Genomic DNA, 115,343 nt, shown 5'->3' with positions numbered 1-115,343 from the left:
AAGGCCGCGCCACAGCACCGGCCAGGCCCGCTCCCACAGGCCGGCGGCGTTGGAGCGCGCCACCAGCCGGTCGAGCCGTGCGGCGGTGCCGGATCGCTTCGGATCGTTACTGCTCACGCCCGCAATCGCCTCGCCGCCCTCGAACCAGCACGTTCGTGCAGGCAAGCTAGCATGGTGCGCATCGTGCACGTGCGGGTCAAATCCGCTCAGGGCGGGTCGGTCGTCCTCAGTTGTGCGACTGGATGAAGTTGCGCACCAGCGGGTAGGTCTGCCCCTCCCACTTGCGGCCCGAGAACACCCCGTAATGGCCGACGCCGGCCTGGAGGTGGTGGCTGCGCATGTGCGGGGGCAGGCCGGTACAGAGGTCGTGCGCCGCCATGGTCTGGCCGACGGCGCAGATGTCGTCGCGCTCGCCCTCGACCGTCATCAGCGCGGTCTTGCGGATCGCGCGCATGTCGATCCGGTTGCCGCGATAGGTCAGCTCGTTCTTGGCCAGGGTGTAGTCCTGGAACACCGTCTTCACGGTCTCGATGTAGAACTCCGCCGCGAGGTCGAGCACGGCGAAGTACTCGTCGTAGAACCCGGCGATCGCGTCGGCCTTCTCGACCTCGCCGTTGGCCATGTGCCAGAACAGGTCCGCGTGGCCCTGGACGTGGCGCTTGGTGTTCATCGAGACGAAGGCCGAGACCTGGACGAAGCCGGGATAGACCCGGCGGCCGGCGCCCTTGTGGCGCCGCGGCACGGTGGCGATCAGGTTCTTCTCGAACCACTCGATCGGCTTCGAGGTGGCGAGCGCGTTCACCGAGGTCGGGCTGATGCGGCAATCCACCGGGCCGGCCATCAGCGTCATGCTGCGGGGCGTGGCCGCATCCTTCGATTCCGCCATCACCGCGGCGGCGGCGAGCGCCTGGACGGTCGGCTGGCAGACCGCAAGCACGTGCGCGCAGCCGCCCATCGCCCCGAGGAACTGCACGAGGTGCCCGACATAGTCGTCGAACCCGAACGCGCCGTCGGAGAGCGGCACGTCGCGGGCGTTGTGCCAGTCGGTGATGTAGACGTCGTGGTCGGGCAGCAGGGTCTTCACCGTGCTGCGCAGCAGCGTCGCGAAGTGGCCCGAGAGCGGGGCCACGACCAGCACCTTCGGCTGCTCGGAATCGATGTCCTTGCGAAAGCGCAGCAGGGTGCCGAACGGCGTGACGAGGACCGGCTCCTCGACCACCGAAACCTTGCGGTTGCCGACCGTTACCGCCTCGATGCCGAAGGACGGGCGCGCGAAGGTCAGTCCGGCGCGCATCATCATGCGGGCGCCGGCCGACATCCAGTTCACCGGATCGCCGAAGGCGGTCCAGGGCGAGACCGCATCGTGCAGAACGCGCCCCCAGGCCCGCGTCTGCTGGGCCAGGTCGCACTGCATCTCGAACGCGTCGTACAGCATGGGGCGGGCACTCGTGCGCGACCGGCCCGACAGGCGGGCGGTCGCGGCTTCGGGATGGGGCTGATACGCCGCTTCGTGCTGCATCATCATGCGGTCAGGATCAGACGGGCGCGCACCCACCGCAACCGTCCAAAAGTACGAAGCCGTCGGCCTGTGTCTTCGCAGTACCACGTTTGACGGCGCCGCGCTTGTCAGCTCGTGCGCCGCCATGCTCAACCGCTGGGATGATCGACGGAGGAAGGCCCGCGGCCGGGCAGACCAAACGCTATGCCCTCAAGCGCGGGGCGATCCTCGATGCGGCGGCACGGCACTTCAATGCCCGCGGCATCCGCGGCACGGCGCTGAACGACGTCGGCGGCAGCGTCGGGCTGATGCCCAACAGCATCACCTACTATTACCGCCGCAAGGAGGACCTCGCGGCCGCCTGCTACGTCAGCACGATCGCGTGGCACGAGGCGCTGCTCGCCGAGACGGCGGCGCTCGCCGATCCGGCAGAGCGCCTCTCCGCGTTCCTGGCCGCCTACTTCCGCGACCTCGCGGCGATCGAGACCGGGGCGCGGGCGCCTCAGGTTCGGCTGACCGACATGCGCGCGCTGCCCGAGCCGCAGAGCGCGGCGGTCTACGCCGCCTACAACGCCTTCTTCCGGCAGGCGCGCGCCGCGTTCTTCCCCGAGGCCGCCTTCCCGGGCCTCGACCGCGACGCGTTGCGGGCACGGACGCACCTCGTCGTCTCGGTGGTGCACACGGTCCGCGCCTGGATCGACCGCTACGAGGCGGCGGATTACCCCCGCGTCGGGGCGCGGATCGCCGATCTCCTGCTGCACGGCTTGGCGAGCCCGGAGAGCCGCTGGAGCGGCGACGCACCGGACCCGATCACGGCCCAGGGCGACCCAACCGAGCCGTTCCTGCGGGCGGCGACGGCGCTGATCAACGAGGAAGGCTATCGCGGCGCCTCGGTGGAGAAGATCTCGGCGCGGCTCAGCGTCACCAAGGGCTCGTTCTACCATCACAACGACAACAAGGACGACCTGATCGCCCAGTGCTTCGCGCGCACCTTCGCCATCCTGCGCCGGGAGCAGGAGGCGGCCGAGGCGGCCGGCGGCACCGGCTGGACTCGGATCACCGCCTGCGCCCGTGCGCTGATGCGCCACCAGGTCTCCGAGGGCGGCCCGCTCCTGCGCTGCACCGCCGTCGGCGCCCTGCCGGACACCCTGCGCGCCGAGATCCCGCTGACCATGCGCCGCCTGTGGGAGCGCCTGGCCTTCCCGATCGGCGACGGCATCGCCGACGGCTCGATCCGCGCCGTCGACCCGTCGATCGCCGCGCAGGTGGTGAGCAGCATGATCGACGCCGCCTCCGACCTCGACCGCTGGTGCGACGTCGCCGGCGCCGATGCGGCCGAGATCTTCGTGCGCCCGCTGTTCATGGGGATCCACGCGGCCGCCGATTAGCGCGTGCCCGGGTCCTCGGATCGCGTCAGGCCGCGATCAGGCCGCCGTCGTCGGCGACGCGGCGCAGGTGATAGGGCGTGTCGCCGAACTGGTACTCGATCATCGCCAGGCGCTTGAAGTGGTGCGCGCCGATGTACTCCATGGTCATGCCGATGCCGCCGTGGAGCTGAACCGCCTCCTGGCCGAGGAAGCGGCACGCCTTGTTGACCTGCACCTTCACCGCTGAGAGGGCGGCGGCACGCTCGGCGGCATCGCCGGCCTCGACCATCATCGCCCCGTAGATCGCCATGGAGCGCGCCTGCTCGAGGGCGATCAGCATGTCGACCGCCCGGTGCTGCAGCGCCTGGAAGCTGCCGACCGTGACGCCGAACTGCTTGCGCGTCTTGAGGTAATCGACGGTCAGCGCATGCAGCGCCGACATCGAGCCGAGGGCCTCGGCCGCCAGCGCCGCGATCCCGTGCTCGGCGACGCGAACCAGCAGCGGCAGGCCGCCCTCGGGATCGCCGAGCACGTCGCCGCCATCGACGGCCACGCCGGCGAAGGTCACCTCCGCGGCCCGGCCGCCATCCTGGGTCGGATAGGCCTCGACGGTGACGCCCGGCGCATCGGCCGGCACCACGAACAGGCCGATCCCGTGCGGGTCGCGGCGCTCGCCCGAGACCCGGGCGCTGACGACGATCAAGCCGGCGGAATCGGCGTTCAGCACGACGCTCTTCTGCCCGTCGAGCACGAAGCCCGAGCCGTCGCGGCGGGCCCTGGTCGCGACATCGTGAAGGTCGTAGCGGGACTGCCGCTCGGTTTGGGCGAGGGCCAGGCGGGTCGAACCCTCCACGATCCCGGGGAGCCAGCGCGCCTTCTGGGCCGAATCGGCGCCGAGCCGGATCGCGGTGGAGCCGAGAACGCCGCTGGCGAAGAACGGCTCGACCGCGAGGTTCCGGCCGATCGCCTCCATCACGATCATCGTCTCGACGGCGCCGCCGCCGAACCCGCCATCCTCCTCGGAGAACGGCAGGCCGCAGACGCCGAGTTCGGCGAGCTTGCCCCAGCTCGGCTCTGAGAACCCCAGAGGCTCGCGGGTCCGGGCCTGGCGCGCCTCCAGCGACGGGTAGCCGTCGGCGCAGAAGCGCTCGACGCTGTCGCGCAACAGGTTCTGCTCGCCGCTGAAATCGAAGTCCATGGTGTTATCCGTTCGAAGCCGCAAAGAGGCTTCCGAGAGAAACGCGGGTCCGCTCTCCCGTGCGGGAGAGGGCAGGGTGAGGGCTCCAGGTCTTTCCGGCGACGTCGCATCCCTCTCCCCAACCCTCTCCCGAACGGGAGAGGGCGGCGCAGTGCGTCCTGCGGGAGGTCTCACAAGCCCAAGATGCCCTTGGCAATGACGTTGTGCTGGATCTCGTTCGAGCCGCCGTAGATCGAGACCTTGCGGTTGTTGAAGTAGCTCGGCGCGGCCGCGTCGACCCAGTCGAAGCCGCCGGGCGGGTTGTTGGCGCCGGCGCCGCGCTGGGGCGCGGCGAGCGAGAACGGGCCGGCGAGCTCCACCAGCAGCTCGGTCGCCGCCTGCTGCAGCTGCGAGCCGCGGATCTTCAGGAGCGAGGAGGCCGGGTCGGGCTGCACCGAATCGGCGCGGCCCTGCTTGGCCGCGACCCGCATCTGGGTGATCTCCAGCGCCTTCAGCTCGATCTCGACCTCGGCGACCCGTCCGCGGAAATCGCCGTCGTCCCACATCGAGCCGGCGCCGGAGGGCATCTCCTTGGCGAGGCGCTTGATGCGCTGAATACGCTCCTTGGTCAGGCCGATGCGGGCGATGCCAGTGCGCTCGTTGGCAAGCAGGAATTTCGCGTAGTCCCAGCCCTTGTTCTCCTCGCCGATCAGGTTCTCGACCGGCACGCGCACGGAATCGAAGAACACCTCGTTGACCTCGTGGCGCCCCTCCAGGGTGATGATCGGGCGCACGGTGATGCCGGGCGACGTCATGTCCATCACGAGGAAGGAAATGCCGCGCTGCTTCTTCGCCTCCATGTCGGTGCGCACGAGGCAGAAGATCCAGTCGGCATGCTGGCCCAGCGTCGTCCAGGTCTTCTGGCCGTCGACGACGTAGTGGTCGCCGTCCCGCACCGCCTTGGTCTTGAGCGAGGCGAGGTCGGAGCCGGCGCCGGGCTCGGAGAAGCCCTGGCACCACCAATCGTCGAGATTGGCAGCCCGCGCGAGGAAGCGCTGCTTCTGCTCCTGGTTGCCGAAGGTCGCGAGCACCGGGCCGAACATGTAGCAGTTGAACTGCTGCGGCAGCGGCACCGCCGCCTGCAGCAGCTCCTCGGTGTAGATGTAGCGCTGGATCGGCGTCCAATCCTGGCCGCCCCATTCCTTGGGCCAGTGCGGCACGGCCCAGCCGCGCGCGTTCAGGATGCGCTGGGACGTGACGACGTCGTCCTTGCCCAGGCCGCGGCCTTCCGAGACCTTGCGCCGGATCTCGGCCGGGATCTTCTCGCGGCAGAAGCTGCGGACCTCGTCGCGGAACGCGATCTCGTCGGCGGTGTAGCGCAGGTCCATCGGTGTCTCCTGATCGTCGCGGATCGCTAGGCGGCGATCTCGAAGAGGCCGGCGCAGCCCATGCCGCCGGCCACGCACATGGTGACGACGGCGTAGCGCGCCTTGCGCCGCCGGCCCTCGAGCAGGGCGTGGCCGACGAGGCGGGCGCCGCTCATGCCGAAGGGGTGGCCGACGCTGATCGCGCCGCCGTTGACGTTGACCCGCTCGGGATCGATCCCGAGCGTGTCGCGGCAATAGAGCGACTGGCTGGCGAAGGCCTCGTTCAGCTCCCACAGGTCGATGTCGGCGACCTTGAGCCCGTGGCGTTCCAGCAGGCGCGGCACGGCGAAGACCGGGCCGATGCCCATCTCGTCGGGGCCGCAGCCGGCCGAGGCGAACCCGCGGAAGCTGCCCAGCGGGGCCAAACCGCGCCGCGCCGCCTCCGCCCCCGACATCACCACGCAGGCGGACGCGCCGTCCGAGAGCTGGCTGGCGTTGCCGGCGGTGACGAACGCGTGCTCGCCGCGCACGGGCTTGAGCTTGGCCAAGCCTTCCAGCGTCGTGTCGGGGCGGTTGCCCTCGTCCTTGGCGAGCCGGGTCTCGACGGTGCGGGTCTCGCCCGTGGCCTTGTCGGTGACCGACATCATCGCGGAGATCGGCACGATCTCGTCGTCGAACAGGCCGCGCTCCTGCGCCGCCGCGGTGCGGCGCTGGCTTTCGAGCGCGAACGCATCCTGCGCCTCGCGCGAGATGCCGTAGCGCCCGGCGACGATGTCGGCGGTCTCAATCATCGGCATGTAGATCGCCGGTAGGTGCGCCAGCAGCCAATCGTTCCGGGTCAGCTCCTTCTGCACCTTCGGCTGCACGAGGCTGATCGATTCGAGGCCCCCGGCCACCGCCACAGGGACGCCGTCGAGGATGACGCGGCGGGCGGCGCTGGCTATCGCCTCCAGGCCCGAGGCGCAGAACCGCGACACGGTCACGCCGGCCGACCAAACCGGGATGCCAGCGACGAGGCTCGCGTGCCGCGCGACGTTGCCGCCCGTGGCGTTCTCCGGGTAGCCGCAGCCGAGGACCACCTCCTCGACCTCGCCCGGCTCGACGCGCGCGCGCTCGACGGCGGCGCGGATCGCGTGCGCGCCGAGATCGGCGCCGTCGGTGAGGTTCAGCGCGCCGCGGAACGCCTTGCCGATCGGCGTGCGGGCGGTCGAGACGATGACGGCGTCGGTCATGCGGGGTCGGCTCCGGTCTTCGCGCGCTCTTCGGCGACGAGCACGCTGGCGAGCAGCTTGCCCGCCGGGCTGCGGGGCAGGGCGTCCCGGAACTCGAGCGCCCGGGGGATCTCGTGGCGGCCGATGCGGCTGCCGAGGAAGTCGTTGAGCGCGTCGAGGCTGAAGCGCTCGGCGCCGGGCTTCAGGGTAACGAAGGCCTTGGCCGCCTGCCCGCGGTACGCGCAGGGCACGCCGATGACGATCGTCTCGGCGACGGCCGGGTGCTCGTAGATCGCGCTCTCGATCTGCACCGGATAGACGTTGTAGCCGCCGGAGATGATCATGTTCTTGCGCCGGTCGACCAGGTCGAACAGGCCGTTCTCGTCCACCCGCCCGATGTCCCCGGTAAGGAACCAGCCGTCGCGGAACGCGTCCGCGGTGGCGTCGGGTTGCTCGAAGTAGCCGACGAAGACGTTCGGCCCGCGGATCGCGATCTCGCCGGTCTCGCCCGTCGGCACCTCCACCGACGGGTCGTCGAGGGAGACGACGCGCATCTCGACGCCCTTCAGCGGAATGCCGATCACGCCGGGGCGGCGCTCCCCCGCCCGCGGCAGGCGGGTGCCCGCCGGCGCGGTCTCGGTCATACCCCAGCCGACGGCGAGGTTCACGCCCATCAGCCGGCTGAGGCGGCTCATCACGTCGAAGGGCAGGGGCGCGCCGCCGCTCATGCATGAGCGCAGCGACGAGAAGTCCACCGCCTCGATGCCGGGGCGGTTCAGCAGCGCGAACCACATCGTCGGCACGCCCGGCAGCGCGGTGGCGCGGCGGACCTCGATGTCGGCGATGATCTCGTCCAGGTCGAAGCGCTGGCGCAGCAGGATCTGGGTGCCGCCGCGGATGCCGCGCAGCAGCACCGTCGTCAGCGCGTAGATGTGGAAGAGCGGCAGCACGCAGACGGTGCGGGCCGAGGCCTCGCCCTCGTCCCCGTCGTCGGTCCAGAGCCGGTACATCGAGACGGAAGCCGTGAGGTTGCCGTGGGTCAGCATCGCCGCCTTCGGCAGCCCGGTGGTGCCGCCGGTGAACTGCAGCAGCATCACGTCGGAGGGCTTGCGCTGCGGCCAGGCCGCCGGACGCGGTGCCCGGCGCAGGGCCGACAGGGTCACGACGCCCGGGCGCTCGGGGATCGGCAGCGGCTCGGACACCGTCGAGGCGCCCCATTCCGCGTCGTCGCCGACGAGGAGGGTATCGACGGCGCCCTCGTCGAGAAGCTTCAGCGCCACCGGCAGGAAGCCCGGGAGGTTGGTGGTGACGAGGACGCGCGCGCGGGTGGTGCCGAGCTTGTGCGCGAGCTCGCGCGGCGCATCGAGACCGGACAGGTGCACCACCCGCAGGCCGGCCCGAGCCGCCGCGAAGAAGGCGACCGGGTGGAACGGGGTGTTCGGCAGGTGGAGGCCGATCGTGGCGTCGGGCGTTAGCCCGCGATCGATCAGGCCGGCGGCGACCGCCTCAACGTGGTCGGCGAATTCGGGAAAGCCGATCGCGCGTCCGCGGAAATCGAAGGCCGGGCCCTTCGCCGCGGCGACGCCCGCCGCCAGCAGGTCCGGGATGGTGCCGATCTCGACCGGGCCGTCCCAGTCGCAGGCATTCGGGAAATGGCGCGCCCAGGCCTGTGCCCGCGGCTCCGCCGTCGGCTCGGTCTCCCGGATCGCCTGATGCGACACGCCAACCTCCCAGACGCGGCCTCGTGCGGGCCGCTGTTCCATGATTGCAAAATTCGATCTATGCCGATGCCGGGCGGTGTCAACCAAACATACCGGTTTTTCGAAACCGGAACGGGCGGGCCGGTGTCGAGCGGCGCCGCAGACGTGCCGGAAACGGGGCCAGGAGGAGCCGATGGAGCGGACGACGGAACCGGACCTGCCGCTGGCGGGCATCCGCGTCCTCGACTTGTCGCGGGTGCTCGCCGGGCCGTGGTGCGCGCAGGTGCTGGGCGACCTCGGCGCCGACGTGATCAAGGTCGAGCATCCGACCCGCGGCGACGACACCCGCGACTGGGGCGTCGCCACGAGCCCCGGCAACACGACGTATTTCGACAGCGTGAACCGCAACAAGCGCTCGCTCGGCCTCGACCTGGCGTCCGAGGAGGGTGCGGCGCTGGCACGAAGGATCGCGGCCGGCTGCGACGTGCTGATCCAGAACTTCAAGCGGGGCGGCGCCGACAGGCTCGGGCTCGGCTACGACCGCCTGTCGGCGGAGAACCCGGGGCTGATCTACTGCTCGGTCGCCGGCTACGTCGGCGACGGGCCGGAGGCGGAACGCCCGGGCTACGACCTCGTGGTGCAGGGCGAGGCGGGCCTCATGGCGCTGAACGGCCGCCCGGACGAGCCTCCGATGAAGTTCGGCGTCGCGGCCGTCGATCTGTTCACCGGCCAGTATGCGGCCCAGGCGGTGCTCGCGGCGCTCCTTCAGCGCCACCGCACCGGGCGCGGCCGCCACGTCGAGATGGCGCTCTACGATTCCGGCCTCAGCCTGACCTCCTATGTCGGCCTCGCGGCGCTCGCGCTCGGGCGCGATCCCGAGCGGGTCGGCAACGCGCACCCGGCGATCGTGCCCTACGGCGTGTTCGAGGCGGCCGACGGCCCCCTGGTCATCACCGTCGGCAACAACGGACAGTACCGCCGCTTCTGCACGGTGATCGGCCGGGAGGACCTCGCGGCCGATCCGGACTACGCGACCAACCTCGGCCGCTCGCGCCACCGCGACCGGCTCGCGCCCGAGATCGACCGCGAGCTCGCGCGCATCCCGCGGGCGACGCTGATCGCAGCGCTCCGGGACGCGGGCATTCCCTGCGGCGAGGTCGCCGGCCTGCACGAGGCGTTCCGTTCCGATCGGACGGCCGAAGCGCACATGCTGCATGCGGGACGATCGCCCGTCCTCGCGCCGCCCTACCGCCTCGACGGAGCCCGTCCCCCGGTGCGCCGGCCGCCGCCGGGCCTCGGCGAGCACACGCGCGCGCTGCTCGCGGAACTCGGCCTCGATTCGGAGCATATCGCCGACCTGCGGACGCGCGGCATCGTCGCGGGCTGACGCCGGCCCGCGCGACCGAACCCCGATCTCGAAAACCGCCGACGCCCGGACCCGGCCGGACGCGGCGCACGATGAGGAAGCCAGCATGACCGACACCCCGACCACCCTCCGCCGCGACGGCCGCGTCGCCGTCATCACGCTCGCCTCGCCGCCGGTGAACGCGCTCGGCGCGGCCGTCCGCGAGGGCCTGCGCGACCGGATCGCGGAAGCCGGGGCGGATGCGGAGGTCGGGGCGATCGTGCTTACCGGCTCGGGCAAGCTGTTCTCCGGCGGCGCCGACATCACCGAGTTCGGCAAGCCGCCCCGCGGCATGGGGCTCGGCGAGCTGCTCGACATCGTCGAGACCTCGTTCAAGCCGGTGGTCGCGGCGATCCACGGGCAGGCGCTCGGCGGCGGGCTCGAGCTGGCGCTGGCCTGCCACCACCGCGTGGCGACGCCCTCGGCGAAGCTCGGCCTGCCGGAGGTGAAGCTCGGCCTCGTCCCCGGCGCCGGCGGTACGCAGCGCCTGCCCCGCGTGGTCGGCCCGCAGAAGGCCCTGGAGATCATCACCTCGGGCCAGCCCGTCGGCGCGAAGGCCGCGCACGCGATGGGCTTGCTCGATGCGCTGACCGGCGCGGACACGCTGGTCGCCGACGCGACCGCCTTCGCCGAGCACATCCTCGCCGAGGGACAGGCCTCGCCCCGCATCCGCGACCGCGACGACCGCATCGCGGAAGGGCGCGACGACCCCGCCCTGTTCGACGCCTTCCGCAAGGCGAACGCCAAGAAGTTCCGCGGCTTCGAGGCGCCCGAGGCCTGCATCCGCTGCGTCGAGGCGGCCTGCAACAGGCCGTTCGCGGAGGGCATCGCCTTCGAGCGCGAGACCTTCGAGCGGCTGATGCACGGCGCCCAGTCGATCGCCCAGCGCCACGTCTTCTTCGCCGAGCGCGAAGCCGCCAAGATCCCGGGCCTCGGCAAGGACGTCCCGACCCGCCCGGTCGCCCGCGTCGGCATCATCGGCGCCGGCACCATGGGCGGCGGCATCAGCATGAACTTCCTCAACGCCGGCATCCCGGTGACGATCGTCGAGGCCAAGGCCGAGGCGTTGGAGCGCGGGCTGAAGACGATCCGCCGGAACTACGACGGCTCGGCGAAGAAGGGGCGCATCACCGCCGCCGACGTCGAGACCCGCATGGCGCTGCTGACCGACAGCCTCGACTTCGCGGACCTGGCCGGCTGCGACCTGATCATCGAGGCGGCGTTCGAGGACATGGACCTCAAGCGCACGATCTTCCGGACGCTCGACGCCATCGCCAAGCCCGGCGCGATCCTCGCCTCCAACACCTCCTACCTCGACATCGACGTGATCGCCGGCATGACCCGGCGGCCGCAGGACGTGATCGGGATGCACTTCTTCTCGCCGGCCAACGTCATGCGCCTGCTCGAGGTGGTGCGCGGCGCCGAGACTGCGCCCGACGTGATCGCCACGGCGATGGCGCTCGGGCGCCGCATCGGCAAGGTCGCGGTGCTGGTCGGCGTCTGCCACGGCTTCGTCGGCAACCGCATGCTGGAGCAGCGCCAGCGCGAGGCGAACAAGCTGATCCTCGAAGGCGCCCTGCCGCAGGACGTCGACCGGGTGGTGGAGGGCGTCGGCCTGCCGATGGGGCCGTTCGCGATGAGCGATCTGGCCGGCCTCGACATCGGCTGGTCGGCGGAGACCTCGAAGGGCGAGAGCGTGCGCGACATCCTGTGCGAGCAGGACCGCCGGGGGCAGAAGACCGGCCGCGGCTTCTACGATTACGACGAGAACCGGAAGCCCTCGCCCTCGGATGCGGTCGAGGCGGTGATCCGCGACGTCTCCGAGCGCAAGGGCATCGCCCGCCGCACCGTCACCGACCAGGAGATCCTGGAGCGCTGCCTCTATCCGATGGTGAACGAGGGCGCGAAGATCCTCGAGGAGGGCAAGGCTTTGCGCGCCTCCGACATCGATACGGTCTGGATCAACGGCTACGGCTGGCCGGTCTACACCGGCGGCCCGATGCACTGGGCCGACGGCATCGGCCTCGGCAAGATCCTCGACCGGATGAAGACCTTCGAGGCGGAGCACGGGCCGGAATTCGCGCCCTCTTCCCTGCTGGAGAAGCTGGTCGCCGAGGGCGGCAGCTTCGCCGGGTACGATAGAGCGGCACGGACGGCGGCGTAGAACCCGCGTCTCCCTCCCCCTTTGCGGGGGAGGGTGGGCCTCGCGTCAGCGAGGGTCGGGAGAGGGGAGCGCCGTATCCGGAACCGTCGCTCCCCTCTCCCGACCCGCTTCGCGGGTCACTCTCCCCCCGCAGAGGGGGCAGGGCAATGCGCGGCGTCTACCCGATCGCCCCGCTGGCGATCGTCACGCCGCCGTCCACCACGATGGCCTGGCCCGTCGTGAACCGCCCCGCGGCGGAGGCGAGGAAGATCGCCGCACCGGCGATCTCGTCGGGTTCGCCGATGCGGCGCAAAGGCGCGAGCGAGGTCGCGGATTCCAGGACCTTCGGGTCCTCCCACAAGGCGCGGGCGAAGTCGGTGCGGACGAGGCCGGGGCAGATGCAGTTCACCCGGACGTTGTGCGGGCCGTACTCGACCGCGTAGTTCCGCGCGAGCTGCATGTCGGCCGCCTTCGAGACGTTGTAGGCGCCGATCACCGGCGAGCCCTTGAGGCCGCCGATCGAGGAGACGATGACGATCGCGCCGTCGCGCCGGGCGATCATCGCCGGCGCCACCAGCTGAATCAGCCAGTGGTTCGAGACGATGTTGTTCGACAGGATCTTGGTGAACTGCTCGTCCTTGATGTCGGCCAGCGGCCCGTAATACGGGTTGCTCGCAGCGTTGCAGACCAGCGTGTCGACCGCGCCTAAACGGTCGTTGGTCTCGCCGATCAAACGGACGAGGTCCTCCTTCACCGAGATGCTGGCCGGCACCGCGATGGCGCGGCCGGCGCCGTGCGCCGCCTCGATCTCGGCGACGACCGCGTCGCAGGCCTCGCGCTTGCGCGACGACACCACCACCCGCGCGCCCTGCTCGGCCATGCGGAGCGCGATGGCGCGCCCGATCCCGCGGGACGAGCCGGTGATGACGGCGACCTTGCCGGTGAGATCGAACAGCGACATCGGATCATCCTCTCGCGCGTCTGAGCTTGGCCATGCCGCCGATCCAGCGGTCGTGGTCGTCGGCCTTGCGGCGCACGTAACCGGCGACCTGCGGGTGCGGCAGGATCAGGAAGCGGCCCTCGGCGAGGCCGGCGAACGCCGCCTCCGCCACCGCTTCGGGGCTGAGCAGCCCGTCGAGGAGCGCCGGCTCGCGCGCCGAGGCGCCGCGCACCATCGCGGTGTCGACCCCCTGCGGGCAGAGCGCGGCGACGCGGATGCCATGGTCGCGATGGGTGATCGCGAGGTGCTCGTAGAAGCCGAGGGCGGCGTGCTTGGTGGTGGAATAGGTCGCGCTGCCGATCTGGCTGAGCAGGCCGGCCGCCGAGACCGTGGCGAGGAAGGTCCCCGCGCGTCGGGCGATCCAATCCGGCAGCAGCGCGCGCGCCGCGTGGACGTGGGCCATCACGTTGACCGCCCAGGCGCGCGCTCAGTCGGCATCGGGCGCGGAGGCCGCATTCTCGGGATCGGGGTCGCGCAGCAGGATGCCGGCATTCGAGCAATAGACGTCGACCGGCCCGTGCTCCCGGATCGTCCGCGCGACGAGGTCGGCAACGCTCTCGGCCGCGCCGACGTCGCAGGTCGCGGCGACGCCGCCGATGCGCGCCGCGGTCTCGGCGGCGCCGGCCGCGTCGACGTCGGCGGCGATCACCGTGGCGCCGTCGGCGGCGAAGCGCTCGCACAACGCCCGGCCGATGCCCTGGGCTGCGCCCGTCACCACGACGACGCGCGCCATCGCGGTCAGGCCCCGGCTTTCACGGCGAACGACCAGGCGGCGTCGGCGAGCTTCGGCACGCGGGCGGCCATGTCGGCGGCGTGCTCGCTCGCGGCGGTGCCGGCCTTCATCCGGCCGGCGATGCCCTGGAGGATGCCGACGAGTCGGAACAGGTTGTAGGCGAAGTACCAGTTCAGGTCGGGCAGGCCGTCGCGACCGGTCTCGCGGCAGTAGAGCGCCACCGCCTCGTCCTGCGTCGGGATGCCGAGCGCGGGGAGATCGAGCCCGCCGAGCGCGCTGCGGCCGTCCGCCGGCAGCATCCAGTGCATCAGAAGGTAGCTGAAGTCGGCGAGCGGATCGCCCAGCGTCGACAGCTCCCAGTCCAGCACCGCGGCGACCCGGCCATGGGCGAAGATCATGTTGTCGAGGCGGAAGTCGCCGTGGACGATCGAGACCCGGTCCTGCTCCGGCACGGTCCGCGGCAGCCAGGCGATCAGCCGCTCGGCCGCCTCGAGCCGGTCGCCTTCGGCGGCGCGGTACTGCTTGGTCCAGCGGTCGGCCTGGCGGGCGAAGTAGTTGCCGGGCCGGCCGTAATCGCCGAGCCCGATCGCGGTGGGGTCGGCCCGGTGCAGGCGGGCGAGGGTCGTGATCATGCCCGCGTAGACGTCGCGCCGCTGCGCCGGCTGAAGCTCCGGCAGGGCCGCATCCCAGTGCACGGCACCCTCGACCGCCTCCATCACGTAGAAGGCCGCACCGATCACGCCGGCATCCTCGCACAGGGCGTCCGCCCGCGGCACCGGGAAGCCGGTACCGTGCAGTGCGCGGATCAGGCGGTACTCGCGCTCGACCGCGTGGGCCGAGGGCAGCAGCGGGCCGAAGGGCTTGCGCCGCAGCACGTAGGCGCCCCCCGGGGTCTCGACCCGGTAGGTCGGGTTCGACTGGCCGCCCTTGAACTGGCGCAGCGTCAGCGGGCCGTCGAACCCGGCGACATGCTCCGCCATCCAGGCCGCCAGGGCGCCCTCGTCGATCCGGTGGCGCGGGTCGACCGGCTTGGTGCCGGCGAAGGCGGAATCCCCCGTCCCGCTCACGCGGCGGGACCCGCGTTGCTGTGGCGGGCGAATTCGAGGCGGGCGATCGAGCGGTTGTGGACCTCGTCCGGCCCGTCGGCGAGCCGCAGGGTGCGGATGTGGGCGTAGGTGCGGGCGAGGTCGAAGTCGTCGGAGACGCCGGCGCCGCCATGGGCCTGGATCGCGTCGTCGAGCACCTTCAGCGCGATGCGCGGGGCGGCGACCTTGATCATCGCGATCTCGAGCTTGGCCGCCTTGGCTCCGACCTTGTCCATCATGTCCGCCGCCTTCAGGCAGAGCAGGCGCGTCATCTCGATGTCGATGCGGGCCTCGGCGACGCGCTGCTCCCACACCGACTGGTCGGCCAGCCGCTTGCCGAAGGCGGTGCGCGCGAGCAGGCGCCGCACCATCGCCTCGAGGGCGGCCTCGGCCGCGCCGATAGTGCGCATGCAGTGGTGGATTCGGCCCGGGCCGAGGCGCCCCTGCGCGATCTCGAAGCCGCGGCCCTCGCCGAGGATCAGGTTCTCGGCCGGCACGCGCACGTCGCGTAAGGTGACCTCGGCGTGGCCGTGCGGGGCCTCGTCGTAGCCGAACACCGAGAGCAGGCGCTTGATCTCGACGCCGGGCGCATCGAGCGGCACGAAGATCTGCGATTGCTGCTTGTGGCGCTCAGCGTCCGGGTCGGTCTTGCCCATCACGATCGCGATCTTGCAGCGCCGGTCGCCAACGCCGGTCGACCACCACTTGCGGCCGTTGATCACGTAATGGTCGCCGTCGCGGCGGATCGAGGTTGCGATGTTGGTCGCGTCCGACGAGGCGACCTCGGGCTCGGTCATCAGGAAGGCGGAGCGGATCTCGCCCGCCATCAGCGGCTTGAGCCAGCGCTCCTTGTGCATCGGGCTGCCGTAGCGGTGCAGCACCTCCATGTTGCCGGTGTCGGGGGCCGAGCAGTTGAACACTTCCGAGGCCCAAGCCACCCGGCCCATCTCCTCGGCACAGCGCGCGTAGTCGAGATTCGTCAGCCCGGCACCGTGGAACGCATCGGTGTCGTGCTCGGGCGAGGGCGGCAGGAACAGGTTCCACAGGCCCGCCGCGCGCGCCTTAGCCTTCAGGCCCTCGATCGCCGCGGAGGGCGCCCAGCGGTCGGGCACGGACTGTGCCGTCTCGGCCTTCACGGCGTCGAGCGCCGGATAGACCTCGGCGGCCATGAAGTCGCGCACGCGCTTGAGCCAGAGCTCCTGCGTCGAGGACGGGGAAAAATCCAATGTTCCACTCCCTGAGCCCGCCGACGTCGTCGCGTGGCTGGGCGGTCCGAGCGTACTCCCGCTTCGAATCGGGCCACAAGCCCCAACCCGGCCGGCCCTGACAGATCGGCGCTCCCGTCTCCGACCGCCCGGCGTACCGAAACCTTGAACCGACGTTCCCACGGCGATCGGCGCTACGACGGCGCGGCCGCTCCGTGCTGTCGAACGAAGGCTCCGTTTGGTACAGAGGCAAGCATTCGCTCGCTGTGACGCCGGAACTGTTGCAGATCGACGCTTGGAAAAATCTATAGAAGACTTAACGTGCGTGAAGGCTCGCCCGTCCGATCGATGGCATTCACGGCGGGCCGGGACAGCGTTTCTCCTCCGGCGGCACCTTCGCCGGTCAACGTCCCCCGACCTCCCGGCGAAGGTGCTTTTCGTCGCGGCCGCGCGTCAGGCTTCCATGCCGCGAGGAGCCGCCGCGCCCCCAGAAAGCGGAGTGCCCGTCGTGTCCGAGCCGATCACAGCGCGCTCCCTCGTCGGTCGGGATCCCGCCGTGACGACGATCGTCTTCCTGGTGCTCCTCGTCGAAAGCTTCTTCCTGCTCGCCTGCCTCCTTTACCTGTAGGGTGCCGCGGGCGGAGCGGGGCGACGGACGCCATCCCCCGCCCGGCGTTCGCAGGACCATGCCCGAGGTCGGTGATCTCGCCCGAGGAGTCCGGCCGCGATGAAGCGCTTCGGGCTTCACGTTTCGTCAACCCTATCGCCAGGTCGCCGACGCTCGCGCTTTACATGGAACAAAACAGGAACGAAGTAGGGTCATCGAAACGGAGTGCCCGACATGCTCAAGCGGATGGTTCTGGTCGGCGTCGCGGAGTTCATGGCCTTCGGGCTGCTCGCGGTCGCGGTGGCGGGTTGGGCGGTAGCCTTGGCCCCGATCCGTTGAGGGATGCCTTCGGCGCGGGCGGCCGGACCGCCCGTGCACAGGATAATCGGTCGCAGGCCGCGCGTCCGAAACGCCACATCGGCGGTGGATATCGGCGATCGCGGCCTACCGGCCATCGACTCCGGCGGCCGAAGGACGGATCTCTGGGGCACCCGCACAAGGACCGTCATGGCGCGCCAGCTCAAGGAGGTCGGATTCGTCCACCTCCACGTCCACTCGTCCTATTCCCTGCTCGAGGGCGCCCTCAAGGTGGGCGACATCGTCAAGTCGGCTCTGGCCGACCACCAGCCGGCGCTGGCGCTGACCGACACCAACAACCTGTTTGGCGCGCTCGAGTTTTCCGAGAAGGCCGCCGGCAGCGGCATCCAGCCGATCGCCGGGATGCAGCTCTCGGTGGCGTTCGAGGCCGTCGACCCGATGGCACGGGTGGCGAGGCCCGCCGGCAGCCTCGTCGTGCTGGCGCAGGACGAGACCGGCTACGGCAACCTGCTGCGGCTGGCGAGCCGCGCCTACTTCGACACCGGGCTCGGCGAGGCGCCCTGCGTGAGCGCCGCGGCGCTCGCCGAATCGTCGGCGGGCCTGATCGCGCTCACCGGCGGCTTCACCGGCCCGCTCGACGCGGCGCTGCGCGCCGGCCGCCCCGACCTCGCCGAGGCGCGGCTCGCCGCCCTGCGCACCACCTTCGGCGAGAGCCGGCTCTACGTCGAGCTCCAGCGCCACGGCCTCGACGACGAGGGTCGGATCGAGGCCGAGCTGCTGCGCATGGCCGACCGCGACGGCCTGTCGATCGCCGCCGCCAACGAGCCGTTCTTCGGCAAAGCGGGCGATTACGACGCCCACGACGCCCTGCTCGCGATCGCCGACGGGCGCGTCGTCTCCGACGACCGCCGCCGCAAGCTCACCGCGCGCCACGGCTTCAAGACCCGGGCCGAGATGGCCGAGCTGTTCGCCGACCTGCCGGACGCCCTGCAGGCGACGGTCGAGATCGCGATGCGCTGCGCGGTCCGCGTCCGCACCCGCAAGCCGATCCTGCCGAACTTTTCGCGGGTGGCGGCGGGCGGGACCGCGCCGATGCAGGACGCGCTCGCTGACGCAGCACCCTCGGTGCCGGTGGAGGTCGCGGCCGACGAGCCGACCGAGCTGCGCCGCCAGGCCGAGGCCGGCCTCGCCCTGCGCCTGAGGCAGCACGGGCCGTGCGAGGGCTTCACCGAGCAGGCCTACCGCGACCGCCTAGCCTTCGAGCTCGACGTCATCGTTGGGATGAAGTTCCCGGGCTACTTCCTGATCGTCTCCGACTTCATCAAGTGGGCCAAGGACCACGACATCCCCGTCGGCCCGGGCCGCGGCTCGGGCGCGGGCTCGCTCGTCGCCTACGCGCTGCTGATCACCGACCTCGACCCGCTGCGCTTCGGCCTGCTGTTCGAGCGCTTCCTCAACCCCGAGCGCGTCTCGATGCCGGACTTCGACATCGACTTCTGCGTCGAGGGGCGCGAGCGCGTGATCCAGTACGTGCAGGAGCGCTACGGCCAAGAGCAGGTGGCGCAGATCATCACCTTCGGCACGCTGCAGGCGCGCGGGGTGCTGCGCGACGTCGGCCGCGTGCTCGAGATGCCCTACGGGCAGGTCGACAAGCTGACCAAGCTGGTGCCGCAGAACCCGGCCAACCCCGTGACCCTGGTCCAGGCGATCGAGGGCGAGCCGAAGCTGCAGCAGGCGATCGAGGAGGAGCCGATCGTGGCTCGCCTCATGGAGATCGCCAAGAAGCTCGAGGGCCTGCACCGCCACGCCTCGACCCACGCGGCCGGCGTCGTCATCGGCGACCGGCCGCTGGAGCAGCTGGTGCCGCTCTACCGCGACCCGAAGACCGGGATGCGGGTGACCCAGTTCAACATGAAGTGGGTCGAGGCCGCGGGCCTGGTGAAGTTCGACTTCCTCGGCCTCAAGACGCTGACGATGCTCAGGTGCTGCACGGACCTGCTCAAGCAGCGCGGCATCGAGATCGACCTCGCGGCGCTGCCGCTCGATCAGCCCGAGACCTACCAGCCGATGGGCCGGGGCGAGACGGTCGGCGTGTTCCAGGTGGAATCGGCCGGCATGCGCAAGGCGCTCTGCGAGATGCAGGCCGACCGCTTCGAGGACATCATCGCGCTCGTCGCCCTCTACCGGCCGGGCCCGATGGCCAACATCCCGGTCTATTGCGAGCGCAAGCTCGGTCGCGACGCCGGCAACGAGGCGGCGTGGTACCCGCATCCCAAGCTGGAGCCGGCGCTGAAGGAGACCTTCGGCATCATCGTCTACCAGGAGCAGGTGATGGAGATCGCCAAGCTCCTGGCCGGCTACTCGCTCGGCGAGGCCGACATGCTCCGGCGCGCCATGGGCAAGAAGATCCGCGCCGAGATGGACGCCCAGCGCGACCGCTTCGTGAAGGGCTGCGTCGAGCGCGGGCTGACCAAGCCGAAGGCCAACGAGATCTTCGACCTGTTGGCCAAGTTCGCCGATTACGGCTTCAACAAGAGCCACGCGGCGGCCTACGCCCTGCTGACCTACCAGACCGCCTACCTGAAGGCGAACCATCCGGTCGAGTTCCTCGCCGCCGCGATGAACCTCGACATGGACAACACCGACAAGCTCGCCGAATTCCGGCAGGACGCGCAGCGGCTCAAGATCGTCGTCGAGCCGCCCTCAATCAACACCTCCGGCGTCACCTTCGAGGTCCATGTCGACGACAATGGCGTCGGGCGCATCCGCTACGCGCTCGCCGCGATCAAGGGCGTCGGGCGCGAGGCGGTGAAGTCGATCGTCGAGGCGCGCGGCGAGCGCCCGTTCAAGGATCTCGCCTGCCTCGCCCGCCGGCTCAACCCGCGCCACGTCAACAAGCGCACGCTCGAGAGCCTGGTCGCCGCCGGCGCGATGGACGACATCGAGCCGGACCGCGCCAAGGCCTGCGCCGCGGTCGAGCCGATGATGAAGCTGGCGCAGGGCGCGGCCGAAGCCGAGAGCGCCGGCATCGCCGACATGTTCGGCGGCGTCACCTCCACCGACGTGAGCTTGCGCATCCCGGCCTACGAGGGCTGGCCGATGGCCGAGAAGCTCAAGCGCGAGTACGACGCGATCGGCTTCTTCGTCTCGGGGCACCCGCTCGACGAGTATCAGGACCTGCTGGGCAAGCTCCGGGTGCAGAGCTGGGCCGAGTTCTGCCGCTCGGTTCGCGCCGGCACCTCGAGCGTCGGCAAGGTCGCGGCCTCGGTGCTCGACCGGTCCGAGCGCCGCACCAAGACCGGCAACAAGCTCGGCATCGTCACGCTCTCGGACCAGACCGGGCATTTCGAGGCGATCATCTTCTCCGAAGGCCTCGGGCATTACCGCGAGATCCTGGAACCCGGCCAGCCGCTGGTTCTCCAGCTCCAGGCCAACCTCGAGGGCGAGGACGTGCGCGCCCGGATCCTCGCCGCCGAGCCGCTCGATGCGGCGGTGGCGCGTTACCAGAAGGGCATGCGGATCTACCTGCGCGACGAGGGCCCGATCGGCGCCGTGCAGCAGCGCCTCGCCATGCGCGGCGAGGGCGAGGTCTCGTTGATCCTGCTGCTGGACGGCGGCGAGCGCGAGGTCGAGATCAAGCTGCGCGACAAGTACCAAGCCACCCCGCAGATCGCCGGGATGCTGCGCGCCGTGCCGGGCGTGATCCAGGTGGAGGTGAACTGATCGTGAGGAGCCTGAGCCCGCCACCGGCCCAGTGTGGCAAGCACCTATAGAATCTGGATCCCAGAAAATTCGTATCAGGACCTCGCAAGGAGAGCCTTGAGACGATCACTTTGCAATCTTGAGCAAACAAGAAATGGTTTATTCAATTAGATGAGCTCCGCGGTCGATGAATATCGCTTGCGTCCAGCTTCCGACTAGCGAATTCGTCATGTAGCGATAGTGTTTCATCTGCTCCTCCGGTGGAAGAAGGATGAAGCCAGCGATTTTGATTTCACCTTTTGCAAAATACCCACCGCAACTCGTAACATCATAAAGAACGCCGAATTCGCGAGGGAGTTCGCCTCTGACCGGTTCGATGAGACGAACCCGCGCATACCGTTCCATCATGGATATCGTCCGGACCTGAAGTACCTCCACCTTGCCAACGAGAAATCGGGTCGGCCATTCAACGAAAGAACCGCGCGTCGGTATCGGGACATCGCACGCCGAAGCGCTTGCAACGGACGTGAGCAACACGACCAAGGCCGACCGGATCGATCTCGTAAGCATCGACTGGATCACTCCATGAAAGACCTTCATCTCATGCGACTGAATATAAATCCTGATTTAAATTTATAAACAGTATACCTGCCATTGTAGCAACGTGATCGCAATACAACTGCACGAAGATGATTCGATAGGGACCTCGTAACGTCCTCTTTACCATGCCAAGGGGAAACAGGCATTCGGTCCGGTCGATGTGCGCCGGCGCAACCTCCTCAAAACCGACCGATCCTACACAGCCTCGCTTAACCAAGCGGGACGGGGTCGATGCGGACGAAGGTGGTGCTGGCGCTGACGGTGGTCGTCTACCTGACGACGGGCCGGGCGCCGGGCTTGCGCGAGTTGCGCAACCCGGATGCGGAGCATGGCGGCGGCCGCGTCGTGACGGCGCTGAAGCGCGCCTGGGTCTGAGGCCGCATCGATGGAGGCGTCCGCTCTCGCCGCCGCGAGCCTATCCCGGTGCGCCGCCCGAGATTGGATGGCCGAGATCCAGGCGGGCGGCGACCAGGGCCTGCAGGTTCCAGAGGTGCCGGTCGCGGATGCCGAGCGCCTCGCAGGCCTCGACCGTGCGAAACAGGTACTCGGCGCTCGGCCCGAGATGCCCGGACGCGACCGCGATCCGGTCAGCGATCTCGGCCTCCGTCAGGCGACCGGAATAGCGGTCGCTCGCGCGGTTCACGAGAAAGGTCAGCGCCGAGACCGTTCCGGCCTCCGTCGCGACCGGCAGCCAGCGCGCGACGTAGCCGCGCCCGCGCATCTCGCGGCGCCAGACCGGCATCAGCGTCTCGCGCAGGTTGGTTCCGGCCAAGCGGAACGCGACGCCCCGGCACGAGCCGCCGCGGTCCAGCGCGAGCACGAAGCCGGGCCGCTCCGGCGTGCCGCGAAAGCGCCGTTGCAGCAGGCAGAAGCGCCGGTGGAAGCCGCGCACCGTGCCGATCCGGCTCTCGGCGAAGGCGAATTCTGGCCGCCACATCAGCGAGCCGTAGGCGAACACCCAGAGGTCGCCGGCGCCGCCGCGCTGCTCGATGATCGCGTCGAGGCCGGGCTTCAGCTCCTCGTCGGTCATCACCTGCAGCGCGCTCTCGTCGTCGGCGACGGGAACGGCGTGGGCGCGGGCGATCAGGTCGAGGGAGAGGGCGAGCGGCGTGTTTCGCATCGGTCCGGGGGAGCAAGGACGGGGTCGGAACAACCCGGATCAGCCCCCAATGGTGCCGGCCTTCGCGTTGCCCACGGTCTCCAGCTCCGGGACGGCTCTGTGCGGTGGCCCTGGCAGACCTCGTCGTCGTCGATCGCCGTGAGCGCGTTCGCCGCCTTGTCCTCGCGGATCACGACCTTGGGTCGCTCGCCCTTGCCGAAGGTGCGACCCTTCATGTGGCTCGAGACGCAGTAGAGTGTGCGCCCGCCATCCTCGAACGGCCCGGCGATCCGGCTCGATTCGAACCGCACCGGCAGCAGCGAGACCGACCCGAACGCGACCTGCCGCAGGGCGAGGGCGGCGATGCGCTCGCGGACGGGTTTTGACGACGCCGGTGCGGCGGGGGAGGGCGCTTCGCCGCGCCCCATGCAACCGGTGAGGATCACGGTGATGGCGAGGATGGGCGCGGACCGTCGAAATGCCCGCGGCGTGGGACGCGCAGCGGGTCCCGAGATCGAATTCCGCACCAGCATCCAATTCCCGCAACCTCTCCCAATGCCCGAAGCTACCGCGGCTTTCAGTCCTAGGAAACCCGCACCCTCACGCCGCACACCAAAAACGCCTATGTACGGCGGATGCAGTGGACCGATGAAGCGCTCGTGCTCGGCGTGCGCAGGCAGGGCGAGACCGGCGTCGTCCTCGAGGCGATGACCCGCGCGCACGGGCGTCATCTCGGCCTCGTCCATGGCGGGCGTTCGCGCCGGTTGCAGCCGGTACTGCAGCCCGGGAACCTGGTCCGCGCGACCTGGCGCGCGCGGCTCGACGACGGCCTCGGCGCCTTCGCGGTCGAGCCGCTCGAATCGGCCCTGTCGCGGCTGATCGGCTCCGGCCTGGCGCTCTACGGCGTCGGCCACCTCGCCGCCCTCCTGCGCCTGCTGCCCGAGCGCGATCCGCATCCCGAGATGTTCGAGGCGGCCCGGGTCCTGATCGGCCACCTGCACGACCGCACGATCGCCCCGGTGCTGATGGTGCGGTTCGAGCTGGCAATCCTGGCCGAGCTCGGCTTCGGCCTCGATCTCGGCGCCTGCGCCGCCACCGGCGGGAACGACGCCCTGATCTACGTCTCGCCGAAGAGCGGGCGCGCGGTCAGCGCCTCGGCCGGGGAGCCCTACCGCGACCGCCTGCTGGCGCTGCCGGCCTTCTTGCGCGACGGCGGGCGGTTGGAGGGCCCGGACGACGTGCGGAATGGGTTTACCTTGACCGGCTACTTCCTCACCCAGCACATCTGGGGTCCGCGGGCGCTGCCCGTCCCCGAGGAACGCTCACGATTCGTCGCGGCCGGCCTGGATGCCGCGCCGTGATGTTCGTGTTATGTTCCACATGAAACATCTGAGAACGGAGCCGTGATGGGCCAGCCCTTCGAGCCGCCGACCGGGGACGGCATCGAGAGCGTCGAGCTGAAGTCCGCGCTGGAAGAGCGCTACCTCGCCTATGCGCTGTCCACGATCATGCACCGGGCGCTGCCCGATGCCCGCGACGGGCTCAAGCCGGTGCACCGCCGCATCCTCTATGGCATGCGGCTGCTTCGGCTCGATCCGAACACCGCGCACAAGAAGTGCGCCAAGATCGTCGGCGACGTGATGGGCGACTTCCACCCGCACGGCGATCAGGCGATCTACGACGCGCTGGTTCGGCTAAGCCAGGACTTCGCGCAGCGCTATCCGCTGGTCGACGGCCAGGGCAACTTCGGCAACATCGACGGCGACGGCCCGGCCGCCTACCGCTACACCGAGGCGCGGCTCACCGAGGTCGCGCGGCTGATCCTCGACGGGTTCGACGAGGACACGGTCGACTTCCGCCCGTCCTACAACGGCGAGAAGGACGAGCCCTCCGTCCTGCCGGCGGCGTTCCCGAACCTGCTCGCCAACGGCAGCCAGGGCATTGCGGTCGGCATGGCGACCTCGATCCCGCCGCACAACGCGGCCGAGCTCTGCGACGCGGCGCTCTACCTGATCGCCAACCCGCAGGCGACCTCGGCGCAGCTCGTCAGCTTCGTGCAGGGGCCGGACTTCCCCACCGGCGGCATCCTGATCGACTCGGCCGAATCGATCGCCGAGGCCTACCGCACCGGCCGCGGCGCCTTTCGCGTGCGCGCCCGCTGGACCAAGGAGGACCTCGGCCGCGGCACCTGGAACATCGTCGTCACCGAGATCCCCTACGGCATCCCGAAGGCGCGGCTGATCGAGAAGCTCGCCGAGCTGCTGCAGGAGAGGAAGCTGCCGCTGCTCGCCGACGTGCGCGACGAATCGGCCGAGGACGTGCGCGTCGTGCTGGAGCCGCGCTCGCGCAGCGTCGACCCGGTGATCCTGATGGAATCGCTGTTCCGGCTGACCGAGCTCGAAGCCCGCATCCCGCTCAACATGAACGTGCTGGTCGGCGGCCTCGTGCCCCGCGTCATCGGGCTCGCCGAGGCTTTGCGCGAATGGCTCGACCATCGCCGCGTCGTGCTGCAGCGGCGCTCGCGCAACCGGCTCGGGCAGATCGAGCGCCGGCTTGAGATCCTGAACGGCCTGCTCATCGTCTACCTCGACCTCGACGCGGTGATCCGCATCATCCGCGAGGAGGACGAGCCGAAGCCGGCGCTGATGGCGCATTTCGGGCTGACCGAGGTCCAGGCCAACGCGATCCTCGACACGCGGCTGCGCTCCCTGCGCAAGCTCGAGGAGATGGAGCTGAAGCGCGAGCTGGAGACCCTGACGCGCGAGAAGGACGGGCTCGAGGCACTGCTCGGCTCGGATGCCGCGCAGTGGAAGGCGATCACCCAGCAGGTCCGCCAAGTGAAGAAGGCGTTCGGGCCCGACACCAAGCTCGGCGCCCGCCGCACGACGCTGCAGAACCCGCCCGACACCGCGGGCATCGACTTCACGGCCGCGATGGTCGAGCGCGAGCCGATCACCGTCATCGTCTCGGAGAAGGGCTGGATCCGCGCGCTGAAGGGCCACGTCGCCGACCTGTCGGGCGTCGCCTTCAAGGGCGACGACCAGATCAAGATCGCTTTCCCGAGCGAGACCACCGCCAAGATCCTGGTGCTGGCCTCGAACGGCAAGGTGTTCACGCTCGACGCCTCGAAGCTGCCGGGCGGCCGCGGCTTCGGCGATCCGATCCGGCTTATGGTCGACCTCGACGACGGCACCGAGATCGTCGCGGCGCTGCCCTATCGCCCCGAGACCCGCCTGCTGATCGCCGGCTCTGACGGGCGCGGCTTCCTCGCGCCGTCCGACGGGCTGGTCGCCAACACCCGCAAGGGCAAGGGCATCCTGGGCCTCGACGGGGACGCCAAGGCGGTGCTGCTGGTGCCGGCCGAGGGCGACCACGTCGCGGTGACGAGTTCCGACAAGCTGCTGCTGGTCTTCCCGATCACCGAGCTGACCGAGCTCGTGCGCGGCAAGGGCGTGCGCCTCCAGCGCTGCCGGCAATCGACCCTCGTCGACGCCTGCGTCTTCGCCCTGGCCGAGGGCTTGCCCTGGCGCGACGGCTCCCCCCAGCCGCGCCTCGCCAACGCCGGCGTGCTGGAGAAGTGGATGGGCCACCGCACCGATGCGGGCACGCTGATGACCCGGAGCTTCCCGAAGTTCGAGCGGTTCGGTCGGTAGAGAGGGCCTGGTTCTGGATCGCCGGAAGAGGGGGAGCGGCTTCTCCGAATCCGGCGCTCCCTCTCCCGACTTGCTTCGCGGCCCACCTTCCCCTCGAAAGGGGGAGGGAAGAGCTCGAACGCGATTGCGAGGCTTATCCGCTCACCGCACCACCCCCTCGCGCTTCAGCAGTGCGCGCTTGCGCTCGATGCCCCAACGGTAGCCGGACAGGGCTCCGTCCGTCCGCACCACCCGGTGGCAGGGGATCGCGACGGCGAGGGCGTTGGCGCCGCAGGCGCGGGCGACGGCCCGCACCGCCGCCGGCGTGCCGAGGCTCCGGGCGATCTCGGCGTAGCTCGCGGTCGTCCCCGCCGGGATCCTGCGCAGGGCGTCCCAGACGCGCTGCTGGAAGGCCGTGCCGCCGATCTCGAGGGGGAGGTCCACCGGGCACCCCGGCGCTTCGACCAGGCCGACGACCTGCGCGACCAGCGCCTCGAACGCGGCGTCGCCGCCCGCGAGCGCCGCGTTCGGAAAGCGGTCCTCCAGGTCGCGCAGCAGCGCGTCCGGATCGTCGCCGAGCAGGATCGCGCAGACGCCGCGGGCGGTAGCCGCGACGAGGATCGCGCCGAGGCTGCACGAGCCGACCGCGAAGCGGATGGTCTCGCCGGTCCCACCCTTGCGGTAGGCGGCGGGCGCCATGCCGAGCCGCTCGCCGACCCCGGCGTAGAAGCGGCTCGCCGCCCCGTAGCCCGCCTCGTAGAGCGCCTGCGTGACGCTGCCGGCGCTGGGTAGCGTCTTCGCCATCCGTTCGGCCCGGCGGGCCTCGCCGTAGGCCTTCGGCGTCACGCCGGTCGTCGTCTTGAACACCCGATGGAAGTGGAACGGGCTCATCCCGGCCGCGCGGGCGAGAACAGCGAGCGCCGGCAGCGATTCGGCCTCGTCGATCAGGCGGCAGGCGCCGGCGATCGCCGCGGCACGCCTCGCATCGGGCGACGCCTCGTTCGGCCGGCAGCGCTTGCACGGACGGAAGCCCGCATCCTCGGCCTCGGCGCAGGTGGCGTGGAACGCGACGTTCTCGGGACGCGCCGCGCGCGACGGACAGCTCGGTCGGCAATACACGCCGGTGCTGCGGACCGAGTAGACGAAGCGGCCATCGTACGCCGCGTCGCGCGCCGACACGGCTTCGCGCCGCATGGCATCCCCTGAGAGATCGGGACGGGCGGCCTCGGTCGTCGGCATCGCAGCCTCATCGATGATCGGGGCCGGATGCGGCCCGCGCGGTCTCCCCGTCATGCGCTGCTCGCTCACGGGCCTCATCCCGTCCCTTGCTCTCGAATCCGGCGGGCATCCTGGGCGCGCACGGCGTCCTCCTCAATCCGCCGGCCGCGCCGCATCGACCGACCAGAGGTGCAACGCCGCGTAGGCGCGGTACGGGCGCCAGCCTTCGGCGCGCAGCAGCAGCTCCGCCGGGCTCGGGCGCCCGGCGCCGCCATCGAGGGCCCGCAGCAAGCCGACGTCCCCGGGCGGAAACGCGTCCGGCGCGTGCAACGCCCGCATCGCGATGTACTGCGCCGTCCAAGGCCCGATCCCGCGGATCGCGGTCAGGCGGGCCACGGCGGTGGCGAGGTCCTGATCGGGCGCGAACGGATCGGGCTCGGCGAGGCTCGCCGCCGCGAGCGCCCGGATCGCGGCGCCGCGCGCACGCGGCATCGTCAGGATCTGCGCGACGTCCGCCGCGGCCACCCGCTCGGCGGTCGGGAAGACATGGGTCAGGCCGGGTTCGGCGAGGGCCGGGAGGGGCGTTCCGAGCTCGGCGACGAGCCGCCCGGCGAGCCGGGTCGCGGCCGCCACAGAGACCTGCTGCCCGAGGATCGCGCGGACGCCGAGCTCGAACCCGTCCCAGGCCCCCGGCACCCGCAAGCCGGGCCGCGCGGCGACGAGGGGCGCGAGACGAGGATCGGTCGCGAGATGCGCGCCGATCGTCGCCGGGTCGGCGTCGCAATCGAACAGGCGCCGGAGCCGGGCCGCGATTCCGGGAAGCTCGGCCTCCGCCACGCCCGTCACGATCGCGACGAGCCCATCGCCGCCGGGCGTGATCGCGATCGATCCGGTGCGCCCTGCGACGGCGATGGTGCGCGGGTAACGATCCGGGCCCACCGCCTCGATCCCGGGGATCGCCAGGCCGGCGAGGAAGTCGCGCATCGCCGGCCAGTCGTAGGGCGGGCGGCAGGGCAGGGCGATCGACGCAGGCACCGCGGCCGCGATCCGGGTCAGCCGTTCACGGCCCGCCGCACCGGCGCGGCGTCGCGGCCCGGAAGCCAGCGCGCGATGGCGGCGTAGAGGACCGCGCGGTCGAACGGCTTGCCGACGTGGTCGTCCATGCCGGCCTCGCGGAACTGGCGCACCTCGGCCGGCAGCACGTTGGCGGTCATCGCGATCACCGGCACGTTCGCCGCCGGGCCTTTCAGGCGGCGGATCATCCGCGTCGCGGTGATGCCGTCCATGCCCGGCATCTGCACATCCATCAGCACGAGGTCGAACGCGCCGTCCTCCACCGCCATCACGGCGGCGGCGCCGTCGGCGACCACGTCGACGGTGTGGCCGGCGGCCTCCAGCACCAGCCGCGCCAGCTCCTGGTTGATCTCGACGTCCTCGACCAGGAGGATGTGCCCGGTGGCGTGCGACGCGACGACGGCCGGCACGGCGGTAGGTGCGTCGACGTCGACGCCGCGCGGCAGCGTCACCGTGAACCAGAAGGTCGAGCCCTCGCCGTCGTCGGAGGCGACGCCGATCGTCCCGCCCATCAGCTCGACGAGGCGCCGGCAGATCGCGAGGCCGAGGCCGGTCCCGCCGAAATCGCGGCTCACCGAATTGTCGACCTGCGAGAAGCGCTCGAACAGCCGGTGCTGCTTGGCCTGCGGGATGCCGATGCCGGTATCGCTGACGCTGAAACGGATGGTCTCGCCGGCGGGCGTGGTGCCGGCATGGCGCACCGCGAGGGTCACGCTGCCGCGCCGGGTGAACTTTACCGCGTTGTTCAGGAGGTTGAGCAGGATCTGGCGCAGCCGGGCCTCGTCGCCGACGAGGCTGGGCGGCAGGTCCGGGTCGATCCGGCCGATCACGGTGAGACCCTTCGCGGAGGCGAGCCCGCGCACGATCGACAGGCCGTTGTCGGCCAGCGCCGCCGGCGCGAAGGCGCGCTGCTCGAGATCGATCGCCCCGGCCTCGACCTTCGAGAAGTCGAGGATGTCGTTGACCACGGTGAGCAGGGCGGAGCCCGACGAGCGCGCCAGCTCGGCGTGGCGCTGCAGGTCGGGCGCCAGCCGCTCGGAGCGCGCCAGCAGGTCGGTGAAGCCGATCACCGCGTTCAGCGGGGTGCGGATCTCGTGGGACATCGCGGCGAGGAAGTCGGTCTTGGCGAGGCTCGCGCGCTCGGCTTCCAGGCGCGCGGCCTCCGCGGCGGTCTTGGCCGCCTGCAGCGCGAGCTCGGCCTGCTTGCGATCGGTCGCGTCGAGGTTCAGGCCGATCACCCGCACGGGCCGCCCGGCGGGATCGTAGTACGCACGGCCGATGCTCTGCAGCCAGCGCTCGACGCCGTCGCCGCCCGTGATTCTGAACTCCATCACGAAGCTGCGGCGCGAGGCGATCGCCTCGGCGGCGTCCGCCAGGGCGCGCTCCCGGTCCTCGGGCATCACCAGGGCCTTCCAAGCCTCGATCGGCATGCGCAGGGGTTCGGTGCTCGACAGCCCGTGCAGCCGCGCGCTCTCGGGCGAGAGCAGGACGGAACCGGCGACGAGGTCGAGGTCCCAGGAGCCCGCCTCGGCCGCGTCCTGGGCAAGGCGCAGCAGGTCGCTGGTCTCCTCCAGGGCCCGGCGCGCGGTGATGATGTCGTCGATGTCGAGGGCGGTGCCGAGCCAGCCGACGATGGTGCCCGCCTCGCGGATCGGCATCATCACGATCTTGTGCCAGCGATAGGTGCCGTCGTGCCGGCGCAGCCGGCCTTCGATCTCGTGCCCGCGCCCGTCGCGAACGGCCGCCGCCCGGGCCGCCTCCATGCGCCCGGCATCGTCCGGGTGGTCGGCCGCGAGCCTTTCGGCAAGGCCGGTCCCGATCGGCCCGTAATAGGCCTCGAAGCGCTGGTTGACGTAGGCGGCGAGGCCATCCTCGGCCCGCACGATCCAGACGAGCTGCGGCAGCGTGTCGGCGAGCGCCCGGTAGCGCGCCTCGCTCGACCGCAAGGCGTCCTCCGCCTGATGGCGCGCATCGACGTCGCGGACCGAGGCGACGAAGCCGGCGGGTCGGCCGGCGGCGTCCCGCACCAGGCGCCACGAGCCCTCGACCCAGATGTAGGAGCGGTCGCCCCGGCGCAGGCGATAGGTCGCCACCGCGGTCTCGGCCTCGCCTCCCGAGAGGCGGGCGATCATCGCCGAGAGCGCGCCTGCGTCGTCGGGATGGGCCTCGTCCTCCGGCCGCGTCCCGACGAGGTCCTGCGGCGCCAGGCCCAGCAGCGCGTGCGAGGCCGGCGACGCGTAGATCCGCCGGCCGTCGAGGCCGACCTGGACGATCATGTCGCTGGCGTTGTCGGCGAGCAGGCGGTAGCGCGCCTCGCTCAGCGCGATCGCCTCCTCGGCCCGGCGCAGATGGGTGATGTCGCGCACGCTGATGAAGACGCGCGCCACGCGGCGGCCGCCGGCCTCGCGCAGGGGCACCAAGATCACCTCGAAGCGGTGGGTCCCGTCGCCGCCGACCCGCTCCTCCTGGCGCCGCGCTGGCTCGCCGGAGCGGATCACACCCTCGATGTCGGCCCGCACGATCGCGGCCATGTCGGGCGGCATCACCTCTTCCGGGGTCTTGCCGCGGACGGCCTGCTGCGAGTGCCCGATCAGCGCGGCGGCGCTCGGGTTCAGGGTCTCGAGGGCGAAGCTGCCATCGGCCGCGACGGCGTGGACGAAGAGGTGGTCGGTGGCGTTTTCGAACACGCCGCGGAACAGCGTCTCGGCCTCGCCGAGGGCACGGTGGGTCTCGACCAGCAGCGCCTCGCGCCGCCGCCGGCGCTCGAGCTCGCGCAGCAGCACCAGGCATCCGAGCAGGATGACCGCGCTCGCGACCGCGCCGACCGCCAGCGCGTTGCGCCGCTCCGCGACGAGCGGCGCGAGCACGACCTCCACCGACTTGCCGACCGTGACGACGAGCGGAAGGTTCTCCGTGGCGCGATATCCGAAGATGCGCGCGCGCCCGTCGAGGCCGCTCTCGACCGCGTAGGTTCCCGCCGGCGCCTCGGACAGGCGCGCGAACAGGCCCTGACCGTCGAGCCGCCGGGACAGGTCGCGCTCGTACATGCCCGGCATCGCCGGCTCGCGGATACGGACGTAGCCGTCGCGGCCGAACAGCCCGACGACCGCGTCGGCGCCGACGTCGAGCGCCTTGAAGCGCCGGGCGAGGTAGTCCGGGTCGACGGCCACCATGAGGACGCCGCCGAAGCTGCCGTCCGGGCGCGTCAGCCGGCGCGCGAGGTTGAAGGTGAAGGTATCCATCAGGCGGCCGCGGATGGTGCGCCCGACATAGAGGCCGGCTTCGGGATTGTCGGCCAGCGACCGGAAGTAGGGCCTGTCCGCGACGTTGGTCCTGCTGAGGGCGGAGGGCACGGCGTCGCGCGTGGCGACGAGGTCGCCGTTCGCGTCGAAGATCGCGATCTGGCGCGCGCTCTCGGCCAGCATCGTGGCGCGCTTCGACCAGCGGGCGAAATCGAAGGTCTCGGGATCGTCGGCGTAGTCGGCCTCGATCAGGCGCATCACCTGGTCGACGCCCTCGATCAGGCGCGAGACCTGCTCGGCCAGCGCGATCGACAGGTTCAGCACGTCGCGCCGCGCCTGGAGCATTTCGCCCTCGCGGCGCTGCTCAAGATGGAACAGCAGGCCGAGCCAAACGAGCGCGAGGAAGACGAGGCCCCCCGTCGCCACGAGCGCTTGCGGCAGCCGGCCGGCGAGGCGATTCGGCACGAGGCCGACCCTCCGTCGTTCCGGCATCTGCGTCGTCGCCACCATCATCCCGCTCACCCAGAACCCGTTCCGCGCGACCGTGGCATGCCGATCGTCACGAAACTGAATACGCGGCGCAGCGTCAGGACGTTTGCGCGACGTCTTCCAGCGCGCGCACGGTCTCGTCGCGCAGGGCGCGGATCTCGGCGAGCGCGGGCGCCAGGTCGGCGCCGTCCTTCGCCTCCGCTTCGAGAGCCCGGCAGGCCGTGGACAGCCGCTCGCAGCCGAGCATGCCCGACATCGAGATCAGGGTGTGCGCCTCCCGCGCGATCTCGCCCGGCGGGCGGCTTCCGGCCGGGAACGCGGTGCGCAGGCTGTCCGTGAACCGGACGATCAGGCGCCGGAGCTTCTCGGCGCCGATCACGCCGCCGAGGTCGTCGAGGACCGGGCGGCTCAGCAGGGGCAGGGTCACGGTCGCGCTCCGAAGTCACGTCTTGCCGGCGGCGCCTTCGTGGACGACGCCTGCATCGTCCGCCCTACGTCGGCCCGGACTGCGAAGTTTCCGTTGCCGACCGGTCGGCAACGGCAGCGGACGCGGCGCTAGAGCAGCGTGCCGCGCAGGATCAGCAACGCCACCGAGAAGTAGATGACGAGGCCGGTCACGTCGACGAGCGTCGCCACGAAGGGCGCCGAGGCGGTCGCCGGGTCGAAGCCGAGCCGTTGCAGCAGGAACGGCAGCATCGAGCCGGACAGCGACCCGAAGGTGACGATGCCGACGAGCGCGCCGCCGACGGTCGCCGCCACCAGCGGCCAGTGCTCGCCGTAATCGTACAGGCCGGTCTTCTGCCAGATCGCGATCCGCACCACGGCGATCACCCCGAGGATGCCGCCGAGCACGAGGCCGGTGGGCAGCTCGCGCAGGGCCACCCGCCACCAGTCGCGCAGGCGGATCTGGTGCAGCGCCAGCGCGCGGATCAGCAGCGAGGTCGCCTGGCTGCCGGAATTGCCGCCCGAGCTCATGATCAGCGGGATGAACAGCGTCAGGACGATCGCCTTCTCGAGCTCGCCCTCAAATCCCTGCATCGCCGAGGCGGTCAGCATCTCGGAGAGGAACAGCGCGCAGAGCCAGCCGGCGCGCTTCCGGATCATCGTCATGAAGCCGATGTCCATGTAGGGCTCGGGCAGCGCCTCCATGCCGCCGAAGCGCTGCACGTCCTGGGTCTGCTTCTCGACCATCGCGTCGATCATGTCGTCGACGGTGACGATGCCGATCAGGTGGCCGACCGCGTCGACCACCGGCAGGGCGAGCAGGTCGTATTTCGAGATCAGCCGGGCGGCCTCCTCGCGGCTCGCCGTCGGCGACACCGCGAGCGGGCGGCGGCCGGCGGCGACCGAGAGCACGTTGTCCTCGGGGTTGCCCGAGATCAGCCGGCGCAGCGGCACCGCCTTGGTCAGCGCGCGGGTGCGCGGGTCGAGCACGAAGATCGCGTAGATCGTCTCGCGGGTCTTCTCGACGCGGCGGATGTGGTCGAGGGTCTGCGCCACGGTCCAGGTGCCGGGCACGGTGACGAACTCGGTGGTCATCAGCGAGCCGACGGTCTCCTCGCCGTAGGCGCTGAGGCGGTCGACGGCGCCGCGGGTCTCGGCGTCGAGGCGGGCGCGCAGGTCCGAGCGGCCGGGCTCCTCGATCTCGCGGAACACGTCGGTGACGCGGTCGGCCGACATGCCCGACAGGTAGGTGGCGACACGGTCGCGCGGCAGCATCTCGATGATGTCGGCGGCGTCGTCGAGCTCGGGCTGGTCGAGCACCTCGATCGCGCGATCGTGCGGCAGGCCGAGCAGGATCGCGGCGGCGACCTCCGGCGCCTCGGCGTTCAGCGCCTCGACGATGTCGGGCGCACGCTCGTCGGAGAGGCGCGCAGCCAGGACGGAGGGGTCGACGCGCGGATCGATCGGCACGACCGCGTCGGGGACCGGCAGGGGGGGGACCTGTTCAACCATGGGCCTCGCCTCGCGGGCCCGGCGGCGCGCCGTGCGGCACCGGCCGCGACCGGCTGCGCGGCGGAGCCCGGCGCGAGCCCTTCAGGGGCTCAGGCGGGATCGCGGCGTGCGGCCGGCCACGGCTCGGACGATCGGTCTGGCGTGTCGCTGGGCATCGGATCTTCGTGGGAATGGCGTGCGCGGATGCCGACGGCCGTCTCCGCGCGCGGCAGCCTGTGCGCCCGGCGGTGCGACGCGTCAAGCCGAAAGCGCGCCCCTCGGAGAGGGCGTGGCGGCAGGGGGCGGAATGGGGTTGGCGATTTGGCGCCACCGACACCATCTACCTGATCGGAAAGCCGAATTCAGCGTTTTGGAGATGAATGCCGGGGCGACCAAGCGCTCTCTCGGCGATCCTATGAGAAATATAAGTGTAGCGCCCGCTTGTATTGCGCCCAAGGTATCGCCTATCTTCCGGTCATCGAAGTTCACGAGGAGAAACGCCATGGCTTGGTCCGCCCCCATCGTTCAGGAATTCTGCGTCGGCATGGAAGTGACGAGCTACGAGTCCGCCGAGATCGACACCTTCAACTGAGCCGATGACCGGCTCGCGAGCGAGCCGGCAAGACGTCCCTTTCGCCCGCATCCCATTCAGGAGAATTCACATGACTTGGTCCGCCCCCGTCGTTTCCGAGATCTGCGTCGGCATGGAAGTCACCAGCTACGAGTCGGCCGAGATCGACACCTTCAACTGAGCTTTCGATCGGCCGCCGATGCGGCCGGTCTCGTGAGCGCCGCTCCCTCGGGGGCGGCGTTTTGCGTTGGTGCCGGGCGTGAAACGACGAAGCCGGCCGTCCCTCGCGGGCGGCCGGCTTCGTCGTGTTCGGCGTAACCGAGGTCTCACAGACGGTAGCGGATCTGGTCGGTCCAGAACCGCTCCAGGCGGCTGAGGGCGGTGTTGAGCCGGCCGAAATCGTCGTCGGAGATGCCGCCGATCGGCTGGATGGTGCGGGCGTGCTTGTCGTAGAGGCCCTGGATGATGTCGTGGACCATCCGGCCCTTGTCGGTGAGGCTGATGCGCACCGAGCGGCGGTCGGTCTTCGAGCGGGCGTGGTGCAGGTAGCCGGCCTCGACCAGCTTCTTGACGTTGTAGGAGACGTTGGAGCCGAGGTAGTAGCCCTTGGTCCGCAGCTCGCTGGCGGTGAGTTCCTTGTCGCCGATGTTGTAGAGCAGCAGCGCCTGAACGCTGTTGACGTCCTCGCGGCCGCGGCGCTCGAACTCGTCCTTGATCACGTCGAGCAGGCGGCGGTGCAGGCGCTCGACGAGGTGCAGGGCCTCGAGATACGAGCCGGCGACGGCTCCGGTCTCGGGAGCGGTGTTGGTATCCGAGATCTTGACGGCCTGGGACTTCATCTTGTGCCTCGCCCGAATTGTTTTGCCGGAGCCTTCTGCCGTCCGGCACCGCTCATGGGGTGAAACTAGGCGGCGGGGATGAAAACCGCTCTAAGAGACAGGATGAATTCGCGATTTACTTCTGTCGGTAAATGCAAAGTGAAGTGATTCGTATAACCACTCGTTTACCGCGCTTCCTGTGCCGCGAGCCAAGAAAAAACGAAGTAGAAGATCACGATACTGGACTCGACCAAGACCAGAATCAGCGGCGTCTGCAACAGTTGCGGCGTCAGGACGGCGAGCGTCAGCATCGAGGTCACCGCCAGCAGCCAGACCACGCCGCCCCAGGCGCTGGTGAGCCACAGGCCGATCGCCGCGTTGGCGTCAATCACCGCGAAGTAGATCAGCGCCGCCTGGCGCCCGAACGGCTCCAGCGCGAACGGGCGGTGCCCCGGCACCACATCGAGGATCGTCGCGAAGGAGAGCACGCTCTTGGCGAGCCACGCCAGGGCCGTCAGCCGCATGAACCAGACCAGCACCGTGTCCCAGGTGCTCTTGGGCGCGGCCGAGCGCCGCTCGATGCGGTCGCTCGGGGCCTCGCCGACCGCGCTGCCGCGGGTGATGCGTCCGACCTTGCGCATCAGGCGAACCGAGGCTCCGGCGCCTCGGACGGCCCGAAGGCAGCGGCGACCGCGGCGTGGTCGACGGCCTCGAGCGTCGCCGGCCGCCAGTCCGGCCGGCCGTCCTTGTCGATCAGCACGGCGCGGACGCCCTCGAAGAAGTCATGCCCGCGCATCAGGCGGGTGACGAGGCGGTATTCGGTCAGCACCGCGTCGGCGAAATCGAGATCCAGCCCGCGCCGCATCTGCTCGCGGGCGATGCACAGGCTTGTCGGGCAGCGGGTGCGCATCACGGCCGCGGTCTCCGCGGCGAAGGTCGAGCCCGATGCGGCCGCGCCGTCCAGCCGTCGCAGGATGTCCGCGACGTCGTCGGCGGCGAAGGCGTCGTTGATCAGGCCGCGCTCGGCGACGAGCGGCCCGGTCGGCGGGCGCGCGGCGCTGGTCTCGAGCGCGGCCGCGATCGGGCCGCCCTGGGCGAGCCGGTCGAGGATCGCGGCGAAATCCCGGGCGGGCGCGTAGGCGGTGGCCAGGCCGAGGGCGAGCGCGTCGCTCGGGCCGACCCGGCTGCCGGTGAGCGCGAGATAGGTGCCGACGCGGCCGGGCAGGCGCGGTAGGGCGTAGGTCATCCCGACATCGGGAAACAGGCCGATCCCGACCTCGGGCATGGCGAAGACATACGTCTCCGAGGCGACGCGGTGGGCCCCGTGGAGCGAGATGCCGACGCCGCCGCCCATCACCACGCCCTCGATCAGCGCGACGATCGGCTTCTCGTAGCGCTGCATCCGGGCGACGAGGCGGTACTCGGCCTGCCAGAACGCGAACACCTCGTCGAAGCGTCCCGCCTGGCCGCAGGCGTGGATGTGGCGGATGTCGCCGCCGGCGCAGAAGGCGCGCCCCCCGGCGCCGCGGATCGCCACGCGGGTGATGCCGGCATCCGACGCCCAGGCGTCGAGCTGCGCGTGCAGCGCGCCGATCATCCCGAGGGAGAGCGCGTTCAGGGCCTTCGGCCGGTCGAGGGTGACGAGACCGAGCGCGCCCCGCCGCTCGAACCGGATCTCGTCGTTGGCCGCTTCGGCTCCGCTCACGTCTCTCGATCCTCTCGCCGCGTGTCCGCTCAGCGGGGGTTAGAGGCCGTACCGGCCCGGGCGTCAACGCCGGGCACCGGCGCGGGTGTCAGGCCGGCGCTGGGTCCGCGTGCGATGCGGAGGGCAGACCCATGCGGCGGTAGAGTTCGGCCTGGACCGCGATGCTGGTGACAAGGGACAGGATATTCACCGGGCTCATCAGGGCCGGCTTCATCAGAGCCGACCTCACGACGGCCGCTTGGAGCCAAAGCGTCGCCGCGATGATCGCCAGGAGGACCGGCAGGAGCACGGCGCCGACGAGAAGCCCGGCGAACGTGATTTCCCAGACCCGTCCCTTCGTCGCCGAGACCGCGCCCGACAGGCTGAGCGGGAGGACGCCGAGGGCGCCGAGGGCGAGCGCGGGGCCGGCCAGCGTGAGCCGGATGCAGATCCACCAGCTCGGCACAAGCAGTCCCAGAACAAGGAGGACGGGGATCCCGAGCCGATCATGGAGGTTCCAGAGCCAGGCCGCTCCGCCGAGGAAGAGCAGGAGATCGAGGGCGACGACGTTGAGGATGGCGCGGCGCCGCGCGCCGGGTTTCGGGATCGACGGCGGCCCGACGTCCCACATCACCTCGTACAGCCGGACCTTGTAGGGCGCGACGAGGACGAAGACGGCCGCATGGAGCAGCAGCCACCATCCGGTCACGGCGGGCACGTCGTTCTCGTGGCGCATCAGGGCCTCCGCGCCGTCGCCCGCGAGCAGGATCACGAACGCGATCGCCGTCGCCGGCCCGAGCGCGCGCATCGCGCGAAAGCTCCGTCCGTACGCGGCCGGAATGATCCCCTCGAGCGTGAACGATGCCGTCATGAGCCCCCCGACCAACACCTCGACCGGCGAATCGAACGCCGGAGCGATGTGAAAGAATTCCGATCCGCTGCGGGATGTCACGTGCCGAGGCGACGGCGTCACGCAGGCGTGAACCGTTCGGGGACGCTGCCGCGCTGCGGGCGGGGCGCCTCCGGCGGCTCGTGACGTCGCGGCGCTTCGCCGGCTTCGCCCGCCCCGCCACTTATGCTACGCCGCGCCACCCGCGAACCGATCACAGCGAACGCGATCCCATGCCCTTCGAACACGCTTCCGACGACACGCCCCGGCCGCGCCCGCTCGCCGTGGAGACCGCGCGGGAGGGGACCCGCGCCGAGGGCCTGAAGATCACCCAGCGTCCGCGCCGCAACCGCAAGGCCGACTGGTCGCGGCGGCTGGTGCGCGAGAACACGCTGACGGTCGACGACCTGATCTGGCCGATGTTCGTGATCGAGGGGACGGGCCGGCGCGAGCCGATCGCCTCCATGCCCGGCGTCGAGCGCCTCAGCGTCGACGAGATCGTGCGCGACGCCGAGCGCGCCGCTCGCCTCGGCATCCCGGCGATCTCGTTCTTTCCCTATACGGAAGCGAGCTTGCGCGACCCCACAGGCTCCGAGGCCCTGAACCCGGACAACCTCGTCTGCCGGGCGGTGCGCGCGGTGAAGAAGGCGGTGCCGCAGATCGGCATCATGACCGACGTCGCCCTCGACCCCTACACCTCGCACGGCCATGACGGCCTGCTCTCGGACGGCGCGATCCTCAACGACGAGACCGTCGCTCTGCTGGTCGAGCAGAGCCTGATCCAGGCCGAGGCCGGTACCGACATCATCGCGCCCTCCGACATGATGGACGGGCGCGTCGGCGCGATCCGCGCCGGGCTCGACAAGGCCGGCTTCCTCGACGTGCAGATCATGGCCTACGCGGCGAAGTACGCCAGCGCGTTCTACGGCCCGTTCCGCGACGCGATCGGCACGCAGGCGGCGCTCGTCGGCGACAAGCGCACCTACCAGATGGACCCCGGCAACGGCCTGGAGGCGTTGCGCGAGGTCGCCCTCGACCTGGAGGAGGGCGCCGATTCGGTGATGGTGAAGCCCGGGCTGCCCTATCTCGACATCATCCGCCGGGTGAAGGACGAATTCGGCGTGCCGACCTTCGCCTACCAGGTGTCGGGCGAGTACGCGATGATCGAGGCCGCCAGCCGCAACGGCTGGCTCGACGGCGAGCGCGCCATGGTCGAGAGCCTGCTCGCCTTCAAGCGCGCCGGCGCTGACGGCGTGCTGACCTACTACGCCCCCCGCGTCGCCGAGCGGCTGCGCACCGGGGCGTGAGGCGCCGGCGGGGCAGGGGGGTCGTCGCCCTCGGGATCGTGCTCGGATTTCTCGGCGGTCTCGGCGCCTGCGAGAGCGCGGTGCAGCGCCAGCGCCTGTCCATCTGCCGGAAGGCGGTGCCCGCGCTCGTGCCGGACGAGACGGCGGTGCGGATCCTGCGCGCCGGCACCGGCGCGGCCCCCGACAGCATCCGCGTCGACTACGTGCTCGGTCACCATCCCCACTATGCGTTGTGCCGCTTCAACGCCGGGGCCGTGCTCGACGGCATCTCCACCGACCGCACGACACTGTCGGAGGCCTCCCTCTACCTGCTCAAGCGCTACTATCTCGACACGCCGGACGCCGATGAGCCCAAGCAGAAGATACCTTGAGCGCTCGGCGCTCGAAGGAGGTTAGCGTCACGTAGTCTCTACGGTGACGTGTTTTGAGGCAGACGAACGGCGGCTTGCTTGCAAGAGAAGCAATTACAACTCAAGCCAGCAAAAATTAACAGCAGCCCATGCCTCGAGCTTTTAAGATTTGTGAAAATATTACAGTCCTAAGTCTATTTCACTACGGATTCATACAACCTTCTCCCCATAGGTACGCGTCGGCGTGCCCGCGGCGGCGCGCCCAGGAAATTCCATGGTCCCCCAGCGCATCTCCGAAGATGTCGGCCTCGCGGAACTGGTCGACCGCTCCACCGGCCAGCTGAAGACCTCGACCCGAGCCAGCATCGGCGCGATCAACACCATCACCCGCCGCATGCATCTGCTGGCGATGAACGCCATGATCGAGGCGGCGCATGCCGGCACGCAGGGCGCGGGCTTCTCGGTGGTGGCGCAGGAGGTGCGCCAGGTCGCCGGCGAGATCGACGGCCTCGCCTCGGCGCTGGGCACGAAGCTCGGCGACGGCGTCGACACGCTGACCCGCGCCGTCGGCCAGCTCGCCGACCACGCCCGCGCCACGCGTTGCGTCGATCTCGCCCTCAACGCCGTCGAGGTGATCGACCGCAATCTCTACGAGCGCACCTGCGACGTCCGCTGGTGGGCGACGGATGCCGCGATCGTCGACGCCGCCTCCGATCCGACCGAGGCGGCCGCCGCCCATGCGAGCCGGCGCCTCGGCGTCATCCTGTCGTCCTACACGGTCTATCTCGACCTCTGGCTGTGCGACCTGCACGGGCGCGTGATCGCCGGCGGGCGCCCGGACCGCTTCGCCGTCCAGGGCCGCGACGTCCGCAACGAGGCGTGGTTCGCCAAGGCGCGCGCCCTGACCTCGGGCGACGACTTCGCGGTCGCCGACATCGCGCGCTGCGCCGGGCTCGGCGGTGCGCAGGTCGCGACCTACGTCGCCTCGGTCCGCGCGGACGGCGAGGCGCACGGCAAGCCCCTGGGCTACCTCGCGATCCATTTCGACTGGGAGCCGCAGGCCCGCGCGATCGTCGAGGGTGTCCGCCTCGCGCCCGACGAGCGGGCATCGAGCCGCGTGATGCTGCTCGACGCGCGCCATCGCGTCATCGCCTGCTCGCGGGGCCGCGGCATCCTCACCGAGCGCTACCCGCTGCAGGTCGACGCCGCCGCCAGCGGGCATTACCGTGATCCCCAGGGGCGCTTGGTCGCGTACCACGCCACGCCCGGCTACGAGACCTATGCCGGCCTCGGCTGGTGCGGCGTCATCGAGCAGGCGGCCGGCTGAGCCGAGGGGGCGGGCCTTGAGGGAGATCGGGGCGATTCCCATGTGACGGTCCAGCGACGTCACGCGAGATCACGGCCATGCTGAACCCCCGCTCCGATTACGCCCGCCCGTTCGAAGCGCCGAGCTACCTGCCCCCCGTGACGATGCCGGCGGTCCGCGCCAGCCTCGGCGGCCGCACGGTCGCCTACCTGCTCGACATCCTGTTCATCCTCGGCTTCAGCGTCCTGCTCTGGGTCGCGATCGCCTTCCTCGGCGTGGTCACCTTCGGCCTCGGCTGGGCGCTGTTCGCGGTCCTGCCGGCGAGCGGCGTGATCTACAGCGCGATCACCGTCGGCGGCTCGCGCCAGAGCACGCTCGGGATGCGGATGATGGGCCTGCGCGTCGTCGCGCCGGAGACCGGGCGGCCGGTCGACCTGATCACCGCCGCGGTCCACGCGCTGCTGTTCTACGTCGCGATCTCGACCTTCCTGCTGTGGTTCGTCGATCTCGCCTTCGGCCTGGTCCGCAGCGATCGCCGCCTCGGCCACGACGTGCTCCTCGGCCTCGCCGTCGTGCGCGCCGGCTGACGTCGCGACCGCGCCGGCAAACGGTTTCGGCCGCGCGGACCGGCGCGGCGAAATTGTCGCCTCGGCTTGGCCGGCAACCCATTGAGCGCGGCCACGGCCGCGTTACACTGCAGCGGCGGCCCGGCGCAGGAACCCGTGGCGAGAGGGCAGCGCGAAGCGTGACGAGCCACCCGCGCGACACACCGCAATTCTACCTGACGGCACCGTCGAACTGCCCCTACCTGCCGGGGCAGGAGGAGCGGAAGGTGTTCACGCACCTCGTCGGCCGTCGCGCCCGCGATCTCAACGAGATCCTGACGCAGGGCGGCTTCCGCCGCTCGCAGACCATCGCCTACCGCCCGGCCTGCGAGACCTGCCGCGCCTGCATCTCGGTGCGCGTGGTGGTGTCCGACTTCGTCGCCAGCGGCAGCCAACGCCGGATCCTGTCGCGCAGCGCCGACCTCGTCGGCACGCCCGAGCCGAACCGCCCGGCCTCCGAGCAGTACGCCCTGTTCCGCCGCTACCTCGACGCCCGCCACGGCGACGGCGGCATGGTCGACATGACGGTGCTCGACTACGCGATGATGATCGAGGACAGCCACGTCGACACGCACCTCGTCGCCTATCGCCGGCGCGGGCCCGACACCGCGATCCACGGCCGCGGCGTCGGCGGCTTGGTGGCGCTCTGCCTCACCGACGTGCTCTCCGACGGCCTGTCGATGGTGTACTCGTTCTACGACCCGGCGGAGGCCCACCGGTCGCTCGGGACCTACATGATCCTCGATCATATCCGGCGCGCCCACGAGATGGGCCTGCCGTACCTCTACCTCGGCTACTGGGTCGAGGGCTCGCGCAAGATGGACTACAAGGCCCGCTTCCTGCCGCAGGAGCGGTTGCAGCCGCAGGGTTGGGTGCGGGTCGAGCCGAAGGCGTAACGCCAGCGCGGTCAGCAGGGCCGGCCCTGCGGTGCGTTCACCTCCCGGCTCAGCCGTGCTAGGCGCGCGGCACGATACGCCCGCGAGATCCGAGACGCCGATGATCCCCCGCTACAGCCGCCCCGCGATGACGGCGATCTGGTCGCCCGAATCCCGCTTCCGGATCTGGTTCGAGATCGAGGCGCACGCCACCACGGCGCTCAGCGAGATCGGCGTCGTGCCGAAGGAGGCCGCTGACAAGGTCTGGGAGAAGGGCCGCGACGCGGTGTTCGACGTGGCCCGCATCGACGCGATCGAGGCGGTGACCAAGCACGACGTCATCGCCTTCCTCACGCATCTGTCGGAGATCGTCGGGCCGGAGGCGCGCTTCGTCCACCAGGGCATGACCTCGTCGGACGTGCTCGACACCTGCCTCAACGTCCAGCTCGTCCGCGCCGCCGACATCCTGATCGCCGACGTCGATGCGCTGCTCGCCGCCCTGAAGCGCCGCGCGCTCGAGCACAAGCTCACCCCGACCATCGGCCGCTCGCACGGCATCCACGCCGAGCCCGTCACCTTCGGCCTCAAGCTCGCCCAGGCCTACGCCGAGTTCGCGCGCAACCGCGCCCGGCTGGTGTTGGCGCGGGAGGAGATCGCCACCTGCGCGATCTCGGGCGCGGTCGGCACCTTCGCCAACATCGATCCGCGGGTCGAGGCCTACGTCGCCGAGAAGATGGGGCTGACGGTCGAGCCGGTCTCGACCCAGGTCATCCCGCGCGACCGGCACGCGATGTTCTTCGCGACGCTCGGCGTCGTCGCCTCGTCGCTCGAGCGGCTCGCGATCGAGGTGCGTCACCTGCAGCGCACCGAGGTGCTGGAGGCCGAGGAGTTCTTCTCGGAAGGCCAGAAGGGCTCTTCGGCGATGCCGCACAAGCGCAATCCGGTGCTGACCGAGAACGTCACCGGGCTCACCCGCATGGTGCGCGCCTACGCGCTGCCGGCGATGGAGAACGTGGCGCTCTGGCACGAGCGCGACATCTCGCACTCCTCCGTCGAGCGGATGATCGGGCCGGATGCCACCGTCACCCTCGACTTCGCGCTCGCCCGCATGACGGGGGTGATCGACAAGCTGCTGATCTACCCGGCCCAGATGCAGAAGAATCTCGACCGGCTCGGCGGCCTCGTCCACTCGCAGCGCGTGCTGTTGGCCCTGACGCAGGCGGGCGTCAGTCGCGAGGACGCGTATCGCCTCGTCCAGCGCAACGCGATGCCGGTCTGGCGCGGGGAGGGCGACTTCCTCGCCCTGCTAAAGGCCGATACCGAGGTCACGGCGGCCCTGTCGCCCGAGCAGATCGAGGAATGCTTCGATCTCGGCTACCACTTCAAGCACGTGGACACGATCTTCTCGCGGGTCTTCGGGGACGGCTGAACCCCGCACGAATCCTGCTTGGAACGATTTCGACCGGTCATCGCAAAGGGCATCCGCCGTGGCGTCACCCCGCATCGTTTACCTCAACGGCGAATTCCTGCCCTTCGACGAGGCCCGCGTGCCGGTGATGGATCGCGGGTTCCTGTTCGCGGACGGGATCTACGAGGTCTCGGCGATCATCGACGGGCGCCTCGTCGACAACGCGGCGCATCTTGCCCGCCTCGACCGGTCGCTCGGCGAGATCGGCATCCGCAACCCGCACGATGCGGCCGCCTGGGAGCGCCTGCAGACCGAGCTCGTCGCCCGGAACGGCGTCGTCGAGGGGCTGGTCTACATGCAGGTCACGCGCGGCGTGCACGAGCGCGACTTCGCCTTCCCGCCCGCCGGCACGCCGCCGACCGTGATGATGTTCACGCAAGCCAAGACCGTGCTCGCCAACACGCTGGCCGAGACCGGCGCCAAGGTGGTCACGGTCGAGGACCTGCGCTGGAAGCGGCGCGACATCAAGTCGGTCGCCCTGCTCGCACAGGTGCTGGCCAAGCAGGCGGCCGCGGAGGCCGGCGTCGCCGAAGCCTGGATGGTCGAGGACGGCGCGGTCACGGAGGGCTCGTCCTCCACCGCCTTCATCGCGACCAGGGACGGCCGCCTCGTCACCCGCCCGCTCTCGACCGCGCTCCTGCCCGGCATCACCCGCGCCGCGGTGATGCGGCTCGCCGCCGAGACCGGCCTGACGGTGGAGGAGCGCCTGTTCTCCGTCGAGGAGGCCTACGCGGCGGCGGAGGCGTTCTACACCAGCGCCTCGGCCTTCGTGATGCCGGTCGTCGCCATCGACGACCGCACGATCGGCGAGGGCGTCCCCGGCCCCATCGCCCGCCGCCTGCGCGAGCTCTACATCGCGATGGCGCGGGGGAGCTGAGGAGACCTTTCGCGACCCAGTCGGAGACATTTTTCGCCGCGCCTTCGCTCCCCCCTGGAGCGGGGGAGGGTGGGCCTCGCGTCAGCGAGGGTCGGGAGAGGGAAGCGACAGGTCCGGATGGCGCGCTCCCCTCTCCCGACCCGCTTCGCGGGCCACTCTCTCCCGCAGAGGGGGGAGCGAAGCGGCGCTCGATTCGAACGAGGCATCCGCGTCCCAAAAGATCGCGACAGGAACGGTTCCCCGGCCTCGGTGTTTGCTTCCCGATCGCGAACGAGAGGGAGGTCTTCGTTGTCAAAGGTCCTAACGGGGCTCGCCGCCTCGGTCTTCGCGCTGGTCGCCACGGCCGCGCTCGCCCAGAATCCCGATGCGCCGCTGAAGGGTCGCGACAGCGATCCGGTGCTGCCGCCCCAGAACCAGACGCCGCCCGATCGCGTACGCCCGAATGCCGACACGCCGCCGGCCGATTCCACGCTCAGCGACAAGCTGCGGCAGAGCGACGGCGTCATCAAGCCGCCGGGCAACGCGGCCCCCGGCATGGTGGTCGAGCCGCCGAACCCGAACGCCGGCTCCATGCCGGTGATCAAGCCGGGCGAGCTGCCGGGGCAGAAGCCCGGAACCGAAGCCAAATAGGCTCCGCGCCGAAGCTCGTCCCCTGCCGGTTCGACACGGCGGGGGCGGTTTGCTTGATTTCCCGGACCGGATCGCGGAAACACCCTCACGGCAACGGGTTTTCTCTCGCGCGGCGCAACGCCGGGCGCCCGCGAACGGGCCACGGGTCTGAAGGCACGCATGGCGAACGTCGTCGTCGTAGGCGCCCAATGGGGCGATGAGGGCAAGGGCAAGATCGTCGACTGGCTCTCCGAGCAGGCCGACATCGTGGTCCGCTTCCAGGGCGGCCACAATGCCGGGCATACGCTCGTCATCGACGGCGTGACCTACAAGCTGGCGCTGCTGCCCTCGGGCGTGGTGCGCGGCGGCAAGCTCTCGGTGATCGGCAACGGCGTCGTCGTCGACCCGTGGCACCTCGTCGACGAGATCGCCCGCATCCAGGCGCAGGGCGTCGAGGTCTCGCCGCGATCCCTCCGCATCGCCGACAACGCGACGCTGATCCTGCCGCTGCACCGCGAGCTCGACCATTTCCGCGAAACCGCTAACGCCGGGCTGAAGATTGGCACGACGAAGCGCGGCATCGGCCCGGCCTACGAGGACAAGGTCGGCCGCCGCGCGATCCGCGTGGTCGATCTCGCCGATGCCGACACCCTGCCGGCCAAGATCGAGCGGGTGCTGACCCACCACAACGCCCTGCGCCGCGGCCTCGGCATCGCCGAGGTCGACGCGGGCGCCCTGCTATCCGAATTGAAGGCGATCGCGCCGACGATCCTGCCCTATGCCTGCCCGGTCTGGGCGCTGCTCGACGAGGAGCGCCGCGCCGGCAAGCGCATCCTGTTCGAGGGCGCGCAGGGCGCGCTGCTCGACGTCGACCACGGCACCTATCCCTTCGTCACCTCGTCGAACATCGTCGCGGCGCAGGCGGCGACCGGCTCGGGCCTCGGCCCGGGCGCGATCGGCTACGTGCTCGGCATCGCCAAGGCCTACACCACCCGCGTCGGCGAAGGCCCGTTCCCGACCGAGCTGTTCGACGAGATCGGCGAGACCATCGGCCGGAAGGGCCGCGAGTTCGGCGTCAACACCGGGCGCAAGCGCCGCTGCGGCTGGTTCGATGCGGTGCTGGTGCGCCAGACCGTGCGGACCTCGGGCATCGACGGCATCGCCCTGACCAAGCTCGACATCCTCGACGGGTTCGAGACGATCGAGGTTTGCACCGGCTACCGCCTAGACGGCGCGGTCATCGACCACCTGCCGGCGAGCCAGGCGGCGCAGGCCCGGGTCGAGCCGATCTACGAGACGATCCCCGGATGGTCGGAGACGACCGCCGGCGCCCGCTCCTGGGCCGAGCTGCCGGCGCAGGCGATCAAGTACGTCCGGCGCATCGAGGAGCTGATCGGCTGCCCGGTGGCGCTCCTCTCGACGTCGCCCGAGCGCGACGACACCATCCTGATGCACAATCCCTTCGAGGATTGATCGTCCGGTCCGCGCGACGCGCGGACCGCGAACCCGCGGATCCCTGAGGACATGGCCGATTACTACCCGTTGCTGGCGCGGGCGCTCGATGCCCTGCCCGACCGGACGCCGGCCATGCGCAAGGCGGTCTACGAGCGCGCGCGCAACGCCCTGATCGGCCAGCTCCGCTCCCTCGACCCGCCGCTGCCCGAGGCGGACATCGATCTCGAGCGGCAGGCGCTCGACAACGCCATCGCGCGGCTGGAGGTCGATTACGGCGCACCCGCGCCCGCACCGGAGGAAGCCCCGCCGCCCGCGCCGGCGATCGTGCCGCCTCCGCCGCCGCAACCGCCGATCCCCGAGCCGACCCCGGCGCCGCTGCCGGCCCCCGTGCTCGAGCCCGAGCCGCAGCTCGAAGCCACGCCGTTCCTCCCGCCGGCTCCGCCCCCGTCCTTCCTGCCGAAGCCGCCGGAGGAGCCGCGCGAGGCCGCCGTGCCGATCACCGCGCGCAAGCCCAAGGGCGCGGATCCGATCCCCGAGCCGGAGCCTGCCGCGGTCCAGCCGGCCGAGGCCGTCGACGATCCGATCGCCGCCAACGATGCGGCGAACGGGCGGCAGCGCCCGCGCATCGACGTGGTGGCGCCGCGCGGCGGGCGCTCGCGGATGCTGCGCAACGCATTCGTCGGCATCGTCCTGACGGTGGTGATCGGGCTGATCGCGGTCGCGGCGTTCCTGCTGCGCGACAAGCCGGCGAACCTGCCCTCCGGCGGTGCCGAGACGGCGGAAACCCAGCCGGAGGGCGCCGAGACGAAGTTCTCGGACCGGATCGGCGGCGACCCCGCCCCGAAGGCATCGCCGCCGGCCGTCGCGACGGACCAGGCCGGGTCGCGCAATCCCGCGAGCCCGCCGAGCCAACCCGGGATCGCGGTTGCGCAGCGCGCCGTCCTGATCGAGGAGAACACCGCGGGCCAGAACGCGGCGCCGACCTCGACGACCGGCCGCGTGGTCTGGCGCCTCGATTCCGTTCCCGGCGAGCAGGGCCAGCCCCTGGAGACGGCGATCGTCGCCACGGTGACGGTGCCGGAGGCCGGCCTCACGCTGGTCATGACGATCCAGCGCAACCTCGACCAGACCCTGCCGGCCTCGCACACCATCAATCTCGTCTTCACCGGCACCGGCGCGGACGGCGAGAAGCGCTCGGTGCAGGATATCGGCCTGCTTCAGGCCAAGGACGACGAGGCCGCCCGCGGTTCGCCGGTCTCGGGCCTACCGGTCCGCGTGCGGGAGAACCTGTTCCTGATCGGGCTGTCGTCGCTGCGCGGCGACGTCGACCGCAACACCGACCTGCTGCTGCACAAGCCCTGGTTCGACATCGCGATCCGCTACGCCAGCGGGCAGCGCGCCGTGCTCAATTTCGAGAAGGGCAGCGCCGGCACGCAGGTGGTGCAGGAGGCGTTCGACCAGTGGAAGTGAGCTGACCGCTCCAACGGAAGGCCGTGCCGCCCTCCCCGTATGGGGGGAGGGGACATGCCCGGATGTCGCCGCCGACGCTGGTCTAGGCGTCACGCACCCATGCGCGGCAATTCCCGCGTCGCGAGGTTGCGCTTGACCGCTTCCTGAACCTTCTCGAACGCCCGCACCTCGATCTGGCGGACCCGCTCACGCGAGACGCCGAACTCGCCCGAGAGGTCCTCCAGGGTGATCGGATCGTCGGCGAGGCGCCGCGCCTCGAAGATGCGACGCTCACGGGCGTTGAGCACCAAAAGCGCGTCGCGCAGCGCCGAAAGCCGGTTCTGGCCTTCCTGCTCGCCTGCCAGCACCGTCTCCTGGCTCGGCGCGTTGTCGACGAGCCAATCCTGCCACTCGCCCTCGCCCTCCTCGCGCAGGGGCGCGTTGAGGGAGGTGTCGCCGGACAGGCGGCGGTTCATGTCGATCACGTCCTGCTCGGGCACGCCGAGCCGGGTCGCGATCTGCGCCACCTGATCCGGCTTGAGGTCGCCCTCCTCGAGCGCCGAGATCTTGCCCTTGGCCTTGCGCAGGTTGAAGAAAAGCTTCTTCTGGTTGGCGGTGGTGCCCATCTTCACGAGCGACCACGAGCGCAGGATGTATTCCTGGATCGCCGCCTTGATCCACCACATCGCGTAGGTCGCTAGGCGGAAGCCCTTGTCGGGATCGAAGCGCTTGACCGCCTGCATCAGGCCGACATTGCCCTCGGACACGACCTCGCCGATCGGCAGCCCGTAGCCGCGATAGCCCATGGCGATCTTGGCGACGAGGCGCAGGTGCGAGGTGACGAGGCGGTGCGCCGCCTCGCGGTCGCCGCCGTCGCGCCAGTTCTTGGCCAGCGTGAACTCTTCCGTCGGCTCCAGCATCGGGAACTTGCGGATCTCGTCGAGGTAGCGCGACAGGCCACCTTCGTTGGCGAGCACGGGCAATGCGCCGGCCATGGCATTCTCCTTGACGATGGTCCCCCTGGCGGGCGGACACTCTGGTGCGGAGCACCGCTTCTCAAGCCGGCTCTCCGAATCCCCATGGTAGAGGGGAAAACTCCGAGCCGGTAGCGGGTCCGCGACGCGAACATAGACCTCAACGCATCACGCCTCCGGAAGGTCGAACCTGTCACGATCGGTCGCGGGCCTCGGTGCGGTTTCACACGCTGGTCCTTGACCGTGGGCCGGCGGCTACGCGGCTCAGCGCTCCGCCAGCGCCGCCACCAGCCGCGTCATCTCCGGCGGGAGCTGGCTCTCGAAGCGGAGGTGCTCGCCGGTGCGCGGATGGGCGAAGCCGAGCAGCGCCGCGTGCAGCGCCTGCCGCCCGAGGGCCTTCAGCGCGGCCTGCGCGGTCTCCGACAGCCGCGCCGCCTTGGTGATGAAGGCGCCGCCGTAGACCGCATCCCCCAGGAGCGGATGCCCGCGATGGGTCATGTGCACGCGGATCTGGTGCGTGCGCCCGGTCTCGAGCCGGCAGCGGACCAGGGCGGCCTCGGGGTAGGCCGCCTCGACCGCGTAGTGCGTCACTGCGTGCCGGCCCTCCTCGGGGCGCACCACCGCGATCTTCTCGCGGTTCTTGCGGCTGCGGTCGAGGTTGGCGTCGATGGTGCCCACTCGTGGCTCGGGCAGGCCCCAGACCAGGGCGAGATAGGCCCGCTCCAGCGGCCCGTTACGGCCGTGGTCGGCGAACTGCGCGGTGAGGCCCTTGTGGGCGGCGTCGTTCTTGGCGACGACGATCAGCCCGCTCGTGTCCTTGTCGAGCCGGTGGACGATGCCGGGCCGGCGCACGCCGCCGATCCCCGACAGGCTCGCCCCGCAATGGCCGATCAGCGCGTTGACGAGGGTGCCGGCCGCGTGCCCGGGCGCCGGATGGACCACCAGCCCGGCCGGCTTGTCGATCACGACGAGGTCGTCGTCCTCATAGGCGATGACGAGGTCGACCGCCTCCGCCTGCGGCTCGGCCGACACCGCCTCGGGCAGCACCACCGCGAGCACCGTGCCCGGCCCGACCTTCACCGCCGAATCCAGGATCGTCACCCCGTCGCGGCGGACGTGGCCCGCCTTGACCAGATCCTGCAACCGCGCCCGCGACACGTCGGGAAAGGCGATCGCCAACGCCCTGTCGAGGCGAACCCGCTCCGCCTCCGGCCCGATCACCGCCTGCCGCTCGCCTTCGATCTCGAAACCCTGCAACACGCCACTCCTCACGACCCGGCGAAAAAGGCTCCGCCCGGGTCTTGCTCCATCGCCGTACCGTCGCTATACGAACGCCTCGCCGGCCGATAGCTTCATCAGCCGCAGCGACCGCGCCCATCGTCTAGCGGTTAGGACAGGTCCCTCTCACGGATCAGACCGGGGTTCGATTCCCCGTGGGCGCGCCATTTGCGTACAAAACTGCGAACACCGGGTACGTCTGCGCCGCCGGCTCCAGTCATGGCAGTTTCCAAGCCCTCCTTGTCGCCGACGATGCGGATCACGTCCTCTCCGACCTCCACCCAGTCGACGATCGCCTGAAGCCATGCCTTTCGAAACGGGATCTCGCCCGACGTCACGTGCTCGCGCATCAAGCGCCCGAAGCGCTCGATCGTTTCAGGGCTGATCTCGGCAGAGCCCGGGCTGGTATCACGGATCCGGCCGAGCGCAGCCTTCGCCAGATCCCGTTCCGCCCGCAAAGCGGAGAGCCGCTCTTGCAGGAGGTCGTCCGGCTCGTCCTCACCGTTTTCCACGAGCCGGTAAAGCCGCCGCAGCTTCTCCTCCGCCAGCGTGAGTTCGCTGCGCAGCGCAGCCACGCGGCCATCGACCTCTGCCGCCTGCTGAGCCTTGAGCGCCCACAGCGAAGCCAAAGTCGCCCGTAGGCGTTCGGGCTGCAGCAGTTCGGCCACGAGGTGGTCGGTGACGAGCGTATCGAGCGTCGCCATTCGAATCGAGCGGCCCGGGCAGCCCGTCGCACCCTGAGGCGCCTTCGTCGAGCAACTGTAGTAGGTGTGCACCTTCTTCGATTTCGAGGTCCCGGTCCGCATTGTCATCGCGCCGCCGCACGTCGTGCGCGTCGCAAGTCCGGTGAGCAGGATCGGCCCCGTCACCACGCGTGCGGGCGTGACACGCGGGTTGTGGGCGTTCAGCGTCGTCTGCACCGCGTTGGACACGTCATGCGCGATGAAAAGCAAATGTCGGGTTCATCCTGAAAGCAGCGTGACGAACGTCAGCGATTGCTCAAGCCGCGGCCTTCATGCCCGTCAGGAAACTGAGGAACTCGAGATGGGGCAGCGGACGGCTGACGTGATAGCCTTGAACCTGGCTGCATTGGGCCTCGGCGACGAACGCGTACTGTTCCGCCGTCTCCACACCTTCGACGGTGGTCGTCATACCCAGGCACGCGCCCATGGTGATGATGGCCCGGACGATCGCCGCACTCTCCGTATCCTCAGGCAGGAGACGAACGAAGGAACGATCGATCTTGATCTTCGAGAACGGGAAGCGGCGCAGATAGCTGAGTGAGGAATACCCGGTCCCGAAGTCGTCCATCGCGAGGCTGACACCAAGCGCCTTGAGCTTCGTGAGCATCGAAAGGGTCCGTTCCTCGTCGTCGAGCATGACGCCTTCCGTGATTTCGAGTTCGAGACGGCCCGCCTCAAGCCCGGTCGCTTCGAGGGTCGCAGCGACCGTTTCCGCGAGACGGTCGTCGCGGAACTGAACGGGCGAGAGATTGACCGCCACCTTGATCGCGCTGGACCACGTCGACGCCTGCGTACAAGCCGTTCGCAGCACCCAGGCACCCAGGTGCAAGATGAGGCCGGTCTCCTCGGCCAGGGGGATGAACTCGATCGGCGGAATGAGGCCGCGTACAGGGTGACGCCAGCGGACCAGGGCTTCCGCTGCGGTCACTACCCCGGTCTCGGCATCGACGAGCGGCTGGTAGTGGACCTCGAACTCGCCGACCTCGAGGGCGCGGCGCATGTCGGCTTCCAAACGGATGCGCGCCTGCATGCGTTCGGCAAGCGCGGGCTCGAACAGGCAAAAAGATCCCTTGCCCTCACCCTTAACCTTGTAGAGGGCGAAATCGGCATTGCGGAGCAGTTGCTCGGGTTGGCTGCCGTTCAGCGGAGCCATCGCGATACCGATGCTGACGCCGACATGAACCAGCTGCCCGTCGAGCAGGAAGGGTCGATCGATCGCCTCCACGAGGGCAACCGCCAGGGATTCCGCAGACGCGACGCCGACGGAGCCCAGAAGCAGGATGGCGAACTCGTCCCCGCCGAGACGTGCCACGATGTTGGTTTCGCCGACGACGGCTTGCAGCCGCGCGGCGACCTTGCGCAGGAGGTCGTCGCCCATGCCGTGACCGAGCGTATCGTTGACGAACTTGAACCGATCGAGATCGAGCATCAGCACGGCGAAGCCGCCTTCCCCGTTCCGCAAGGTCGCGGAATGGTGGGTCAGCAGGTCGCCGAAGCGAGCCCGGTTGGGCAACCCAGTCACGGTGTCCGTGAAGGCGAGCGTCCGAAGCCGTGCTTCCGATTGCAGGCGCTCCCGTTGGTCCCGGAAGGCGATCACGGTCTGGCGCTTGTGGCCGAGCGAGATGTCTTTCCGTACGACGCGGACCGGGACATGCCCACCCGCGGCGTCGACGAGCTCGACTTCGCGTTCCTCGTGTTCCGGGAGGTCGCCCAGCACCAGTCCGGGGAGCAGGCGTTTCACGTTGCACCCGACCAACTGTGCCTGAGTCAGGCCGGACATCTCCTCAAGGCTACGATTGGCCGTCGTCACGACTTCGCCGTCGCATACGGCGAGGCCTTCGAGCGAAAGGCTTGCCAGCTCCCGCAGACGCGCGCTGTCCCTGCGCAGCTGCGCCCGGGCATTCAAGGCGGACCGCAAGCCGAAGAAGGCGAGGCTGAGCAGGCCGAACGAGACGAGCGCGATGATCGGGGCGATCGTCTCCGGGGCGATGGCGGAGGCGGGCAATGCCACCCGAGGGTCGTAGGCGATGGTGACCGCGGTCATACCGGCGAGATGCAGGACCACGATCGAACCGAACAGCAGGGGGCCGGCGAAACGTCGGCGGGAGCGATCGCGCTCACCCGCCATGATCAGGGCGAGGCCGGAAAGACCGAGGCTCAGGAGCACGGATGGGGCGATGAAGCCCCAGTCCCAGGTGACGTGCCCCGTCACCCGATATGACGCCTGTCCGACGTAATGGAGGGCGGTGACGCCCGAACCCAGGATGACGCCTGCCACGAAGCGGGGCGCACGCGCGCGCTGGCCGATGGAGAGGCCGACCCCGGTGCCGATCCCCCCGATCACGAGGAACAGCGAGACTGCCGTCAGGATCGGTTCGAAGCCGGCTGCCATGCCGGGTCGATAGGCGAGCAGGGCGATCATGTGGGTCGCCCACGCGGTACAGCCGGCGGCGACGATACTGACGATGCCCCATTTGCGCCGAGCTACGCCTTCCGAACGCGCCGCATGAGCGGCGATAGCGGATGAGGCGTAGATGCCGACGCTGCATACGACTGCGGCCAACAGCAACAGCTGCTCGTCGTGGAAGTCTCGAACGCAAGTCACGATCGAATGCATGTCGACTTCACTGGTGAAATCAGAGTCGGAAGTGTCCGGTGATCAGAGGTGGCCATCGCACCTGGCTGCGATGGCTTTGCTCGCACCTTTTTATGGTTGCGCCTTTGGGTGTGGACCGAGCAGAGTTTTGCCGTGTGGGATCAGGAGCTCGACTTCCGCTAGGGCTCGCACGGAGATGTCTTTCAGGTCGTCGGTGGAGGGACCAAAGCTCGGGTGCATCTGCAACGAAGACGCCCAAAATCTTTCGGTGCCCGATCGTAATGTCTCTCGTTGAGCGCGTAGGCCTTGGAGCAGCAAGCGAACCGGCACTGCGTTGGTGGATCCGTTTTCCTGATCGGCATCCACGATCGTATCCCGTGCGCTTGAGCCGACGACCGATCGCGTCGGCTTGGACCATCGGACAAGAGAAGCGAACTCAGCGCTCATCTCGTCCGCGCCTGGGACGACGTCTCTAGACAGCCGCTCGTGCTGCCTGGCGAACCTTTCGGGTGGCTTGATCGACCTGCTCGCTTGCCCGGGCGATGTCCTCCATGCTTCCGGCGATCGTCGTCACCCCGTGGGCGGCCGTATGCATGCTTCCCGACATCTCCCGGGTCACGGCGGACTGTTCCTCCACAGCAGCGGCGATGGCGCCCGACACCTCATCGAGCGAGCGTATCGTTCCCTGGATGGAGCCGATAGCATCCACGGCTTCGCGTGCGGCGGCCTGTGTGGCGGAGATCTGCCCACGGATTTGGTCGGTCGCCTTGGCGGTCTGCTCAGCCAAAGCCTTCACCTCGGAGGCGACCACCGCGAAACCTTTCCCGGCCATGCCGGCGCGCGCTGCTTCGATGGTCGCGTTCAAGGCCAAGAGGTTGGTCTGCGCGGCGATGCCCTGGATCAGCGTCACCACGTCGCCGATCTGCGCCGCCTGGCCGCTCAGCCCGGCGACGATGCTGCCCGTGCGCTGTGCCTGCTCGACCGCCTGGGCGGCCATCCGCGCGGCATGGCTCACCTGCTGGCTGATTTCGCCGACCGAAGCCGATAACTCCTCCGCGCCCGAGGCGACGCACTGGATGTCGTTGGACACCTGCCCCACCGTGCCGGCGGTCTCGGCCGTCTGACGGGTGACGTTCTCGACGGCTTGGCCGATCGCGTCGAGATCGGTGCCGATCGCCTGTTGCGCTTCGGCGCGACGCTGCCGCTCGTGCACCTGGGCCGTGATGTCGGTCGCGAACTTCACCACCTTGATCGGAACCCCATCGCGATCACGGATCGGATTGTATGTTGCCTGGATCCAGACCTCACGCCCCCCCTTGGCGATCCGCCGGAACTCGCCCGACATGAACTCGCCGCGTCCCAGCTCAGCCCAGAAGTTGCGATAAGCCTCCCCCGTCCGTTCGTCCGCATCGACGAACATGCTGTGTCGCTGCCCGCGGATCTCATCGAGCCGGTAGCCGACGGCAGCGAGGAAGTTGGCGTTGGCCGTCAGGACGGTGCCGTCGAGAGAGAACTCGATCACCGCCTGCGAGCGGTTGAGGGCAGCAAGCTGGCCTTCATGGTCGATCGCGCGCTGAACCTGCGAGGTGATGTCGGACGCGAACTTGACGATCTTGCGAACGCGGCCGGCGCGGTCCAGCACTGGATTATAGGTCGCCTGAATCCAGATCGCACGACCATCGTTGGCAATGCGCTTGAACTCGCGGGTCTGGGACTCCCCTTTGCGCAATGCGTCCCAGAACGCGTGATAGGCCGGCGCGTCGCGCTCTGCCGGCGTGACGAGCTTGCGGTGGTTCTGGCCCTTCAGTTCCGCCAGCGTGTAGCCAACGAGGCCGAGGAAGTTCGCATTGGCATCGAGGATCGTGAAATCGGGGGCGAACGCGATGCGGGCGCGCGAGCGGTCGATGGCCTCGAACAGCGCACGGAAAGAGCTATCGAACAAGCGCACCAACAGACTCCCAGCCGGAGGGTCTACGACCTCTTCGACTTGAATTGTAATTCTTGCCGTAAATTATAGATTAATTTCTCGCTCAAACTGCCTATTTGTCGCACATCCAGTATATTTTTTACAATCTAGAAACCGCCCGGAAACACTCGAAGTATGGTAAGGGCCCTTGTAGGATTTGCCCTTTCAAGCGTATAGGGCTCTTCCACCCCGTCCCTTGCATACTTCAAGTTGGCTGCGTTCCATCAGTCGACTTCTGCGCCCCTGAGACATCAGCGCCCCGGCGCCCTATCGAGAGCGCCAAGCCGACCGCCGCACGACAGTGTCTGCTGCCAACTCCCACCCGGAAGCGGAACGGCAGAAATCCATCCGACCCGGCCTTAAATCGCCGTCTATCAGGCTGCTACAAAGCGGACCTTCCGAGCGTCTGAGAAGGGTTGTAAGCGGGCGCGGTGGCGATGTCCGCTTCGGCCAGTTCCCGCCCGCGAGCGGACCGACTGGGAACCGCCCACTCCGGTTGTAGGACATCGTGCACCAAGCTGGCCGGAAGCGGACGTTACAGGGCGCTGCATAGGGTGGGCAGCCAACCTGAGTCCTTCGCTTCGAAGCGGACGTTCCGCCTCCGACCCAGGCGTCGGGACCACCGCTAACGCTTCCCGAAAGCAGCCGTCAGCCTGGCGTCCCGCAGCTTCGGCCGACCGAAGCTTCGGCCGTCTCGCAGGCCGTCGTGCTATCAGGGCTGAATAGGCTGCAGGCCCGGCACCGCCGCGAGGAGCGAGCGAGTGTAAGCGTGATCCGGCTGCCGGAAGAGGTCGGCCGTGGGCCGCATCTCCACGATGGCACCGCGATGCATCACGGCGATGCGGTCGCAGATCTTGGCGGCAACGCGCAGGTCGTGAGTGATGAACAGCATCGCGAGGTTCAGGCGCTGCTTGAGGTCTTCCAGCAGGTCGAGCACCTGCGCCTGAACCGAGACGTCGAGGGCCGAGACTGCCTCGTCGGCCACGAGCACGTCTGGCTCCATTGCCAGCGCCCGGGCGATGCCGATGCGCTGGCGCTGGCCGCCGGAGAAGGCATTGGGGTAGCGCTCGGCCGCGCTCGCCGACAGGCCAACGAGGTCGAGGAGCTCGCGGGCCCGGGCGCGGGCCTCCCGCCGGGGCGTACCGTGTGCGATCGGGCCGGCGGTGATGATCTGCTCGACGGTGCGGCGCGGGTTCAGGGACGCGAACGGGTCCTGGAAGATCATCTGGATGCGCCGGCGCTCGTCACGCAGCGCGCGCGGCGCCAGCGCTGTGTATTCGAGGCTGCCGAGGCGCACCGTGCCCCGGTCTGGCTCGATCAGCCGGATCGCGAGGCGCGCGGTGGTAGACTTGCCTGAGCCGGATTCGCCGACGAGGCCGAGGGTCTCCCCGCGGCGGACGTCGAAGGCCACCTCCTTGACCGCCGCGACCACACGCGGCTTGCCGAACAGGCCGGCGCGCGTGGCGTAGGTCTTGGTCAGGCCGATGGCCGAGAGGGCGAGGGGCTCGGCCTCGCGAGAGACGCGCGCCGGCGGCACCAGACTCGGCACCGCCGCGAGCAGGGCCTGGGTGTAGGGGTGCTGCGGATGCTGAAGGACGGTCTCGGCGCTGCCTTGCTCCACCAGTCGCCCGCGCTGGAGTACGGCGACATGGTCGGCGATATCCGCCACCACGCCGAAATCGTGGGTGATGAACAGGACGCTCATGCCGCGCCGCCGCTGCAGATCGCGGATCAGCTTGAGGATCTGGGCCTGGGTGGTGACATCAAGCGCCGTGGTTGGCTCGTCGGCGACGAGGATCGAGGGCTCGAGGGCCAGCGCCATGGCGATCATCGCGCGCTGGCGCTGGCCTCCAGAGAGCTGGTGGGGGTAGGCGCGCACGATCTGGGCTGGTTCGGGCAGGCCGACCTCGGTGGCGAGCGCGACGGCCCGGGCTCTGCGCTCGGCCGGCGTGAGGAGGCCGTGCGCTTCGAACATCTCGGCGATCTGGTCGCCGATGCGCATGACCGGGTTGAGGGCCGTCATCGGTTCCTGGAACACCATGGCGATGCGGCGACCGCGAAGGCTGCGCCAGCCGCGCTCGTCCAGGGTGAGCAGGTCTCGCCCCTCGAACAGGATCTCCCCGCCGACCGGCTTCAGCGCGCGGGGCAGGAGGCCGGTGAGCGCGTAGGCGCTCATCGACTTGCCCGAGCCCGACTCGCCGACGACGCAGAGGATCTTGCCCGGCATCAGGTCGAGGGAGAGGTCCTCGACCGCGTGGGGACGGTCCGAGCCCTTCGGCAGCGCCAGGGTGAGATTCCGGATGCGGACGACGGGCTCGCTCATGCTCAGGCTCCCTTGAGGGCTTCACGCCGGGCGAGCACCGCCGGCCCGGTCTCGGCGAGGTCCCAGTACAGGCCCGCCATCAGCATCAGGGCCTCGCGCGAGGGCGGCCCGAGCAGGTGCTCGTCGGGGCCGTGCTGGAGGCAGGCCGGGTAGGAATGCGGCACCCACAGGGTCGGCAGGCCGAGGATCTCCGAAAAGGCGTCGTTGGGCAGCGAGCCGCCGAGGTTCGGCAGCAGGGCCGGCCGCTTGCCCGTGCTCTCGGCGATCGAGGCCAGCGCCCAGTCGACCCACGGGTCCTCGACGGGGAGCCGGGTGGCGCGGAACACCTCCGTGCGCGCGGCACGGACCTCGACCATCGGGTAGCCGTGGGCGTCGAGATGGGCGCGCAGGGCCGGCAGGATGCCTTCCCAGTCGGTGCCGACGACGAAGCGCAGCTGCAGCGTCGCCTTGGCGGTGGGCGGCACGGCGTTGAGCGGTCCGTCCGGGTCGCCGGTCTTGAAAGCCAGCACCTCGAGGGTGTTCCAGCCGAACACGCGCTCGGCCGCGGTCAGTCCCGGCTCGCCCCAATCCGCGTCGATCTTCGGCGCGGTCGGATCGGTGCCCACAGTGATGTCGGCCAACGCCGCCCGCACGTTGTCGGGGAGCGCCGGTGGCCGCAGGGCGTCGAGAAGGATCTTGCCGCGTCCGTCGACGAGGGTCGCGATGGCGTTGGCCAGCACCGTGCCGGGGTTGCGCAGCAGGCCGCCCCAGTTACCGGAATGGTGGCTGCCCTCACGCAGGTCCAGCACCATCTCGAAGGTGTAACCGCCGCGCGAGCCCAGGAAGACCGTCGGCCGCTCGGCGCTGACGCGGGGCCCGTCCGAGGCGATGAGCACGTCGGCCTTGAGCGCCGCGGCCTCGGCGCGGCAGAGGTCGCGCAGGCCCGGCGAGCCGGCTTCCTCGCCCATCTCGATCAGCAGCTTGGTGTTGAAGCCGAGGCGCCCGTCGCGCGCCGCCATCACCGCCGCCAGCGCTCCGAGGTTGAGGATGTGCTGGCCCTTGTTGTCGGCGGTGCCGCGGCCGTACCAGCGCTCGCCCTCGATGGTGACAGTCCAGGGGTCGAGGCCTTCGCGCCACTGCTCGGGATAGCCCCGCACGGTGTCGCCGTGGCCGTAGATCAGCACCGTGGGCAGCGCGTCGCCCTCGTGACGCTCGGCGATGAGGAACGGGCCGTGGACGCCGTCCGGGTTGTCGAGGATGCGGCTGGTGAAGCCGAGCGGCGCGATCCGCGGCACCAGGAAGTCGGTGAGATAGGCCTTCAGCTTCGGCAGCTGCCCCGAGGTCTGGCTCTCGGTCGGGCGGGCGACGGCGTCCTGCAGCACGCTGAAGAAGCCGCCCTCGTCGTAGTGGCGCGCGGCGCGCGCGATCGCGTCGTGTCGGGACATGGGCTCACTCGATCTCGGTGCGGTGGGGTTTTTTGCGGGGCAAGGGGGGCTCAGCGCCGCCCCTCGGGGGCGGTGACGTCGCGGATGCCGTCGCCGAGCAGGTTGATCGCCAGGACGAGGATCAGGAGCGCGACGCCCGGGATGGTGATCACCCAGGGCTGGAAGAACATGTACGGCTTGCCCTCGGCGATCATCAGGCCCCAGGACGGCAGCGGCGGCTGCACGCCGAGGCCGAGGAAGGACAGGGCGGCCTCGAGCAGGATGGCGTGCGCCATCTCCAGGGTCGCCACCACGATGAGCGCGTTGAGGATGTTCGGCAGCACCTCCTGGAACAGGATGCGGGCCGGGGAGAAGCCCGTTGCGCGGGCCGCGGCGATGAAATCCTGGTCGCGGATCTGCCGGGTCGCCGCGCGGGTGACCACGGCGAAACGGTCCCAGAGCAGGAAGCCGAGCACCAGCACCACCACCTTCAGCGAGCCGCCGACGAGGGAGGCCATGGCGAGCGCGACCAGCACCACCGGCATGGCCAGCCGCGTGGTCACGACGTAGCTCACCACCGCGTCGACCCGGCCGCCGAAATAGCCGGCGCAGATGCCGAGCGTCGTGCCGATCACGCCCGAGATGGCGGCCGCCGCGATCCCGATCAGCAGGGAGATCTGGCTGCCGTAGATCAGGCGGCTGAGGTAGTCGCGCCCGAGCTTGTCGGTGCCGAGCACGTGGTCCCACGTGCCCTTCGTCTGCCAGATCGGCGGGATCAGGCGCCGCGAGACGTCCTGGGCGTAGGGATCGTGGGGCGCGATCAGCGGGGCGGCGAGCGCGCAGAGCAGGATGGTCCCGAGGATGCCGGCACCGATCACAAAGCCGCCGTGGCGGAGACCGCGCCGAAGCGCCAGGGCGGTGGGCGAGCGGGCGGCGGACAGCGCCGCCGGCCTGTCGGCCGGGAGGGCCGCCGGCGTCTCGGGCAAACCGGCGCTGAGCGGGGAGGCGGATGGCTGGAGGGTCATTGGCGCAGCCGGGGATCGAGGAAGGCGTTCAGGAGGTCGGCGGCCAGCGTCAGAGCGATGTAGATCATCGCCAAAACCAGCACGATCGCCTGCACCACCGGGAAGTCGTTGCGGGCGATGGATTCCCAGGCGAGCTGGCCGAGCCCCTGGAGCGAGAACACCGCCTCGATCACGATCGAGCCGCCGAGCATGAAGCCGAACTGGACGGCGGCGAGCGCGATCACCGGAATCACGGCGTTGCGCAACGCATGCCGGATCAGGATCTTTCGCGGCGGCAAACCTTTGGCGCGGGCGGTCCTGACATAGTCCGAGGCCAGCACTTCGAGCATGCCGTTGCGGGTCAGCCGCATCACCGCCGGCATGGCGTAGTAACCGAGCGCGATCGCCGGCAGCACAAAGTGCTTCCAGGTCGTGTTGCCGGAGACCGGCAGCCAGCGCAGGTTCACCGAAAAGATCATGATCAGGGTCAGGCCGAACCAGAAGCTCGGCATGGCCTGGCCCAGCACCGAGACCGAGAGGGCGGCCCGGTCGATCCAGGTGTCGCGCCGGACCGCGGCGAGCACCCCGAGGGGGATGGCCACGAAGAGCGCCACGGCCAGGGCCACCACGCCGAGGAACAGGGTGATCGGCAGGCGGGCAGCGAGCAGGTCGATCACGCTCTCGCGGAAGTAGAACGAGTTGCCGAAATCGAGCCGAATCGCCCGGCCCGCCCAGGCGGCGAACTGAGCCAGAAGGGGCTGGTCGAGCCCGTACTGGACCCGGATCGCCTCGACCTGGACGGAGGTCGCCTCCGGCCCCGCGATCGCGGTGGCCAGGTCCCCGGACATGTGCAGCAGCATGAAGCTCGCCACCGACACCGTCACGGCGACCGCCAGGGCCACCAGACTTCGTTGGATCATGAATCGCAGCATGGTCCGGCTCCCTCGGTCGGTCGGCGGTCGGTCGGCTTCAGGCGCCGGCCGTCACTTCCATTGCGCCGCGTAGAAGCGCGGCAGCTCGTCGGGCTGCGCCGTGAAGGTCAGGTCCGACGTGAAGGCGTAGTTCGTCGAGTACGAGAACAGCGGCAGGGCGTAGGCCTGGCCGGCGATGCGCTTGAGCGCTTCGGCGTACTTGACCTTCCGCACCGCAGGGTCGGTCGCCCCGTCCCCGGCTTGGAGAGCCGCGATAGTCTCGGGGTCCTTGGTCAGATCCTCGTCGCCGCCGCGGAAGTAGACGCCCGTGAAGGCCGAGACGTCGAGGACCGAGAACGACCCCCAGGTCTGGAAGGCGATAGAGACCTTGCCGCCGCGGATGAGGTCGCGGAGCGCCGCGTAGCGCAGGTAGTTCAGCCGGGCGGTGATGCCGACGGCGCGCAGGTAGCCGATCACGGCCTCGGCGTAGTCGCGCTCGCGGTAGGCGCCGAGATCGATCTCGAAGCCGTTCGGGTAGCCCGCCTCCTTGAGGAGCGCCTTGGCCTTGGCCGGATCGTAGCTGTAACGCGGCACGCCCTCGTCGGTGCAGCCGAACTGGTCGATGAAGCAGGCCGCGTTCATCACCCGGCTCCCGCCGCGCACGAGGTTGTCCACCATGGCCTTGCGGTCGACGGCGTACGAGATCGCCTGCCGGACGCGGGGATCCTTCAGGGGCGAGTTCTCCTTGGCCCGGCCGAGAGTGTCGAACTGCAGAAAGCCGACCCGCATGGTTTCGGCGCTGAGGACCGAGACGTTGGGGGCGCCCTTCAGCTGGTCGGCCTGATCGCTCGGCACGCGCCAGATCCAGTCGATGCCGCCGGTGACGAGCTCGGCCATGCGGCTGTCGGCGTCGGGGATGACGCGGAACTCGAGCTTGCCGATCTTGGCCGCGCCGATCGGGCTGCCGGGCCAATACTTGGCGAAGCGCTCCATCTTGACGCCGCGCCCGTTCTCGACCGCGGTGATGCGGTAGGGGCCGGTGCCGACCGGCGCCTTGGCGAAGCCGTCGAGGCCGACGCGCCTGAAATAGGCCGCCGGGAAGATCGGGGTCGGCCCGGCGAGGTATTCGAGCGCCGCCGGGAAGGCCGCCTTCAAATGGATGCGGACCGTGTGGGCGTCGACGACCTCCGTCGACTTCATCCAGTCGACGTTCTGCTTCGTCACCGTGCGGGCTTCCGGCGTCAGCACGTAGTTGAAGGTGAAGGCCACGTCTTCCGGGCCGAAGGCGTCGCCGTTGTGGAAGGTCACGCCCTCACGCAGGGTCAGTTCCAGGGTGACGGGATCGACCCACCGCCAAGAGGTGGCCAGCATCGGCTGGTAGGTGCCGGTCTTCGGGTCGCGGTAGATCAGAGTGTCCCAGACGTTGCGGGCCAGGATGACGCCCTCGCGGGCGCTGTTGTGGTAGGGGCTGACGTTTTCCGGCTCGGTGTCGGAGGCGTAGACCAGGGTGTCATTCGCCTTGCCGGCAACGGCCGGGACACTGGCGGCCAGCATCAGCAGGGTGAGCGCGGCGCGTGCCGTGGAGCCGTGTCTCGCCATGATCCCGCTCGCCATGATGTCGGTCCTTTTCGCCCGTCCGCGCGGTCGGCCTCGTGCCGGCCGCCTCGGCATGCCGCTTTTTTCGTCGTGCCATGGTGTTGTGCAATTGGCATCGCAACAAGTAGAATTTCGCGATTGCTGCCGTGCCGTTTCGGCAATCGACAGGTTTCCATGAACGTTTCGGGCCTCCGCTACCTCTTGGCCGTCGCCAGAACCGGGTCGATCGCCGCGGCGTCGACGCACTTGAACATCGCGGCGTCGGCGATCAGCCGGCAGATCTCCAACCTCGAGAGCGAACTCGGCTGCGTCCTCTTCGAGCGGCGCCCGCGCGGCATGGTGCTGAGCCCGGCCGGGGAGCTGCTGGCGGAACACGCGCGCCAGACCCTCCTGCGCGCCGAGCAGGTCGCGGCTGACATCCAGGAATTGCAGGGCCTCGCGCGCGGCTTCATCCGCGTCGCCACCTCGGAGGGCTTCGCCCTCGATCTGCTGCCCAACGCGATCGCGGAGTTCCACGCCGTCCATCCGGGCATCCGCTTCGAGGTGCAGATGTTGCCCCCCGCCCAGGTCACGCACGTCGTGGCGGCGGGCGACGCCGACATCGGCATCACCTTCGCGCTCGCCCCCTCGAGCCTGGTCGCGGTCGCCTACGACAACGCCGTCGAGATGGTGGCGCTCAGTGCCCCCGATCATCCCCTGGCGTGCCGACCCGCGATCCGGCTCGCGGACCTGAAGGCCTACCCGATCGCGGTGCCGACCCTCGACACCACCGCTCGCCGGGTCTTCGACGCGGCCTGCCTCGCGGAGGGCATCACCATCGAGCCGACGCTCACGGCCAACATCCTTTCCGCCCTGCTGCCCTTCGTCCGGCGGACGAAGGGGCTCGCGCTGATGTCGGCCCTCACGGTGCAGACGCCGGTGCGCCTCGGCGAGCTCGTCTGCATCCCGGTGCATGCGCGGATGAGCCTGATGCGGGGCATCCAGGTCCAGGTGATGCGCGACCGCAAGCTGCCGCACGCCGTCCAGGCCTTCCTGCGCCGGCTCGTCGCCGCGCTGCCGCCGACGGAGCCCGGCGGCGTCTGACATCGGTCGGCCGGTCCGGCGCAAGTCGGCTCAGCCGTTTCGGAAGGTGTAGCTGTAGCCGTTGAGCGCCGGGGCGCCGCCCAGATGGGCGTAGAGCACCTTCGCGCCCTTGGGGAAGAAGCCCTTCCGCACGAGGTCGATCATCCCCTGCATCGACTTCCCCTCGTAGACGGGGTCGGTGATCATGCCCTCCAGCCGGGCCGAGAGGCGGATCGCCTCCACCGTCTCCTTCGAGGGCACGCCGTAGACCGGGTAGGCGTAGTCCTCGTTGAGCACGATGTCGTCCTCGGCGATCGCCGGCGCGCCGACGAGGGCGGCGGTGTTTTTTGCGATCTCCAGCACCTGAGCCTTGGTCTGGGCGGGCGTGCAGGACGCGTCGATGCCGATGACGTTGCGGGCGCGCCCGTCGGCGGCAAAGCCCACCATCATGCCGGCATGGGTCGAGCCGGTGACGGTGCAGACCACGATGTAGTCGAAACGCAGGCCCATCTCGGCCTCCTGGGCGCGGACCTCCTCGGCGAAGCCGACGTAGCCGAGGCCGCCGAACTTGTGCACCGAGGCGCCGGCGGGGATCGCGTAGGGCTTGCCGCCCTTGGCCTTCACGTCCTCCAGGGCCCTGGTCCAGCTCTCGCGGATGCCGATGTCGAAGCCGTCGTCGACGAGCTGCGTCTCGGCGCCCATGATGCGGGACAGCATGATGTTGCCGACCCGGTCGTAGACGGCATCCTCGTGCGGGACCCAGGCCTCCTGGATCAGCCGGCACTTCATGCCGATTTTGGCGGCGACCGCCGCGACCATGCGGGTGTGGTTCGACTGCACGCCGCCGATCGAGACCAGGGTGTCGGCCCCGCTCGCGATGGCGTCGGGCACGATGTACTCGAGCTTGCGCAGCTTGTTGCCGCCGTAGGCGAGGCCCGAATTGCAATCCTCGCGCTTGGCGTAGATCAGCACGTCGCCGCCGAGATGGGCCGTCAGCCGCGGCAGGTGCTCGATCGGGCTCGGGCCGAAGGTCAGGGGATAACGCGCGAACTTCGACAGCATGGGCGACGTCCTTTGTTGGTCAGCCCGAGAAAGCTAGCAAAATCGGTGCGGAAGGTGCTCTCGAAATGCGCCGTCGTTTCCTTTCACGATGAGACAATCTGCAGTCTTAGACGAAAGATCGTTGCACCATCACCCATCGGAATGGAAGGATCGTTCATAAGCGCTTAGCGAGGGCGAAAGAGCCGGGAGCTTCGCCGACGGCTTTATGATGGGCGGTCGCATGTGCGATGCCGTCCGGGCCCGGTGGACGAGGCCAGCCGCACGGCCGCAGATTCGTCCCCGGCCGGCTCGGTGAGACGCCCCGGCGATCCGAGCCGATTTCCGTCACAGGACACCGCCCGTATGAGCGCCGCCTGCACGCCCCCGCTCGACCTCCCCGACGCCGTGCGAGATGCCAAACCCACGGTCTGGCGCAACCCGCGCCTGGGCCGAGCCGCCGAGATCCTGCCGGGCCTGACCTTCGGCCTCGCGGAGGTCGCGGTGGCCGAGGCGCGCTGGCGCCGCTTCGATCCGCTCCTCGCCAGGCTGTTTCCCGAACTGGCGACCGGCCGGATCGATTCGGCTCTCCTGCCGCTCTCCAGGGACTTGGCCGCCCTGGTGTCGGGACGCCCGGGGGCCTCGGCTTGGGTGAAGGCCGACCACGACCTCCCGATCACCGGCTGCATCAAGGCGCGGGGCGGCGTCTACGAGGTGCTGGTCGAGGCCGAGCGGCTCGGCCTCGCGGCGGGCTGGCTGTCGGGCGCGCCCTCCTATGCCCGCCTCGCCGACCCGGATGTCCGGGCGGCCTTCGGCGCCCACACGATCGCGGTGGGAAGCACCGGCAACCTCGGGTTCAGCGTCGGGGTGATCGCCCGCGCCCTCGGATTCCAGGTCGAGGTGCACATGTCCCACGACGCCAAGGCGTGGAAGAAGCGCCGCCTGCGGGACCTCGGCGCCCGGGTGGTGGAGCATGCGGGCGATTACGGCAGCGCCGTCGCCGCCGCGCGGGTCGCCTTCGAGGGCCGCGCCGACGCGCACTTCGTCGACGACGAGAGCTCGGTCGACCTGTTCCTCGGCTACGCGGCGGCGGCCTTCGACCTGCAACGCCAGCTCGAGGCGGCGGGCGTGAGCGTGGACGCGGCCCATCCCCTGTGCGTTTACCTCCCCTGCGGCGTCGGCGGCGCCCCGGGCGGCGTCACCCTCGGCCTGAAGCTGCTCTACGGCGACGCCGTGCGCTGCGTCTTCGTCGAGCCCGTCGCCGCGCCCTGCATGCTCGTGCAACTCGCCGCAGGCTCGGCGCGGTCGGTGAGCGTCTACCAGATCGGCCTCGACAACCGGACCGCGGCGGACGGCCTAGCCGTGGCCGCCGCCTCGATGCTGGTGGCCGGCACCGTCGGCGCCCTCGTCGAGGCCGTGGTGACGGTGAGCGACGCCGACCTGTTCGCCTGGCTGCGCGATCTCTGGGACCGGGCGGGCTTGCGCCTCGAGCCATCAGCGGCGGCGGCCTTCGCGGCGGTGGGGCCAGCTTGCGGCGTCCTGCCGGACGTCGCCCACGCGACGCACGTCGTCTGGACCACCGGCGGGGCGCTGCTGCCGGAGGCGGAGTTCCAGGCCGCCCTCGCGCAAGCGGCTTGAAATCAAGCAGCGGAGGCTGAGTGCTCAATCCAATGAAGGCCTGTCGTTCAATAGGCCGCGGCGCCGGCACCATACGGCAGACGTCATAACGTACCGGGGCCGCCGTTCGTCCGCTTTCGTGAGAATATCGCCAACCGTGGTCCGACCGCCTCCACCGAGGTAGTGTGGGAACGCGGTGTGCTGTGTTGGATTGGGGCGGCGATGGCGCACGGTGCGCCGCGTGCCCTCACGCCCGCAAGGCGGTGAGCAGCGGTCCGGTGCCGAGGATCGCCATCACAAGCTTCATATTGTGGGCCAAGACCTGCAGGCTCATCTCGGTTGAGGCGTTCTTCAGCCTGTGCATCCGGAAGTGGGTCGCCCCCATCCAGCCTTTCAGCGTCCCGAACTCGTGCTCGACCGTCTGCCGACGCGTGCGCATCGCGTGACGATCCTCGTCGAGCCGGTGCTGCACGGCTTCCAGGACCGCCTCGTCCCCCCAGCACGTCACCCGTCATTCCTTGGCCGGCGTGCTCCTCGCGCTTGGGTGAAGAAGCCCGATAGTGCACCTAGGCGCCGGCCCCGCCGTTAACCGCGCGACGGTGTTGAGGTCGCCGCGAGGCGTTCCGTTGGGCACCGCACGCGGTCGGTCCGTCGGCCCTCCGCAGCCGACGATGAATCAAAGATCCGCGCGGGGCGCACAGCATCACCGTCGGTGGGCATTCCTATCCGTGATGCAATCTGAGGGTATCAAGGACTCTGGTCCCCGACGATTCGTTCCGCGTCCACTGGCCGGCAGCTTCGTGGGTCCATTCGAGCGGCACTGGCTCGGCTGCGGCGACGGGCCCAGGAAGGTTCGGGAAGCGGTCATCATCGACACGTTGTTCAGCGCTAGATCGTTGTCATAAAATGATCTTTTTGACGGCGAGAGCGCCGTCGGCAGCGTGTGATCGTCCGGGCCGCGGCAGCTCAGCGTCGGTGCATTCAACGTCCACACACCGCCAACGCCGACCTCGGCCGCGTTACAAATGCGGGGGCATGTTGATATATTTCCTATGACGGTCATTGCCCGGGCCGCATATGGCTAATAGTTCTTAACACGCATGAAAAAAAGCAGCTCCAAAAGCTGCCCTCGATGCAGCGTGACCATGTCCCCCTGCGTCGGGTTCGTCTGGGAGGCGGGCCGATCGATGTCGAGACCAATGAAAGACATCCTGTGCAACCAGGAGATGTTGCCCCTGGCCGAGACTGTCGACCGGGCGATGCGATCCGTCGCGTTGCCGGGGATGCACGCCTGTCGTGGAACGCGCCGCCGCATCCGGCCCGCTGCGATCGGCCATCCGTGCGACCGAGGATCATCCTCCTCTCACGCGACCTAGCCTGATCTCATTCGCGAAAAAATCGTCCGCGCCGATGCATCGCGCGTCGTTCGAAGGCTGAAGCGGTCAGCGCGGCGCGCGTTGCTGGCGCGCCTAACTGCAAGCGTCGCCGCGATCGCGGTGGATGCCCTCACGGCACCTGCCTCGAGACAATCAACAACGACGATCAGACTGGGGAGAGAGCATCATGGCCGTCTATGGCAGCCTCAAGGGGCACACGTTCTTCGACACGAACGGCAACGGCACGCAGGAATACGGTGAGGGCAACCTGTTCGGCGGGTTCCCGGTCGGCCTGTACAGCGCGGACGGCAGGACCCTGATCGCGACGACCTTGACCGACGCCAACGGCAACTACGATTTCGGCCAGTGCCCCGACGGCACCTACGCGATCCGCTTCGGCAGCGGCGGCGGGTTCCGCGGCGATCAGGCCACGATGACCGCGGACGGCGCCAGCTGGATCACCAACGTCACCGTCGGCAGCGGCGCCGCCACCACGGTCGACCAGGGCTTCTACGTCGGCGGCGGCGGCACGATCGGCGGGACGGTCGGGACCGACCTCGATGGCGACGGGCAGGTGACGGCAGGCGAGGGCCAGGGCGGCGTCATCGTCCGCGCCTTCGACGGCGTCGGGAACCTCGTCGGGAGCACGAGCACCGACGCCAACGGCCATTACGGCTTCTCCGGGCTCGCCGGCGCCTACACCGTGCAGGTGGTCAACCCGCTGGGTCAGACCGTTGTCGGAAGTGCCTACAAGGCGGTCGCGACCTCGGTCGCCTCGGGGTCCGACGGCAACAGCTTCGTCCTGGCGGCCGCGCCGACGCTCGCGCCGTCCGCCGGCAGCGGCAGCGTCGGCGGCCACACCTTCTTCGACACGGATGCCGACGGCAGCCAGCAAGCCGGCGAGTACAGCCTCGGCGCCGGCTTCCCGATCGACCTCTATAATGCGGGCGGAACGGTCCTCTACGGCAGCACCGCCACCGACGCGAACGGCAACTTCATCTTCGCCAACCTCGCCGACGGAACCTACGCGCTGCGGTTCCACACCAGTGGCGGCTTCCACGGCGACCAGGGCATCACCACCGCCGACGGCTTCAACTGGCAGGCCGTCCGCGTCGATCACGGCGCGCCGACCCTCGTGAGCCAGGGGTTCAACCTGGCCCCCGCGGGCAGCATCAACGGCATCGTCTACGCGGATTCCAACGGCAACGGACGGATCGACACCAGCGACGGCGGACAGACCGGCGCCGTCGTCACGCTGTACGACGCGAGCGGGCACGCGATCCAGAGCACGACGACGGGCCCGAACGGCGCCTGGGCCTTTCTCGGCCTGGGCGGCGGGCAATACACGGTCGCGTTCGATCCCGGTCTCGGGAACGCCGTCGTCGACGCGCCTGCGAGCGTCTCGCGGACGGTCGTGAACGGCACCGCCGTCAACTACGAGCACACCCTCGTCACCGGAGCTGCGAAGGTCGCGGCCGGCCTATCGGGCACCGTGTTCGCCGACGCCAACGGCAACGGGCGCTTCGATGCCGGCGAGGCCGGCGTCGCCGGCGCGCACGTCGCGGTGATGGACAGCGGCGGCTACGTCGTCGCGACCCTGACCGCCGATCCGAACGGCCACTACACCCTGCCGGACCCCTATGCCGGGCAGAACTACCGCGTCGTCGTCAGTCCGCCCGCCGGCTTCGCCAGCGAGGACGCCCGCGGCGTCTCGGGCCTAGCGCTCGTCCCCGGCCAGGCCCTGGACCATGTCGACCTCGCCGTCGTCGCGGCCATCCCGCCGGCCACCGTGGTTCCGCCCACGGTCAGCAAGGTCATCAACGTCGTCGTGCGCGGCCAATCCAACACCTACTACCCCACGGTCGAGGGGCAAATCGAGGTGATGCGCCAGGAGATCCAGAAGCTGCTCGGCTTCGACGGCATCAACCAGCGCGTGAACGTCGTCGCGACGAGCAACGATCCGAACAAAGCCGACACCGAGATCGGCGGAACCTCGCTGACGGCCGACTGGCTCCATCCCAACGGAACCGACTGGTCCTCGACCTATCTCGAGCGCGGCTATCTCAGCGCGATCAACCAGCTGCCGGCCACCGACCGCGGCGCGCCGACCGCGATCGTGATGCTCCACAACGAGTGGGACAGCAACTTCACCACCGGGCTTACGGCCGACCGCTGGATGAGCGCCATGCGCTACGAGGCCGGCCTCGCCCGCGCCGTCCTCGGGCTGAGCGCCAACGACGCGCCCTACCTGTTCGTCTCGCCGATCCCCTTCGCCGCCGGCGCGCCGCAGCAGCCCCTGCAGAATCAGGCGATCGCGGTCGGGCAGGCCGAGCTCAGCACCGACGCGGCGTTCAACGCGAAGGTGGTCACGCTGCAGAGCAACGACGTGACCATGGATCACGACGGCGCCAACGGCGGGTTCCACCTCAATACGCAGGACCAGCAGGCGCTCTACGGCCGCGCCGCCCTCGGCCTGGCCCAGCAGTTCGCGGCATCGGCGATGCCGGGCTCGCCGATCAGCCTGGCCAACGGCAACATCGACAATCTCGGGCCGCAGGTCACCCAGGTCTCGGCGGTGGCCGGACACGCCAACCAGCTCCTCGTCACCCTGGCCTTCGATCAGGCCGCGAGCCTGCAGGGGCTCGACGGCGTGGCCGCCTCGGGCACCGGTTGGTCCGTTCGCGCGGGCTACGACGACGCGACCGCGGAGGCCAACGGCACCGCCGCCCAGATCGTCGACGCCAACCACCTGCTGCTGACCTTCGACACCGCGGTGCCGGCCGGCGAGCGGCTGTTCTACAGCTGGGGCAGCTTGCGCCTGCAGCAGAACAACGGCCCGGGCAACGGCAACGCGATCTACGACAACAACGCGCTGCCGCTCTCCGTCGATCCGCACGGCATGCCGATCGGCTACGTCGCCGCCGGGGGCCCGGCGATCACCGGCACGGTCGCCAACCAGACCACCGCGCAGGCCGCGATGAGCCCGTTCGCGACGACGACCCTCGCCGACCCGAATCTCGGCGCGACCGACACCCTACGGATCACCGTGACGGGGGCCGGCGGCACGCTGTCCGGCGCCGGGCTCGTCGCCACCAACGACGGCGCCTACATCCTGTCCGGCTCGGCCGCGACCATCACCGCGGCCCTGCACGCGCTCACCTTCGCGCCCACGATCGGCCAGCCCGGCACGACGACCTTCACCCTGCAGGCGATCTCGAACGCCTACCCGACCGCCGCCATGGACAGCACCACCTCGGTGGTGATCAAGGCGCCCGGCATCACGACGGCGCTGGCACAGGACACCGGCACGTCGGCGATCGACGGCATCACGGCGAACGCCACGGTCAGCGGCGTCACCAATGCGGGCGCGACGGTGACGTTGGTCGACGAAGCCGGCCGCACGGTCGGCAGCGCGACCGCCGATGCGAACGGGCAATACGCCATCGCCCCGGCCGGGCTCGCCGACGGCGTCCACACGTTGACGGCGACGGAAACCTATCTCGGCGTCGCCGCGGGCTCCGCACGTGTCGGCCTCGTCCTGGACCGTGCCGCGCCGGGCACGCCCGGGCTCGCGCTCGCCCACGACACCGGCGCATCGGCGAGCGACCGGATCACCTCGGACGCATCGCTCACCGTGAAGGCGGCGGAGACCGGCGGCAAGCTGGGTTACGTCGTCGACGGCAGCGCGGTCGGGGCCTACGACCCGAGCACGCTGAAGGACGGCGCCCATACGGTCTCGGTGACCCAGTCGGACGCCGCCGGAAACGTCTCCGCCGCCCGCACGGTCGGCTTCACCCTCGATCACACCGCGCCGGTTGCGCCGACGATCGCGCTCGCCCACGATACCGGCTTCTCCTCGACCGATCGGATCACCGCCGACGCGACCCTCAAGGTCACGCCGGCCGAGGCCGGCGGCAAGCTGAGCTATGTCGTCGACGGCAGCGCGGTCGCCGCCTACAACCCGAGCACGCTCAAGGACGGCGCCCACACCGTGTCCGTCGTACAGACCGATGCCGCCGGCAACGCTTCCGTCGCCGGGTCGCTCGGCTTCGTGCTGGATCACGTCGCTCCGACCCTGAAGGCCGACACCGCCTCCGGCACCGGCTTCGCGGCGGCGCTCGCCGGCAACGTGCTGGCCAACGACACCGGTGCCGCCGGGCTCCACCTGGTGGCGGTGCAGTTCGGCAACGGGCCGTCCCACGTCGTCCCGGCCTCGGGCACGGTCCAGGCCTACGACCCGAGCGGCACGCTCACCGTCTCGGCCGACGGCAGCTACAGCTACCAGCCGACGAAGGTCGGCCACGCGGTGTACACCGAGACGGTGGCGGATGCGGCCGGCAACACCAGCCAGACCGCGCTGACGCTGAACGTCGCCAAGGCGGCGATCCCGTCGTCGCTGAGCTTCGGATTCGCGCTGACCGAGGCGCATTTCGACTTCCGCGACGGTCACGACCTTTTGACGGCGCCGAACGGCACCGTCACCGACCTGACCGGCGTCGCCACCATCGCCTTCACCGACGGGACCGTGCGGGAGAAGGACGGGTCGCCCCTGGTCGACGACCTGTACTACGACGCGCACAACCTCGACGTCTGGCGCGCCCACATCGATCCGGACACGCATTACGCGCAGTACGGATGGCACGAGGGCCGCGACCCGAACGCCTCCTTCTCGACCAACGCCTACCTCGCGGCCAATCCGAAGCTCGGTCCCGCCGGCGTGAACCCGCTGACGCACTACGACGTGCGCGGATGGCGGGACGGTCGCAGCCCCGGCGCGGACTTCTCGGCCGAGGCCTACCTAGCCGCGAACCCGGACGTGGCCGCCGCGAAGATCGATCCGCTGAAGCACTACCTCGCGACCGGCCAGTCGGAGGGCCGCGCCGCGTTCCCCGGGCTGACCATCGCCAACGGCACGGGCGACCATCTCTACGGCGACTTCGACGCGACCTACTATCTCGCCCACAACCTCGACGTGGCGGCCGCCGCACGGTCGCAGAGCGGGTCGGCGGATTCGTTCGCCTTCACGCACTACCTCACCACCGGCGCGCACGAGGGCCGCGACCCGAACGCCTACTTCTCGACCGACGGCTACCTCGCCGCCAACCCCGACGTCGCCGCCTCCGGGACCAATCCGCTGCTGCACTACGAGCAGACCGGATGGTTCGCGGGACGCGACCCGAGCACGGCCTTCCACACCGACGCCTACCTCGCCGCGAACCCGGACGTGGCGGCTCTCGGCATGGATCCGCTCCACCACTACCTGCAGTTCGGCATGGCGGAAGGGCGCCATCTCGCCTGAAGCGCGGCGCGCCGGTGCGCCGCCTCGGCGGGACGCACCGGCACTCTCCGGCCGGCGAAGAAACCGGCTCGGCGCGGGAGCGTGCACCGGGGCCAGGGTGCGCTCCGTCAGCCGAAATATGCGAATCGGGGCAGGCTCGCGCGGCGACCCCGACGGCGGGTCAGGCGAACAGCCCGACGAGCGCGTAGCACCCCGCCGCGATCAGCGCGGCGGCGGGCATCGTCAGCACCCAGGCGATGACGATGTTGCCGGCCACGCCCCAGCGCACCGCCGAGGTGCGGCGGGCGGCACCGACGCCGACGATGGCTCCGGTGATGGTGTGGGTGGTCGAGACCGGCACGCCGAGCCAGGTCGCGGCAAACAGCGTGATCGCCCCGCCGGTCTCGGCGCAGAACCCCTGCATCGGGTTCAGGCGGGTGATGCGCGAGCCCATGGTATGGACGATGCGCCAGCCGCCGAGCAGCGTCCCGAGCGCCATCGCGCCCTGGCAGGCGAGCACGACCCAGAGCGGGATGTAGAACTCGGATCCGAGCAGCCCCTGCGAGTAGAGCAGCACCGCGATGATGCCCATGGTCTTCTGGGCGTCGTTGCCGCCGTGCCCGAGGGAGTAGAGCGAGGCGGAGAGGAACTGCATCACCCGGAATGTGCGGTCGACCGCGAACGGCGTCGCGCGCACGAAGCTCCAGGAGACGGCGAGCACCAGCAGCAGCGCCAGCAGGAAGCCGAGCAGCGGCGACAGCACGATCGCGGCGATGGTCTTGCCGAGGCCGGCCCACACGATCACCGGCGGCCCGGCCTTGGCGAGGCCCGCGCCGACGAGCCCGCCGACGAGGGCGTGCGAGGAGCTCGACGGGATGCCGAGCACCCAGGTGGCGACGTTCCAGGCGATCGCGCCGATCAGCGCGGCGAAGATCACCGGCGCGTCGACGATGCTGGCGTCGACGATGCCGGTCCCGAGCGTCTGCGCCACGTGGAGGCCGAAGAACAGGAAAGCGATGAAGTTGAAGAACGCCGCCCAGATCACGGCGTAGCGCGGCCGCAGCACCCGCGTCGAGACGATGGTGGCGATCGAGTTGGCCGCATCGTGCAGGCCGTTGAGGAAGTCGAAGACCAGCGCGACCGCGATCAGTCCGACGAGCCAGGGCAGCGCGAGCGCGGTGATCGTCATCCTCAGACGTTCTCGATGACGATGCCGCTGATCTCGTTGGCGACATCCTCGAACCGGTCGACCACGCTCTCGAGGCTGCCGTAGATCTCGCGTCCGATCAGGTAGCGCATCGGGTCGGTGTGGCCGTGGGCCTGGTACAGCGCCTTGAGGCCCTGGTCGTGCAGCTCGTCGGAGCGGCCCTCGACGCGAGTGATCTCCTCGGTGAGGGCGGAGAGCCGCGTGGCGTGGATGCCGATCGCGCTCAGCAGCGGGACGGCCTCGGCGGTGAGGCGGGCCGCCTGCACCACCGTGTCGCCCATCTCGCGCATCAGCGGCTCGAAGGTGCGGATCTCGTAGAGCTCGATGGTCTTCACGGTCTTCTGCATCTGGTCGATGGCGTCGTCCATCGACTGGATCAGGTCCTTGATGTCGCCGCGGTCGAACGGGGTGATGAAGCTGCGGCGCACCGCGAGCAGCACCTCGCCGGTGATCGCGTCGGCCTCCGCCTCGCGCGCCACGATCGTGCGGCCGAACTCCGGCACGGCATCGCCGCCCTGGAGCAGGCCGTGAAGGGCGTCGGCTCCGGCGACCAACGTCTCGGCGTGGCGCGCGAACAGATCGAAGAACCGATCCTCGCGCGGCATCAGCGCCCGGAACCATCCCAGCATCGCGGCGATACCCCTCGGCGCCCGACCGTCGACGCGCCGCTTCCGGTCCCTCGTGGCACGCTTTGCGGCTCGGCGCGAGGGCGGGCGCGTGAAAGGCTCGACCGATCATGCCGAAGCGTATCGGACGGCGCTACACCACCTTCCTCGTCGCGGTGACCGCGGACGCGGCCACAAGCATGGTGCCGGCTTCGGTCTACGCGGTGATGGCGCGACGCCCGGACGAGGCGTTGGAGATCGTGCGCGCGCAGGCCGATGGGAGCGACGAGGTCGTCGTGGTCGGGTCGCTGTCGAGCCGCATGGCGAAGGCGATCCGGCTGTCGGCGGGCGAGATGCGCGCGATCTGAACTGCGAGCCCGCGCATCGCCGCGACGGCGCCCGGCCGGGATCGTCGGATCCCGGGGACGGCATCGGATCGGGCCCGCACGGTGATCGCCGCGGTAGCCCGATCCGGTTCGGCCCATCCATGCGCCCTCGGCGCCGACCTCGGACGCGAGGGCGGTCGACGTTCAGCGGATCACTCCGCCGCCTGCTGCAGCCGCAGGCGCTGGTTCTGGCCGATGGTCCGGGAGATCACCGAGCGGCGGGCGCTGTAGCTCGCCGAGACCAGGGGGTAGTCGATCGGGAGGCCCCACTTGGTGCGGTAGGCTTCCGGCGACAGGCCGCGCAGCGTCAGGTGCCGGCGCAACGCCTTGTAGGGCTTGCCGTCCTCGAAGCTGATGATCGAATCCTGGCGGATCGAGGCGCGGATCTGGGCGTCGGTCGGCCGGGCGAGCACCGGCTTCGGCGGCGTCTGCAGGCCGGTGATCGAGCCGTGCACCGTCCGGATGAGGTCCGGCAAGCCGGCGGCCGGCACCGAGTTTCGGGCGACGTAGGCGGCGAGGATCTTCGCGGCGAGATCGATGGGGTCTGAGGTGGTCTGCACGGTCGTGTCCTTCCGAATTCAATCTGGTGGGTGCGCCGGGGCGCGAAGTCGTCGAAACCAGGATGCTTCAGCGGTCGATCGCTCTAGAGGGACGCGGCGAGAGGAGCCGCTGCCGAACGATTATGCGCCTGCGCGCTCAAAACACAACTTATGCGCGATCCATTCAGTGCGTTAAATCTACTTAGAATTGATTAACGCGCTCAAGCGGGTTGCAAATGCACGCACGCAGCGCGCTCCGGTCGACCATTTCGCTCACGGCGACAATCCCTTAGGCGAATCCTAAATCGTCCGCCGCTGACGCGAATCGCTATACACTTTATAGTTGTATGCCTCGCGCTGCCGCCCGGTACGACGCCCTCGACGAGGCACCGGGCCTTTACCGGTCTGGCGACCTCGCCGAGAACGGGCGGCGGAGGATCGCATCATGGAAGTCCTGGTCGTCGGTGCGGGCGTCGTCGGCCTCGCGACCGCGCGCGCCCTGGCGCTGCGGGGGCACGAGGTCGTCGTCGCGGAGGCGGCGGAGGCGATCGGCACCGGCGTGTCCGCGCGCAACTCCGAGGTGATCCACGGCGGGATGTACTATCCGGCGGGCTCCCTGCGGGCGAAGCACTGCGTTGACGGCGCGCGCCGGCTCTACGCGCTCTGCGAAAGCCACGGCATCGCCCACCGCGCCTGCGGCAAGCTCATCGTCGCCACGACGGAGGCCGAGGCGGAGACGATCGCCGCGATCCGGGATCGCGGCGTCGCCAACGGCGTCGAAGGACTCGATCTGCTCGACGCCGCCCAGGCCCGACGCCTGGAGCCGAACCTCGCCTGCACCGCAGCGCTTCTGTCGCCGCGGACGGGAATCGTCGACAGCCACGGCCTGATGCTGGCGCTGCAGGGCGATCTCGAGGATCGCGGCGGCGCGATCGCCCTGCACACCCCCGTCACCGGCCTGGGGCGCCGCGACGGACGCTGGGCGGCGGCGTTCGGCGGTGCGAGCCCCGGCGACTATCCGTGCGACGCGGTGGTCAACGCGGCGAGCCTCGACGCACAGGCCCTGGCCGCGCAGACCGAGGGCTACCCGGCCGAGCGGGTGCCGCGCCGTGTGCTGGCGCGCGGCAACTACTTCGGCTTCACGGGAAAGCCCGCGTTCTCCCGGCTGATCTATCCGGCACCGGTCGAGGGCGGCCTCGGCACCCATCTCACCCTCGATCTCGCCGGGCGGATGCGCTTCGGCCCCGACGTCGAGTGGATCGAGGCGGTCGACTACCGGGTCGATCCGGCGCGCGGCGACGCCTTCTACGCGGCGATCCGGCGCTACTGGCCCGGCCTGCCCGACGGCGCGCTGGTCCCCGATTACGCCGGCATCCGCCCGAAGCTCACCGGCCCGGGCGAGCCGGCCGCCGACTTCGTGATCGACGGGCCGGCCGAGCACGGCCTGCCGGGCCTCGTCCACCTATTCGGGATCGAGAGCCCTGGCCTGACCGCCAGCCTGTCCCTGGCCGAAGCGGTGGCCGACCGCCTCGGCGCGTGACGGCGCGCCCTCAGGACAGGATCCGCAGCGCCAGCGGCACGAAGATCGCGGTGAGGAAGGCGTTCAACCCCATGGCGATGCCGGCGAAGGTGCCGGCGACCTCGCTCACCTGGAACGCCCGCGCGGTGCCGACGCCGTGGGCGGCGAGCCCGACCGCGAAACCGCGGGCGCGCATGTCGCGGATACCCAAGGCCTGCATCAGCGGCGTCACCAGGATCGCGCCGGTGATGCCGGTCAGCATCACCAGCACCGCCGTCAGCGTCGGGTCGCCGCCGAGCGCTTCCGAGATGCCCATCGCCACCCCCGACGTGACCGATTTCGGGCTGAGCGAGACGATGACGGGCTCCGGGATGCCGAGGAGGCGCGCCAGCACGATCGCGCTGCCGAGCGCCACCGTGCAGCCGGCGACGAGGGCGGCGAGCATGGGCAGGAGCGCCCGCATCACCGTGGCGCGGTGCTCGTAGAGCGGCATCGCCAGCACCACCGTCGCCGGCCCGAGCAGGAAGTGGACGAACTGCGCGCCGTCGAAGTAGGTGGCGTAGGGCGTGCCGGTCAGGGTCAGCACCGTGCCGGTGATCGCGATGGCGATGAGCACCGGGTTCGCCACCGGGTGGCGCCCGCTCGCGGCCGAGATCCGGTCCGCCACGAGGTAGGCGGCCAGCGTCACCGTCAGCCACAGCAGCGGCGTGCGCGCGAGGTAGACCCAGACCGCGAACTCGCCGCTCACCGGTCGCCCCCGATCCGCGCCGTCAGCCGCGCGACCCAGAGGAACACCAGAACCGTGGCGACGAGCGCCGCCGCGGTCGAGACCACGACCACGATTGCGAGGCGAAGCCCCTGCGCCTGCACCACGTCGAGGCGCCCGACGATCCCGGCGCCGGCCGGAACGAACATCAGCGACAGGTTGGCGAGCAGCCCGCGGGCCGTGTTCTCCAGCGTCCCGTCGGTCAGCGGCTTCGGCAGGACCCGTGCCAGGTGCAGCGCGCGCCGGTCGCGCAGCACCAGGAAGCCCAGCATCAGGGCCATGCCGAGGACCGGGCCGGGGAGGGGCAGCCCGGCGCTGCGGGCAAGCACCTCGCCGAGGAGTTGCGCCAGCAGGATCAGGGTCAGGCTCGCGATCATCGATCGCCGCCGCTCAGGCCGGATCGGCGGCGATGCCGGGGATGCCCTCGCCGCGCGCCCGCGCGATCCCGGCCTCGTCGAAGCCGAGGAGCTTGCCGAGCCGCCAGACCAGCGCCTCCTCGAACTCGTCGACGTGGCCGTCGGCGGCGGCGACCGACCAAGCCATCGCCAGGATGCGCCCGCGCTCGCCGGCATCGGCCTCGTGCGGCAGCATCTCGACGAGGCTCGCCACGTCGCGGGTCTCGGAATCGCAGGCGGCGGCCCGGGCGATCAGGGCGTCGGCGGCCTCGGCGCTCTCAGCGTAGCGCCCGCGCACCAGACGCGCGAGGCGGTCCGATTCCGCCGGCGCGAGGATGCCGTCGGCCCGGGCCACGTGAACGAGGAGCGCGGTGGCGGCCAGGTGGGTGTCGTCGCCAGGCGTCTCGTGCGCGGCGACCCCGAAGGCCTCGGCGGCATAGGCCCGCAGGCGTGCGATCAGCGACATGGCGATGTTCCCGCGACCGGCGCGCCCGGTGCGGTGGGACCCTTCCCGCCGCATCCGCCCCCGTCAAGGACGCGAAGCGCAGCCCCGACGCTTCCCCGCGCCGCCGTGTCCCGCCTGCATCGCAGCCGGCCTCGCGAACGGTGCCGCCTTGCCAACGGCAGACCGGACGGCTATGCACCGTGGCCTCGGCGATCGCACCCTGCGACCGCGGACGGATGCCGCTTTAGCTCAGCTGGTAGAGCACCTCATTCGTAATGAGGGGGTCGGGGGTTCGAATCCCTCAAGCGGCACCATTTTGGTTGCGCTCTCCGCAACGGTCGTGAACACTTCAGCTCGAATCGATGTCTGCCGCTCGCGCAGCAGTGACCCTGTGCGCCCGATCGGCTCGACGTCGTTGGAGCGATCGCCTGGACCATGCGATCCCGCGGGGTGGCGTCACGCTGTCGCCTGGAGCCGATGCGGCGCTCGCGGCCCGCCCCCAGCGCAAGCTTGCAATCTTGCCGAACGAGGACGCCGACGCTGGCGATCTGCTGTAGTTGCGGCAAGCTTTTTAATCCCGGCCGGTGCGTGCGCGGCGGCACGTCGAAAATGTAAGCGGCTCACCATCTCAGTCTCAAGCAGAGAGAAACGGACCCGGATCAGGGTTTGTCCTGCAGAGGAGCTGAGACGCCACCATGAAGACCCGTATCGCCGCCATCGCCGCCGCTACTATTCTTGGCGTCGCCACGATCTCGTCGGCAATGGCCTACGACCGTCCGGCGCGTTACACCGGTTTTGCGCCCTACGACGTCGAGACGACGGGTTCGTTCGACGGCTTCGATCAGCGGTTCGACCGCAATCCGGCTACCTGCCGGATGAGTTCCGCCGCCGAGGGCAATGCCAACCAGCAGAACTTCCCGGTGAAGCAGTACGGCCAGACCGCCGGCGGCAATCGCTGCTGATCGGCTGGCGGGCTTGGAGGTCGTCGCCGACGTCGTCCGTCGGGTCATTCCCCGCGGCGTGATCGCGACGGTCGTAACGCGCGGGCCGTCGTTGGTGAAAGGCGGCGCGCCCGAGCAGAGGGCCGAGATCCAGCGGCGGGGTACGAGCCCTGCCGCTTTCTCATGCGTCCGAGGCGGATCGACCGGCTGCGGCCCGGTCGCGGCTTTTCAACCGGGCGTTGGGGCGACATGGTCCGCGCCCGAGGTCCGAAACCCGCGCGAGCTGTCATGACCCTCTCCGATGCCGTCGCTCCGTTCCGCAGCCTCCTCGGCGAGGGTGGGGTGCTGACCGGCTCCGACACCGGGCGCTACACCCGGGACCAGCGCGACCTGATGCAGGGCGAGACGGCGGCCGTGCTGCGGCCGCGGTCGGTCGCCGAGGTGCAGGCGCTCGTGCGCCTCGCGAAGGCCGAGGGCTTCGGGCTCGTGCCGCAGGGCGGCAACACCGGCTACGTCGGCGGGGCGACGCCGCAAACCGGACGACGGCAGCTGGTCGTCAGCCTGGAGCGGATGACGCGGATCCGATCGGTCGATCCCCTCGATTTCTCGCTCGCCTGCGATGCCGGGGCGATCCTCGCCGACGCTCAGGCGGCCGCGGCCGCGCACGACCTCCTCCTGCCGCTGAGCCTCGGCGCGGAGGGAAGCTGCCGCCTCGGCGGCAACCTCGGAACCAATGCCGGCGGCCTACAGGTGCTGCGCTACGGCATGACCCGCGACCTGGTCCTCGGGCTGGAGGCGGTCCTGCCGGACGGGTCGCTGCTCTCCGACATGAAGCGGCTGCGCAAGAACAACATCGGCTACGACCTGAAGCAGCTCTTCGTCGGCGCCGAGGGCACGCTCGGCATCGTCACCGGGGTGGTGCTGAAGCTGTGGCCGGCGCAGAGCTTCCGCGCGACCGCGTGGCTGCAGCTCGCCGCCGGCGCGCCGATCTCGGAGATCGCCGCGTTCCTGCGCCGCGAGACCTCGGACCTGGTCTCGACCTTCGAGCTGATCTCGGCCTCGTCGCTCGCTCTGGTCGCCGAGATGCGCGGCGCCGCGACCGGCTTCGCCACCGGAGCCGGCGGGGCGGTGCTGCTCGAGCTCTCGTCCTCGTCGCGTCACATCCCGCTCGACGACGTGCTGATGGCGGCCCTCGAAGCCCTGATGGAACGGGCATGGATCACCGATGCGGTGCTGGCGAGCTCCGAGGCGCAGCGCCGGGCGATGTGGACCGTGCGCGAGACCATCCCCGAGGGCGAGAAGCAGGCCGGCGGCTCGGTCAAGCTCGACATCGCGGTGCCGGTCTCGCAGCTCGGCGCGTTCCTGGCCCGCGGCGGTGCGCTGGTGTCGGAGCGGATGCCGGGCGTGCGCCTGTCCTTCTACGGCCATGTCGGCGACGGCAACGTCCACTACAACCTGATGGTGCCGGCGGGCGAGGACCGCCTCGCCTTCACCCGCCGGGTCGAGGCGGGCATCGCGCACGACCTCTACGCGGTGGCGATCGATCTCGGCGGCAGCTTCAGCGCCGAGTACGGCATCGGCCGGTTCAAGCGCGACCTGCTCCGCCGCTACGCCGACCCGACCCGGCTCGCCCTGATCGAGACCGTCAAGGCCGCCATCGACCCGGACGGGCTGATGAACGCCGGCGCCATGGCCGGACGCGACTAGCGACGCACGCGCGCCGGCTCCGTTCGGTCCGCCACTTCGCCCGAAATCCGAGCTTGGCGTCCCACCGAAATACATGCGTATGCCTGTTTCGGGCGTGGGCGCTCCGAATCGGTCGAGGGTGTGATGATGGTCGCCAGTCCGTCCCCTGTGCTGTCCGGCGCGCTCGCCCGGGCGCTGGCGCGCCGCGGCGTGCATTATGGCTGGGTCTCGGCCGCGGTCACCTTCCTCACCATGCTGGTCACGGCCGGCGCGGTCGGGGCGCCCGGCGTGCTGATCCTGCCGCTGCAGACGGAATTCGGCTGGGACACCGCCTCGATCTCCTCGGCGCTGGCGATCCGCCTCGTGCTGTTCGGGTTGATGGGCCCCTTCGCCGCCGCCCTGATGAACCGCTACGGCCCGCGCCGGATCGTGCTGGCGGCATTGGCGCTGATCGCCTCGGGGTTGCTGGCCTCGCTCGCGATGACGCAGCTCTGGCAGCTGATCCTGCTCTGGGGCGTCGTGGTCGGCGTGGGCACCGGGCTGACCGCGCTGGTGCTCGGAGCGACGGTGGCGACGCGCTGGTTCTCGCATCGGCGCGGCCTCGTTGTCGGGCTGCTCACCGCGAGCTCGGCCACCGGCCAGCTGATCGTGCTGCCGATCCTCGCCGCGCTGACCGAGGCGCTCGGCTGGCGCGCCGCCCTGCTCACGGTCTGCAGCCTGCTCGGGCTGGCGGCCCTCTTCGTGTTCCTGTTGCTGCGCGACCGGCCGGAGGATGTCGGCCTGCTGCCCTACGGCGAGACGGCGGCGAATGCCGCTCCGCCGCGCGGGCCCGCCGTCGGCGCCATCGCGGCGCTTCGCGAGGCCGCGCGGACGCGGGTGTTCTGGGTGCTGTTCCTCACCTTCTTCATCTGCGGCGCGAGCACCAACGGGCTGATCCAGACCCACTTCATCCCGCTCTGCGCCGATTACGGCCTGCGCCCGGTCCAGGCGGCGAGCGTGCTCGCCGGCATGGGCGTGTTCGACTTCGTCGGCACGGTCGCCTCGGGCTGGCTGTCGGACCGCTACGACAACCGCTGGCTCCTGTTCTGGTACTACGGCCTGCGCGGGCTCTCGCTCTTGTGCCTGCCGTTCTCCGATTTCTCCTTCGCCGGGCTGTCGCTGTTCGCGGTGTTCTACGGCCTCGACTGGATCGCCACCGTGCCGCCGACGGTGAAGCTGGCGGCGCAGCGCTTCGGGCGCGAGCGCGCCAACGTGGTCTTCGGCTGGGTCTTCGCCGGGCACCAGCTCGGCGCGGCGACGGCGGCCTTCGGCGCCGGCCTCTCGCGGACCGAGCTGCAGAGCTACCTGCCGGCCTTCTTCGCCGCAGGCGCGCTGTGCCTCGTCGCCTCGGCGCTGATCCTCACGCTGAGCCCGCCGCGGCGGGAGGCGGTGCCGGGTGCGGTGCCGGCCGCCGGCTGAAACCGCGTGCCGGCGTCCGACACATCGCGATCAGGCATCGAGCCCGATCGCGGGCGCCGCTTACGACCATGGCGCAGGTGACGGCTACACCGTCCGGTCGACGACCCGTCCCTGACCGGCCGGCACCGGGGGCGAAACGGCAACCGCCGTCTCCGCGACCAGCGCGGCGACCGCCTTCTGCGCGTCGATCTGCTGACGCGCGACGGCGGTGCCGATCGACTGAGACAGGGCACCGGCCTGGATCTGGACGGATCGGGCGACGGGGCTGGTCATGGCGCATCATGACCCGGCGTCGGTGAAGGGCTGGTTATGCCGACGCTTCAAAAGTCTGTCCCGGCCGGAGGGGGATCGGTTCGGTCGACGGTCCGCCTGCGGTCCGAAGTCGACCACGCGCCGCCGATGGCTCCCCGCACGCCGGCGAAGACCTCACATCGTGGCGCACGCGGTGGTGCTCGACGCGCTCCTAGGTTTTCGGCGGGTCCAGCATGACCCAGAGGCGGGTGATCCGCCCATCGACGACGTTCGCGACGTCCGCGCCGGTGACGACGACCGGCCCGTTCCGGGGGCCGCCTTTCCAGCGCAGGACGCCGAGCCCGTGATGCCCGACCGCGACGCCATCGGGCGCGAAGCGGAAGTCCGGCCCGAACTGCTCGAGAAGCTTGCCGGCGATCTCGGAGATCGCCGCACGGCCCACGACGACGGTCGTCGGCTCGTACATGACCGGGTCGGCGACGAAGAGCTCATCGAGGGCGCGCTCGCGCTTCGCGCCGTCGCGTTCGTTGAAGATGCGTTCGAGATTCGCGCGCAGCAGGCGGTCGTAGTCCGGCGCGTCCGGCGTCTTGGTCTCGTCCGGCACGGCTCATCCTCCGGCGGTGGCGATCTGCGCTAGGAGGGTATCGGCCCAGACGCCAGATGAGAAGCCATGGATAGGCAAAGATTCTGGTGTCACGGCTTCATGGCGGCCGACGGTCCTGGTCTCGATCCTCGCGCGATCACCCGATCACGAGGCGGGTGCGCGGCCCGAGGCGGCGCAGGAGCCGGAGCAGGTCGGCGCGCTTGAGCGCGACGCAACCCTCCGTCGGCGTGTAGCCCGGCCGGGCGATGTGCAGGAAGATCGCCGAGCCGCGGCCGGGGCGGATCGGGCCGCGGTTGTGGTCGAGGTCGATCACCACGTCGTAGAGACCGTCGTCGCGCCACATCCGTTCCGCGCTCACGCCCGGCGCGGGCAGGGCGATCGGCCGGTTGTAGCGGCGGTCGCGGACGTCGTCGCACCAGCCGTCGCCGGGCGCCGTCCGGCGCAAGGGGAGGGCGGTGGCAGGGCGAGGAAGATGGTCGGGCCTATAGCTGCCGCCGCGCAGGCGGACGCGACCGCGCGGCGATCCGCCGTCGCCCTCGCGCTTCACCTGCACGATGCCGCCGCTTCCCAGGGCGCAGGGGATGACCGCGTCGCCGGCCTGCAGCAGGCCCTTGCGCCGGTCGCCGACGCGCGGGTGCACGCGAAGCGTCGCCAGGGTGGTCGTCTTGCCGGGTCGGGAGCCGGTTCGGGGAGGGCGAGGTCGTTGAATCATGATTCTGCGCGAGAGTGATTCCAGGCTCGGCGTTCGGGGCCCCGATCGGCTCCGCCCGCCCGTGCCGGCCCCGTCCTGCGAGGCCCATACGGGCAGGATGTCACCGAAATGGTCGAATAATTGTGCACAAGGCAATTCCCCGCCGCGAAAAGCGCGTTATTCTAAGGCGACTACCCGGGTCGAAGAACCCTCGGGTTTTTGGGAGCGAGATCGCCCGCGCGCCGGAGTTCCGGGGCACGACTCGTTCCGGTCGTGCCCTGTCGAAGAGTTCCTCGGACGATGTCCAACGCCTACCGCCTTCTCATCTGCGACGACGACGCGATCCTGCGCGAGACCCTGACCGAGCAGCTCGACCTCTGCGAGGAGTTCACGGTGGTCGCCGAGGTCGATGCGGGCCGGGCCATCGCCCGCGTCGCCGCCGATCGGATCGATCTCGCGGTGATGGATGTCGGGCTGCCCGACATGGATGGGCGCGAGGCCGTCCGCCTGATGCGGAAGAACGGCTTCAAGGGGCCGGTCATCATGCTGACGGCTCAGGATTCCGAGGCCGACACCGTCGAGGGCCTCGAGGCGGGCGCCAACGACTACGTCACCAAGCCGTTCAAGTTCGCGATCCTGCTCGCCCGCATCCGCGCGCACCTGCGCAGCCACGAGGCGTCCGAGGACGCGGTCTTCCAGATCGGCCCCTACACCTTCAAGCCGGGCGCGAAGCTCCTGGTCGGCGAGCGCGGCTCCAAGCTGAAGCTGACCGAGAAGGAGACCGCGATCCTGCGCTTCCTCTATCGCGCCGGGCGCGAGGTGGTCGGCCGCGACACGCTGCTCGCCGAGGTCTGGGGCTACAACGCGCAGGTCACGACGCACACGCTCGAGACCCACATCTACCGGCTCCGGCAGAAGATCGAGCCGAATCCGGGGCTCGCCGCGATTCTCGTCACCGAGGGCGGCGGCTACAAGCTGCTGCCGTGATGCCGGCATGAGGGCCGCCCCGGTCGCCCTTCGGCGCGAGACCCTGGCGAGCCCGATCGGAACGCTCGTCCTCCTCACCGACGCGGACGGGCGGCTGCGGGTCGCCGACTTCGACGATTATCGCGACCGCATGGAAACGCTGCTCGAACGCGGCTACGGCCGCGGCGGCTGGTCGATCGCCGACAGCCCGCATCCGAGCGGGGCGTTGCGCGCGCTCGCGGACTACTTCGACGGCGACCTCAACGCCATCGACGCGATCGAGACGGCCACCGGCGGGACCGTGCTGCAGCGGGCGGTCTGGGCCGCGTTGCGCGCCGTGCCACTCGGAACGACCGAGAGCTACGGCGCGCTCGCGGCGCGAATCGGGCATCCGCGCGCGGTGCGCCCGGTCGGCGCCGCCAACGGTGCGAACCCGATCTGCGTGGTGGTACCGTACCACCGCGTCGTCGGCGCGAACGGCACGCTCACCGGTTACGGCGGCGGCCTGGAACGCAAGCGCTGGCTCCTCGACCACGAGGCCCGCCATGTCGGGCTCGGCGGCGTGGAGCGTCACGCCGACCTGTTCGGGGCGGCGCTGCTGCGTTGAGCCCGTTCCCCGTTCCCGACGCTTCCGCTAAGGATCGCCGATCGGATTGGGAAGGACCGGCGCGGGTTGGGCATCGAAGACGACATCGCGATCCTCGCCGCCGCGCCGGTGTTCGAAGCCTTCGGGCGCGACGCCCTGCGCCTGCTCACCTTCGCCGCCGAGCGCCGGTCGCTGGATCCCGGCGAGCGGCTGTTCGCCCGCGGCGATCCTGCCGACGGCGGCTTCATCGTCCTGTCGGGCACGATCGCCCTCGAGCCGCGCGTGCCCGGCGGCGAGACGATCCTGGCCGGGCGCTCTGCGCTGATCGGGCGGCTCGCCCTGTTCGTCCGCGGCGAGCGGCCGAGCGAGGCCACCGCGCGCGATGCGGCGGAGGTCATGCGCATCACCCCGACGCTGATGCGTAGGGTGCTGGAGGAGTTCCCCGACGCCGCGGCCGCGATCCACGACGCGTTGGCCGACGACCTGACCGGATTGAACCGGGGCTTCGACCGGGTCCGCGCCATGCTCGACGCGGATTGAGCGACCGGGCCACTGTGGCCGGCGGTCAGGATCGTGGCAGGACGGCGCGCGCGGCCTCCGTCACCGCATCGGCGCGGAAGTGGTGCAGCATGTGCCCGATGCCCGGCAGCCGCTCGTAACGGGCACCGGGGATCAAGCGGATGGCCAGGGCGCCGTGGATCATCGGGTTGACCACGATGTCGGCATCGCCCGCCAGGATCCGCACCGGCACGCGGCAGGTCGCGTAGGCCGTCGCGCTCCGGCTCAGCGCCACCCAGAGCGACAGCGCATCCTCCGCCTCGGCGACGATCTGGCCGGACCGCCCGGCGAACCCGAACGGGAACGCCTCGGCGAAGGCCTTCGGCATCGTCTGCGGCAGGAACATCGCGTTCCACAGCATCGGCAGAAGCGTCGGGTCGGCGGACGCCCCGAGGGCCCGCGACAGCACCGGGCCGGACACGGGGGCGGCACGTGGGCCGAACAGCACCTGCTCGAGGCGAAGCTCCGGAAAGCAGACCGGGGCGAGCGCCACGATGCCGGCGACGTCGTCGGGGTAGAGCAGCCCGTAGGCCAGCGCGACGGCGCCGCCGTAGGAATGCCCGACGATCACCGGGCGATGCAGCCCGAGCGATCGCACGGCCGTGTGGATCAGCTCGGCCTGGCGCCAGGGCGAGGCGTCGGTTCCACGGGCGCGGGTGCTAAGTCCGTGCCCCGGCCGGTCGACGGCGACCACCCGGAAGTGCCGGGCGAGCGCTGGCACCGGACCGAGCCACATGTCCTCCAGCGTCATCAGCGTGCCGTGGATGGCGACGAGGTCCGGCCCGGCACCGGTCTCGGCATAGGCGATCGACCGCCCGTCCGGCAGGTCGACCATCTTGCGCGGGACGATGCGCTGGGTCTCGGGGGGAGGGCTGGGCAGGCCGGACGTGTCGAGCAGCAGGGCGGCCATCCTAGAGCGAGCGCCTGCGCCCGCGGGGCGGATTGCCCGCCTTGCTGCCGATGCCCGTCAGCGCCAGCGCGGCGAGGCCGAGCCCGATCAGCCCCGCCGTCGCGGCGACCGGATGCAGGGTCGCCCGGGTGTAGGCGCTGGTGCGCATCACGTAGCCCGGCTGCGTACCGCGGACCGCGCCCGCATGCTTCGGCGCATGCAGCGCGCCGGCCGGGTCGCGCGGTGCCTCGCCGCGCCTCTGCATCGCGATGATCGCCGGCGCCAGCAGATCGTAGGCACCCGGCGCGAATTCCTTGCCGGCCACCATCAGCTTGCCGCCCCCGCCGACGATGATGTCGCGCTGCGGATGCACGGCGGCGTGCAGGATGGCGTTCGCGACCTCCTCGGGCGGGTAGATCGGCGGCGGCAGCATCGGCTCCCGGTCCATGTAGTTGCGTGCCCGCTGCGGCAGCGGCGTGTCAATCGAGGTCGGCTTGACCAGCGTCACCGAGACCGGCGCATCCTCGGCCAGCAGCTCCATGCGCAGGGCGTCGGTGAACCCCTTCACGGCGTGCTTGCTCGCCACGTACATGCCCTGAAACGGGAAGGCGAGGTCGGAGGCGACGCTGCCGAGGTTGATCAGCGCACCGCCGCCGCGGCGCAGGTGCTCGACGGCGACGAGCGACCCGAACACCGTGCCCCAGAGGTTGGTCTGGATCAGGCGGACGTTGTCCGCGTCGGACACCTCGCGCAGCGGCCCGTAGATGGTGAGGCCGGCGACGTTCACCCAAGTGTCGAAGCCGCCGAACGCGGCCACCGCGCGATCGGCCACGGCCTGGACCTCGGCCCGGTTCCCGACATCGCAGGCGACGGCGATCGCCCGGCCGCCGGACGCCTCGATCTCAGACCGCACGGTCTCGAGCACGTCGGCGCTGCGGGCCGCGAGCACCACGCGTGCGCCCCCGGCCGCGGCCCGGCGGGCGGTCGCGAGCCCGATGCCGCTCGACGCGCCGGTGACGACGACGACCTGATCGCGCAATGCCTTGTGTCTCATGCCGTCCCATCGCTCCACGCACCGGTCGGCACGGAGCCGCGGTCTTCGGGAGCTACCCGCGAAACCGTGAGATGTTGCCGAACGAGGCGCGATCCAGGCGCGTCCGTTGCACGCAGGCGTTCGAGTGCCCGAGCTGGCCGGCTCGGGTTCGAGCGGCTGCGGAAGCCCTGAGCCGGCGAGGCGATGTCGCGGGTGCTGCGCACGGGGATCCGTCTGCGGGACGACAGCCTAACGCCGTCCCGCGCATCGGGACCGTCAGGTGACAGGGCGGTCGGCCGCTTGTAAGCACGGGCGCTCACGAAAACCCTGTCCGGAAGACCCATGTCCCACGCCGCCCTCACCCAGACCATCGAAGCCGCCTGGGAGGACCGCGCCGGCATCGACACGAGCACGCGCGGCGCCGTTCGCGAGGCGGTCGAGGCGGCCCTCGCCCTGCTCGATTCCGGCGAGGCGCGCGTCGCCGAGAAGAGCGGCGACCAGGATTGGGTCGTCAACCAGTGGCTGAAGAAGGCGGTGCTGCTATCCTTCCGCCTCAACGACATGGCGCCGATCTCCGGAGGCCCCGGCGAGGCGACGTGGTGGGACAAGGTGCCCTCGAAGTTCGAGGGCTGGAGCGAGGCCGAGTTCCGCGCCGCGGGCTTCCGCGCCGTTCCCGGCTGCTTCGTCCGCCGCGGCTCGTTCATCGCGCCCGGCGCCGTGCTGATGCCGTCGTTCATCAATCTCGGGGCGCGGGTCGGCAAGGGCACCATGGTCGACACCTGGGTGACGATCGGCTCCTGCGCCCAGGTCGGCGACAACTGCCACATCTCGGGCGGCGCCGGCATCGCCGGCGTGCTCGAGCCGCTGCAGGCCAACCCGGTGATCATCGAGGACAACTGCTTCATCGGCGCCCGTGCCGAGGTCGCCGAGGGCGTGATCGTCGGCGAGGGCAGCGTGCTGTCGATGGGCGTCTACATCGGCGCCTCGACCCGCATCGTCGACCGCACCACCGGTGAGGTCTTCTACGGCCGCGTGCCGCCCTATTCGGTGGTCGTCTCCGGCACGATGCCGGGCAAGGCGCTGCCGGACGGCTCGCCCGGACCGGGCCTGTACTGCGCCGTCATCGTTAAGCGCGTCGACGCCGGCACCCGCGCCAAGACCGCGATCAACGAGCTGCTGCGCACCTGATCCGAGCCGGGCCCGATCCGATGCGCGAGACCGCGACCCTCGACCTCACGGTGGCCGGCCGCTCGGTGCCGACGCCGTGCGATCGGATCGGGGCCGGCCCCGACGTGCTGCTGCTGCCGGCGCTCTCGACGATCGCGTCGCGAGCCGAGATGCGCGGCCTCGCCGACCAGCTCGCCTGGGACCATCGCTGCCTGATCCCGGACTGGCCCGGCTTCGGTGCGCATCCGCGGGCGCGGCTGCCGCTGAATCCGGCGACGTTCCACGACTACCTCGACGCGCTGCTCGCGGCTGCACCCGGCCCCTACGCACTCGGCGTCGCCGCCGGCCACGCGGCGGGCTACCTGGTGGCCGCCGCCCGCCGGCATCCGAAGGCGTTCGCCCGGCTCGTCCTGGTGGCGCCGACCTGGCGCGGCCCGCTTCCGACCGTGATGGGACCGGAGCGCCGGGGCCTGTTCACCGCGATCCGCCGCGCGGTCGAGACGCCGGGGCTGGGCGACGTCCTCTATGCCCTCAACATCCGGCCCAAGGTGATCGGCCGGATGATGCGCGCTCACGTCTACGGCGACGCGGCGCACGTCACCGACGCGCTGATCGCGGACAAGACCGCGATCACCCGCCAGCGCGGCGCGCGCTTCGGAACGGCGGCCTTCGTCACCGGCGGGCTCGATCCGGTGCCGACGCGCGAGGCCTTCCTCGCCCTGTTCGGCGACGGCCTGCCGCCGATCCGGGTGCTGCGCCCGAGCCGCGCCCCGCGCCGGTCCGGCGCCGAGATGGACGCGCTCGTCGCGTCGGGCCGCGTCGAGGGCCGACCGGTGCCGGGCGCCCTCAGCCCGCACGAGGAATATCCGGCTGAGACCGCCGAGGCGATCCGCGCGGCCTGACGCGCCTCAGCTCCAGGCGTGGGAGGGGGGCGCCACCCCGTTAAGCGCGTGGTTGCCGACGATCGCCACCTTCCAGCGGACGGGGTCGTGCAGCGTGTGCGTCCGCGCGTTGCGCCAGTGCCGGTCGAGGTTGTGCTCGGCGAGCGTCGAGCGGGTGCCGCCGAGCTCGAACAGCTTGTTCGAGGCCGCGAGCGCGATCTCGGTGGTCAGCACCTTCGATTCGGCGACCGCGATCTTGGCGGCGTTCACCAGCCCCGCATCGTGGTCGACGAGCGCGGCGTCGATCGCGAGGCCGGCGCGGTCGAGGATTGCTTCGGCCGCGTGCAGGCGGATGGTGAGGTCGCCGACGGCCTGGATGGTGTAGGGGTCGTCGGAGGCCCGATCCTGACCGGCATCGATCCACGCCCGCGCCTTCTCGCGCACGAAGGCGATGGTGTCGTCGAGAGCCGCGCGGCCGATGCCGGCGTCGATCGCCGCCTGGATGATCTGGAAGATCGCCCCGTCGAGGCGCGGCAGCTCCTGGTAGGCCTTCCAGGCCGGGACGAGGTGGCTCTTCTCCACCCGCACGGACTCGATCAGCACCGTGCCGCTCGCCGTGCCGCGCTGGCCGAAGGCCGACCAGTCGTCGATCACCGTCAGACCGGGCGCGTTGCGGTCGGCGATCGCGTACCAGGCGAGACCCGCATCGTCGACGGCGACGATCGGCACGAGGTGGGCGAGCAGCGCCCCGGTGGCGTAGAACTTCTGGCCCTGCACGATCACGTGGTCGCCGTGGTCGGTGAAGTGGGTGGCGAAGTCGGCGGCGCGCGCCGTGCCCTTCTCCGAGAACGCGTTGCCGAAGCGGGTGCCGCGCAGCACCTCGGCGAACAGGAGGGCCTGCTGCTCGGGGTCCGACACGGTGCGGATCGCGGCGACGATGCCGAGGTGGTTCTGCGCGATCTGCGCGATCGAGGGGTCGGCCGCGGCGACGATGGCGATCACCTGCGCCAGCGTCCGATACGACACCTCGGGGCCGCCGTGCTCGCGCGGAACGTTGATCGACCATAGGCCGCTCTGCGAGAACCGGTCGAGCTCCGCCAGCGGCCGGGCATGCGCGAGGTCGCGCTCCGACGCCCCCTCGCGGATCGAGGCGGCGAGCGCGTGGGCGACGCGGATCGCCTCGGCGTCGTCGCGGATGATGTGGGCGGCCTCGGATGGACGGGCCGGGCCCGGGACGCCGCGAGAGGACGCTGTTCCGGACAGCGCCTGGGTGCTGACGGCGATGTTCATCGATCTCTCCGAAGTTCGAGGGCGGTCGTCGGATACGCATCCGCCTCTTCCCGATCGCGCGGCGAGGGGATGCTCGGCATCGGCGCGCCTACGCCGCCTCGGCGCGCTCAGCGCGCTCGGCTTCGAGCGCGCGGACCCGCGGGATGATGTGCGCGCCGAAATACGCCACGTCCTCCTGGAAATGCAGGAATGCCAGCAGCGCGAGATCGGTCCCGGCATCCTTGAGCGCGATGATGCGCTCGGCGATCTGGTCCGGCGTGCCGATCAGGTTGGTCTTGAAGCCGTCGTTGTACTGGACGAGGTCCTCGAAGGTCGATTTCGCCCAGTTGCCCTCGCCCTCGGGCGAAGCCCGGCCGGCGTTCTTCGCCTCGTGGCCGAAAGCCTTCACCGCATCCGGGTTGGCATGGTCGATAATCTCCTGCAGCACGGCGCGCGCCTCGGCCTCGGTGTCGCGCGCGATGACGAAGGCGTTCACGCCGACCTTGACCGCATGGCCGTTGGCGGCGGCCTTCGCCTGCAGGTCGGCGACCTGCGCCCGGATGCCCTCGGGGGTGTTGCCGTTGGTGAAGTACCAATCCGACACCCGCGCCGCCATGTCGCGCGCCGCCCGCGACGAGCCGCCCTGGAATATCTCCGGCGTCACCGCCGGCTTCGGCTTGAGGTTGTAATCGGTGTAGCGATAGAAATCGCCGCGGAACGTGTAGTTCTCCTGAGTCCAGATCCCGCGAAGCGCGGTGATGAACTCCTCGGAGCGCCGGTAGCGCTCGTCGTGGTCGAGCCACGGCTCGCCGATGGCGCGGAACTCGCCCGAGAACCAGCCCGAGACCACGTTGATCGCGATGCGGTTGTCGGTCAGCTCGCTGATCGTCGCGATCTGCTTGGCCGCGATGGTCGGGTTCCACGGCCCGGGCAGCAGCGCGGCGATGACCTTGAGCCTGGTCGTCACGGCGAGCAGCGCGTGGCTGAAGGCCACCGATTCGTGCTGGTACTCGGCGCCGTAGCCGGCGGTGAAGCGGATCTGCGTCAGCGCGTAGTCGAAGCCGGCATCCTCGGCGATCCGTGCGAGCTTGCGGTTGTAATCTCCGTCCCAGCTCGTGCGCTGCGGGATCGCGCTGATGACGAGCCCCCCGGAGACGTTCGGCACCCAGTAGGCGAAGCGGATCGGCTCTTCGGTCGCGTTGCGGTTGGTCATGGGGTTGCGCCTCCTCGTCGGTCAGGCCTCCCGCAAGGGCGAAGAGCGATCGTCCCGCATGGTCGCGGATCGAAGATCGCATCGAGCAGCCGCTCGCCGTCGTGCCGATTTGCCTGTCCGTCAAGTATTTCCAAAGTCGATGCCGCCGTCAAAGGAAGCAACGCGCAATCTTTTGCCTGAACGAGCAAGAAATTTCCGTCGCCCGTCCTTCCGGGGAACGAAGCTTCCCCGAGCCGAGCGCAACGGCCGACGCACCACGCGAACGATCGTATCGGCGTTCTTCATAAAGAACGATGGTGGGCCGAGCTCGTGGAAGAGGTCGCGCGTTTCGTGGCGCACGAGGGGAAGGAGAACGAAAAACCCCCTCCCGGTCGCATCGGGCAACGATCACCTCAACCGGAGCGTTCTTTTGCAAGAACGTTTCATTGACCGCGTGCACCGCACGCCTCACCTTTGGGAGGACATCGCGGCACGGTCCGAACGGGTGGCGGCGCGGCCGTCCCGCGTCCGGACCGTGCCTTGCGCCACCTTCCTTTCGAGACGAGATCCGACGATGACGCGACCGAAACTCGTGGGCTTCAGCGCCAACCTTCAGCGCCCGTCCAAGACCCGCGCCCTGGTCGAGGCCGTGGCCGAGGCCGCCACCGTCGACGGCGGCCTCGACCTTCGGCTGTTCGATCTCGTCGATGCCGGCACCGGGCTCGGCGCGGCCTGGTCGCGGGATGCGCTGTCGCTTCCCGCCCGCCGGGTGATCGAGGCGATCGAGGGCGCCGACGCGCTGGTCGTCGGCTCGCCGGTCTACAAGGGCAGCTTCACCGGGCTGTTCAAGCACGTCTTCGACCTGATCGATCCGGCGGCCCTGGCCAACAAGCCGGTCGCGATCGTCGCCACCGGCGGCGGCGCCCGCCACGCGCTCGTCGTCGAGCATTCGTTCCGGCCGCTGTTCGGGTTCTTCGGCGCCCTCCAGGTGCCGACCACCGTCTACGGCTCCGATCCGGACTTCACCGACGGCCTCCCGACCGATGCGGGCGTGCGCGAACGGATCGCCCAGGCCGGCGCCCAGCTCGCGGCCCTGCTGCGCGCCGGGATTGCGGCGGAATCGTCCGCCCCCGTGGCCCTCGCCGCCGCACGCTGAGACCCGCGATGATCGACCGCCGCCGCCTCCTCGCCACGGCCCTCGCCGCGGCGCTGCCCCTGACCCGTCCGGCGGTGGCCGCCGAGCCGGGCGTGCTGCGCATCGGCTACCAGAAGAACGGCATCCTCGTGGTCGCCAAGCAGCAGGGCGTGATCGAGGAGCGCCTGGCCAAGCTCGGCCATAGCGTGCGCTGGATCGAGTTCTCCTTCGGGCCGCCGCTGCTCGAGGCCTTGTCCCTCGACGGCATCGATTTCGGCCAGACCGGCGACGCCCCGCCGATCTTCGCGCAGGCCGCCAAGTCGAGCCTGGTCTACGCCGCGGCGCAGGAGGCCGGCGGCTCGGGCTCGGGCATCCTGCTGCCCAAGGGCTCGACGATCCGGTCGCTGGCTGAGCTGAAGGGCAAGCGCGTCGCCTTCGCCAAGGCGTCGAGCGCGCACAACCTCACGGTCGCCGCGCTGGAGAAGGCGGGCCTCACCTACGCCGACATCGAGCCGGTGACGCTGGCGCCCGCCGACGCCGCGGCGGCGTTCTCGCGCGGCAGCATCGACGCCTGGACGATCTGGGACCCGTACTACGCCATCGCGGAGGGCGGCGACGGCGTCCGCGTGCTGGCGACGGCCAGGGAGATCGCGCGGCAGAACAACTTCTTCCTGGCGAGCCGCGCCTTCGCGGAGGGCCGCGGCGCGGTGCTGGCCGAGGTGATCGACGTGCTCGGCAGCGTCGCGCGCTGGTGCGGCGACAATCGCGGCGAGGTCGCCGATCTGCTTTCGAAGGGCACCGGCGTGCCCCTCGCCGCCACCCGTCGCGCGGTCGATCGCACCGACTACCTCATCGGCCCGATGAACGACCGCGTCGCTGCCGAGCAACAGGTGATCGCCGACCGCTTCCACGCCCTGAAGCTGATCCCGAAGCCGATCCGCGTCGCCGACGCGGTCTGGATTCCACCCGCACGCAACGGCTGATCCGCGATGACCGACGACCTTCATCCCCAACGTGCCGCGCGTCTCGCCGCCGTCGATGGCTCGGTGCCGCTGCGACGCCGCACCCTGCTCTCGGCCGGCCTCGGCCTCGCGGCGGCGGTCGCGCTACGTCCGGCCCGCGCTGCGTCCGCCGTCCGGATCGGCTACCAGAAATACGGGTCGCTGGTCCTGCTGAAGGGCCGCGGAACCCTCGAAAAGGCGCTCGCGCCCCTCGGCTACGAGGTCGCGTGGTCGGAGTTTTCCTCCGGTCCGCCGCTGCTCGAGGCGCTGAACGCCGGGGCGATCGACCTCGGCTCCGCCGGCGAGGCGCCGCCGATCTTCGCCCAGGCCGCCAACGCCGACCTGCGCTACGTCGGCACCGAGCCGCCGGCCCCGCGGGGCGAAGCGATCCTGGTGCCGAAGGACAGCCCGATTCGCGCCGTCTCGGACCTGCGCGGCAAGACCATCGCCTTGAACAAGGGCTCCAACGTCCACTTCCTCGTGGTGCGCGCCCTGGAGAAGGCCGGCATCGCCTACGATGCGGTCAGGCTCGTCTTCCTCTCGCCGGCCGACGCGAACGCCGCCTTCGTGCGCGGCTCGGTCGACGCCTGGGCGATCTGGGACCCCTATCTCGCCGCCGCCGAGCGCTCGACCGGTGCGCGCATCCTCGCCGACGGCACCGGGATCGCACCGAACCGCCAGTTCTACCTGTCGCGCCGCGCCTTCACCGAGGCGAGCCCGGACATCGTGTCCGCGATCCTGAAGGCGATCGCCGAGGTCGACACCTGGGCCGCCGGCAACGGCGGCACGGTCGCCTCCGAGCTTGCGCCCTCGGTCGGCATCCCGGCGCCGGTGCTCACGGTGGCGCTCGATCGCCTGTCCTACGGGGTCGCGGCCCTCGACGCGCAGACGATTGCCGACCAGCAGGCGGTGGCCGACGCCTTCCACGCCCTCGGCCTCCTGCCGAAACCGATCCGGGTCGCGCACGCCGTCTGGGCCCACCCGCAACGCAAGGCCGAGATTCGATGAGCGCCACCCCCTCCCGCATCCGCGACGCCGCCGTACCCTGGCTGCTGCCGGTGACGATTCTCGTCGGCTGGCAGGCGGCGGTCTCGGCCGGCTTGGTCTCGAACCGCTTCATGCCGGCGCCGCTCGACGTGATCCGCGCCGGGATCGAGGCCGGCCGCACCGGCGAGCTCTGGACCAATCTCGGCGTCAGCACGCTGCGCGCGCTCGCCGGCTTCGTGGTCGGCGGCGGCATCGGCTTCGGCCTCGGCCTCGCCAACGGGCTCTCGCGCCTGTCCGAGCGCCTGACCGACACCTCGGTTCAGATGGTGCGCAACGTGCCCCACCTGTCGCTGATCCCGCTGGTGATCCTGTGGTTCGGCATCGGCGAGGAGGCCAAGCTGTTCCTGGTGGCGCTCGGCGTGTTCTTCCCGATCTACGCCAACACCCTGCACGGCATCCGCTCGGTCGATCCGGCTCTGGTCGAGATGGGCCGCGTCTACGGCATGTCGAACGCCGAGCTGTTCCGCCGCGTGGTGCTGCCGGGCGCGCTGCCGTCGATCTTCGTCGGCCTGCGTTACGCCCTCGGGATCATGTGGCTGACGCTCATCGTCGCCGAGACCATCTCGGCCTCCTCGGGCCTCGGCTACATGGCGATGCAGGCACGCGAGTTCATGCTGGTCGACGTCGTGGTGCTGGCGATCCTGATCTACGCCGCGCTCGGCAAGCTCGCCGACGCGCTGACGCGGCAGCTGGAGCGCAGCTGCCTCGCCTGGAACCCCGCCTACAGGAGCGCCTGATGCTGCTCGACGCCCAACTCCGCGACAAGCCGCCGGCGCGGGAACCGGACACCGGCGCGCGTGCGCTGTCCCAGGGGGAGAGGGTCGCGACGCCCTCGGGCAGCGCGCAACCTTCACCCCGATCCTCCCCCGACCGGGCGGGGGAGCAACGCGGCATCGCGGTCACCGTCCGCGACCTCCACAAGAGCTTCGACGGCAACGCCGTGATCGCGGGGCTCGACCTGTTCCTGCCCGCCGGCGGCTTCACGGCGGTGGTCGGCCGCTCCGGTTGCGGCAAGAGCACCCTGCTGCGCCTGATCCTCGGCCTCGAGACCCCGACCTCCGGGCGCATCGGCCTCGACGAAGCCGAGGCCGGTCCGCGCCGGTCTCAGCGGCCGCGGCGCATCATGTTCCAGGAGCCGCGGCTGCTGCCCTGGGCCCGCGTGGTCGACAACGTCGCCGTCGGACTGTCCGGCACCGGCACCAAGGCCGAGCGTCGGGCGCGTGCGCTCGCGGCCCTCGAGGAGGTCGGCCTGGCCGACAAGGCCGGCGTCTGGCCCGCCACCCTGTCCGGCGGCCAGCGCCAGCGCGTGGCGCTCGCCCGGGCGCTGGTCAGCGGACCCGGCCTGCTGGCGCTCGACGAGCCGCTCGGCGCGCTCGACGCGCTCACCCGCATCGGCATGCAGGACCTGATCGAGCGGATCTGGCGGGCGCAGGGCTTCACCGCGCTCCTCGTGACCCACGACGTCGCGGAAGCCGTGGCGATGGCCGACCGCATCCTCGTCGTCGACGAAGGCCGCATCGCCCTCGATCTGCGGGTCGACGTGCCCCGGCCGCGCCGCCGCGGCGATCCCGACCTGGCGCGGCTCGAAGGCCGCATCCTCGAGCACCTGCTCGGCACGCCCTCGGCGGCCTGAGCCGACACGGAGACCTTTCGATGACCGCCTCGACCGACGGAAAGACCGACGTCCTCTGGTTCCTGCCGACGCACGGCGACGGCCGCTATCTCGGCGCGTCGGAGGGCGCGCGCGACGTGTCGCTGAGCTATCTCCGCCAGATCGCGCAGGGCGCCGACGCCCTCGGCTATTACGGCGTGCTGCTGCCCACCGGCCGCTCCTGCGAGGATTCCTGGGTGATCGCCTCGGCGCTTGCGCCGCTGACGCAGCGCCTGCGCTTCCTCGTCGCAGTGCGTCCCGGCCTGATGGAGCCCTCGGCGGCCGCCCGCATGGCCTCGACGCTGGACCGGATCTCCGATGGGCGCCTGCTGATCAACGTCGTCACCGGCGGCGATCCGGTGGAGCTGCGCGGCGACGGCGTGTTCCTCGACCACGACGCGCGGTACGCGGTGACCGACGAGTTCCTCCACATCTGGCGCGGCCTGATGGCCGGCGAGACCGTCTCGTTCACGGGCAAGCACCTCTCGGCGGAGAACGGCCGGCTGATCTTCCCGCCGGTGCAGAAGCCCTATCCGCCGCTCTACTTCGGCGGCTCGTCGCCGGCCGGCATCGACGTGGCGGCCGAGCATTGCGACGTCTACCTTACCTGGGGCGAGCCGCCGGCCGGCGTCGCCGAGAAGATCGCGACCGCGAAGGCGGCCGCGGAGGCGCGCGGCAAGACCTTCTCCTACGGCATCCGCCTGCACGTCATCGTCCGCGAGACCGAGGGCGAGGCGTGGGCGGCGGCCGACCGCCTGATCTCGAAGCTCGACGACGCCACCATCGCCAAGGCGCAGGCCACGCTGAAGCGCCAGGATTCGGTCGGGCAGAGCCGGATGATGGCGCTGCACGGCGGAAGCCGGGACAAGCTTCAGGTCTCGCCGAACCTCTGGGCCGGCGTCGGGCTGGTGCGCGGCGGTGCCGGCACGGCGCTGGTCGGCTCGGCCGATCAGGTCGCCGACCGGATGAAGGAGTACATCGATCTCGGGATCGACCGCTTCATCCTCTCCGGCTACCCGCATCTCGAGGAGGCCTACCGCTTCGCCGAGCTCGTCTTCCCGAAGCTGCCGCTGCGCGCCACCACCGGCATCGGCCCCTCGAACGCCCGCAACGACGGCCCGTTCGGCGAGGTGATGGCCAACGACATCGTGCCGACGCGGCAGGTCGCGGCGCACTGAGAACCACGCCGGGAGGGGCCGGATCGCAGCGTCTCCGGCCTTCTCAAGCTCACCGCGCCATGCTATCCGGCGCGGATCGCGGGTGTAGCTCAATGGTAGAGCAGCAGCCTTCCAAGCTGAATACCCGGGTTCGATTCCCGGTACCCGCTCCACCCCTTCTGTAGATCATGTCGACGGTCGCGACGCCTGCCATTTACGGTTCGGGCGCTACCAGGTGACTGCGTTGAAGCGCTCGATCAGGCGCGGGCCGTCCCAGACCTCGATCACCCGGCCTTCGGCGAGCGCGAGCGCCTGCGCGATGGCTTCGTCGTCGCCGAATGCCGGCAACGGGTGAAGGCTCTTCGCGCCGTCGCGGGCGGTGATGACCGCGTGATAGCGCGGACCTGCGGGGGACGCCCTGCGGCTGCGGGCGATCGCGACCGGCGCCTGCAAGGTTTCGTCCTGGATCGCCTCGCTCACGCCCGTATCCCGCTTCTCGGCCATCCGGTGTGTTCTTGCTCGCGCATGGCCATGGACGACATCGTGTCGATCCGCGCCCGCGAGCGCCGGCCTCGGCACGATGGCTCCGCGGCGGAAGAGATCAACGCGCCAACCGTGACGTGTTCGAATGACGGGCGAGCGCAACCGTCACGCTAAGTTGCCGGCGCAAGACCGACACCAACATGGGTTAAATTCGCCGCGCGTTCTGGGTGCGCGCCAGCGACCCGGACGACGCCGAGCGAGCGGTCCCGCCCAAGCATCGCTACGGCGAGCGATGCGACCGCCTTCGGGGCGCAGACGGGTTCGTGACGAGTCCGGCCACCGTGTCGAGCCCGATGACGAGCGGGATCGGGCGATCGCCGATCGAGCAACCGCCGGCGGGGCCATGGCGCTGCAAGCGGACGGCTCGATCCTGGCATAGCACCGTCGCGAATGGCTCAGCCGAATTGCATGATCCGGCATTCGCGGAGGGGGTGCGGGTAGGGCGTCGGCGATCGGCGCTGCGTTCAGGACGCCGGCGCCTGCCGATCTTTCGATCCTCGATCCGATACGGCTGCCGTCGGCAGTTCGCGCTCGACGAACGTCTGCTCGACGCAGGCATGCATCGCCTCCGCCGCTGGCGAGGGATCGACGACTGAAACGGGTATCGCGTGCAGAAAACTTGAATCGTGGGGCACCGCCCGTCGCCCGGTTCTCGGGGGCGACGGGCGGGTCCGGGTTCAGGCGGCGGCGATGCTCGCCTTGACGATCTTGTCGGGCGAGCGCGGCGGCTCGCCCTTGTTGATCGTGTCGACCACGTCCATGCCTTCGACGACCTTGCCCCAGACGGTGTACTGCTTGTCCAGGAAGCGGGCGTCGTCGAAGCAGATGAAGAACTGCGAGTTCGCCGAGTGCGGGAAGTTGGTGCGCGCCATCGAGCAGGTGCCGCGGGTGTGCGGCTCGGCGTTGAACTCGGCGTTCAGGTCGGGAAGGTCGGAGCCGCCCGAGCCGGTGCCGGTGGGATCGCCGGTCTGCGCCATGAAGCCGTCGATGACGCGGTGGAACGGCACGCCGTCGTAGAAGCCCTGGCCGGCGAGCGTCTTGATGCGCTCGACGTGGTTCGGCGCGAGGTCGGAGCGCAGCGCGACGACGACGCGGCCCTTGGTGGTCTCGAGGACGAGGTTTTCGGTGTCGGCCATGTCGGTCTCCAGGTTGTTCAGGGCGGGGGCGCTGCGCCTGGCTGCGGCGCGGCGGGGTGATCGGTGGCCGTCATCCGGGTCGGTTCGCGGTGACCTTCCGGTAGACGAAACGTAGGGCGACGGGACGCCCGGCGATCGCTCGGCCGAGGCCGGGCGTGATCTGGGCCGGCAGGCAACGGTTCAATCCGTCGATCGTCGCATGCACCAGGGTCGGGCGCGTCTTCGGACCGACGCCCCTCGCATACGTGATCCGCGGCGGCCCGAGCAAGCTTCCGTCGCGCCGGAGCGACAGCCGCGCGGTGATCTCGACGTTCGACGCATCCTCGAGGATGGCGGGCGGGCGCCAGCACGCCACGAGGGCGGGATAGAGCTCGGCCAGGGTGTTCGGGCGCGGAACCGGCTTCACCGCGAGCGGGACGACGATCGTCGCCCGCAACGTCTGCGGCAGGCTCAGCGGATAGCCGGGGCCTTCGCCGTCGAACGCGTAGCCGTAGAACGGCTGGGCGCCCGCGGCGGCGGGCACGAGGGCGACGAGGAGGGTCGCCGACGCGCGGCGCAGGCCCCGCATCGCCGCTTACTTGGCCTTCTCGGCCAGCTGCATCTTGACGATCTTGTCCGGGTTCTGGACCGCGCCGCCGGCGGCGCCAGGCGCCGCCTTCTTGATCTTGTCGACGGCATCCATGCCGTCGGAGACGAGGCCGACCACGGTGTACTGGCCGTTCAGGAAGGACGCATCGCCGAGACAGATGAAGAACTGCGAGTTGGCCGAGTTCGGATCCGACGAGCGCGCCATGCCGACGGTGCCGCGGCGGAACTGCGCCGAGGAGAACTCGGCCGGGATGTCGGGCAGGCTCGAGCCGCCGGTGCCGTTGCCCTTCGGGTCGCCGGTCTGGGCCATGAAGCCGTCCATCACCCGGTGGAACTTCAGGCCGTTGTAGAAGCCCTGGGCGATCAGAGTCTTGAGCTGCTTGACGTGCTTGGGCGCGATGTCCGGGCGCAGCTCGATCGTGACGCGGCCGTCCTTGGTGTCGAGGTAGACGGTGTTGGCGTCGGCGGCGCGGGCGGCGGGGGCCCCGAGCGTAAGGGAGAGCGCGAGCGCGAAAACGGCGTTGCGGCGGTTCATGGGGATCGTCTCCTTGAGAAGCGTTGGGGGCTCAGCTGCGGCTCGCGAAGCGGGCCGCGAGGCGTTCGGCAACTTGGGCCGGCACGAAGGGCGAGACGTCGCCGCCCATCGCGGCGATCTGCCGGACGAGCGTCGCGGTGATCGGGCGGACCTGGATCGAGGCCGGCAGGAACACGGTCTGGACTTCGGGCGCCATCGCGCCGTTCATGCCGGCAAGCTGCATCTCGTAGTCGAGATCGGTGCCGTCGCGCAGGCCGCGGATGAACAGGCTGGCGCCGCAGCGGCGCGCCGCCGTCACGGCGAGGTCGTCGAAGGTCGCGATCTCCAGCTCCGTCCCCTCGGCGGCGGCGAGCGGCGCGCAGGTCTCCGCGAGCAGCTCAGCCCGCGCCTCGGCGGAGAAGAGCGGGGCCTTGCCGGGATGGACGCCGATCGCGATCACGAGGCGCGGCACCAGCCGACAGGCTTGGCGGACGACGTCGAGATGGCCGTTGGTCACCGGATCGAAGGAGCCGGCATAGAGCGCGGTGCGGTTCATGCCCGCAACGCCCTAGAGGATTTTCGTGACGAACGGAACCGCCGGCCCCGGCGAATGGACCGCCGGCCGGAAACGCGAGGAAGGGCGGAAGCGCTTCCGCTCCCACCCTTCCGGTCGATCTCGATCGATCCGGGCGACCCGCCGCCCGGCGCAGATCCTAGTACGTGCCGAACTTGTAGTTGATGCCGGCGCGGGCGAGGCTGCCCTCGGTCGAGAGGCGCGAGATGTAGCCGATGCCCGGCGTGCCGGCGGGGCCGACATTGGCGACGAAGAGGTTGCGACTCCCGAGGTCGTAGCGGAGGTACTCGCCCTTGATCGTGACCGCGCTGGCGCGGAAGAAGTTCAGGAACGACTCGGTCGGCAGCGCGTACTCGATGCCGCCGCCGTAGGCGTAGCCGGTCTCCATGCTGGAGCGGCGGGCGGCGTAGGTCACCGGAGCGCCGGTCTGGAACGTGACGGACTGGGTCACGTCGCCGTAGGCGAAGCCGCCGGTGCCGTACACGAACACCCGGTCGAAGGCGTAGCCGATGCGGCCGCGCACGGTGCCGAGGTAGTTCAGCTCGGTGCGGTAGCTGTTGGTGAGGACGTTGGGGTTGAAGGCCGGGTTGAAGATCGTCTCGGTGCGGCGGCGCTGCAGGTCGGTGTACTGCGCGTCGGCCTCGATGCCGACGACGATGCCCGAGCCCGGGGTGAACTGGTAGTTGTAGCCGATCTGGCCGCCGCCGGTGAAGCCGTCCTGCGGCAGCGGCACGCTCGAGCGGCGCAGGCCGCGGTCGACGTTGAGCTGCAGCGCGCCGATGCCGGCGGTGCGGACGTTGTCGCGCTCGGAGAAGGCGTAGCCAGCATTCGCGCCGAGGTAGAATCCGGTCCAGGTGAAGACCGGGACGGGCGTGAACACCGGCGGCGGGGCCCGGCGCGGAAGGTCGGCGGCGCCGGCTGAGGCGGCGAGGGTCGCCGAGGCGACGGCGGCAAGGGCGAAGGACTTCAGCACGGGCGGCATCCGGGGTTGGGGACTGACGTTGCAGACCAGTAACCCCGCCGCCTCACCTTGAATATGACTTCGCGGCAACACTCGGAAACATCGTTAGTCCAGTCGCGACGATGCTTTCGTCAAATGTATACGCTACGTTTATCCCGGAAAAATCATCCCACGCCGGGCATCATTTTTTCTAGCACGCGCAAAAAGCCGGTGCCAAAACTCTGCAGGACGACTGGATCCGCCGCCCTGCAGGGCCTCCGCCTCACGCCGTCTCGTCGATGATCTCGCCGCCTTCGTCCTCGCCAGCGATGTGCTCGACGGAGACGACGCGCTCGTCCTTGGCGGTGTCGAACACGGTCACGCCCTGCGAGGCGCGGCCGACGACGCGGATGTCGTCCACCGGCACGCGGATGAGCTGGCCGGCATTGGTCACCAGCATGATCTGGTCCGCCGCCTCGACCGGGAAGGAGGCGACGAGGTTGCCGTTGCGGGCGTTGACCTCCATCGCTTTGATGCCCTTTCCGCCGCGTCCCGAGGTCCGGTACTCGAACGAGGAGGTCCGCTTGCCGTAGCCGCGCTCGGCCAGCGTCAGAACGAACTGCTGGTTGGCGCCCATCTCGGCGTAGCGCTCCTGCGACAGCAGCGGCGCATCGGTGGCGGCCTCCTCGGCATCGGCGTCGCCGGCCTCGGGTGCGGTGTCGCCGATGACGGCGCGCTGCATCTTCAGGAAGCCGACGCGCTCCTCGGGCGTCGCGTCGAAGCTGTTGAGGATCGTCATCGAGATGACGCGATCGCCCTTGCCGAGGCTGATGCCGCGGACGCCGGTGGAATCGCGGCCCTTGAAGACGCGGACGTCCTCGACGGGGAAGCGGATGCACTGGCCGAGCGCGGTGGTCAGCAGCACGTTCTGCTCGGGGCGGCAGATCTCGACGTGGACGATGTGGTCGCCCGGATCGAGCTTCATCGCGATCTTGCCGTTGCGGTTCACCTGCACGAAGTCGGACAGCTTGTTGCGCCGGACGCCGCCGGACGCGGTCGCGAACATCACGTCCAGCGTGTCCCAGGACGATTCGTCCTCGGGCAGCGGCATGATCGTGGTGATGCGCTCGGCCTGATCCTGCAGCTGCAGGATGTTGACGAGCGCCTTGCCGCGGGCGTTCGGCGCCGCCATCGGCAGGCGCCAGACCTTCTCCTTGTAGGCCTGGCCCTGGCTGGAGAAGAACAGCACCGGCGTGTGCGTGCTCGCCACGAACAGGCGGGTGACGAAATCCTCCTCGCGGGTGGACATGCCGGAGCGGCCCTTGCCGCCGCGGCGCTGGGCCCGGTAGGTCGAGAGCGGCACGCGCTTGACGTAGCCGGCATGGGACACGGTGACGACCATGTCCTCGCGCTGGATCAGGTCCTCGTCGTCGACGCTCGAATCGTAGTCGAGGATCACCGTCCGCCGCGGAGTCGCGAACTGGGTCCGCACCTCGGCGAACTCGTCCTTGACGATGGTCTGGATGCGCTGGCGCGAGCGCAGGATGTCGAGGTAGTCGGCGATCTCGTCGGCGAGCGACTTCAGCTCGTCGCCGACCTCGTCGCGGCCGAGCGCGGTCAGGCGCTGCAGGCGCAGGTCGAGGATCGCGCGGGCCTGCACCTCCGAGAGGCGGTAGGTGCCGTCGTCCGCCACCCGGTGGCGCGGGTCGTCGACCAGGGCGATCAGCGGGGCGATGTCGTGGGCCGGCCAGTCGCGGGCCATCAGCGCCTCGCGCGCCGAGTTCGGGTCGGGCGAGGTGCGGATCAGCCGGATCACCTCGTCGATGTTGGCGACCGCGATCGCGAGGCCGCACAGCACGTGGGCGCGCTCGCGGGCCTTGTTCAGCAGGAACTTGGTGCGGCGGGAGACGACCTCCTCGCGGAAGTCGATAAAGGCCTGGAGCAGGTCCTTCAGGTTCATCAGCTCGGGGCGGCCGCCGTTCAGCGCCACCATGTTGCAGCCAAACGAGGATTGCAGCGGCGTGAAGCGGTAGAGCTGGTTCAGCACCACCTCCGCCATCGCGTCGCGCTTGATCTCGACGACGATGCGCATGCCGTCGCGGTCGGACTCGTCGCGCAGGTCCGAGATGCCCTCGACGCGCTTCTCCTTGACCAGCTCGGCGATCTTCTCGACCAGCGTGGCCTTGTTCACCTGATACGGGATCTCGGTGAAGATCAGCGCCTCGCGCTCCTTGCGAAGCTCCTCGACGTGGGACTTCGCCCGCATGATGATCGAGCCGCGGCCGGTGGCGTAGGCCTGGCGGGTCCCGGCGCGGCCGAGGATCGCCCCGCCGGTCGGGAAGTCCGGGCCGGGCACGATCTCGGTGAGCTGCTCGATCGTCAGCCCCGGATCGTCGATCAGCGCGATGCAGGCGTCGATCAGCTCGCCGAGATTGTGCGGCGGGATGTTGGTCGCCATGCCGACGGCGATGCCGCCGGCGCCGTTGACGAGCAGGTTCGGGAACCGCGCCGGCAGGACCGACGGCTCCTCGCGCGACTCGTCGTAGTTGGGCTGGAAGTCGACCGTGTTCTTGTCGATGTCGGCGAGCAGCGCGGTCGCCGGCTTGGCGAGCCGCGATTCGGTGTAGCGCATCGCCGCTGCGGGATCGCCGTCGACCGAGCCGAAGTTGCCCTGGCCGTCGATGAGCATCAGCCGCATCGAGAAGTCCTGCGCCATGCGGACCAAGGCGTCGTAGATCGATTGGTCGCCGTGCGGGTGGTAGAGACCGATCACGTCGCCGACGATGCGAGCCGACTTGACGTACTTGCGCTCCGGCAGGTGCCCGCTCTCGTAGGCGGCGAACAGGATGCGCCGGTGCACCGGCTTGAGGCCGTCGCGCGCATCCGGCAGCGCCCGGCTCACGATCACGCTCATCGCGTAGTCGAGGTAGGACCGGCGCATCTCGTCGGTGATGGAGACGGGCTTGATGTCGCTGGCGGGCGGCGGCGTGCCGGCCCCTGTCTCGTCGTTGTCGGCCAAGGGCTTTTATCCGTGTGGCGAAGGCCCCGCGTCCGGGGCCGTTGTCAGGTGCATCCCACGCCGAAGCGCCGCGCGCGGCGCGACGTGGGGGAAGACGAATGATATCAGACGGTTAATTATTCCTCCCGTCGCACCGGCGCAAGCACCCGATCCCGGCCCGTCCGCCGCCTTTTTCGCGACCGCGAGCGACGCCTGCAACCGCAGGATCCCCGCGCGTTCCCGCCTTGCGCCGGCTCCGGCCAAGCTCGCGCCCGAATGCCGCCGCGCGATCGGCAGGGTTTGGGTGCGGTGCGGGGAACAACAGCTGGGCCGACCGCTTCTGTGACAGACGTGGCTGTTCACGCCCGGCACCGTTCCGGGGATCGCCCCCGCGCGATCCGGACCGACCCGTGAGCCCCGAACGATGAGGATGGTGGCCCGATGCGGCGCACGCACAACATGGCCTTCGGCGCCGAGATCGCGGACCAAGGCGTCCGCTTCGCGCTCTGGGCCCCGACGGCACGGGACGTCGTGCTGGTGGTCGACGGGACGGATCACGCGCTTCCGGATGCCGGCGAGGGCTGGCGCCGAACGACCGTCCCCGGGGTCGCGGCCGGCGCCCGCTACGGCTTCCGCGTCGACGGCGACCTCGTGGTGCCCGATCCCGCCTCGCGCTTCCAGCCGGACGACGTGTCGGGCCTGTCCGAGGTGATCGACCCGGCCGCCTTCGCCTGGAGCGACGACGCGTGGAAGGGCCGGCCGTTCGAGGAGGCGGTGATCTACGAGACGCATGTCGGCACCGCGACGCCGGAGGGCACCTATGCCGGGCTGCAGAAGCGGCTGGCCGACCTGAAGGCGCTCGGCGTCACCGCCATCGAGCTGCTGCCGCTCGCCGACTTCAAGGGCACCCGCAATTGGGGCTACGACGGGGTGCTGCCCTACGCGCCGGACGCCGCCTACGGCCGTCCCGACGACCTCAAGCGCCTGATCGACGCCGCGCACGGGCTCGGGCTGATGGTCTACCTCGACGCGGTCTACAACCACTTCGGGCCGGCCGGGAACTATCTCCACGCCTACGCCAAAACCTTCTTCACCGAGCGGCACCGGACCCCGTGGGGCGCGGGCATCAACTTCGACGGCAAGGAGAGCGGCCACACCGTGCGGCAGTTCTTCATCCAGAACACGCTGTACTGGCTCGAGGAATACCATTTCGACGGCATCCGCTTCGACGCCGTCCACGCGATCCTCGACGATTCGCCGACGCACTTCCTGGCCGAGCTCGGCGAGACGGTCCGCGCGGCCTTCCCCGATCGCCAGATCCATCTCATGCTCGAGAACGAGGCCAACCAGGCCAAGTGGCTCGAGCGCGACGGCTCGGGCAAGCCGCTCCAGCACGACGCCCAGTGGGCCGACGACCTGCACCATTGCTGGCACGTGCTGCTGACGGGCGAGGATTCCGGCTACTACGAGAGCTTCAGCGACAAGCCGGTCGAGCGGCTGGCGCGCTGCCTGTCGGAGGGGTTCGCCTATCAGGGCGAGCCGTTCAAGACGCTGGGCGACCATCCGCGCGGCGAGCCCTCGGCCCACCTGCCGCCGACCGCGTTCGTGACGTTCCTGCAGAACCACGACCAAGTCGGCAACCGCGCGCTCGGCGAACGCCTGAGCCAGCTCGCCGATCCGAAGAAGCTCGATCTGGCGCGCGCCGGGCTCCTGCTCAGCCCGCAGATTCCGATGCTGTGGATGGGCGAGGAATGGTCGGCCTCGACGCCGTTCCTGTTCTTCGTCGATTTCGCGCCGGACGCGGAGCTGAACAAGGCCGTCCGGGAAGGGCGCCGCAAGGAGTTCAAGAGCTTCGCGGCCTTCGCCGACGACACGTCGGTGATCCCGGATCCGACGGAGGCCGAGACCTTCGAAGCGTCGAAGCTCGACTGGTCCGAGCGCGAGCGCTCGCCGCACCGGGAGGTGCTGGCCGAGACCACCCGGCTCTTGGCCCTGCGCCGGGACGTGGTGGTGCCGCTCGCCAAGTCCGGCTATCGCAACGCGAAGGCGGTCCTTCCCCGCGCCGACGTGGTCGACTGCACCTGGTCCTACGCGGGCGGGACCCTGCGGTTCGTCGCCAATGTCGGCGATGCGCCGTTCTCCGTCGAGGCCGGCGACGACACGCCGGTCTGGACCAATGCGCCGGACGGCACCGGTGCGACTCTGCCCGCCTGGACGGGTGTATTTCTGACGAAAGCGGCCCGATGAGCAGTGCACTGCAACGCCTTGCCGACCTCGCAGGCATCGCCGACGGCTACGTCGACGCCTTCGGCAAGCCGGTCGAGACCGCGCTCGAAGTCCGCCGCAGCATGCTCGCGGCGCTCGGCTTCGCGGTCGGCACCGACGAGGAGATCGCCCAAAGCCTCGGCGAGGTCGAGGCCCTGCGCAACGGCCTGATCCCGCCGCTGCTGCCGGTCGAGGCGCGCCGCGCGGTGCGCGTTCCGGTGCGCGGGGAGGGGACGGCGGTCTGGCGCCTCGTCGACGAGCGCGGCAACGCCCGCGAGGGCCGAGCAACCCTGTCCAGCGATACCGCCGGGTTCGAGCTGCCGCCGCTGACGCCGGGCTACCATCACCTCGCTGTCACCCTCGGCGACCGGACTGCGGAAGCCTGGATCATCTCGGCGCCGCAGCGCTGCTGGCGTCCGCGCGCCTATGCCGACGAGGGCGCCAGCGATTGGGGTCTCGCGGCCCAGCTCTACGGCCTGCGCTCCGACACCAACCTCGGCATCGGCACCTATGCCGACGCGGGTCAAGCGGCGCGCGATGCGGGCCTGCGCGGTGCATCGTTTCTCGGCCTCAGCCCGGTGCACGCCCTGTTTGCCGCCGACCGGACCAAGATCTCGCCCTACTCGCCGTCCTCGCGCCTGTTCCTCGACACGCTGTTCATCGCACCGACGAGCATGCCGGGCTTCGTCGGCTCGCGGGCGGAAAGGCGTCTCGCCGAGATGGCGCCCCGCGTCGAAGCGTTGCGCGTCGCCGCGCTGGTCGACCACCAGGGCGTGTGGGACGTGCTCTCGCCGGTGCTGCAGGACTTCTGGGCGGAGTCGGATGCGAGCCGGGGCGCGGATGCGGGCTTCACGGCCTTCCGGGAGGAGGGCGGCGAGGATCTTCAATCGCACGCCACGTTCGAGGCCTTGTCCGAGCACTTCAAGGGGCGGGGCGCCCAGTGGCTCGGCGACTGGCCGGAGGAATTCCGGCGCGCGGGAACGGACGCCGTCGCAGCCTTCGCCGACGAGCACCGCGATGCGGTGTCGTATCACGCCTGGCTCCAGTACCTCGCCGACCGGCAGCTCGCAGACGCGTCCGAGCGGGCGCTCGCGACCGGCATGCGCATCGGCCTCTACCGCGACCTCGCCGTCGGCGCAGACCGTGGCGGCTCGGAGATCTGGTCGCATCCCGAGCGCTTCGCCGACCGCGTCTCGATCGGCGCACCGCCGGACCTGCTCGCGCCCAAGGGCCAGGATTGGGGACTGCCGGCCTTCGATCCGCTCGAGATGGAGCGCGACGGGCTCGCCGCCTTCCGGGCGCTGGTGCGCGCCAACATGCGCCATGCCGGCGCGATCCGCATCGACCACGCCTTCCAGCTCGCCCGCCTGTTCCTGATCCCGCTCGGCGGCGGCGCGAAGGACGGCGCCTACGTGGCGATGCCGTTCGAGCCGATGATCGCGGTGCTGCGCCTGGAGAGTCATCGCAACAAGTGCCTCGTCATCGCCGAGGATCTCGGCACCGCGCCGGAGGGCTTCTCGGACGCGCTGATGCAGGCCGGCATCCTCAGCTACCGGATCCTGGCGTTCGAGCGTGAGCAGGACGGGCGGTTCAAGGCGCCCGAGGCCTATCCCCGCGACGCGCTGACCGCGATCACCACGCACGACCTGCCGACCTTCGTCGGCTGGTGGCGCGGGGTCGACACCGACACGCGCCAGTCCCTCGGCCTCTACGACGCCGAGCGGGCCGAGGCGGAGCGCAACGAGCGCGTCACCGAGCGCCGGCGCCTGTCCGAGGCGCTGGCCGCGCAGCAGCTCATCGTCGGCGCCGAGCCGCCGGACGCGGCCCCGTTCGAGGCGGCTGCGCGCTACCTCGCCCGCGCTCCGTCGATGCTGACCGCGGTGCAGTACGAGGACGTCGTCTCCGAGCTGAGCCAGGCCAACGTGCCGGGCTCGACCGAGGGCTACCCGAACTGGCGGCGCAAGCTCGACCGCGACCTCGCCGCCATCGCCGCGCCGGGCGGCCCGCTGGCGAAGCTCGCCGCCGCCCTGTCGGCCGAGGATCGCGGCCCACGCTCCGGTGCCGCCCGCCTGGCGACCGCCCCGCCGCGCGCGACCTACCGCCTGCAGTTCCACAAGGACTTCACCTTCGCCGACGCGGAGAAGATCGTCCCGTACCTGGCGAAGCTCGGGATCAGCCACGTCTACGCCTCGCCGCTCCAGAAGGCCCGGCCCGGCTCGACCCACGGCTACGACATCGTCGACCACGGCGCGATCAACCCTGAGCTCGGCGGCGAGGCCGGCTTCGTGCGCCTGTCCGACGCGCTGCGGGCGCACGGGCTGAAGCTGCTGCTCGACATTGTCCCCAACCACATGGGCGTCGGCGGCGCCGACAACCCGTGGTGGCTGTCCGTGCTCGAATGGGGCGCGCTCTCGCCCTTCGGCCATGCCTTCGACATCGATTGGGAACGCCTGGGCGCCAACCGCAACCTGGTGATCCCCTTCCTCGGCGAGCGCTACGGCGAGGCGCTGGAGAACGGGAACCTCGAGCTCAAGTTCGACGCGGTCGCCGGGGCCTTCAGCGTCTGGCACTACGAGCACCAGTTCCCGATCCGCCCGCTGAACTACCCGACCATCCTCAACCGGGTGCTGGCGGCGCTCGGCGACGTGGACGAGGAGGCGCAGGGCGAGCTGCTCGCCATCTCCGAGCGCCTGCGCACCATGGGCGCCGAGACCGACGCGAAGCGCCGCGTCGCCTTCCCGGAGGAGGCGGAAGGGCTCAAGCAGCGGCTCGCCGCCGTCTGCGCCGCATCGCCTGAGATCCGAGCCGCGATCGACCGCAGCCTCAAGCTGCTCAACGGCTTCAAGGGCCGCCCGGACAGCTTCGGCCCGCTGCACCGGCTCCTGGAGAGCCAGGCCTATCGCCTCGCTCATTGGCGCGTCGCGTCGAGCGACATCAACTACCGGCGCTTCTTCGACGTGAACTCGCTGGCGGGCCTGCGCGTCGAGCTGAACGACATCTTCCACCGCTCGCACGAGACCGTGTTCCGGCACGTCCGCGAGGGGCGGATCGACGGGCTGCGCATCGACCACATCGACGGCCTGGCCGACCCGCAGGGCTATGCGCGGGCGCTGCAGGCGGCCGTCGGACCGGGCTTCTACGTGGTGGTCGAGAAGATCCTGGAGCCGGGCGAGAAGCTTCGGCCATGGCCGGTCGCCGGCACCACCGGCTACGACGTGCTGAACCACCTCGACGGCATCCTCGTCGACCAGGGCAAGCGCGGCAAGATCAAGCGGCTCTACGAGTGGGCCACCGGCTTCGACGAGCCCTACGGCTTCCAGCTTCGCGCCGCGAAGGCCGAGATCCTTGAGATCAGCTTCGCCAGCGAGCTCGAGGTGCTGACCACCGACCTCAAGGAGATCGCCGATGCCGACCGGCGCACGCGCGACTTCTCGGTCAACGCGATCCGCCGGGGGCTCATCGAGATCATCGCGCGGTTCCCGACCTATCGCAGCTACCTGCCGCCGGATCTCGACGAGAGCGATGTCGAGGCCGAGGACGTTCGGCTGATCGAGGGCGCGGTCGCCAAGGCCAAGCGCTGGTCGGCGCTGCCGGACCGCTCGGTCCACGACTTCGCGGCCGCCGCGCTCATCGGCCGGATCGAGACCTCCGGGCCCGGACGGCCGGACCCGATCGTGATCCTGCGGTTCCGCCGCCGTTTCCAGCAGCTCACCGGCCCGGTGATGGCCAAGAGCCTGGAGGACACGCTGTTCTACCGCTACGCGATGCTTCTCGGCCTCAACGAGGTCGGCGGCGATCCCGGCGAGTACGGCCTCGACGCGGACCACTTCCACGCGCTCCAGGCGGCGCGTGCCCGCGACTGGCCGAACGCGATGATCACGACGGCGACCCACGACACCAAGCGCGGCGAGGACGCGCGCTCGCGCCTGCTCGCCCTGTCCGAGCTGCCGGAGGAATGGGCCCGCGCCTGGGACCTGTGGCGCACGATTGCCGTCCCGCACCTGACGACCATTGACGACGAGCCGGCGCCGGACGCCAACGACCAGTGGATGTTCTTCCAGGCCATCCTCGGGGCGTGGCCGCTCGAGCTGCTCGATGCCGACGAGCCGAATGCCATCGAGGATTTCCGCAAGCGCCTGACCGCCTACAGCGAGAAGGCGATGCGCGAGGGCAAGCGCAGGTCGAGCTGGGTCAACGTCGACGAAGCCTACGAGGGTGCGGTCGCCAAGCTGTTCGAGGCGCTGATCGCGCCGGGGTCCGAGTTCCTGGCCAAGCTGCGGCCGTTCGCCCGGCGCCTCGCCCATCTCGGGATGATCGCCGGCCTCGGCCGCACGGTCCTCAAATGCACGCTGCCCGGCCTGCCGGACGTGTACCAGGGCACCGAGTTCTGGGACTTCTCGTTCGTCGATCCCGACAACCGCCGGCCGGTGAACTACGCGGCGATGGAACGCGCTCTTGCGGACCAGGGGGTGCTGCCCGAACTGCTGGCGCATTGGCCGGACGGACGGGTGAAGCAGGCGACCCTGACGCGTCTGCTCGCCGACCGCGCCGCGCGTCCGGCGTTCTATGCCGAGGCCGACTACCGGGCGATCGAGGCGACGGGGCCGCGTGCGGACAACGTCGTCGCCTACCTTCGCTCCGACGCGAGCGCGGACGGCGACATCTTCGTCGCGGTCCCGCGACTGGTCGCCGGACTGGTCACGGACGCCGCCTGGTCGGGGGCGGGGTTCGCCGGCACGACGGTCGATCTCGGCGCGGGCACGTCCTGGCACGACATCGTCACGGGGGCCGGCTACGACGGCTCCGCCGATCTCGGAGCGTTGTTCTCCGCGCTGCCCTACGCCGTCCTCCGGCGCCGGGCGTGATCCGAGCGTGCCGCGCCGCATCCGCGGGCACGGCACGCACCCGGCATTCGGGCGTTAGTCGATGACGCCATCCAACAACTCGAGGCCAGCATGAACGCACCGACCACCGCATCGAGGAATGCCGCAGCGGATGCGGCCGCCCCCGTCGCGCCGCCGGCCGGCCTCGCGACGCGGGCCTCGGACGCGCGCATCCAGGGGCCGCGGATCTACAACCTGTTCCCGCTCCTCGTCGGGCGGGTCTCGGACTGGACGGCCGAGCTGCCGCGGATCGCCGCCCTCGGCTTCGATTGGGTCTACCTGAACCCGTTCCACGCCACCGGCGGCTCGGGCAGCCTTTACGCCGTCGCCGACCCCGAGCGGCTGGACGATCGCTTCCGCGATCAGGACGGCACCTCCGACGACGATCAGATCCGGTGCTTCTGCACGGCGGCCGAGGCCATCGGCCTCTCGGTGATGACCGACCTCGTCATCAACCACACCGCCAACGACGGCCGCCTCGCCCGCGACAGGCCGGACCTGTTCGTGAAGGAGGCCGACGGCTCGATCGCCAGCCCGGCGGCGGTCGATCCCGACGATCCGTCGATCCGCACCGTCTGGGGCGATCTCGCCGAGCTCGATTACCATTCGGAGGGCCCGCGCAGCGAGCTGACCCGGATCTGGGACGCCTACATCGCCCATCTCCAGAGCCTCGGCGTCGCCGGCTTCCGCTGCGATGCGGCCTACAAGGTCCCGCCGGAGACGTGGCGCGCCCTGATCGGGCAGGCGAAGGCGCGCGAGGCCGGCTGCCTGTTCGCCGCCGAGACCCTGGGCTGCACCTTCGAGGAGGCCAAGGCCACCGCCGGCGCCGGGTTCGACTACCTCTTCAACTCGTTCGCGTGGTGGGACCTGAAGAAGCCCTGGGCGCTGGAGCAGTACGAGCGCCTGCGCGTCATCGCCCCCTCGATCGCGTTCCCCGAGAACCACGACATGCCGCGGCTCGCGGCCAAGGTGTCGGGCGGCCCGGAGGCCGTCGCCGCGCAGCTGCGCAGCCGCTACGCCCTCGCCGCGTTCTACTCGGCCGGCGTCCTGATGCCGATCGGCTACGAGTGGGGTTATCGCCGCGCGGTCCACGTCGTCGACACGACGCCGGCCGACCGCGAATCCGAGACCGGGATCGACATCTCGGCCTATGTCGCCGCGATCAACGCCCTGCGCGCCGAGCTTCCGGCCGCCAACGTCGAGGGCGCGCAGGCCCGGATCTCCGCGCCGGACGCCGATTTCGTCGCGCTCGCCCGCTACGATTCCGGCCATCCGGCCTCCGCCCGGCACGCCGTCATCCTGCTCTTCAACCCGACCGACAAGCCGGTGCCGGTCGATGCCGGGGCGCTGATCACCCGGACGGGCGGCCAGCTCGGGCCGTTCGTCGACCGCACGCCGGAAGCCGAGCCGATCGCCTTCCATCCCGGCAGCGCCATCGACCTGGCGCCGGGCGAGCTGCGCATCATCAGCGCCGTCGCGGCGGCCGTGACCAAGCTGCCGAGCCGCGGAACGCCGGACGGCACCGGCCGCGTCGTGATCGAGGCGGTGACGCCGGAACTCGACGGCGGCCGCTCTCCGGTCAAGCGCGTCGTCGGCGAGAACCTGCGGATCGAGGCCGACATCTTCTCGGACGGTCACGAG

92 protein-coding genes, 3 tRNA genes and 4 pseudogenes (1 of these 99 running past the window's edge) are annotated in these 115,343 nt (G+C 70.3%); 45 read left to right on the top strand and 54 right to left on the bottom strand.

What is annotated here, in order from left to right; translation table 11 throughout:
* Both MKK64_RS12760 and MKK64_RS12755 read right to left on the bottom strand, forming a co-directional pair.
* Positions 1–117 carry the 5' end (the start) of a TIGR02302 family protein gene (locus MKK64_RS12760; RefSeq protein ID WP_243935306.1) on the bottom strand. 2,502 nt of this gene lie to the left of the window's left edge, so 117 of the gene's 2,619 nt are visible here — the first part of the coding sequence; the start codon lies at positions 115–117; its stop codon lies beyond the left edge, outside the window.
* Between the two features lie 109 nt (positions 118–226).
* On the bottom strand, positions 227–1,435 hold the full coding sequence (locus tag MKK64_RS12755; RefSeq protein ID WP_243935576.1) for a polyhydroxyalkanoate depolymerase: 1,209 nt from the start codon (positions 1,433–1,435) through the stop codon (positions 227–229).
* 224 nt (positions 1,436–1,659) lie between these two features.
* Between MKK64_RS12755 and MKK64_RS12750 the strand changes: the two genes are divergently transcribed.
* Complete coding sequence (locus MKK64_RS12750; protein WP_147726367.1) at positions 1,660–2,886, top strand: TetR/AcrR family transcriptional regulator; 1,227 nt, start codon at positions 1,660–1,662, stop codon at positions 2,884–2,886.
* 25 nt (positions 2,887–2,911) lie between these two features.
* Here MKK64_RS12750 and MKK64_RS12745 read toward each other — a convergent pair whose 3' ends face one another.
* From MKK64_RS12745 to MKK64_RS12730, 4 genes are all read right to left on the bottom strand, one after another.
* A complete protein-coding gene (locus tag MKK64_RS12745; RefSeq protein ID WP_243935304.1) occupies positions 2,912–4,063 on the bottom strand; it encodes an acyl-CoA dehydrogenase family protein in 1,152 nt (383 codons plus the stop codon).
* Positions 4,064–4,233: 170 nt separating this feature from the next.
* Complete coding sequence (locus MKK64_RS12740) at positions 4,234–5,430, bottom strand: acyl-CoA dehydrogenase family protein (RefSeq protein WP_243935302.1); 1,197 nt, start codon at positions 5,428–5,430, stop codon at positions 4,234–4,236.
* A gap of 26 nt (positions 5,431–5,456) precedes the next feature.
* The gene (locus tag MKK64_RS12735; RefSeq protein WP_243935300.1) at positions 5,457–6,641 is read right to left on the bottom strand and encodes an acetyl-CoA C-acyltransferase; all 1,185 of its coding nucleotides are present in this window, start codon (positions 6,639–6,641) and stop codon (positions 5,457–5,459) included.
* The gene (locus tag MKK64_RS12730; protein WP_409567953.1) at positions 6,638–8,326 is read right to left on the bottom strand and encodes an AMP-binding protein; all 1,689 of its coding nucleotides are present in this window, start codon (positions 8,324–8,326) and stop codon (positions 6,638–6,640) included. Before MKK64_RS12730 ends, MKK64_RS12735 begins: the two co-directional genes overlap by 4 nt.
* Positions 8,327–8,513: 187 nt before the next feature.
* Here MKK64_RS12730 and MKK64_RS12725 point away from each other — a divergent pair, with 187 nt between their 5' ends.
* Both MKK64_RS12725 and MKK64_RS12720 read left to right on the top strand, forming a co-directional pair.
* Positions 8,514–9,707, top strand: coding sequence for a CaiB/BaiF CoA transferase family protein (locus tag MKK64_RS12725; protein WP_243935295.1), 1,194 nt, complete (start codon positions 8,514–8,516; stop codon positions 9,705–9,707).
* Positions 9,708–9,792: 85 nt separating this feature from the next.
* Entirely contained in the window at positions 9,793–11,889 is a 2,097-nt protein-coding gene (locus MKK64_RS12720) for a 3-hydroxyacyl-CoA dehydrogenase NAD-binding domain-containing protein (RefSeq protein ID WP_243935293.1), read from the top strand.
* Positions 11,890–12,046: 157 nt separating this feature from the next.
* Here MKK64_RS12720 and MKK64_RS12715 read toward each other — a convergent pair whose 3' ends face one another.
* The 4 genes and pseudogenes from MKK64_RS12715 to MKK64_RS12700 all read right to left on the bottom strand — a co-directional run bounded on the left by MKK64_RS12715 (position 12,047) and on the right by MKK64_RS12700 (position 15,912).
* Positions 12,047–12,829, bottom strand: a complete 783-nt coding sequence (locus MKK64_RS12715; RefSeq protein WP_243935291.1) for an SDR family NAD(P)-dependent oxidoreductase — start codon at positions 12,827–12,829, stop codon at positions 12,047–12,049.
* A gap of 4 nt (positions 12,830–12,833) precedes the next feature.
* Positions 12,834–13,610: pseudogene (locus tag MKK64_RS12710) on the bottom strand (SDR family NAD(P)-dependent oxidoreductase).
* Positions 13,607–14,668 (bottom strand): phosphotransferase family protein, encoded by a 1,062-nt coding sequence (locus MKK64_RS12705; RefSeq protein ID WP_243935289.1) that lies wholly within the window; start codon positions 14,666–14,668, stop codon positions 13,607–13,609. The pseudogene MKK64_RS12710 and the gene MKK64_RS12705 overlap by 4 nt, the downstream one beginning before the upstream one ends.
* Positions 14,665–15,912: an acyl-CoA dehydrogenase family protein gene (locus MKK64_RS12700; RefSeq protein WP_243935286.1), complete on the bottom strand. Its 1,248-nt coding sequence runs from the start codon at positions 15,910–15,912 to the stop codon at positions 14,665–14,667. The genes MKK64_RS12705 and MKK64_RS12700 overlap by 4 nt, the downstream gene beginning before the upstream one ends.
* 1,093 nt (positions 15,913–17,005) lie before the next feature.
* Here MKK64_RS12700 and dnaE point away from each other — a divergent pair.
* The gene (dnaE, locus tag MKK64_RS12695; RefSeq protein WP_243935284.1) at positions 17,006–20,539 is read left to right on the top strand and encodes a DNA polymerase III subunit alpha; all 3,534 of its coding nucleotides are present in this window, start codon (positions 17,006–17,008) and stop codon (positions 20,537–20,539) included.
* A gap of 138 nt (positions 20,540–20,677) precedes the next feature.
* On the opposite strand, the gene MKK64_RS12690 is transcribed toward dnaE, so the two are convergent.
* Positions 20,678–20,926: a hypothetical protein gene (locus tag MKK64_RS12690; protein WP_243935280.1), complete on the bottom strand. Its 249-nt coding sequence runs from the start codon at positions 20,924–20,926 to the stop codon at positions 20,678–20,680.
* Between the two features lie 423 nt (positions 20,927–21,349).
* Here MKK64_RS12690 and MKK64_RS12685 point away from each other — a divergent pair, with 423 nt between their 5' ends.
* Positions 21,350–21,493: a hypothetical protein gene (locus MKK64_RS12685; protein WP_187274632.1), complete on the top strand. Its 144-nt coding sequence runs from the start codon at positions 21,350–21,352 to the stop codon at positions 21,491–21,493.
* A gap of 40 nt (positions 21,494–21,533) precedes the next feature.
* On the opposite strand, the gene MKK64_RS12680 is transcribed toward MKK64_RS12685, so the two are convergent.
* Entirely contained in the window at positions 21,534–22,238 is a 705-nt protein-coding gene (locus MKK64_RS12680) for a gamma-glutamylcyclotransferase (RefSeq protein ID WP_147727506.1), read from the bottom strand.
* 39 nt (positions 22,239–22,277) lie between these two features.
* Positions 22,278–22,645 (bottom strand): annotated as a pseudogene (locus MKK64_RS12675) (hypothetical protein).
* A gap of 207 nt (positions 22,646–22,852) precedes the next feature.
* On the opposite strand from MKK64_RS12675, the gene recO reads away from it, so the two are divergent.
* Together recO and parC are read left to right on the top strand one after the other, a co-directional pair.
* Entirely contained in the window at positions 22,853–23,578 is a 726-nt protein-coding gene (recO, locus tag MKK64_RS12670) for a DNA repair protein RecO (RefSeq protein WP_243935278.1), read from the top strand.
* 45 nt (positions 23,579–23,623) lie between these two features.
* Positions 23,624–25,870, top strand: a complete 2,247-nt coding sequence (parC, locus tag MKK64_RS12665) for a DNA topoisomerase IV subunit A (RefSeq protein ID WP_147727509.1) — start codon at positions 23,624–23,626, stop codon at positions 25,868–25,870.
* Between the two features lie 141 nt (positions 25,871–26,011).
* Here the strand turns inward: parC and ada are convergent, their stop codons facing one another.
* The 5 genes from ada to mgtE all read right to left on the bottom strand — a co-directional run bounded on the left by ada (position 26,012) and on the right by mgtE (position 33,828).
* A complete protein-coding gene (gene ada / locus MKK64_RS12660) occupies positions 26,012–27,088 on the bottom strand; it encodes a bifunctional DNA-binding transcriptional regulator/O6-methylguanine-DNA methyltransferase Ada (protein WP_243935275.1) in 1,077 nt (358 codons plus the stop codon).
* Positions 27,089–27,220: 132 nt separating this feature from the next.
* Entirely contained in the window at positions 27,221–28,102 is an 882-nt protein-coding gene (locus tag MKK64_RS12655; RefSeq protein ID WP_313898912.1) for a DNA-3-methyladenine glycosylase family protein, read from the bottom strand.
* A 17-nt stretch (positions 28,103–28,119) separates the two neighbouring features.
* Positions 28,120–31,896: a PAS domain S-box protein gene (locus MKK64_RS12650; RefSeq protein ID WP_243935574.1), complete on the bottom strand. Its 3,777-nt coding sequence runs from the start codon at positions 31,894–31,896 to the stop codon at positions 28,120–28,122.
* Between the two features lie 73 nt (positions 31,897–31,969).
* Positions 31,970–32,299 (bottom strand): Hpt domain-containing protein, encoded by a 330-nt coding sequence (locus MKK64_RS12645; RefSeq protein ID WP_243935270.1) that lies wholly within the window; start codon positions 32,297–32,299, stop codon positions 31,970–31,972.
* A 128-nt stretch (positions 32,300–32,427) separates the two neighbouring features.
* Positions 32,428–33,828, bottom strand: coding sequence for a magnesium transporter (mgtE, locus tag MKK64_RS12640; protein ID WP_147843416.1), 1,401 nt, complete (start codon positions 33,826–33,828; stop codon positions 32,428–32,430).
* A gap of 481 nt (positions 33,829–34,309) precedes the next feature.
* Between mgtE and pqqA (MKK64_RS12635) the strand changes: the two genes are divergently transcribed.
* Together pqqA (MKK64_RS12635) and pqqA (MKK64_RS12630) are read left to right on the top strand one after the other, a co-directional pair.
* Positions 34,310–34,399 (top strand): pyrroloquinoline quinone precursor peptide PqqA, encoded by a 90-nt coding sequence (gene pqqA, locus MKK64_RS12635; protein WP_243935268.1) that lies wholly within the window; start codon positions 34,310–34,312, stop codon positions 34,397–34,399.
* A 70-nt stretch (positions 34,400–34,469) separates the two neighbouring features.
* The gene (pqqA, locus tag MKK64_RS12630; RefSeq protein WP_243935266.1) at positions 34,470–34,559 is read left to right on the top strand and encodes a pyrroloquinoline quinone precursor peptide PqqA; all 90 of its coding nucleotides are present in this window, start codon (positions 34,470–34,472) and stop codon (positions 34,557–34,559) included.
* 145 nt (positions 34,560–34,704) lie between these two features.
* Here pqqA (MKK64_RS12630) and ldtR read toward each other — a convergent pair whose 3' ends face one another.
* From ldtR to MKK64_RS12610, 4 genes are all read right to left on the bottom strand, one after another.
* On the bottom strand, positions 34,705–35,217 hold the full coding sequence (gene ldtR / locus MKK64_RS12625; RefSeq protein WP_147727217.1) for a transcriptional regulator LdtR: 513 nt from the start codon (positions 35,215–35,217) through the stop codon (positions 34,705–34,707).
* A gap of 164 nt (positions 35,218–35,381) precedes the next feature.
* Positions 35,382–35,837 (bottom strand): DUF6163 family protein, encoded by a 456-nt coding sequence (locus tag MKK64_RS12620; RefSeq protein ID WP_147727218.1) that lies wholly within the window; start codon positions 35,835–35,837, stop codon positions 35,382–35,384.
* Positions 35,837–36,901 carry an enoyl-CoA hydratase/isomerase family protein gene (locus MKK64_RS12615; RefSeq protein ID WP_243935263.1) on the bottom strand — a complete coding sequence of 355 codons (1,065 nt, stop codon included), beginning with the start codon at positions 36,899–36,901 and terminating at the stop codon, positions 35,837–35,839. Before MKK64_RS12615 ends, MKK64_RS12620 begins: the two co-directional genes overlap by 1 nt.
* Before the next feature lie 88 nt (positions 36,902–36,989).
* Positions 36,990–37,688 carry a hypothetical protein gene (locus MKK64_RS12610; protein WP_243935261.1) on the bottom strand — a complete coding sequence of 233 codons (699 nt, stop codon included), beginning with the start codon at positions 37,686–37,688 and terminating at the stop codon, positions 36,990–36,992.
* Between the two features lie 314 nt (positions 37,689–38,002).
* Between MKK64_RS12610 and hemB the strand changes: the two genes are divergently transcribed.
* The 10 genes from hemB (at position 38,003) to MKK64_RS12560 (ending at position 48,091) form a co-directional block, all read left to right on the top strand.
* A complete protein-coding gene (gene hemB / locus MKK64_RS12605; protein WP_147843353.1) occupies positions 38,003–39,076 on the top strand; it encodes a porphobilinogen synthase in 1,074 nt (357 codons plus the stop codon).
* A gap of 38 nt (positions 39,077–39,114) precedes the next feature.
* Positions 39,115–39,447, top strand: coding sequence for a hypothetical protein (locus MKK64_RS12600; protein ID WP_243935259.1), 333 nt, complete (start codon positions 39,115–39,117; stop codon positions 39,445–39,447).
* 253 nt (positions 39,448–39,700) lie between these two features.
* Positions 39,701–40,753, top strand: coding sequence for a methyl-accepting chemotaxis protein (locus MKK64_RS12595; protein WP_243935258.1), 1,053 nt, complete (start codon positions 39,701–39,703; stop codon positions 40,751–40,753).
* Positions 40,754–40,830: 77 nt separating this feature from the next.
* Complete coding sequence (locus MKK64_RS12590) at positions 40,831–41,319, top strand: RDD family protein (RefSeq protein ID WP_243935256.1); 489 nt, start codon at positions 40,831–40,833, stop codon at positions 41,317–41,319.
* Between the two features lie 158 nt (positions 41,320–41,477).
* The gene (locus MKK64_RS12585; protein WP_147727422.1) at positions 41,478–42,233 is read left to right on the top strand and encodes an arginyltransferase; all 756 of its coding nucleotides are present in this window, start codon (positions 41,478–41,480) and stop codon (positions 42,231–42,233) included.
* Between the two features lie 100 nt (positions 42,234–42,333).
* Positions 42,334–43,641, top strand: a complete 1,308-nt coding sequence (gene purB / locus MKK64_RS12580; protein ID WP_243935254.1) for an adenylosuccinate lyase — start codon at positions 42,334–42,336, stop codon at positions 43,639–43,641.
* Positions 43,642–43,699: 58 nt separating this feature from the next.
* Positions 43,700–44,557 carry a D-amino-acid transaminase gene (locus MKK64_RS12575; RefSeq protein ID WP_243935251.1) on the top strand — a complete coding sequence of 286 codons (858 nt, stop codon included), beginning with the start codon at positions 43,700–43,702 and terminating at the stop codon, positions 44,555–44,557.
* Positions 44,558–44,845: 288 nt separating this feature from the next.
* Complete coding sequence (locus tag MKK64_RS12570) at positions 44,846–45,187, top strand: hypothetical protein (RefSeq protein WP_243935248.1); 342 nt, start codon at positions 44,846–44,848, stop codon at positions 45,185–45,187.
* 159 nt (positions 45,188–45,346) lie between these two features.
* Entirely contained in the window at positions 45,347–46,639 is a 1,293-nt protein-coding gene (locus MKK64_RS12565) for an adenylosuccinate synthase (protein ID WP_147727418.1), read from the top strand.
* A gap of 51 nt (positions 46,640–46,690) precedes the next feature.
* Complete coding sequence (locus tag MKK64_RS12560) at positions 46,691–48,091, top strand: histidine kinase (protein WP_243935246.1); 1,401 nt, start codon at positions 46,691–46,693, stop codon at positions 48,089–48,091.
* A gap of 89 nt (positions 48,092–48,180) precedes the next feature.
* On the opposite strand, the gene rpoH is transcribed toward MKK64_RS12560, so the two are convergent.
* Positions 48,181–49,065 carry an RNA polymerase sigma factor RpoH gene (gene rpoH / locus MKK64_RS12555; RefSeq protein ID WP_243935245.1) on the bottom strand — a complete coding sequence of 295 codons (885 nt, stop codon included), beginning with the start codon at positions 49,063–49,065 and terminating at the stop codon, positions 48,181–48,183.
* 243 nt (positions 49,066–49,308) lie between these two features.
* On the bottom strand, positions 49,309–50,286 hold the full coding sequence (locus tag MKK64_RS12550; protein WP_243935573.1) for an RluA family pseudouridine synthase: 978 nt from the start codon (positions 50,284–50,286) through the stop codon (positions 49,309–49,311).
* 128 nt (positions 50,287–50,414) lie between these two features.
* Between MKK64_RS12550 and MKK64_RS12545 the strand changes: the two genes are divergently transcribed.
* Positions 50,415–50,489 (top strand) — tRNA-Glu (locus MKK64_RS12545).
* Complete coding sequence (locus tag MKK64_RS12540; RefSeq protein WP_243935243.1) at positions 50,478–50,963, top strand: hypothetical protein; 486 nt, start codon at positions 50,478–50,480, stop codon at positions 50,961–50,963. The genes MKK64_RS12545 and MKK64_RS12540 overlap by 12 nt, the downstream gene beginning before the upstream one ends.
* A gap of 39 nt (positions 50,964–51,002) precedes the next feature.
* Here MKK64_RS12540 and MKK64_RS28090 read toward each other — a convergent pair.
* The 8 genes and pseudogenes from MKK64_RS28090 to MKK64_RS12500 all read right to left on the bottom strand — a co-directional run.
* Positions 51,003–51,191, bottom strand: a pseudogene (locus tag MKK64_RS28090) (zinc ribbon domain-containing protein); the annotation flags it as partial.
* A 130-nt stretch (positions 51,192–51,321) separates the two neighbouring features.
* Positions 51,322–53,682 (bottom strand): putative bifunctional diguanylate cyclase/phosphodiesterase, encoded by a 2,361-nt coding sequence (locus tag MKK64_RS12530; RefSeq protein WP_243935241.1) that lies wholly within the window; start codon positions 53,680–53,682, stop codon positions 51,322–51,324.
* A 451-nt stretch (positions 53,683–54,133) separates the two neighbouring features.
* Positions 54,134–55,615: a PAS domain-containing protein gene (locus MKK64_RS12525; RefSeq protein WP_243935572.1), complete on the bottom strand. Its 1,482-nt coding sequence runs from the start codon at positions 55,613–55,615 to the stop codon at positions 54,134–54,136.
* Positions 55,616–56,339: 724 nt separating this feature from the next.
* The gene (locus MKK64_RS12520) at positions 56,340–57,950 is read right to left on the bottom strand and encodes an ABC transporter ATP-binding protein (protein ID WP_243935239.1); all 1,611 of its coding nucleotides are present in this window, start codon (positions 57,948–57,950) and stop codon (positions 56,340–56,342) included.
* 2 nt (positions 57,951–57,952) lie between these two features.
* Complete coding sequence (locus tag MKK64_RS12515) at positions 57,953–59,374, bottom strand: M20 family metallopeptidase (protein WP_243935236.1); 1,422 nt, start codon at positions 59,372–59,374, stop codon at positions 57,953–57,955.
* A 50-nt stretch (positions 59,375–59,424) separates the two neighbouring features.
* The gene (locus MKK64_RS12510; RefSeq protein ID WP_243935234.1) at positions 59,425–60,378 is read right to left on the bottom strand and encodes an ABC transporter permease; all 954 of its coding nucleotides are present in this window, start codon (positions 60,376–60,378) and stop codon (positions 59,425–59,427) included.
* On the bottom strand, positions 60,375–61,289 hold the full coding sequence (locus MKK64_RS12505) for an ABC transporter permease (RefSeq protein WP_147728262.1): 915 nt from the start codon (positions 61,287–61,289) through the stop codon (positions 60,375–60,377). Before MKK64_RS12505 ends, MKK64_RS12510 begins: the two co-directional genes overlap by 4 nt.
* A gap of 51 nt (positions 61,290–61,340) precedes the next feature.
* On the bottom strand, positions 61,341–62,867 hold the full coding sequence (locus MKK64_RS12500) for an ABC transporter substrate-binding protein (RefSeq protein ID WP_409567952.1): 1,527 nt from the start codon (positions 62,865–62,867) through the stop codon (positions 61,341–61,343).
* Between the two features lie 171 nt (positions 62,868–63,038).
* Between MKK64_RS12500 and MKK64_RS12495 the strand changes: the two genes are divergently transcribed.
* Positions 63,039–63,947, top strand: a complete 909-nt coding sequence (locus MKK64_RS12495; RefSeq protein WP_243935230.1) for a LysR family transcriptional regulator — start codon at positions 63,039–63,041, stop codon at positions 63,945–63,947.
* A gap of 30 nt (positions 63,948–63,977) precedes the next feature.
* On the opposite strand, the gene MKK64_RS12490 is transcribed toward MKK64_RS12495, so the two are convergent.
* On the bottom strand, positions 63,978–64,988 hold the full coding sequence (locus MKK64_RS12490; protein ID WP_243935228.1) for a 1-aminocyclopropane-1-carboxylate deaminase: 1,011 nt from the start codon (positions 64,986–64,988) through the stop codon (positions 63,978–63,980).
* Between the two features lie 342 nt (positions 64,989–65,330).
* Here MKK64_RS12490 and MKK64_RS12485 point away from each other — a divergent pair, with 342 nt between their 5' ends.
* The gene (locus MKK64_RS12485; RefSeq protein WP_243935214.1) at positions 65,331–66,602 is read left to right on the top strand and encodes a D-serine ammonia-lyase; all 1,272 of its coding nucleotides are present in this window, start codon (positions 65,331–65,333) and stop codon (positions 66,600–66,602) included.
* A 226-nt stretch (positions 66,603–66,828) separates the two neighbouring features.
* Here the strand turns inward: MKK64_RS12485 and MKK64_RS12480 are convergent.
* Positions 66,829–67,119, bottom strand: a pseudogene (locus MKK64_RS12480) (transposase); the annotation flags it as partial.
* A gap of 1,025 nt (positions 67,120–68,144) precedes the next feature.
* Between MKK64_RS12480 and MKK64_RS12475 the strand changes: the two are divergent.
* Positions 68,145–73,256 carry an SdrD B-like domain-containing protein gene (locus MKK64_RS12475; protein ID WP_243935213.1) on the top strand — a complete coding sequence of 1,704 codons (5,112 nt, stop codon included), beginning with the start codon at positions 68,145–68,147 and terminating at the stop codon, positions 73,254–73,256.
* 160 nt (positions 73,257–73,416) lie between these two features.
* On the opposite strand, the gene MKK64_RS12470 is transcribed toward MKK64_RS12475, so the two are convergent.
* Positions 73,417–74,424 (bottom strand): inorganic phosphate transporter, encoded by a 1,008-nt coding sequence (locus tag MKK64_RS12470; RefSeq protein ID WP_147725666.1) that lies wholly within the window; start codon positions 74,422–74,424, stop codon positions 73,417–73,419.
* A 2-nt stretch (positions 74,425–74,426) separates the two neighbouring features.
* Positions 74,427–75,071: a DUF47 domain-containing protein gene (locus tag MKK64_RS12465; protein ID WP_243935211.1), complete on the bottom strand. Its 645-nt coding sequence runs from the start codon at positions 75,069–75,071 to the stop codon at positions 74,427–74,429.
* A gap of 107 nt (positions 75,072–75,178) precedes the next feature.
* Here MKK64_RS12465 and MKK64_RS12460 point away from each other — a divergent pair, with 107 nt between their 5' ends.
* Positions 75,179–75,415 (top strand): hypothetical protein, encoded by a 237-nt coding sequence (locus tag MKK64_RS12460; RefSeq protein WP_243935209.1) that lies wholly within the window; start codon positions 75,179–75,181, stop codon positions 75,413–75,415.
* 170 nt (positions 75,416–75,585) lie between these two features.
* Here MKK64_RS12460 and MKK64_RS12455 read toward each other — a convergent pair whose 3' ends face one another.
* On the bottom strand, positions 75,586–75,993 hold the full coding sequence (locus MKK64_RS12455) for a MucR family transcriptional regulator (RefSeq protein ID WP_243935207.1): 408 nt from the start codon (positions 75,991–75,993) through the stop codon (positions 75,586–75,588).
* Positions 75,994–76,417: 424 nt separating this feature from the next.
* Between MKK64_RS12455 and MKK64_RS12450 the strand changes: the two genes are divergently transcribed.
* Complete coding sequence (locus tag MKK64_RS12450) at positions 76,418–77,512, top strand: NAD(P)/FAD-dependent oxidoreductase (RefSeq protein WP_243935205.1); 1,095 nt, start codon at positions 76,418–76,420, stop codon at positions 77,510–77,512.
* A 10-nt stretch (positions 77,513–77,522) separates the two neighbouring features.
* Here MKK64_RS12450 and MKK64_RS12445 read toward each other — a convergent pair whose 3' ends face one another.
* Genes MKK64_RS12445 through MKK64_RS12435 form a run of 3 tightly spaced genes read right to left on the bottom strand, consistent with a single transcriptional unit; the run spans position 77,523 to position 79,118 of the window.
* The gene (locus MKK64_RS12445) at positions 77,523–78,239 is read right to left on the bottom strand and encodes an LrgB family protein (protein WP_147725671.1); all 717 of its coding nucleotides are present in this window, start codon (positions 78,237–78,239) and stop codon (positions 77,523–77,525) included.
* A complete protein-coding gene (locus MKK64_RS12440) occupies positions 78,236–78,634 on the bottom strand; it encodes a CidA/LrgA family protein (RefSeq protein WP_147841528.1) in 399 nt (132 codons plus the stop codon). The genes MKK64_RS12445 and MKK64_RS12440 overlap by 4 nt, the downstream gene beginning before the upstream one ends.
* A 13-nt stretch (positions 78,635–78,647) precedes the next feature.
* Positions 78,648–79,118 carry a TerB family tellurite resistance protein gene (locus tag MKK64_RS12435; protein ID WP_243935204.1) on the bottom strand — a complete coding sequence of 157 codons (471 nt, stop codon included), beginning with the start codon at positions 79,116–79,118 and terminating at the stop codon, positions 78,648–78,650.
* A gap of 217 nt (positions 79,119–79,335) precedes the next feature.
* Between MKK64_RS12435 and MKK64_RS12430 the strand changes: the two genes are divergently transcribed.
* The 4 genes from MKK64_RS12430 (at position 79,336) to MKK64_RS12415 (ending at position 83,182) form a co-directional block, all read left to right on the top strand.
* Positions 79,336–79,411 (top strand) — tRNA-Thr (locus tag MKK64_RS12430).
* A 381-nt stretch (positions 79,412–79,792) separates the two neighbouring features.
* Positions 79,793–80,059 (top strand): hypothetical protein, encoded by a 267-nt coding sequence (locus tag MKK64_RS12425; RefSeq protein WP_147725674.1) that lies wholly within the window; start codon positions 79,793–79,795, stop codon positions 80,057–80,059.
* A gap of 267 nt (positions 80,060–80,326) precedes the next feature.
* A complete protein-coding gene (locus MKK64_RS12420) occupies positions 80,327–81,745 on the top strand; it encodes an FAD-binding oxidoreductase (RefSeq protein WP_243935202.1) in 1,419 nt (472 codons plus the stop codon).
* Positions 81,746–81,892: 147 nt separating this feature from the next.
* Positions 81,893–83,182: an MFS transporter gene (locus MKK64_RS12415; RefSeq protein WP_147725684.1), complete on the top strand. Its 1,290-nt coding sequence runs from the start codon at positions 81,893–81,895 to the stop codon at positions 83,180–83,182.
* Between the two features lie 84 nt (positions 83,183–83,266).
* Here MKK64_RS12415 and MKK64_RS12410 read toward each other — a convergent pair whose 3' ends face one another.
* From MKK64_RS12410 to MKK64_RS12400, 3 genes are all read right to left on the bottom strand, one after another.
* Positions 83,267–83,455: a hypothetical protein gene (locus MKK64_RS12410; RefSeq protein ID WP_243935200.1), complete on the bottom strand. Its 189-nt coding sequence runs from the start codon at positions 83,453–83,455 to the stop codon at positions 83,267–83,269.
* Between the two features lie 190 nt (positions 83,456–83,645).
* Positions 83,646–84,038 carry a nuclear transport factor 2 family protein gene (locus MKK64_RS12405; RefSeq protein ID WP_147841498.1) on the bottom strand — a complete coding sequence of 131 codons (393 nt, stop codon included), beginning with the start codon at positions 84,036–84,038 and terminating at the stop codon, positions 83,646–83,648.
* A 136-nt stretch (positions 84,039–84,174) separates the two neighbouring features.
* On the bottom strand, positions 84,175–84,750 hold the full coding sequence (locus MKK64_RS12400; RefSeq protein WP_243935198.1) for a L,D-transpeptidase: 576 nt from the start codon (positions 84,748–84,750) through the stop codon (positions 84,175–84,177).
* Between the two features lie 279 nt (positions 84,751–85,029).
* Here MKK64_RS12400 and MKK64_RS12395 point away from each other — a divergent pair, with 279 nt between their 5' ends.
* The 3 genes from MKK64_RS12395 (at position 85,030) to MKK64_RS12385 (ending at position 86,821) form a co-directional block, all read left to right on the top strand.
* A complete protein-coding gene (locus tag MKK64_RS12395; protein ID WP_147725679.1) occupies positions 85,030–85,716 on the top strand; it encodes a response regulator transcription factor in 687 nt (228 codons plus the stop codon).
* Positions 85,717–85,723: 7 nt separating this feature from the next.
* Positions 85,724–86,302, top strand: coding sequence for a methylated-DNA--[protein]-cysteine S-methyltransferase (locus tag MKK64_RS12390; RefSeq protein ID WP_243935197.1), 579 nt, complete (start codon positions 85,724–85,726; stop codon positions 86,300–86,302).
* Between the two features lie 66 nt (positions 86,303–86,368).
* Positions 86,369–86,821: a cyclic nucleotide-binding domain-containing protein gene (locus MKK64_RS12385; protein ID WP_147841495.1), complete on the top strand. Its 453-nt coding sequence runs from the start codon at positions 86,369–86,371 to the stop codon at positions 86,819–86,821.
* Positions 86,822–86,846: 25 nt separating this feature from the next.
* Here the strand turns inward: MKK64_RS12385 and MKK64_RS12380 are convergent, their stop codons facing one another.
* Positions 86,847–87,749, bottom strand: a complete 903-nt coding sequence (locus MKK64_RS12380) for an alpha/beta fold hydrolase (protein ID WP_243935196.1) — start codon at positions 87,747–87,749, stop codon at positions 86,847–86,849.
* A 1-nt stretch (position 87,750) separates the two neighbouring features.
* Positions 87,751–88,782, bottom strand: a complete 1,032-nt coding sequence (locus MKK64_RS12375; protein ID WP_243935195.1) for an SDR family oxidoreductase — start codon at positions 88,780–88,782, stop codon at positions 87,751–87,753.
* Between the two features lie 321 nt (positions 88,783–89,103).
* Here MKK64_RS12375 and dapD point away from each other — a divergent pair, with 321 nt between their 5' ends.
* Together dapD and MKK64_RS12365 are read left to right on the top strand one after the other, a co-directional pair.
* Positions 89,104–89,949, top strand: coding sequence for a 2,3,4,5-tetrahydropyridine-2,6-dicarboxylate N-succinyltransferase (gene dapD / locus MKK64_RS12370; protein ID WP_243935194.1), 846 nt, complete (start codon positions 89,104–89,106; stop codon positions 89,947–89,949).
* Positions 89,950–89,969: 20 nt separating this feature from the next.
* Complete coding sequence (locus MKK64_RS12365; RefSeq protein WP_243935193.1) at positions 89,970–90,830, top strand: alpha/beta fold hydrolase; 861 nt, start codon at positions 89,970–89,972, stop codon at positions 90,828–90,830.
* Between the two features lie 6 nt (positions 90,831–90,836).
* Here the strand turns inward: MKK64_RS12365 and MKK64_RS12360 are convergent, their stop codons facing one another.
* Both MKK64_RS12360 and sfnG read right to left on the bottom strand, forming a co-directional pair.
* Entirely contained in the window at positions 90,837–92,099 is a 1,263-nt protein-coding gene (locus tag MKK64_RS12360) for an SfnB family sulfur acquisition oxidoreductase (protein ID WP_243935191.1), read from the bottom strand.
* Between the two features lie 88 nt (positions 92,100–92,187).
* Positions 92,188–93,291, bottom strand: a complete 1,104-nt coding sequence (gene sfnG, locus MKK64_RS12355; protein WP_243935189.1) for a dimethylsulfone monooxygenase SfnG — start codon at positions 93,289–93,291, stop codon at positions 92,188–92,190.
* 553 nt (positions 93,292–93,844) lie between these two features.
* On the opposite strand from sfnG, the gene MKK64_RS12350 reads away from it, so the two are divergent.
* The 7 genes from MKK64_RS12350 (at position 93,845) to MKK64_RS12320 (ending at position 99,434) form a co-directional block, all read left to right on the top strand.
* A complete protein-coding gene (locus MKK64_RS12350) occupies positions 93,845–94,426 on the top strand; it encodes an NAD(P)H-dependent oxidoreductase (RefSeq protein ID WP_243935187.1) in 582 nt (193 codons plus the stop codon).
* 8 nt (positions 94,427–94,434) lie between these two features.
* A complete protein-coding gene (locus MKK64_RS12345; RefSeq protein WP_243935185.1) occupies positions 94,435–95,388 on the top strand; it encodes an aliphatic sulfonate ABC transporter substrate-binding protein in 954 nt (317 codons plus the stop codon).
* Between the two features lie 6 nt (positions 95,389–95,394).
* A complete protein-coding gene (locus MKK64_RS12340) occupies positions 95,395–96,414 on the top strand; it encodes a sulfonate ABC transporter substrate-binding protein (protein WP_243935183.1) in 1,020 nt (339 codons plus the stop codon).
* Positions 96,411–97,190 (top strand): aliphatic sulfonate ABC transporter permease SsuC, encoded by a 780-nt coding sequence (gene ssuC, locus MKK64_RS12335; protein WP_243935177.1) that lies wholly within the window; start codon positions 96,411–96,413, stop codon positions 97,188–97,190. Before MKK64_RS12340 ends, ssuC begins: the two co-directional genes overlap by 4 nt.
* A complete protein-coding gene (locus MKK64_RS12330) occupies positions 97,190–98,086 on the top strand; it encodes an ATP-binding cassette domain-containing protein (protein ID WP_243935175.1) in 897 nt (298 codons plus the stop codon). The genes ssuC and MKK64_RS12330 overlap by 1 nt, the downstream gene beginning before the upstream one ends.
* 20 nt (positions 98,087–98,106) lie before the next feature.
* Positions 98,107–99,282 carry an FMNH2-dependent alkanesulfonate monooxygenase gene (gene ssuD / locus MKK64_RS12325; protein ID WP_147726638.1) on the top strand — a complete coding sequence of 392 codons (1,176 nt, stop codon included), beginning with the start codon at positions 98,107–98,109 and terminating at the stop codon, positions 99,280–99,282.
* Between the two features lie 78 nt (positions 99,283–99,360).
* Positions 99,361–99,434, top strand: a tRNA-Gly gene (locus MKK64_RS12320).
* 55 nt (positions 99,435–99,489) lie between these two features.
* On the opposite strand, the gene MKK64_RS12315 is transcribed toward MKK64_RS12320, so the two are convergent.
* From MKK64_RS12315 to gyrA, 7 genes are all read right to left on the bottom strand, one after another.
* Positions 99,490–99,765 (bottom strand): hypothetical protein, encoded by a 276-nt coding sequence (locus tag MKK64_RS12315; RefSeq protein ID WP_243935174.1) that lies wholly within the window; start codon positions 99,763–99,765, stop codon positions 99,490–99,492.
* A gap of 716 nt (positions 99,766–100,481) precedes the next feature.
* On the bottom strand, positions 100,482–100,940 hold the full coding sequence (locus tag MKK64_RS12310) for a peptidylprolyl isomerase (protein WP_147841843.1): 459 nt from the start codon (positions 100,938–100,940) through the stop codon (positions 100,482–100,484).
* Between the two features lie 70 nt (positions 100,941–101,010).
* Positions 101,011–101,508 carry a hypothetical protein gene (locus MKK64_RS12305; RefSeq protein ID WP_243935167.1) on the bottom strand — a complete coding sequence of 166 codons (498 nt, stop codon included), beginning with the start codon at positions 101,506–101,508 and terminating at the stop codon, positions 101,011–101,013.
* A 6-nt stretch (positions 101,509–101,514) separates the two neighbouring features.
* Positions 101,515–102,063: a peptidylprolyl isomerase gene (locus MKK64_RS12300; RefSeq protein ID WP_243935165.1), complete on the bottom strand. Its 549-nt coding sequence runs from the start codon at positions 102,061–102,063 to the stop codon at positions 101,515–101,517.
* A gap of 31 nt (positions 102,064–102,094) precedes the next feature.
* The gene (gene coaD, locus MKK64_RS12295; RefSeq protein WP_147841845.1) at positions 102,095–102,598 is read right to left on the bottom strand and encodes a pantetheine-phosphate adenylyltransferase; all 504 of its coding nucleotides are present in this window, start codon (positions 102,596–102,598) and stop codon (positions 102,095–102,097) included.
* Positions 102,599–102,755: 157 nt separating this feature from the next.
* The gene (locus tag MKK64_RS12290) at positions 102,756–103,589 is read right to left on the bottom strand and encodes an outer membrane protein (protein WP_147726649.1); all 834 of its coding nucleotides are present in this window, start codon (positions 103,587–103,589) and stop codon (positions 102,756–102,758) included.
* A gap of 250 nt (positions 103,590–103,839) precedes the next feature.
* Positions 103,840–106,575, bottom strand: a complete 2,736-nt coding sequence (gene gyrA / locus MKK64_RS12285; protein ID WP_243935163.1) for a DNA gyrase subunit A — start codon at positions 106,573–106,575, stop codon at positions 103,840–103,842.
* Between the two features lie 420 nt (positions 106,576–106,995).
* Here gyrA and treZ point away from each other — a divergent pair, with 420 nt between their 5' ends.
* The 3 genes from treZ to MKK64_RS12270 all read left to right on the top strand — a co-directional run.
* Complete coding sequence (gene treZ, locus MKK64_RS12280; RefSeq protein ID WP_243935162.1) at positions 106,996–108,801, top strand: malto-oligosyltrehalose trehalohydrolase; 1,806 nt, start codon at positions 106,996–106,998, stop codon at positions 108,799–108,801.
* Positions 108,798–113,684 carry a malto-oligosyltrehalose synthase gene (locus MKK64_RS12275; protein ID WP_243935160.1) on the top strand — a complete coding sequence of 1,629 codons (4,887 nt, stop codon included), beginning with the start codon at positions 108,798–108,800 and terminating at the stop codon, positions 113,682–113,684. Before treZ ends, MKK64_RS12275 begins: the two co-directional genes overlap by 4 nt.
* A 90-nt stretch (positions 113,685–113,774) precedes the next feature.
* Positions 113,775–115,343, top strand: a 1,569-nt coding sequence (locus MKK64_RS12270; protein ID WP_243935157.1) for a maltotransferase domain-containing protein, incomplete at its 3' end; no start/stop codon positions are given.

The organism is Methylobacterium sp. E-025 (assembly GCF_022829705.1).
Classification (GTDB): domain Bacteria; phylum Pseudomonadota; class Alphaproteobacteria; order Rhizobiales; family Beijerinckiaceae; genus Methylobacterium.
Note: the sequence above shows the minus strand (reverse complement) of the source record. Positions and strands in the feature narration are given on the sequence as shown.

Excerpts from the sequence above, each read along its gene's own strand:
- rpoH (WP_243935245.1), bottom strand. The coding sequence starts at position 49,065 with ATGGCCGGCGCATTGCCCGTGCTCGCCAACGAAGGTGGCCTGTCGCGC.
- MKK64_RS12490 (WP_243935228.1), bottom strand. The coding sequence starts at position 64,988 with ATGCTGTCGAAGTTCGCGCGTTATCCCCTGACCTTCGGCCCGAGCCCG.
- ldtR (WP_147727217.1), bottom strand. The coding sequence starts at position 35,217 with ATGAAGTCCCAGGCCGTCAAGATCTCGGATACCAACACCGCTCCCGAG.
- MKK64_RS12520 (WP_243935239.1), bottom strand. The coding sequence starts at position 57,950 with ATGAGCGAGCCCGTCGTCCGCATCCGGAATCTCACCCTGGCGCTGCCG.
- MKK64_RS12475 (WP_243935213.1), top strand. The coding sequence starts at position 68,145 with ATGGCCGTCTATGGCAGCCTCAAGGGGCACACGTTCTTCGACACGAAC.
- MKK64_RS12510 (WP_243935234.1), bottom strand. The coding sequence starts at position 60,378 with ATGACCCTCCAGCCATCCGCCTCCCCGCTCAGCGCCGGTTTGCCCGAG.
- MKK64_RS12560 (WP_243935246.1), top strand. The coding sequence starts at position 46,691 with ATGGCCGATTACTACCCGTTGCTGGCGCGGGCGCTCGATGCCCTGCCC.
- MKK64_RS12720 (WP_243935293.1), top strand. The coding sequence starts at position 9,793 with ATGACCGACACCCCGACCACCCTCCGCCGCGACGGCCGCGTCGCCGTC.
- MKK64_RS12375 (WP_243935195.1), bottom strand. The coding sequence starts at position 88,782 with ATGAGACACAAGGCATTGCGCGATCAGGTCGTCGTCGTCACCGGCGCG.
- MKK64_RS12300 (WP_243935165.1), bottom strand. The coding sequence starts at position 102,063 with ATGAACCGCCGCAACGCCGTTTTCGCGCTCGCGCTCTCCCTTACGCTC.
- MKK64_RS12650 (WP_243935574.1), bottom strand. The coding sequence starts at position 31,896 with ATGATGGTGGCGACGACGCAGATGCCGGAACGACGGAGGGTCGGCCTC.
- MKK64_RS12275 (WP_243935160.1), top strand. The coding sequence starts at position 108,798 with ATGAGCAGTGCACTGCAACGCCTTGCCGACCTCGCAGGCATCGCCGAC.
- mgtE (WP_147843416.1), bottom strand. The coding sequence starts at position 33,828 with ATGGTTGAACAGGTCCCCCCCCTGCCGGTCCCCGACGCGGTCGTGCCG.
- MKK64_RS12595 (WP_243935258.1), top strand. The coding sequence starts at position 39,701 with ATGGTCCCCCAGCGCATCTCCGAAGATGTCGGCCTCGCGGAACTGGTC.
- MKK64_RS12750 (WP_147726367.1), top strand. The coding sequence starts at position 1,660 with ATGATCGACGGAGGAAGGCCCGCGGCCGGGCAGACCAAACGCTATGCC.
- MKK64_RS12680 (WP_147727506.1), bottom strand. The coding sequence starts at position 22,238 with ATGCGAAACACGCCGCTCGCCCTCTCCCTCGACCTGATCGCCCGCGCC.
- MKK64_RS12735 (WP_243935300.1), bottom strand. The coding sequence starts at position 6,641 with ATGACCGACGCCGTCATCGTCTCGACCGCCCGCACGCCGATCGGCAAG.
- ssuC (WP_243935177.1), top strand. The coding sequence starts at position 96,411 with ATGAGCGCCACCCCCTCCCGCATCCGCGACGCCGCCGTACCCTGGCTG.
- MKK64_RS12530 (WP_243935241.1), bottom strand. The coding sequence starts at position 53,682 with ATGCATTCGATCGTGACTTGCGTTCGAGACTTCCACGACGAGCAGCTG.
- MKK64_RS12435 (WP_243935204.1), bottom strand. The coding sequence starts at position 79,118 with ATGTCGCTGATCGCACGCCTGCGGGCCTATGCCGCCGAGGCCTTCGGG.
- MKK64_RS12465 (WP_243935211.1), bottom strand. The coding sequence starts at position 75,071 with ATGCTGGGATGGTTCCGGGCGCTGATGCCGCGCGAGGATCGGTTCTTC.
- MKK64_RS12340 (WP_243935183.1), top strand. The coding sequence starts at position 95,395 with ATGACCGACGACCTTCATCCCCAACGTGCCGCGCGTCTCGCCGCCGTC.
- MKK64_RS12685 (WP_187274632.1), top strand. The coding sequence starts at position 21,350 with ATGCGGACGAAGGTGGTGCTGGCGCTGACGGTGGTCGTCTACCTGACG.
- MKK64_RS12345 (WP_243935185.1), top strand. The coding sequence starts at position 94,435 with ATGATCGACCGCCGCCGCCTCCTCGCCACGGCCCTCGCCGCGGCGCTG.
- MKK64_RS12495 (WP_243935230.1), top strand. The coding sequence starts at position 63,039 with ATGAACGTTTCGGGCCTCCGCTACCTCTTGGCCGTCGCCAGAACCGGG.
- MKK64_RS12505 (WP_147728262.1), bottom strand. The coding sequence starts at position 61,289 with ATGCTGCGATTCATGATCCAACGAAGTCTGGTGGCCCTGGCGGTCGCC.
- dapD (WP_243935194.1), top strand. The coding sequence starts at position 89,104 with ATGTCCCACGCCGCCCTCACCCAGACCATCGAAGCCGCCTGGGAGGAC.
- MKK64_RS12440 (WP_147841528.1), bottom strand. The coding sequence starts at position 78,634 with ATGATCGCGAGCCTGACCCTGATCCTGCTGGCGCAACTCCTCGGCGAG.
- ada (WP_243935275.1), bottom strand. The coding sequence starts at position 27,088 with ATGCCGACGACCGAGGCCGCCCGTCCCGATCTCTCAGGGGATGCCATG.
- MKK64_RS12500 (WP_409567952.1), bottom strand. The coding sequence starts at position 62,867 with ATGGCGAGACACGGCTCCACGGCACGCGCCGCGCTCACCCTGCTGATG.
- MKK64_RS12515 (WP_243935236.1), bottom strand. The coding sequence starts at position 59,374 with ATGTCCCGACACGACGCGATCGCGCGCGCCGCGCGCCACTACGACGAG.
- MKK64_RS12725 (WP_243935295.1), top strand. The coding sequence starts at position 8,514 with ATGGAGCGGACGACGGAACCGGACCTGCCGCTGGCGGGCATCCGCGTC.
- MKK64_RS12400 (WP_243935198.1), bottom strand. The coding sequence starts at position 84,750 with ATGATTCAACGACCTCGCCCTCCCCGAACCGGCTCCCGACCCGGCAAG.
- MKK64_RS12350 (WP_243935187.1), top strand. The coding sequence starts at position 93,845 with ATGACGCGACCGAAACTCGTGGGCTTCAGCGCCAACCTTCAGCGCCCG.
- MKK64_RS12745 (WP_243935304.1), bottom strand. The coding sequence starts at position 4,063 with ATGGACTTCGATTTCAGCGGCGAGCAGAACCTGTTGCGCGACAGCGTC.
- recO (WP_243935278.1), top strand. The coding sequence starts at position 22,853 with ATGCAGTGGACCGATGAAGCGCTCGTGCTCGGCGTGCGCAGGCAGGGC.
- purB (WP_243935254.1), top strand. The coding sequence starts at position 42,334 with ATGATCCCCCGCTACAGCCGCCCCGCGATGACGGCGATCTGGTCGCCC.
- MKK64_RS12715 (WP_243935291.1), bottom strand. The coding sequence starts at position 12,829 with ATGTCGCTGTTCGATCTCACCGGCAAGGTCGCCGTCATCACCGGCTCG.
- MKK64_RS12470 (WP_147725666.1), bottom strand. The coding sequence starts at position 74,424 with ATGACGATCACCGCGCTCGCGCTGCCCTGGCTCGTCGGACTGATCGCG.
- MKK64_RS12610 (WP_243935261.1), bottom strand. The coding sequence starts at position 37,688 with ATGCGCGCGCTCGGGCCGGCGACGGCGATCGCGTTCGTGATCCTGCTC.
- MKK64_RS12395 (WP_147725679.1), top strand. The coding sequence starts at position 85,030 with ATGTCCAACGCCTACCGCCTTCTCATCTGCGACGACGACGCGATCCTG.
- coaD (WP_147841845.1), bottom strand. The coding sequence starts at position 102,598 with ATGAACCGCACCGCGCTCTATGCCGGCTCCTTCGATCCGGTGACCAAC.
- MKK64_RS12410 (WP_243935200.1), bottom strand. The coding sequence starts at position 83,455 with ATGACCAGCCCCGTCGCCCGATCCGTCCAGATCCAGGCCGGTGCCCTG.
- MKK64_RS12450 (WP_243935205.1), top strand. The coding sequence starts at position 76,418 with ATGGAAGTCCTGGTCGTCGGTGCGGGCGTCGTCGGCCTCGCGACCGCG.
- pqqA (WP_243935268.1), top strand. The coding sequence starts at position 34,310 with ATGGCTTGGTCCGCCCCCATCGTTCAGGAATTCTGCGTCGGCATGGAA.
- MKK64_RS12590 (WP_243935256.1), top strand. The coding sequence starts at position 40,831 with ATGCTGAACCCCCGCTCCGATTACGCCCGCCCGTTCGAAGCGCCGAGC.
- MKK64_RS12330 (WP_243935175.1), top strand. The coding sequence starts at position 97,190 with ATGCTGCTCGACGCCCAACTCCGCGACAAGCCGCCGGCGCGGGAACCG.
- hemB (WP_147843353.1), top strand. The coding sequence starts at position 38,003 with ATGCCCTTCGAACACGCTTCCGACGACACGCCCCGGCCGCGCCCGCTC.
- pqqA (WP_243935266.1), top strand. The coding sequence starts at position 34,470 with ATGACTTGGTCCGCCCCCGTCGTTTCCGAGATCTGCGTCGGCATGGAA.
- MKK64_RS12360 (WP_243935191.1), bottom strand. The coding sequence starts at position 92,099 with ATGAACATCGCCGTCAGCACCCAGGCGCTGTCCGGAACAGCGTCCTCT.
- MKK64_RS12315 (WP_243935174.1), bottom strand. The coding sequence starts at position 99,765 with ATGGCCGAGAAGCGGGATACGGGCGTGAGCGAGGCGATCCAGGACGAA.
- MKK64_RS12425 (WP_147725674.1), top strand. The coding sequence starts at position 79,793 with ATGAAGACCCGTATCGCCGCCATCGCCGCCGCTACTATTCTTGGCGTC.
- MKK64_RS12420 (WP_243935202.1), top strand. The coding sequence starts at position 80,327 with ATGACCCTCTCCGATGCCGTCGCTCCGTTCCGCAGCCTCCTCGGCGAG.
- MKK64_RS12690 (WP_243935280.1), bottom strand. The coding sequence starts at position 20,926 with ATGATGGAACGGTATGCGCGGGTTCGTCTCATCGAACCGGTCAGAGGC.
- MKK64_RS12365 (WP_243935193.1), top strand. The coding sequence starts at position 89,970 with ATGCGCGAGACCGCGACCCTCGACCTCACGGTGGCCGGCCGCTCGGTG.
- treZ (WP_243935162.1), top strand. The coding sequence starts at position 106,996 with ATGCGGCGCACGCACAACATGGCCTTCGGCGCCGAGATCGCGGACCAA.
- MKK64_RS12390 (WP_243935197.1), top strand. The coding sequence starts at position 85,724 with ATGAGGGCCGCCCCGGTCGCCCTTCGGCGCGAGACCCTGGCGAGCCCG.
- dnaE (WP_243935284.1), top strand. The coding sequence starts at position 17,006 with ATGGCGCGCCAGCTCAAGGAGGTCGGATTCGTCCACCTCCACGTCCAC.
- MKK64_RS12755 (WP_243935576.1), bottom strand. The coding sequence starts at position 1,435 with ATGCTGTACGACGCGTTCGAGATGCAGTGCGACCTGGCCCAGCAGACG.
- MKK64_RS12380 (WP_243935196.1), bottom strand. The coding sequence starts at position 87,749 with ATGGCCGCCCTGCTGCTCGACACGTCCGGCCTGCCCAGCCCTCCCCCC.
- MKK64_RS12305 (WP_243935167.1), bottom strand. The coding sequence starts at position 101,508 with ATGCGGGGCCTGCGCCGCGCGTCGGCGACCCTCCTCGTCGCCCTCGTG.
- MKK64_RS12740 (WP_243935302.1), bottom strand. The coding sequence starts at position 5,430 with ATGGACCTGCGCTACACCGCCGACGAGATCGCGTTCCGCGACGAGGTC.
- MKK64_RS12485 (WP_243935214.1), top strand. The coding sequence starts at position 65,331 with ATGAGCGCCGCCTGCACGCCCCCGCTCGACCTCCCCGACGCCGTGCGA.
- MKK64_RS12565 (WP_147727418.1), top strand. The coding sequence starts at position 45,347 with ATGGCGAACGTCGTCGTCGTAGGCGCCCAATGGGGCGATGAGGGCAAG.
- MKK64_RS12620 (WP_147727218.1), bottom strand. The coding sequence starts at position 35,837 with ATGCGCAAGGTCGGACGCATCACCCGCGGCAGCGCGGTCGGCGAGGCC.
- sfnG (WP_243935189.1), bottom strand. The coding sequence starts at position 93,291 with ATGACCAACCGCAACGCGACCGAAGAGCCGATCCGCTTCGCCTACTGG.
- parC (WP_147727509.1), top strand. The coding sequence starts at position 23,624 with ATGGGCCAGCCCTTCGAGCCGCCGACCGGGGACGGCATCGAGAGCGTC.
- MKK64_RS12460 (WP_243935209.1), top strand. The coding sequence starts at position 75,179 with ATGCCGAAGCGTATCGGACGGCGCTACACCACCTTCCTCGTCGCGGTG.
- ssuD (WP_147726638.1), top strand. The coding sequence starts at position 98,107 with ATGACCGCCTCGACCGACGGAAAGACCGACGTCCTCTGGTTCCTGCCG.
- MKK64_RS12310 (WP_147841843.1), bottom strand. The coding sequence starts at position 100,940 with ATGGCCGACACCGAAAACCTCGTCCTCGAGACCACCAAGGGCCGCGTC.